The 115,343-nt window shown below is 58.4% G+C and carries 92 protein-coding genes, 1 tRNA gene and 1 riboswitch (2 of these 94 only partly in view); of the genes, 33 read left to right on the top strand and 60 right to left on the bottom strand.

Annotated elements, in window-relative coordinates:
- The 3 genes from RVM24_RS16410 to RVM24_RS16420 all read right to left on the bottom strand — a co-directional run.
- Positions 1-384, bottom strand: the start of a protein-coding gene (locus RVM24_RS16410) for a hypothetical protein (protein WP_431474410.1). The gene continues 681 nt to the left of window position 1, outside the view; 384 of the gene's 1,065 nt are visible here — the first part of the coding sequence; the start codon lies at positions 382-384; the stop codon falls past the left edge of the window.
- A 74-nt stretch (positions 385-458) separates the two neighbouring features.
- Entirely contained in the window at positions 459-1,517 is a 1,059-nt protein-coding gene (locus tag RVM24_RS16415) for a ribonucleotide-diphosphate reductase subunit beta (RefSeq protein ID WP_431474411.1), read from the bottom strand.
- 28 nt (positions 1,518-1,545) lie between these two features.
- Positions 1,546-4,302: a ribonucleoside-diphosphate reductase subunit alpha gene (locus RVM24_RS16420; RefSeq protein WP_431474412.1), complete on the bottom strand. Its 2,757-nt coding sequence runs from the start codon at positions 4,300-4,302 to the stop codon at positions 1,546-1,548.
- A 112-nt stretch (positions 4,303-4,414) separates the two neighbouring features.
- Positions 4,415-4,612, bottom strand: a riboswitch (cobalamin riboswitch).
- A gap of 116 nt (positions 4,613-4,728) precedes the next feature.
- Here RVM24_RS16420 and RVM24_RS16425 point away from each other — a divergent pair.
- Complete coding sequence (locus tag RVM24_RS16425; protein ID WP_431474413.1) at positions 4,729-5,454, top strand: DUF3047 domain-containing protein; 726 nt, start codon at positions 4,729-4,731, stop codon at positions 5,452-5,454.
- 2 nt (positions 5,455-5,456) lie between these two features.
- Here RVM24_RS16425 and RVM24_RS16430 read toward each other — a convergent pair whose 3' ends face one another.
- Together RVM24_RS16430 and nhaB are read right to left on the bottom strand one after the other, a co-directional pair.
- Positions 5,457-6,164 carry a substrate-binding periplasmic protein gene (locus RVM24_RS16430; protein ID WP_431474414.1) on the bottom strand — a complete coding sequence of 236 codons (708 nt, stop codon included), beginning with the start codon at positions 6,162-6,164 and terminating at the stop codon, positions 5,457-5,459.
- A 212-nt stretch (positions 6,165-6,376) separates the two neighbouring features.
- Positions 6,377-7,882, bottom strand: coding sequence for a sodium/proton antiporter NhaB (gene nhaB / locus RVM24_RS16435; RefSeq protein ID WP_431474415.1), 1,506 nt, complete (start codon positions 7,880-7,882; stop codon positions 6,377-6,379).
- 456 nt (positions 7,883-8,338) lie between these two features.
- Between nhaB and RVM24_RS16440 the strand changes: the two genes are divergently transcribed.
- From RVM24_RS16440 to RVM24_RS16475, 8 genes are all read left to right on the top strand, one after another.
- On the top strand, positions 8,339-9,151 hold the full coding sequence (locus tag RVM24_RS16440) for an ABC transporter ATP-binding protein (protein WP_058090891.1): 813 nt from the start codon (positions 8,339-8,341) through the stop codon (positions 9,149-9,151).
- A gap of 29 nt (positions 9,152-9,180) precedes the next feature.
- Positions 9,181-10,443: an ABC transporter substrate-binding protein gene (locus RVM24_RS16445; RefSeq protein ID WP_058090892.1), complete on the top strand. Its 1,263-nt coding sequence runs from the start codon at positions 9,181-9,183 to the stop codon at positions 10,441-10,443.
- On the top strand, positions 10,440-11,270 hold the full coding sequence (locus RVM24_RS16450) for an ABC transporter permease (RefSeq protein WP_058090893.1): 831 nt from the start codon (positions 10,440-10,442) through the stop codon (positions 11,268-11,270). Before RVM24_RS16445 ends, RVM24_RS16450 begins: the two co-directional genes overlap by 4 nt.
- A 140-nt stretch (positions 11,271-11,410) precedes the next feature.
- Positions 11,411-13,084, top strand: coding sequence for a sigma-54 interaction domain-containing protein (locus RVM24_RS16455; protein ID WP_152439529.1), 1,674 nt, complete (start codon positions 11,411-11,413; stop codon positions 13,082-13,084).
- Positions 13,085-13,281: 197 nt separating this feature from the next.
- Complete coding sequence (locus RVM24_RS16460) at positions 13,282-13,836, top strand: OsmC family protein (protein ID WP_058090894.1); 555 nt, start codon at positions 13,282-13,284, stop codon at positions 13,834-13,836.
- A gap of 28 nt (positions 13,837-13,864) precedes the next feature.
- Positions 13,865-15,004: an acyl-CoA dehydrogenase family protein gene (locus RVM24_RS16465; protein ID WP_058090895.1), complete on the top strand. Its 1,140-nt coding sequence runs from the start codon at positions 13,865-13,867 to the stop codon at positions 15,002-15,004.
- Positions 15,001-16,356: an FAD-dependent oxidoreductase gene (locus RVM24_RS16470; protein ID WP_058090896.1), complete on the top strand. Its 1,356-nt coding sequence runs from the start codon at positions 15,001-15,003 to the stop codon at positions 16,354-16,356. Before RVM24_RS16465 ends, RVM24_RS16470 begins: the two co-directional genes overlap by 4 nt.
- 82 nt (positions 16,357-16,438) lie before the next feature.
- The gene (locus RVM24_RS16475) at positions 16,439-17,650 is read left to right on the top strand and encodes an alginate export family protein (protein WP_058090897.1); all 1,212 of its coding nucleotides are present in this window, start codon (positions 16,439-16,441) and stop codon (positions 17,648-17,650) included.
- 97 nt (positions 17,651-17,747) lie between these two features.
- Here the strand turns inward: RVM24_RS16475 and glmS are convergent, their stop codons facing one another.
- The 16 genes from glmS to RVM24_RS16555 form a co-directional block, all read right to left on the bottom strand.
- Positions 17,748-19,580: a glutamine--fructose-6-phosphate transaminase (isomerizing) gene (gene glmS, locus RVM24_RS16480; protein WP_431474416.1), complete on the bottom strand. Its 1,833-nt coding sequence runs from the start codon at positions 19,578-19,580 to the stop codon at positions 17,748-17,750.
- A gap of 29 nt (positions 19,581-19,609) precedes the next feature.
- On the bottom strand, positions 19,610-20,974 hold the full coding sequence (gene glmU, locus RVM24_RS16485) for a bifunctional UDP-N-acetylglucosamine diphosphorylase/glucosamine-1-phosphate N-acetyltransferase GlmU (protein WP_420194850.1): 1,365 nt from the start codon (positions 20,972-20,974) through the stop codon (positions 19,610-19,612).
- Positions 20,975-21,124: 150 nt separating this feature from the next.
- Complete coding sequence (locus RVM24_RS16490; protein ID WP_061333192.1) at positions 21,125-21,547, bottom strand: F0F1 ATP synthase subunit epsilon; 423 nt, start codon at positions 21,545-21,547, stop codon at positions 21,125-21,127.
- Positions 21,548-21,585: 38 nt separating this feature from the next.
- Complete coding sequence (atpD, locus tag RVM24_RS16495; protein WP_058090901.1) at positions 21,586-22,980, bottom strand: F0F1 ATP synthase subunit beta; 1,395 nt, start codon at positions 22,978-22,980, stop codon at positions 21,586-21,588.
- A gap of 54 nt (positions 22,981-23,034) precedes the next feature.
- Positions 23,035-23,895, bottom strand: coding sequence for a F0F1 ATP synthase subunit gamma (atpG, locus tag RVM24_RS16500; RefSeq protein WP_061333191.1), 861 nt, complete (start codon positions 23,893-23,895; stop codon positions 23,035-23,037).
- A 70-nt stretch (positions 23,896-23,965) separates the two neighbouring features.
- On the bottom strand, positions 23,966-25,510 hold the full coding sequence (gene atpA, locus RVM24_RS16505; RefSeq protein ID WP_058090903.1) for a F0F1 ATP synthase subunit alpha: 1,545 nt from the start codon (positions 25,508-25,510) through the stop codon (positions 23,966-23,968).
- Between the two features lie 28 nt (positions 25,511-25,538).
- On the bottom strand, positions 25,539-26,075 hold the full coding sequence (locus tag RVM24_RS16510; RefSeq protein WP_058090904.1) for a F0F1 ATP synthase subunit delta: 537 nt from the start codon (positions 26,073-26,075) through the stop codon (positions 25,539-25,541).
- 12 nt (positions 26,076-26,087) lie between these two features.
- Positions 26,088-26,558, bottom strand: a complete 471-nt coding sequence (locus RVM24_RS16515; protein WP_058090905.1) for a F0F1 ATP synthase subunit B — start codon at positions 26,556-26,558, stop codon at positions 26,088-26,090.
- A gap of 96 nt (positions 26,559-26,654) precedes the next feature.
- Entirely contained in the window at positions 26,655-26,882 is a 228-nt protein-coding gene (gene atpE, locus RVM24_RS16520) for a F0F1 ATP synthase subunit C (RefSeq protein WP_058090906.1), read from the bottom strand.
- A gap of 85 nt (positions 26,883-26,967) precedes the next feature.
- Complete coding sequence (gene atpB, locus RVM24_RS16525) at positions 26,968-27,837, bottom strand: F0F1 ATP synthase subunit A (protein ID WP_061333190.1); 870 nt, start codon at positions 27,835-27,837, stop codon at positions 26,968-26,970.
- Between the two features lie 18 nt (positions 27,838-27,855).
- Positions 27,856-28,263 (bottom strand): ATP synthase subunit I, encoded by a 408-nt coding sequence (locus RVM24_RS16530; RefSeq protein ID WP_082780615.1) that lies wholly within the window; start codon positions 28,261-28,263, stop codon positions 27,856-27,858.
- Positions 28,264-28,466: 203 nt separating this feature from the next.
- On the bottom strand, positions 28,467-29,342 hold the full coding sequence (locus RVM24_RS16535) for a ParB/RepB/Spo0J family partition protein (RefSeq protein WP_061333217.1): 876 nt from the start codon (positions 29,340-29,342) through the stop codon (positions 28,467-28,469).
- Positions 29,343-29,402: 60 nt separating this feature from the next.
- Positions 29,403-30,197: a ParA family protein gene (locus RVM24_RS16540; RefSeq protein WP_061333188.1), complete on the bottom strand. Its 795-nt coding sequence runs from the start codon at positions 30,195-30,197 to the stop codon at positions 29,403-29,405.
- A gap of 31 nt (positions 30,198-30,228) precedes the next feature.
- Entirely contained in the window at positions 30,229-30,864 is a 636-nt protein-coding gene (gene rsmG / locus RVM24_RS16545; protein WP_061333187.1) for a 16S rRNA (guanine(527)-N(7))-methyltransferase RsmG, read from the bottom strand.
- A gap of 1 nt (position 30,865) precedes the next feature.
- Positions 30,866-32,752 (bottom strand): tRNA uridine-5-carboxymethylaminomethyl(34) synthesis enzyme MnmG, encoded by a 1,887-nt coding sequence (gene mnmG / locus RVM24_RS16550; RefSeq protein WP_061333186.1) that lies wholly within the window; start codon positions 32,750-32,752, stop codon positions 30,866-30,868.
- Positions 32,753-33,103: 351 nt separating this feature from the next.
- The gene (locus RVM24_RS16555) at positions 33,104-34,399 is read right to left on the bottom strand and encodes an MFS transporter (RefSeq protein ID WP_138437415.1); all 1,296 of its coding nucleotides are present in this window, start codon (positions 34,397-34,399) and stop codon (positions 33,104-33,106) included.
- Positions 34,400-34,620: 221 nt separating this feature from the next.
- On the opposite strand from RVM24_RS16555, the gene RVM24_RS16560 reads away from it, so the two are divergent.
- A complete protein-coding gene (locus RVM24_RS16560) occupies positions 34,621-35,886 on the top strand; it encodes an EAL domain-containing protein (RefSeq protein ID WP_286922473.1) in 1,266 nt (421 codons plus the stop codon).
- 15 nt (positions 35,887-35,901) lie between these two features.
- Here RVM24_RS16560 and RVM24_RS16565 read toward each other — a convergent pair whose 3' ends face one another.
- The 3 genes from RVM24_RS16565 to RVM24_RS16575 are packed head-to-tail and all read right to left on the bottom strand — an operon-like array spanning position 35,902 to position 40,691.
- Complete coding sequence (locus RVM24_RS16565) at positions 35,902-39,048, bottom strand: efflux RND transporter permease subunit (protein WP_286922474.1); 3,147 nt, start codon at positions 39,046-39,048, stop codon at positions 35,902-35,904.
- A gap of 3 nt (positions 39,049-39,051) precedes the next feature.
- Positions 39,052-40,146 carry an efflux RND transporter periplasmic adaptor subunit gene (locus RVM24_RS16570; RefSeq protein ID WP_061333183.1) on the bottom strand — a complete coding sequence of 365 codons (1,095 nt, stop codon included), beginning with the start codon at positions 40,144-40,146 and terminating at the stop codon, positions 39,052-39,054.
- 29 nt (positions 40,147-40,175) lie between these two features.
- A complete protein-coding gene (locus RVM24_RS16575; protein ID WP_264753584.1) occupies positions 40,176-40,691 on the bottom strand; it encodes a DUF3833 domain-containing protein in 516 nt (171 codons plus the stop codon).
- Between the two features lie 298 nt (positions 40,692-40,989).
- On the opposite strand from RVM24_RS16575, the gene RVM24_RS16580 reads away from it, so the two are divergent.
- Complete coding sequence (locus RVM24_RS16580; protein WP_061333181.1) at positions 40,990-42,810, top strand: acyl-CoA dehydrogenase C-terminal domain-containing protein; 1,821 nt, start codon at positions 40,990-40,992, stop codon at positions 42,808-42,810.
- 67 nt (positions 42,811-42,877) lie between these two features.
- Here the strand turns inward: RVM24_RS16580 and RVM24_RS16585 are convergent, their stop codons facing one another.
- The 7 genes from RVM24_RS16585 to rpmH form a co-directional block, all read right to left on the bottom strand.
- Positions 42,878-43,627 carry a substrate-binding periplasmic protein gene (locus RVM24_RS16585; RefSeq protein ID WP_061333180.1) on the bottom strand — a complete coding sequence of 250 codons (750 nt, stop codon included), beginning with the start codon at positions 43,625-43,627 and terminating at the stop codon, positions 42,878-42,880.
- Positions 43,628-43,809: 182 nt separating this feature from the next.
- Positions 43,810-46,002, bottom strand: a complete 2,193-nt coding sequence (locus tag RVM24_RS16590; protein WP_061333179.1) for a TonB-dependent receptor domain-containing protein — start codon at positions 46,000-46,002, stop codon at positions 43,810-43,812.
- Positions 46,003-46,121: 119 nt separating this feature from the next.
- On the bottom strand, positions 46,122-47,492 hold the full coding sequence (gene mnmE, locus RVM24_RS16595) for a tRNA uridine-5-carboxymethylaminomethyl(34) synthesis GTPase MnmE (protein WP_061333178.1): 1,371 nt from the start codon (positions 47,490-47,492) through the stop codon (positions 46,122-46,124).
- A 73-nt stretch (positions 47,493-47,565) separates the two neighbouring features.
- Positions 47,566-49,260, bottom strand: coding sequence for a membrane protein insertase YidC (gene yidC / locus RVM24_RS16600; RefSeq protein WP_061333177.1), 1,695 nt, complete (start codon positions 49,258-49,260; stop codon positions 47,566-47,568).
- Between the two features lie 5 nt (positions 49,261-49,265).
- Positions 49,266-49,520 (bottom strand): membrane protein insertion efficiency factor YidD, encoded by a 255-nt coding sequence (gene yidD / locus RVM24_RS16605; protein ID WP_082780614.1) that lies wholly within the window; start codon positions 49,518-49,520, stop codon positions 49,266-49,268.
- A complete protein-coding gene (gene rnpA, locus RVM24_RS16610) occupies positions 49,520-49,918 on the bottom strand; it encodes a ribonuclease P protein component (RefSeq protein WP_072675874.1) in 399 nt (132 codons plus the stop codon). Before rnpA ends, yidD begins: the two co-directional genes overlap by 1 nt.
- 15 nt (positions 49,919-49,933) lie before the next feature.
- Positions 49,934-50,068, bottom strand: a complete 135-nt coding sequence (rpmH, locus tag RVM24_RS16615; RefSeq protein ID WP_008172542.1) for a 50S ribosomal protein L34 — start codon at positions 50,066-50,068, stop codon at positions 49,934-49,936.
- Between the two features lie 642 nt (positions 50,069-50,710).
- Between rpmH and dnaA the strand changes: the two genes are divergently transcribed.
- The 5 genes from dnaA to gyrB all read left to right on the top strand — a co-directional run bounded on the left by dnaA (position 50,711) and on the right by gyrB (position 58,350).
- Positions 50,711-52,177, top strand: coding sequence for a chromosomal replication initiator protein DnaA (gene dnaA / locus RVM24_RS16620; protein ID WP_061333175.1), 1,467 nt, complete (start codon positions 50,711-50,713; stop codon positions 52,175-52,177).
- A 55-nt stretch (positions 52,178-52,232) separates the two neighbouring features.
- Positions 52,233-53,336, top strand: a complete 1,104-nt coding sequence (gene dnaN / locus RVM24_RS16625) for a DNA polymerase III subunit beta (protein ID WP_058090925.1) — start codon at positions 52,233-52,235, stop codon at positions 53,334-53,336.
- A gap of 18 nt (positions 53,337-53,354) precedes the next feature.
- Positions 53,355-54,626, top strand: coding sequence for an ABC1 kinase family protein (locus RVM24_RS16630; protein WP_061333174.1), 1,272 nt, complete (start codon positions 53,355-53,357; stop codon positions 54,624-54,626).
- A gap of 99 nt (positions 54,627-54,725) precedes the next feature.
- On the top strand, positions 54,726-55,868 hold the full coding sequence (gene recF / locus RVM24_RS16635) for a DNA replication/repair protein RecF (protein WP_061331421.1): 1,143 nt from the start codon (positions 54,726-54,728) through the stop codon (positions 55,866-55,868).
- 67 nt (positions 55,869-55,935) lie between these two features.
- Positions 55,936-58,350, top strand: coding sequence for a DNA topoisomerase (ATP-hydrolyzing) subunit B (gyrB, locus tag RVM24_RS16640; RefSeq protein WP_061331420.1), 2,415 nt, complete (start codon positions 55,936-55,938; stop codon positions 58,348-58,350).
- A gap of 89 nt (positions 58,351-58,439) precedes the next feature.
- Here the strand turns inward: gyrB and RVM24_RS16645 are convergent, their stop codons facing one another.
- The 4 genes from RVM24_RS16645 to RVM24_RS16660 form a co-directional block, all read right to left on the bottom strand.
- Positions 58,440-59,201: a VC0807 family protein gene (locus tag RVM24_RS16645; RefSeq protein WP_061331419.1), complete on the bottom strand. Its 762-nt coding sequence runs from the start codon at positions 59,199-59,201 to the stop codon at positions 58,440-58,442.
- Between the two features lie 102 nt (positions 59,202-59,303).
- Positions 59,304-61,040, bottom strand: coding sequence for a carbohydrate-binding module family 20 domain-containing protein (locus tag RVM24_RS16650; protein ID WP_431474417.1), 1,737 nt, complete (start codon positions 61,038-61,040; stop codon positions 59,304-59,306).
- 435 nt (positions 61,041-61,475) lie between these two features.
- Complete coding sequence (locus RVM24_RS16655) at positions 61,476-62,753, bottom strand: aspartate aminotransferase family protein (RefSeq protein WP_431474418.1); 1,278 nt, start codon at positions 62,751-62,753, stop codon at positions 61,476-61,478.
- Between the two features lie 60 nt (positions 62,754-62,813).
- On the bottom strand, positions 62,814-64,571 hold the full coding sequence (locus tag RVM24_RS16660) for an ABC transporter transmembrane domain-containing protein (RefSeq protein WP_286922542.1): 1,758 nt from the start codon (positions 64,569-64,571) through the stop codon (positions 62,814-62,816).
- A 252-nt stretch (positions 64,572-64,823) separates the two neighbouring features.
- Between RVM24_RS16660 and RVM24_RS16665 the strand changes: the two genes are divergently transcribed.
- Entirely contained in the window at positions 64,824-66,620 is a 1,797-nt protein-coding gene (locus tag RVM24_RS16665; RefSeq protein WP_431474419.1) for an ABCB family ABC transporter ATP-binding protein/permease, read from the top strand.
- Positions 66,621-66,771: 151 nt separating this feature from the next.
- Here the strand turns inward: RVM24_RS16665 and recD are convergent, their stop codons facing one another.
- From recD to recC, 3 genes are read right to left on the bottom strand one after another with little or no spacing between them, the layout of a single operon-like run.
- Positions 66,772-69,024, bottom strand: a complete 2,253-nt coding sequence (recD, locus tag RVM24_RS16670; protein ID WP_431474420.1) for an exodeoxyribonuclease V subunit alpha — start codon at positions 69,022-69,024, stop codon at positions 66,772-66,774.
- Positions 69,021-72,746, bottom strand: coding sequence for an exodeoxyribonuclease V subunit beta (gene recB / locus RVM24_RS16675; protein ID WP_431474421.1), 3,726 nt, complete (start codon positions 72,744-72,746; stop codon positions 69,021-69,023). The genes recD and recB overlap by 4 nt, the downstream gene beginning before the upstream one ends.
- Positions 72,743-76,336 carry an exodeoxyribonuclease V subunit gamma gene (recC, locus tag RVM24_RS16680; protein WP_431474422.1) on the bottom strand — a complete coding sequence of 1,198 codons (3,594 nt, stop codon included), beginning with the start codon at positions 76,334-76,336 and terminating at the stop codon, positions 72,743-72,745. The genes recB and recC overlap by 4 nt, the downstream gene beginning before the upstream one ends.
- A 186-nt stretch (positions 76,337-76,522) precedes the next feature.
- On the opposite strand from recC, the gene RVM24_RS16685 reads away from it, so the two are divergent.
- A complete protein-coding gene (locus tag RVM24_RS16685; RefSeq protein WP_138437397.1) occupies positions 76,523-76,966 on the top strand; it encodes a DUF4864 domain-containing protein in 444 nt (147 codons plus the stop codon).
- Between the two features lie 5 nt (positions 76,967-76,971).
- Here RVM24_RS16685 and RVM24_RS16690 read toward each other — a convergent pair whose 3' ends face one another.
- Both RVM24_RS16690 and RVM24_RS16695 read right to left on the bottom strand, forming a co-directional pair.
- Positions 76,972-77,199 carry a hypothetical protein gene (locus RVM24_RS16690; RefSeq protein ID WP_431474423.1) on the bottom strand — a complete coding sequence of 76 codons (228 nt, stop codon included), beginning with the start codon at positions 77,197-77,199 and terminating at the stop codon, positions 76,972-76,974.
- Between the two features lie 16 nt (positions 77,200-77,215).
- Positions 77,216-77,686: a hypothetical protein gene (locus tag RVM24_RS16695; RefSeq protein ID WP_431474424.1), complete on the bottom strand. Its 471-nt coding sequence runs from the start codon at positions 77,684-77,686 to the stop codon at positions 77,216-77,218.
- 102 nt (positions 77,687-77,788) lie between these two features.
- Between RVM24_RS16695 and RVM24_RS16700 the strand changes: the two genes are divergently transcribed.
- The 3 genes from RVM24_RS16700 to RVM24_RS16710 all read left to right on the top strand — a co-directional run bounded on the left by RVM24_RS16700 (position 77,789) and on the right by RVM24_RS16710 (position 82,283).
- Positions 77,789-79,507 (top strand): VRR-NUC domain-containing protein, encoded by a 1,719-nt coding sequence (locus RVM24_RS16700; protein WP_431474425.1) that lies wholly within the window; start codon positions 77,789-77,791, stop codon positions 79,505-79,507.
- On the top strand, positions 79,504-81,750 hold the full coding sequence (locus RVM24_RS16705; RefSeq protein ID WP_431474426.1) for a helicase C-terminal domain-containing protein: 2,247 nt from the start codon (positions 79,504-79,506) through the stop codon (positions 81,748-81,750). Before RVM24_RS16700 ends, RVM24_RS16705 begins: the two co-directional genes overlap by 4 nt.
- Before the next feature lie 140 nt (positions 81,751-81,890).
- Positions 81,891-82,283: a globin gene (locus RVM24_RS16710; RefSeq protein ID WP_106694579.1), complete on the top strand. Its 393-nt coding sequence runs from the start codon at positions 81,891-81,893 to the stop codon at positions 82,281-82,283.
- Between the two features lie 46 nt (positions 82,284-82,329).
- Here the strand turns inward: RVM24_RS16710 and RVM24_RS16715 are convergent, their stop codons facing one another.
- Positions 82,330-82,701, bottom strand: coding sequence for a VOC family protein (locus RVM24_RS16715; protein WP_106694578.1), 372 nt, complete (start codon positions 82,699-82,701; stop codon positions 82,330-82,332).
- Between the two features lie 136 nt (positions 82,702-82,837).
- On the opposite strand from RVM24_RS16715, the gene RVM24_RS16720 reads away from it, so the two are divergent.
- A complete protein-coding gene (locus tag RVM24_RS16720; protein ID WP_431474427.1) occupies positions 82,838-83,356 on the top strand; it encodes a lipocalin family protein in 519 nt (172 codons plus the stop codon).
- Positions 83,357-83,402: 46 nt separating this feature from the next.
- On the opposite strand, the gene RVM24_RS16725 is transcribed toward RVM24_RS16720, so the two are convergent.
- The 11 genes from RVM24_RS16725 to def all read right to left on the bottom strand — a co-directional run bounded on the left by RVM24_RS16725 (position 83,403) and on the right by def (position 95,470).
- Positions 83,403-84,257 carry a DUF3037 domain-containing protein gene (locus RVM24_RS16725; protein ID WP_244178232.1) on the bottom strand — a complete coding sequence of 285 codons (855 nt, stop codon included), beginning with the start codon at positions 84,255-84,257 and terminating at the stop codon, positions 83,403-83,405.
- Entirely contained in the window at positions 84,254-85,003 is a 750-nt protein-coding gene (locus RVM24_RS16730) for a HipA family kinase (RefSeq protein WP_286252792.1), read from the bottom strand. Before RVM24_RS16730 ends, RVM24_RS16725 begins: the two co-directional genes overlap by 4 nt.
- Positions 85,004-85,187: 184 nt before the next feature.
- Complete coding sequence (locus tag RVM24_RS16735; protein ID WP_106694575.1) at positions 85,188-87,398, bottom strand: DNA/RNA helicase domain-containing protein; 2,211 nt, start codon at positions 87,396-87,398, stop codon at positions 85,188-85,190.
- Entirely contained in the window at positions 87,395-87,715 is a 321-nt protein-coding gene (locus tag RVM24_RS16740) for a nucleotide pyrophosphohydrolase (protein WP_286252796.1), read from the bottom strand. Before RVM24_RS16740 ends, RVM24_RS16735 begins: the two co-directional genes overlap by 4 nt.
- A gap of 125 nt (positions 87,716-87,840) precedes the next feature.
- Positions 87,841-87,917: transfer RNA gene (locus RVM24_RS16745), tRNA-Pro, on the bottom strand.
- A gap of 87 nt (positions 87,918-88,004) precedes the next feature.
- On the bottom strand, positions 88,005-90,086 hold the full coding sequence (gene glyS, locus RVM24_RS16750) for a glycine--tRNA ligase subunit beta (protein ID WP_286922491.1): 2,082 nt from the start codon (positions 90,084-90,086) through the stop codon (positions 88,005-88,007).
- Positions 90,086-91,108, bottom strand: coding sequence for a glycine--tRNA ligase subunit alpha (glyQ, locus tag RVM24_RS16755; RefSeq protein ID WP_058091829.1), 1,023 nt, complete (start codon positions 91,106-91,108; stop codon positions 90,086-90,088). The genes glyS and glyQ overlap by 1 nt, the downstream gene beginning before the upstream one ends.
- Positions 91,109-91,243: 135 nt before the next feature.
- On the bottom strand, positions 91,244-92,647 hold the full coding sequence (gene trkA, locus RVM24_RS16760) for a Trk system potassium transporter TrkA (protein WP_061331400.1): 1,404 nt from the start codon (positions 92,645-92,647) through the stop codon (positions 91,244-91,246).
- Positions 92,644-93,945: a 16S rRNA (cytosine(967)-C(5))-methyltransferase RsmB gene (gene rsmB, locus RVM24_RS16765; protein ID WP_061331399.1), complete on the bottom strand. Its 1,302-nt coding sequence runs from the start codon at positions 93,943-93,945 to the stop codon at positions 92,644-92,646. Before rsmB ends, trkA begins: the two co-directional genes overlap by 4 nt.
- Before the next feature lie 2 nt (positions 93,946-93,947).
- Positions 93,948-94,883, bottom strand: coding sequence for a methionyl-tRNA formyltransferase (gene fmt, locus RVM24_RS16770; protein WP_061331398.1), 936 nt, complete (start codon positions 94,881-94,883; stop codon positions 93,948-93,950).
- Between the two features lie 80 nt (positions 94,884-94,963).
- Positions 94,964-95,470: a peptide deformylase gene (gene def, locus RVM24_RS16775; protein ID WP_082780516.1), complete on the bottom strand. Its 507-nt coding sequence runs from the start codon at positions 95,468-95,470 to the stop codon at positions 94,964-94,966.
- Between the two features lie 296 nt (positions 95,471-95,766).
- On the opposite strand from def, the gene RVM24_RS16780 reads away from it, so the two are divergent.
- The 8 genes from RVM24_RS16780 to RVM24_RS16815 all read left to right on the top strand — a co-directional run bounded on the left by RVM24_RS16780 (position 95,767) and on the right by RVM24_RS16815 (position 102,460).
- The gene (locus RVM24_RS16780) at positions 95,767-96,783 is read left to right on the top strand and encodes a LysM peptidoglycan-binding domain-containing protein (RefSeq protein ID WP_061331396.1); all 1,017 of its coding nucleotides are present in this window, start codon (positions 95,767-95,769) and stop codon (positions 96,781-96,783) included.
- Positions 96,784-96,868: 85 nt separating this feature from the next.
- Complete coding sequence (dprA, locus tag RVM24_RS16785; protein WP_061331395.1) at positions 96,869-98,014, top strand: DNA-processing protein DprA; 1,146 nt, start codon at positions 96,869-96,871, stop codon at positions 98,012-98,014.
- Positions 98,015-98,059: 45 nt separating this feature from the next.
- Positions 98,060-98,632, top strand: a complete 573-nt coding sequence (locus RVM24_RS16790) for an L-threonylcarbamoyladenylate synthase (RefSeq protein ID WP_058091836.1) — start codon at positions 98,060-98,062, stop codon at positions 98,630-98,632.
- Positions 98,633-98,640: 8 nt separating this feature from the next.
- The gene (gene hemF, locus RVM24_RS16795; RefSeq protein ID WP_061331394.1) at positions 98,641-99,570 is read left to right on the top strand and encodes an oxygen-dependent coproporphyrinogen oxidase; all 930 of its coding nucleotides are present in this window, start codon (positions 98,641-98,643) and stop codon (positions 99,568-99,570) included.
- On the top strand, positions 99,560-100,387 hold the full coding sequence (gene aroE / locus RVM24_RS16800; RefSeq protein WP_061331393.1) for a shikimate dehydrogenase: 828 nt from the start codon (positions 99,560-99,562) through the stop codon (positions 100,385-100,387). Before hemF ends, aroE begins: the two co-directional genes overlap by 11 nt.
- Positions 100,388-100,422: 35 nt before the next feature.
- Positions 100,423-101,196, top strand: coding sequence for a motility protein A (locus tag RVM24_RS16805; protein WP_061331392.1), 774 nt, complete (start codon positions 100,423-100,425; stop codon positions 101,194-101,196).
- Between the two features lie 3 nt (positions 101,197-101,199).
- A complete protein-coding gene (locus tag RVM24_RS16810) occupies positions 101,200-102,033 on the top strand; it encodes a flagellar motor protein MotB (RefSeq protein ID WP_058091840.1) in 834 nt (277 codons plus the stop codon).
- Between the two features lie 109 nt (positions 102,034-102,142).
- On the top strand, positions 102,143-102,460 hold the full coding sequence (locus RVM24_RS16815) for a PA4642 family protein (protein WP_058091841.1): 318 nt from the start codon (positions 102,143-102,145) through the stop codon (positions 102,458-102,460).
- A gap of 20 nt (positions 102,461-102,480) precedes the next feature.
- Here the strand turns inward: RVM24_RS16815 and RVM24_RS16820 are convergent, their stop codons facing one another.
- From RVM24_RS16820 to RVM24_RS16845, 6 genes are all read right to left on the bottom strand, one after another.
- Complete coding sequence (locus RVM24_RS16820; RefSeq protein WP_061331391.1) at positions 102,481-102,936, bottom strand: Hsp20/alpha crystallin family protein; 456 nt, start codon at positions 102,934-102,936, stop codon at positions 102,481-102,483.
- A gap of 155 nt (positions 102,937-103,091) precedes the next feature.
- Entirely contained in the window at positions 103,092-104,660 is a 1,569-nt protein-coding gene (locus tag RVM24_RS16825) for a hypothetical protein (RefSeq protein WP_061331390.1), read from the bottom strand.
- The gene (locus RVM24_RS16830) at positions 104,660-106,237 is read right to left on the bottom strand and encodes a glucan biosynthesis protein (protein WP_061331389.1); all 1,578 of its coding nucleotides are present in this window, start codon (positions 106,235-106,237) and stop codon (positions 104,660-104,662) included. The genes RVM24_RS16825 and RVM24_RS16830 overlap by 1 nt, the downstream gene beginning before the upstream one ends.
- Complete coding sequence (mdoH, locus tag RVM24_RS16835) at positions 106,216-108,324, bottom strand: glucans biosynthesis glucosyltransferase MdoH (protein WP_286922493.1); 2,109 nt, start codon at positions 108,322-108,324, stop codon at positions 106,216-106,218. The genes RVM24_RS16830 and mdoH overlap by 22 nt, the downstream gene beginning before the upstream one ends.
- On the bottom strand, positions 108,317-108,562 hold the full coding sequence (locus tag RVM24_RS16840) for a hypothetical protein (RefSeq protein ID WP_286922494.1): 246 nt from the start codon (positions 108,560-108,562) through the stop codon (positions 108,317-108,319). Before RVM24_RS16840 ends, mdoH begins: the two co-directional genes overlap by 8 nt.
- A gap of 62 nt (positions 108,563-108,624) precedes the next feature.
- Positions 108,625-109,164 (bottom strand): gamma carbonic anhydrase family protein, encoded by a 540-nt coding sequence (locus tag RVM24_RS16845; RefSeq protein ID WP_286922495.1) that lies wholly within the window; start codon positions 109,162-109,164, stop codon positions 108,625-108,627.
- 201 nt (positions 109,165-109,365) lie between these two features.
- On the opposite strand from RVM24_RS16845, the gene prlC reads away from it, so the two are divergent.
- Both prlC and RVM24_RS16855 read left to right on the top strand, forming a co-directional pair.
- On the top strand, positions 109,366-111,411 hold the full coding sequence (gene prlC, locus RVM24_RS16850) for an oligopeptidase A (protein WP_286922496.1): 2,046 nt from the start codon (positions 109,366-109,368) through the stop codon (positions 111,409-111,411).
- A 57-nt stretch (positions 111,412-111,468) separates the two neighbouring features.
- Positions 111,469-111,717, top strand: coding sequence for a YheV family putative zinc ribbon protein (locus tag RVM24_RS16855; protein ID WP_286922497.1), 249 nt, complete (start codon positions 111,469-111,471; stop codon positions 111,715-111,717).
- A gap of 380 nt (positions 111,718-112,097) precedes the next feature.
- On the opposite strand, the gene RVM24_RS16860 is transcribed toward RVM24_RS16855, so the two are convergent.
- Together RVM24_RS16860 and RVM24_RS16865 are read right to left on the bottom strand one after the other, a co-directional pair.
- Positions 112,098-113,420 (bottom strand): Na+/H+ antiporter family protein, encoded by a 1,323-nt coding sequence (locus tag RVM24_RS16860; protein ID WP_286922498.1) that lies wholly within the window; start codon positions 113,418-113,420, stop codon positions 112,098-112,100.
- Positions 113,421-113,534: 114 nt separating this feature from the next.
- The gene (locus tag RVM24_RS16865) at positions 113,535-113,765 is read right to left on the bottom strand and encodes a DUF1653 domain-containing protein (protein WP_058091846.1); all 231 of its coding nucleotides are present in this window, start codon (positions 113,763-113,765) and stop codon (positions 113,535-113,537) included.
- 161 nt (positions 113,766-113,926) lie between these two features.
- Between RVM24_RS16865 and RVM24_RS16870 the strand changes: the two genes are divergently transcribed.
- Positions 113,927-115,343, top strand: the 5' portion of a protein-coding gene (locus RVM24_RS16870; protein ID WP_286922499.1) for a sensor domain-containing diguanylate cyclase. 383 nt of this gene lie beyond the right edge of the window; only the first 1,417 of its 1,800 coding nucleotides appear in the window; the start codon lies at positions 113,927-113,929; its stop codon lies beyond the right edge, outside the window.

The raw sequence follows: 115,343 nt of genomic DNA on the forward strand, positions 1-115,343 counted from the left end.
GCGCCACTCTTCCTGAAACAGGAAGTCGTCAAAATCGTAGTCGTAGAGGGTATCGAAATCCAGCAAGGTTACGCCTTCCTTCATTGACTCATTCAAATATACATAATCGTCGCCAATGCCGCTAATAAGAAGGTCTGCGGGGTTGATATCGTTAAGTTGCTGTAAGCTGAGGTTGCGCCAGGTCTCGGCGGCTTCAGTCACTGTGCAGTCGATGCCCAGAATATGCTTCAATAAAACCTGCTGCATTCGGCAACGGGCTTCCTCGCCCGCTGTGGCGCGAAAATGTTCCTGCGCTTCCTCTGTCCAACTGAAGTAGTCCGCACTGCCCGCCATTAACGCCCGTTTAGCGGCAGCGCGGATATTGCTTGTGATAGTCAGTGTCATTGTGGGCTCCCTTCCCGACATTCATAACCATTAAAAGTGTAGCACCAGAAAGGGAGCAGACTTTCAACCGAGCCTCACCACTCCAACTGAGCCCCGGTCTGGTATTCAATTACCCGGGTCTCAAAGAAGTTCTTCTCTTTGCGCATGGTGGCTTGCTCGTCCAGCCAGGGCGAGACGTTTTTCGCCCCCGGGAACGGCTCTTCCAGCCCTACCGTGCGCGCCCTCCGGTTGGCCACAAACCGGAACTGCTCGGTGTGGTATTCCGCCGAGTAACCCATAATCGGGTCGCGCAGAATGTAGTTGGCGTAAGCCATCTCAGCCGCTTCGGATTCGTCCCACATATCACGCACGGCTTTGGGGTCGAAACTGATGTTTTCCTCCTCCAGGATCTGGTTGACCACTTTCAGGCCGAAGGAGAAGTGCATGGCTTCGTCCCGCAGGATGTACTGCAGCTGTTCACCGGTACCGCGCATCAGGCCCCGGCGCTGCAGGGCGAAGATGGGGCTGAAGCCGTTGTAGAACCAGCAGCCCTCAAACACGGCGGCGAAGAACAGGTACGACATGATGAATTCCTGCAGGTCGTCTTTGTTGCGTAGGTTCATGTCGGAGCGCATGGCGGCGTCCAGCCGTCGGTTGGCGAGCTGGATCTTGCCGTTGATTTCCGGCACCACCCGGTAGCGGTTGTAGATTTCGCTCTGGTCCAGGTTGAGGGTTTCAATGCAGTGCTGGTAAGTCCAGGTGTGCAGGGCTTCTTCGTACACCTGGCGGGCCTGGTAGATCTGCAGTTCCGGCGCGCTCATTTTCTCCATCACGGCCAGGCCGATGTTGCGCATGGCGAGGATGTCGGAGGTGGTGAGATAGGCCAGTACGTTTTCATACACGTGCTTTTCCGCCGGGCTCAGGCGGTGGTGGTAGTCGTGGACGTCCTGGGCCATGTTGACGTCCAGCGGGGTCCAGTGGTTTTTGTTGGCGTTCATGAAGTACTCCCAGGCCCAGGGGTACTTGAACGGCGCCAACTGGTTGATGTCGGTTTCGCCGTTGATGACGCGTTTGTCGTCTACATTCACCGGCGCCGGTCCGGCGCTGGCCGTCGGCTTGTTTTCGGTTTTTGGTTCGTCGTCCCAATCCAGCATGGTTAGGCCTCCAAAGTTAAGTAAGTGGTTACTGACAGGCTTCGCAATCCGGCTCATCAATGCTGCACACCTGGGGTTGCGGCGCGGCCACCGGGGCGGCTTTTTCGGCGCCGGTGGCACCTAGGGAACGCAGGTAGTAGGTGGTTTTCAAACCGCGTTCCCAGGCCAGTTGGTACAGGGCGTCCAGTTTTTTACCGCTGGGTTCGGCCATGTACAGGTTCAGGCTCTGGGCCTGGTCGAGCCACTTCTGGCGCCTTGCCGCGGCCTCTACCAGCCATCTCGGGTCGATTTCGAAGGCGGTGGCGTAGCGGGCTTTCAGCTCACTCGGAATGCGGTCGATCTGCTGCACGCTGCCGTCGAAGTATTTGAGGTCGTTGACCATGACGTTATCCCAAAGGCCTTCGGCTTTGAGGTCGCGCACCAGGGAGGGATTGACCACGGTGAATTCGCCGGAGAGGTTCGATTTCACGAACAGGTTCTGGTACGCCGGTTCGATGGACTGGGAAACCCCAACGATGTTGGAGATGGTGGCAGTGGGGGCGATGGCCATAACGTTGCTGTTGCGCATACCGTTTTTGGCGATCAGCTCGCGCACCGGGGTCCAGTCCAGGCGGCTGTTGGTGTTGAGTGACAGGTCCCCTTCCCGGCGGCTGTCTTTCAGCAGGTTGATGGAATCGATGGGCAGGATGCCCTGATCCCACAGGGAACCTTCGTAGGTTTCGTAGGCACCCCGTTCACCGGCCAGGGTGGCGGAGGCGCGAAGGGCGAAGTAGCTCAGTTGCTCCATGGCCACGTCGGCAAACTCGACGGCTTCCGGGCTGGTGTAGGGCAGGCCCAGTTGGTAGAGGGCGTCCTGGAAGCCCATCAGGCCCAGGCCCACGGGGCGGTGTTTGAGGTTGGAGTTCTTCGCCTGAGGCACGGCGTAGAAGTTGATGTCGATAACATTATCGAGCATGCGCACAGCGGTGGTCACGGTGCGTTCCAGGCGTTGTACGTCCAGCTCGCCGTTGGCGATGTGGGCGGCCAGGTTGACCGAGCCCAGGTTGCATACGGCGATTTCGTCGGCGCTGGTGTTCAGGGTGATTTCGGTGCACAGGTTGGAGCTGTGCACCACGCCCTGGTGCTGCTGCGGGGAACGCAGGTTGCAGGGGTCTTTGAAGGTAACCCAGGGGTGGCCGGTTTCAAACAGTACGGTGAGCATTTTGCGCCACAGTTGTTTGGCAGGGATTTTCTTGAACAGTTTGATCTTGCCCTGCTCCGCCAGCGCTTCGTAATGCTCGTAGCGTTCCCGGAAGGCGTTGCCGTAAAGATCGTGCAGATCCGGGGCATCGCTGGGGGAGAACAGGGTCCAGTCCCGGTCTTCACGCATGCGTTCGATCAGCAAATCCGGCACCCAGTTGGCGGTGTTCATGTCGTGGGTGCGGCGGCGTTCGTCACCGGTGTTCTTGCGCAGCTCCAGGAATTCCTCGATGTCCAGGTGCCAGCTTTCCAGGTAGGCACACACGGCACCCTTGCGCTTGCCGCCCTGGTTGACCGCCACGGCGGTGTCGTTGACCACTTTCAGAAATGGCACCACGCCCTGGCTCTGGCCGTTGGTGCCTTTGATGTGGGAGCCCAGTGCACGTACTGGCGTCCAGTCGTTGCCCAGGCCGCCGGCCCATTTGGAGAGCAGCGCGTTATCCTTGATGGCGCCGTAGATACCTTCCAGGTCGTCCTGCACGGTGGTCAGGTAGCAGGAGGACAACTGGGAATGGCGGGTGCCGCTATTGAACAGGGTGGGCGTGCTGGCCATGTAATCAAAGCTGGACAGCAGGTTATAGAATTCGATGGCGCGGGCGTTGGGGTCGTCTTCCCGCAGGGCCAGACCCATGGCGACACGCATGAAGAACACCTGGGGCAGTTCCAGGCGGGCTTTGTTCCAGTGCAGGAAGTAGCGGTCGTACAGGGTTTGCAGGCCCAGGAAACCGAACTGGTGGTCACGCTCGGGGATGATCGCCGCGCCCAGGCGTTCCAGGTCAAAGGCGGCCAGGGCTTCGTCCAGCAATTCGTAGCGGATACCGGCGTGGATGAACGCGCTCAGGGCCTGTGGATAAACCTCTGTCAGCGGCTGGTTGCGGGGCAGGTCCAGGGCCTCAGCCGCTTCCAGGCGAAGCTGTTCCAGCAACAGGCGGGCGGTGACGGCGCTGTAGTCCGGCTCTTGCTCGATACGGCCACGGGCCGTCATGATCAGGGCGGAGAGCACTTCGGTTTCCTCAATGCCGTCGTACAGGTTGCGCAGGGCTTCGTCGACCAGGGATTCGCCATCAATGCCGTCCAGGCCGGTGGCGGCCTGCTCTACCTGCAGTTTCATCAGGCCCAGGTCCAGAGGCGCCACGCTGCCGTCGGCTTTTTTCACGGTCAGGTGCGGGTGCGCTTCCATGGGTTCTTCGATGGCACGCTTGCGGGCGTGTTCTTCCCGGTAGAGCACGTAAGCCCTGGCCACCTTTTGCTCTTCGGCCCGCATCAGGGCCAGTTCCACCTGGTCCTGAATGTCTTCAATATGCACTTTACCGCCGGCTTTCAGGCGCCGGCTGATGGCCTGCACCACCTGTTCGGTTACCCGATGCACGGCGTCGTTGATGCGGGCAGAGCCGGCGGCTTTATCGCCTTCCACGGCCAGGAACGCTTTGGTCACCGCCACACTGATTTTGGCGGGATTGAATCCAACCAGGGTGCCGTTGCGTTTAATAACTTGAAGGGATTGGGTATCGGTAGCCGGGGCTTCGGCCAGAGCGGTGGCAGACATCGTGTTCTCCTGAAGTCGCGTCAGATTCCATTTAGCCTTCGCGAATGCAGGAGCATACCGTGCCTTGTTTCAGGGCAGGGATAACCGATCTGCTCACCTTGAGTCGCGAAGGTGCAGTGCTGTTTCCCTGGCAGGTCTTCGGACTCAGGGGCGTGAACCTGTTGGTTCGGCCTTGCGTGGCGACTTCCCGGCGCTTGCCAGTGTCTTGATGCCACGCTCGTTCCCCAATACCGCTGCGCGTCAGTTCCGGATTCTCACCGGATTCCCGACTACCTTTATGCCTGAAGTGATCAGAGAATGATCACAACATATGGTAGTCAACCAAGGATTTGGTCACTATATACGGACTAATAGCCACTGACAAGGCACTTTATCGCAGGCCCGCTGTCTGCCATTGCAGTGGCCCGGAAACAAAAGGATAAGTCTATGAAGCGTTCATCACTGGCAGGCACTGCATGGGTGTTGGCTCTGCTATTGGCCAGCCCGTTACTGATGGCGCAGGAGTCTTTACTGCAACCCTTCTCCACCATGAGTTCATTATCCGATGGTTGGGAACCTCTGGAATTGCCCAGAATCGACCGGCACACGCGCTATGAGCTGGTCACGGACGACGGTGTTCAGGTGGTCAAGGCGAGCGCTGATAACAGCGCCTCCGGCCTGATTGCCCGATTGTCGTTAGAACCCGGCGAATCGCTGATTCTGCGCTGGCAATGGAAGGTGTCCAACGTGTTCGACCGGGGCGATGCCCGGAAAAAGTCCGGCGACGACTACCCGGCGCGAATCTACGTGGCCTTTGAATTCCAGCCCGACAATGCAGGATTCTTTGAACGGGCCAAGCGCAAAACCGTGGAGGTGATGTTTGGTGAGTCCCTGCCGGGTAATGCCCTGAACTATATCTGGGCCAACCGGCTACCTGAGCAATCCATTGTCGCCAACGCCTTCACCGACCAAACCATGATGGTGGCGGTCAATTCCGGCCCGGAGCAAACCGGTGAGTGGGTCACGGTGGAACGGGATATTGTGGCAGATTACCGGGAAGCGTTCGGGGAGAATCCCCCGCGCATTGTTGGCGTGGCCATCATGTCGGATGCGGATAATACCGGTGAACGGGCAACCGCGTGGTATCGGGATCTGGTGCTTGAGAAGCCGTGAACTCAACGGTACTGTTCAGGAAATCCCGGCAAAACAAAGGTTTTCTCGAACCGGCGCACCGGCGGCACTTCACCACGCTCGGCCAACCGCAGATAGGCATCATCAAACGCCTCTCGAAGAATGGCGGCCCGGGAGCTGGCCAGCGAGAATATCCAGGCGCTGTTGCGGCTTCGTACTTCCGATTCCCGAATGATGGCGTCTGAGGGGTGGGTCAGGATTTCTCGCACCGGTTGGCGGTAATCGAGCAGGTAATCACCCCGCTTTCGTTTCAGCATATCCACCGCCGAACGGTGGTTGGGCGCCTCGGTAATGCGAATGTCTGGCTGGTCTTCCAGCCAATCCCGAAGCCCGCCATAGGTGTAGCCTCCGATCAATATCACCATGCTGCCATGCAACTGGTCCATGTGTTCCAGCGGTTCTGTATCTTGGCGGTACCAGGCACTCAACTCCACGGGAATCGGGCTGATCCAGCTTTCCAGAACGGCTTCTTTCAGTACCGGCGTGGCAGATAATCCCAGCCAGAGGTCAACGGTGCCGTCTCTCAGATAGAGGTAGGTACGTGCCACAGGCAGATAGAGGAATTCCAGCTCGTAGCCGGCCTCTGCAGCAACCTTCCTGGTAATCTCCACAAACTCACCGGCTGGTTCACCCTCAGCGGTGCGGTAGGTGATGGGCGGAAACTCCACATAGGCAACTCGAACGGCCTTCATGCTATATGGATCCTGGTCGTCGGCATGGACCAGAGTGTTATAGAGAAGTCCGATCAGGACAACAAAAAGCCCCGTCAGCGCCCAGGCGCCGCGAGGCAGATCAGTGGAGTAACGTTGGCAACTGCGCATGTATACCGCTTATCGTTATCTGTTTCTCTAGAGGGTAACAGATACACCAATTACTGTAGCGGCGAACGTCAAAAAATGTTGATTCAGAACGAATGGGTCACCATGTACAGCCCCACACCACCCATCACCAGGGTGTACGGAAACGCCATGATCACCATTTTCCCATACGACAGCCGCACCAGTGGCGCGATGGCGGACGTCAGCAGGAACAGAAACGCCGCCTGACCGTTAGGAGTGGCCACGCTGGGCAGATTCGTGCCAGTGTTGATCGACACCGCCAGGGTCTGGAAATGGTCATAGCTGATGGCCCCGGCGTCCAGCGCCTGCTTGACCTCACTGATGTACACCGTGGCCACGAACACGTTATCACTGATCATCGACAACAAGCCGTTGGCGATAAAGAACATGCCTGGCTGCTGGTGCTCTGGCAGGCTGAGCACATAATCGATGATCGGCTTGAACAGATGCTGCTCATGAATCACCGCCACCACGGCGAAGAACACCACCAGCAGAGAGGTGAACGGCAGGGATTCCTGGAAGGCTTTACCAATCTGGTGCTCGTCTGTGACGCCGGTAAACGAGGTAATCAGGATAATCACCAGCAGGCCAATCAGGCCAACTTCAGCAATGTGAAACGCCAGGCCGATCACCAGAATGGCGGCAGCGATGGCCTGAATCCACAGGGATGCCTGGTCGGCTTTGGTGCGACGTGCCCGCTCGTTCTTGGCAAACTCTTCCAGTACCTGGCGCACCGGCTTGGGCAGGCGGCCGCCGTAACCAAACCAGCGCAGTTTCTCCAACGCCCAACAAGTCGCCAGACCCGCGAAAAACACCGGGATGCTGACTGGCGCCATGTGCAGAAAGAAGCCAACGAAATCCCACCCTACCACCTTGGCAATCAGCAAATTCTGGGGCTCACCCACCATGGTGGCAACGCCACCCAGGGCAGTACCTATTGCACCGTGCATCAACAGGCTGCGCAGAAACGCCCGGAAGTTTTCCAGGTCTTCCCGGTGCAGCTCGATCACTTCTGCATCACTGCCAGCGTTGTGATCTCTTTGCTGGTAGCCTTTGCCCGACGCAACTTTGTGGTAAACCGAGAAAAAGCCCACCGCCACGCTGATAATCACGGCGGTCACCGTTAACGCATCCAGAAACGCTGACAGCAAGGCGGCCGCAGTGCAGAACAGCAGCGACAGCGCTGACTTGGAGCGAACCCCCACCAAAATCTGGGTGAACGTCACCAGCAGCAGGTCTTTCATGAAGTAGATCCCCGCCACCATGAACATCAGCAGCAGAATCACCGGGAAGTTCACCAGAACCTCGTGATACACGGCGTCTGCCGTGGTCAGCCCGATCAGCAACGCCTCCACCGCCAGCAAACCACCCGGCAACAGTGGATAACACTTCAGCGCCATGGCCAGGGTGAAGATGAACTCGCCAATCAGCAACCAGCCTGTCACACCCGGCCCGAACACGTACATCACGATGGGATTGGCAATCAGAAACAGCAGAATAACCTGTTTGTACCAGACAGGTGCTTTGCCAAGAAAGTTATGGGTAAAGCCAGACAGGACGGTGTTGGGCATTGCTCAATTCTTCTGAGGGGTGGACGCCACGAAAGTATGCGGCAGAAGGCCGCAATCTTCCTTGATATTTGTGCACCGGGTAATGGCCAGAAGGTAGCAATCAGGTCAGTAATTAGGCGTATATGGGGGTACGCGCGCCCCGGGACAGGGCCGAGATTATAGAGTAAATCACCAGTTTTTTACACGAGCCCCGATCAGAAAAAGACCTAAATGCCGGGCAATCCCCAACTCATCACTGATGCCATTACTGCCCAAGCCACGTCCTCCACCATCCGTCTATCTGAGCAAAGCTCAGCAATGGCGAATAATCCTTGCCATTGTCCGACATTGGCAACAACAAGCAACCGGTGACAATCTTCGGAAAAAATCACAAATTATTGATTTTATTAGCTTAATTTTGGTGGCACACATACTGCTTAGGTTCAGGTCAATATTTCTTTGAATCGGAGCAAAGACATGGGCGCATCACTGTCGATCGACTACGTCACCCACAGGTTTTCACCCTCAGCCGAACCTACCTTGAAAGACATCGACGCCCGAATTGAGCCGGGTCAGATGACGGCTCTTATCGGCCGTAGCGGCTGCGGCAAGTCGACGCTGCTGCATATGCTGGCCGGGCTGCTGATTCCGTCGGAAGGCTGCGTGCGGGTCAACGGTCACCAGATATCCTCGCCCAGTGCCAAGTGGAACATGATGTTCCAGAAAGCCTCTTTGTACCCCTGGATGACCGTTCAGGAAAACGCCGCTCTGGGCCTGTTGTTCGCAGGCCACTCCAAGCGCGAAGCGACCAGGCAGGTTGATGCGCTGCTCGACATGGTGGGCCTGCACGACAAGAAAAAGGAAAACGTTCAGAGCCTCTCTGGCGGGCAGCAACAACGGGTTGCACTGGCAAGATCTTTGGCCACCAACCCCGAGGTGCTGCTTCTGGATGAGCCGTTCTCTGCACTGGACGCGTTCACCCGCTCTGCCCTTCAGGAGGAGGTGCCCGCTATTTGTCGCGAGCGCGGCATCACCATGGTGATCGTCACCCACGATATTGATGAAGCCATCACCATGGCGGACCGGGTGCTCGTGATGTCTCAAAACCCGGGGCGAATCGTCAGTGAACTTCCGGTCAAGCTGCCCTGGCCTCGCCGGCACATGGATGTCGGGTTTCAGACCTTGCGCGACGAACTGATGCAGCAATTCAAAGGCACCGACACCGGCTTGTCCGGACGGGATGCCCAGTCCAGCCAACCCGCCGACTCGAAAGCCGAAAGCGCCGCCTGAAAACGCCCAATCTTAATGAGGAAGACACGATGAAAAAGCCGAAACGCAACAAGCCCACCACCAGGCAATCCGATCAGGAATACCTCCAGGAACACGAAATGAGCCGGCGGGATTTCATGCTCGACAGCTTGGCCCTTGGCGGCCTGGCCGCTGCGTTCGGGATGTCCGCCAGCACGGCTGCCTGGGGCAGTATCCAACCTCCGGCCGATGAAGTCGTGCGTATCGGTTACCTGCCCATCACCGATGCCACTGTTCTGCTGGTGGCCCACGCCAAAGGCTTTTTCGAAGAGGAAGGCCTGAAAACCGAACCGCCCACACTGATCCGTGGCTGGTCACCGCTTGTGGAGGGGTTTGCCGCAGGCCGATTCAATCTGGTGCATTTCCTTAAGCCGATTCCGATCTGGATGCGCTACAACAACAACTTCCCGGTGAAGATCATGTCGTGGGCGCACCTGAACGGCTCGGGCCTGGTGGTTGGTCGCCATACCGATGCCAAAAGCTTTGCGGATCTTGGCGGCAAACAGGTTGCGGTGCCCTACTGGTACTCCATGCACAACATTGTGCTGCAGATGGGCTTGCGCCACGCCGGGCTGACACCGGTCATCAAGTCGCAAAGCGAGACCCTGGCGCCCAACGAGGTGAACCTGCAGATCATGCCGCCGCCGGATATGCCCCCCGCGTTGGCGGCCCGGAAGATCGACGCCTTTATTGTCGCGGAACCCTTCAATGCGGTGGGCGAAATGCTGGCCGGCGGCAAGATGCTGCGTTTCACCGGGGATATCTGGCGCAATCACCCATGCTGCGTGGTCTGCATGAACGAGAACCAGGTTAACGCCAACCCGGTGTGGACCCAGAAGGTGATGAACGCGATTGTTAAAGCCCAGATCTATTCCCAGCAGAACAAGAAAGAAGTCGCTCACCTGTTGTCGCGCGATGGTAAGGGCTATCTGCCCATGGCGGCCAATGTGGTTGAACAGGCGATGACGCTCTATGACCAGGAAAGCTACGCCGATCCCAACGCGATTCAGAACGCCAACTGGGGCAGCGGACGCATCGACTTCCAGCCGTGGCCGTTCCCTTCCGCCACCCGGCTTATCGTCAACGAGCTGAAGCAGACCCTGGTCGGTGGCGATACCACCTTCCTGCAGGACCTGGACCCAGACTTTGTGGTGGATGACCTGGTGGACTACCGCTTTGTCAAAGCGGCCATGGATAAACACCCCGGCTGGAAAGACGCGCCGGGCTTTGACGCAGACAACCCGTTTGATCGGGAAGAGGTGGTCAAACTATGAGTACCAAAACCTCCTCTGCCCTGAACGCACCGTCATCCGGCTTCAACGGGCTCAGTCCGCTGCTAAGCATGCTCAGCAGCCTGCGCTACCCGGCCCTGGGCATCACCAGTCTGCTGGCCGCCTGGTGGTTCGGCGGCTACCTGGTGGCCAATGACCCAGACATGTGGGCGTTCGCCAACTTTGCCCCGGCACCTACCTTCCACGCGCTTTATGGTCTTGTGGCCAGTGGTGCTATCTGGCCCACCGTCCTGTCCAGCCTGTATCGGATTCTCTATGGCTTGTTCTGGGGGATTGTTATCGGGGTGCCGGTCGGCGTGCTGATCGGCTACGTGGGCAGTGCCATGAAGATTGCCAATGTGCCGTTTCAGTTCCTGCGGATGATCAGCCCCCTGGCCTGGATGCCGATCGCGGTTCTGGCCTTCCCTACCTGGGATTCGGCCATTATCTTCCTGATCGTGATGGCAGCGGTCTGGCCGATCATCTTCTCGACCGCCCACGGCGTGCGCCGGATCGATCCCAACTGGTTTAAAGTCGCCCGCAACCTGGGCGCCTCGGAACTGCACATGCTGCGACGCATCATCATGCCTGCGATCATGAGTGATGTGCTCGCCGGCATCCGGCTGGCCGTTGGCGTGGCCTGGGTGGTACTGGTACCGGCGGAGTATCTGGGCGTCACCAGCGGCCTCGGTTACGCCATCAACGATGCCCGGGATACCCTCTCCTACGATACGCTGGCCGCTATCGTGGTAGTCATTGGCCTGATCGGCTACGGGTTGGACTCCATCTGTAGCCTGCTGATAAAACGCTTTAACTGGCACGTAGAATAACGGTTGAGTCGCCCGGAACAAGGCCGTCCTCAGGGGCGGCCTTGTTCTGTTATGAAAGCGACAATGTCAGTCCAACGGACAATCAGGCACAGAGATTGCTGTATCAATCTCTGACAATGTCCTGGAATGGCATACTGCTCATGGAAAATCTCTCGTCACCACTCGAAAGTGATGTCATCAAGGCCGAGACCGACCTTACGGTTGTGCAAGAGGCCGCCAAACTGATCGGCCACTCCGGCTCTCCCGAATCTGCGATCACCGGCATACTGCGCCTGATGTCGCAAATGCTGGGCCTCAACCGGGGCCGGGTACTGCTGTCGACACCGGACGACAGCGCTCTGCACATTCAATACAGCTACGGCCTGACCCCCGAAGAGCGGAAGCGCGGCGTGTACAGCTTTGAAGAGGGCATCACCGGCCGGGTAATGCGCCAGGGCCAGCTGGCGGTGGTTCAGAACATCGATGAGGAGCCCGGCTACCTGTTCCGGGCGGTCGACCGGATGACCCTGCCAGACGGGGTGGTGGCCTACATCGCCATTCCCATCCTGGAGGGCAATACCCCCGTGGGTGTGCTGGCGGTCAACCGGCTGCGCATGCGGCCCAGATCGTTCAGTGCCGATCTGGTTATCCTGAGGATTCTGGCGACCTTTATTGCCCAGATCATCAAGATTAATTCCCTCATTGAAGAGCGTACCAACCACCTCCAGGCTGAAAACCAGGAGCTGAAAGACGCCCTGCAAAACCAGCAAACCAATCACGGCATACTCGGCGACAGCCGGGCGGTGCAGGATGCATTGCTTCAGGTAACCCGGGTGGCCAAAACCCAGGTGACGGTATTGCTCACGGGCGAATCCGGCACCGGAAAGGAGCGCTTTTCCCAGATCTTGCACCTGAATAGCGCCCGTAAGGAGCAACCCTTCCTCGCCATCAACTGCGCGGCCATTCCCGATCAATTGCTGGAATCCGAGCTGTTTGGCCACGAGCGGGGCGCATTCACCGGCGCGTCTGCCACCAAACCCGGCAAGATCGAGCTGGCCAGTGGTGGCACCCTGTTTCTGGACGAAATCGGCGACCTGAACCTGGAATTGCAGTCCAAACTGCTGCGGGTTCTGGAAGGCCAGGTGATCCAGCGCGTCGGGGGTAACAAAGACATACCGGTCGATGTCCGAATCGTCACCGCTACCCATAAAAATCTGCAGGATGCGGTCAACCGGGGTGAGTTTCGCCTCGATCTGTTCTATCGGCTCAACGTGTTCCCAATCCACCTGCCCCCGTTACGAAGCCGGGAGGGCGATGTGCGCATTCTGGCCCGGCATTTCCTGTTAAGTGCCAACCGGGAGTACGGCCGCTATACCCTGCTGGGCAATGGCGTGATGGAGCGCCTGGAAAGTTACAGTTGGCCCGGCAATATCCGCCAGCTGGAAAACGTCATCAAACGGGCCGTGCTGATGGCCGAAGACGGCACCATCAGCATCATGGACATTGAAGCGATCCTGCGCCAGGAATCCACCATCAGCCGGCACCTTGAGGCCGGCCAGCAGAGCTCTGCGGATCCCGCCGGCCCGACGTCGTTCAACAGCGCGATAGCACCGGGCAGCGGCGGGGCCCAAAACACAAGCAGTCCCGGGCCCGGGCGCCCTTACAGCTGGGTGCGGGCGGACGAGGCCAGTGAACTGACCGACGCCCTGCAGCAAACCGGCGGCAATAAAACCCGGGCAGCGGCTCTGCTGGGCATGACACCCCGACAATTCCGGTACCGACTGGAGAAGCTGAACATGAACAATGGAGCGGAGCCAGGCCCCGACAATGTCTGACATTGTCGGATTTTGATACCTGACAAAGGCAAGAGCCAAGCGACCATCGACCTCGACAAACTAATTTTATCTTTTTGTTTTTAAACAGATTAATAGCATATTTCAGAAGGTGGCACACAAGCTGCTCTGGTACAGATACAAGCCCGAACGTCTCAGGACACAACGGGCAGATCTGACAAACCCAACCGGAGCACATCATGACTACAGCCACTGCCAGCCAACCAGAAACCGTAACCGCTTACCTTCGCCCGATTGATCGTGACGGCTTGCTCGCCTTTGCAGAAAAAGGCCGTAACAACCCGGCCACTCGCGGCACCAACAAGGTTCACACGGTTACCGATGGCCAGTACCGCACCGTCAGCCACATCAATCAACACGAAGTGGTGGTAGACGAGCCCCTGCACCTGTTCGGTGAAGATACCGCCCCGGCCCCGGGCGAAATTGTTCTGTCTGGCCTGGGCGGCTGCCTGGCCGTCGGCATTACCGCCGTTGCCACCTGGAAGCAGATCAAACTCAGCAAACTGGAAATCTTCCTGGAAGGCGACATCGGCAATCCGGCCGCCTGGGGTGCCGGCGGCGCCGAAAAGAAACCCGAAGACATGGGCTTTCAGGATATCCGCGTGAAGGTACTGGTTGAAGGCGACGCCACGCGTGAAGAGCTGGATGAAATCGTCCGCCACGCCAACTACTTCTCGCCGGTGGCCAACACCATGCGCAATCCGATCCCGTTCAGCATCAGCCTGATGGAATAAGCCCACCCCCGGACTCCAGAGGTAAGCCATGAACAGCGCTGCTGTATCACCCTCAATTGCTCTTCCCTGGGCAGACGATGTCCAGGTGCTGGCGGATGTCAGCCAGATAGCCCGGGAGCAGCTTGCTCCCGCCGCCTACCGTATCGATCACGAGGGCTATTATCCGATCGATATCATGGCAAAACTCGGTCAGGCCGGCGCGTTTGCCGGCCATCTCGACCAGTACGGCTCTCGCTATGGCCTGGCCATCGACTCCATGCATGAGATCAGCCGGCACTGCGGCTCCACCGGTTTCATGACCTGGTGCCACGACGTTTGCGGGCTCTACATGGAGCAATCCGGCAATCCGGCTTTGTTGGCCCGCTTGCCAGACCACGCCGCCGGTAGAACCTTCGGCGGAACCGCCCTGTCCAATCCGATGAAAGCCTTCACCGGTATCGAAAAGATGGCGCTGAAAGCCAAAAAAGTACCGGGTGGTTATCGGGTTAACGGTACCTTGCCCTGGGTCAGCCACATTGCTCCGGGGCAGTACTGTGGCGTTATCGCCGCGGTCGACCGGGAGGATGGCAGTCGCTCCCACGAGATCATGTTTCTGCTGGACCTGGATGAGCGGGTAACGCTCAGAAAATGCCCGGAGTTTTCCGGGATGGAAGGCACCAGCACCTGGGCGGTTCCTCTGGTCGACTATTTCGTCAGTGAGGATCAGATGATTGCCGATCCGGTGCGGCCCTTTATTCAGCGCGTTCGCACAGCGTTCATCCTGTTACAGGTGGGCATGGCCACTGGCGTTATTCAGGGTTCGATTGACTCTGCCCGCGAGGTGGAGCCCTCCCTTGGCCATGTGAACCAGTATCTGCATGACCGCCCGGACGAGCTGCAGGCGGAATTTGACGACATCAAAGCTCAGGCCGCCAAACTCGCCGAAACCCCGTTTGATGGCAGCAAAGACTTCCTGCTGGACGTACTGGATCTGCGCGCCCGGGGTTCCGAAATGGCGCTTAAGGCGTCCCAATCGGCGCTACTGCATCAAGGCGCGCGCGGTTACCTGATGACATCGGCACCCCAACGCCGCATACGCGAGGCCCATTTCGTCGCCATCGTTACACCGGCCCTCAAACACCTGCGCTGGGAGATGGCCAAACAGATGCGTGCAGAGGTGCCGGCATGAGTGAGCAAAGTGTCGATCAAACCACGCCCTGGCGACAATACATTTGCCTCGCCTGCGGGCTGATCTATGACGAGGAGCAAGGCGACCCGGACAGCGGTCTGGCGCCGGGCACCCGCTTTGAAGACATTCCGGACGATTGGGAATGCCCGCTGTGCGGCGTCACCAAGACCGATTTCGAGCTATTGAAACGGCAGGAAATCACGGTTTGCGATCAGCCGATGCACTTCAACCGCAAACCCGGCGTGGTGGTGATTGGCGCCGGCATTGCCGGCTGGTCCACTGTGGAAGCGCTGCGCGCACTGGACGCCACGGTTCCCATCACCCTGGTCACGGCTTGCAGTGGCGATACCTATCACAAGCCCGAGCTTTCGGTGGCTATCAGTCGCGGCGCGGATAAAACCACGCTGGTGCGGGAAACCGGTTACCAGGCCGCACAACGGCTTGGTGTCCAGCTGATGGCGCAAACCTTTGCGGTTGGCTTGAGCCCGACGTTAAAGCAATTACGCACAACCCGCGGATCGCTCAACTACACCCAGCTGGTGCTGGCCCAGGGCGCGCAACCGATACTGCCGGCGCAACTGCCGGCGCCCCTGTGTTGGCGGGTCAATGATCTGGCCGGGTGGTCTGGACTGCAACAGGCGCTGGCGCAGGGTAAACAGTCCATCGCTATTGTCGGCGCCGGCATGATCGGCTGTGAACTGGCCGAGGACTTTGCCCGCGCCGGGCACACGGTCACCCTGCTCGACCGCAATAACGCACCGTTGGCCGGGCTGCTGCCCGACAAGGCCGCGTCCCGCCTGGTCAGCAGCTTTACCCAACTCGGCATCAGCTACCTTGGCGGCGTGGATGTGACCGGCGTGGCCGCACACGACAATGGCAAGCGCTCAATCACCCGCCAGGTGGGCCAGCCCCTTGAAGTCGATCACGTTGTGGCAGCGACAGGCCTGGCCACCGATAACCGGCTGGCCCGTCACGCCGGCCTGCAGTTTCAACGGGGCCTTGCGGTCGATCCACACACACTGCGTACCAGTGACCCGGACATTTATGCGCTCGGCGATTGCATCAGTATCGACGGCATGCCTTGCCGCTTTATCGAACCGATCAAACATCAGGCACAAGCGATTGCCCATGCGGTCATGGGCCTGGATGCCGTGACCTATGAACATAACCCGCCGGTGATCAGGCTGAAAACCCGAGCCATGCCGGTGGTTCTGCGCGGTCAACCTTCGGCTGAGGGAACCTGGAAGACCGTTCACGACACGCCCGACCAACTGGTGATGGAGCAATGCCTGGGCGATCAATCGATCTGTCATCTGACGGTCGGCTCGTCTAATCAAAGCCAGGCGGCCTGACCCCTGCGATCCGTCGCCGATACCAACTCCGGCATCAACCGGCCAACAGAACGTTTTGTCATTAACGGAAAAGGAAGCAACTATGAAAGCACGATTGATCCGACATTCGGCCTGTATGCTGGGCTCCCTGGCGCTGGCCACTCCCGCGCTGGCAGCGGAACACTCCCTGCACGATGCCCTGAGCAACGGGCAAGTCTCCGGCGATGTCCGTTTGCGGTATGAGGCGGTGGATCAGGACAACGCCCTCAAAGACGCCGATGCCCTGACCATCCGCACCCGGCTGGGCTACACCACCGGCAGCTACCATGGCGTGACCGGAGTTCTGGAGTTTGAGGATTCCCGCACGGTGATGGGCCTGGACGATTACAACAACACTCAGGGTAAAAATACCGATTATTCGGTCATTGCCGATCCGGAGACCACCGAAGTCGATCAGGCTTACCTGCAATACAGCGGCGGCGACGTCACTGCGCGCGCCGGTCGCCAGGTCATTGTCTATGACAATCAGCGCCATGTGGGTCATGTCGGCTGGCGACAGGACCGGCAGACCTTTGATGGCGTGCGCCTGACCTATGCACCCACGAGCCTGCTGACGCTGGACTATGCCTATCTCAACCAGCGCAATCGGATCTTTGCGGAGGCTCAGGACCTGGCCACCAAAGATCACCTGCTGAACCTGGGCTATCAGACCGGCTTCGGCAAGCTCAGCGCCTATGCCTATCTGCTGGAAGTGGACGACGGCACAAACAACGGCCTGGATACCGTGGGTCTGCGGTTTGCGGGTGATTACGACCTGGAATCAGTAAAACTGATCTACGCCGCCGAATACGCCAGGCAGGAAGCCAAATCCGGCGCCACCGAGTTTGACGCTGACTATTACTCGCTGAAGGCGGGGGCGGGCGTTAAAGGCATCACCATTGCCCTGACCTATGAGGTCCTGGGCTCCGACGATGGTAATTATGGATTCGCCACGCCGCTGGCCACGCTACACGCATTCAACGGCTGGACGGACCAGTTCCTGGCAACACCGGCTGGTGGCCTGGAAGATATTTCGCTGACGGTATCTGGCGCTCTCGCGGGTGGTCGATGGGCGTTTGTCTATCATGACTTCAGTGCCAACGAATCAACCCCGGCCGTGGATGACCTGGGCGACGAATGGGGCGTGGCTTACAACCGAGGCTTTGCTGAACACTACACTGCGGGCATCAAGTACGCCCGGTACTCCGCCGGTGACAGTGCCGCCGGCAAAGTGGACACCAACAAACTCTGGCTGACCCTGGGCGTGACCTTCTGAGGATGACGTGGACAGGGTTGAAATGCGGCTGTTACCGCCAGCGTTTCAACCCTGTTTTCGTTAACCCACTTGGCTTTCAGTTTTCCAAGCCAGGCGATTATTCCACCGTCACACTCTTGGCCAGGTTGCGCGGCTGGTCCACATCAGTGCCCTTGAGTACCGCCACGTGATACGACAGCAACTGCAGCGGAACGGTGTAGACGATCGGCGCAGTGATTTCGTGGACCGATGGTAGCTGCATCACGTGGATGCCCTCTTCTGGCTTTACCTCTGCGGCTTTGTCAGCGAAGACGAACAATTCACCACCACGGGCACGGACTTCTTCCAGGTTGGATTTCAGCTTTTCCACCAGGTCGTTGTTGGGGGCCACGGTCACCACGGGCATTTCGCTGTCTACCAGAGCCAGGGGGCCGTGCTTCAGCTCGCCGGCCGGGTAGGCTTCGGCGTGGATGTAGGAAATTTCCTTGAGCTTGAGAGCTCCTTCCATGGCGACCGGGTACTGGGAACCCCGGCCCAGGAACAGGCTGTGGTTCTTGTCCATGAAGGCTTTGGACATCTCCTCGATTTCGCCATCCAGGGCCAGCACATCGTTGACCTGGCCCGGCAACAGGTGAATGGCCTTCACGATGTCGGCTTCCCGCTCGGCATTCAGGCCGTTGTGGCGGGCCAGGGCCAGGGTGAAGATCAGCAGGGCGGTCAGCTGGGTGGTGAACGCCTTGGTGGACGCCACACCGATTTCAGGGCCGGCCTGGGTCATGATCACCAGGTCGGATTCCCGCACCAGCGAACTGCCCGGTACGTTGCAGATCGCCAATGCCGCGCGGAAACCTGCTTTCTTGGCCTGGCGCAAAGCCGCCAGGGTATCGGCGGTTTCGCCGGACTGGGAAATGCACAGGAACAGGGTATCCGGCTGGATCACATGCTTGCGGTAGCGGAACTCGGAGGCTACTTCCACGGAACAGGGTACGCCGGCCAGGTCTTCAATCCAGTAACGGGCCACCATGCCGGCGTGGTAGGAGGTACCACAGGCGATGATCTGCACGTGGCGCACGTTCTCCAGGAGGTTTTCGGCATCGGTACCCAGGGCTTGTTCCAGCACCCGGGTAGCGGTAATCCGGCCTTCCATAGTGGCCTTGATCACTTTTGGCTGCTCGTAGATTTCCTTGAGCATGTAATGGCGGTACTCGCCCTTGTCGGCGGAATCGGCACCGTGCTCGAAACGGCTGATGGCGCGCTCAACCGCCTGGCCCTCGCGATCGTGGATCTCGATCTTGTCCTTGCGGATATCAGCGATGTCGCCTTCTTCGAGGAACATGAACCGGTCGGTGACCGGCAGCAGCGCCAACTGGTCAGAGGCGATGAAGTTCTCGCCGATACCCACGCCCACCACCAGCGGGCTGCCTTCACGGCACACCACCAGGTGGTCCGGCTCGTCGGCATGAACAACCGCCAGGGCAAAGGCACCGCGCAGGCGGCTGATAGCGGCTTTCACGGCATCGTAGAGCCTGCCGCCGGCCTTGTAGTTCTTGCCAATCAGGTGGGCAACCACTTCGGTGTCGGTCTGCGAGGTGAACTCAAAGCCTTCGGCTTTCAACTCTTCGCGGAGTTCCTGATAGTTCTCAATGATGCCATTGTGGACAATGGCCAGGCGGTCGCCAGACATGTGCGGGTGGGCGTTCACCTGGGATGGCTCACCGTGGGTGGCCCAGCGGGTATGGGCGATACCGAGATGCCCAGCCAGGGGGTTGGCGCTGATAGCATCAGCCAGGGCAGCAACCTTACCGACTTCCCGGGCACGCTGCACTTCCGGCTTGCCGTTGATCACGGCCATGCCAGCGGAGTCGTAACCCCGGTATTCAAGGCGGCGGAGCCCCTCCAGCAGAATACCCTGGACATCCCGTTCGGAAACCGCTCCTACAATCCCACACATGCTGTTATCACCTGTCAGTTATTCGGTTGTTACGCTTTTTTCGGCCGTTCCCAGCCCGCGATATTCCGTTGCTTGCCCCGGGCCACGGCCAGTTCGCTTTCCGCGACGTTGCGGGTGATGGTAGACCCCGCACCAATGGTGGCCTCGGCCGCCACCGTCACCGGTGCAACCAGCGAGGTATTGGAGCCCACGAACACACCGTCGCCAATCTCGGTTTTGAACTTGTTCACTCCATCATAATTGCAGGTGATGGTGCCTGCACCCACATTCACATTACGACCTAGAGAGGCGTCGCCCACGTAGCTCAGATGGTTGATCTTACTGCCCTCACCCACTACGGCTTTCTTGGTTTCGACAAAGTTGCCCACCTTGGTGTTGGCGGCCAGTTCGGTACCCGGGCGCAGGCGGGCGAACGGGCCAATCTGGGCATTGGCACCTACAATCGCACCTTCGAGCACGCTGTTAGCCTTGATTTCGGCACCATCGGCGATGGTGGAATCCTTGATCACACAGTTCGGGCCGATCACTACGTTGCTGCCAAGGCTGACTTTGCCTTCGAACACCGCGTTCACATCAATCCACAGATCGTTGCCGATGGTCAGCTCACCGCGCACATCCACCCGGGCCGGGTCTGCCAGGGTGGCGCCCTCGGTCATCAGGCGTTCCGCCTGCTGGCGCTGGTACCATCGCTCCAGTTCCGCCAGCTGCAGGCGGTTATTCACGCCCTGCACTTCAAACGGGTTCAGGGGCTGGGACACCGTAACCGATAAGCCATGGGTAACGGCCATAGCAATGATGTCGGTCAGGTAGTATTCACCCTGGGCATTGCTGTTGGATAGTGTGGGTAACCAGCTTTTCAGGTGCCGGGCAGAAACGGCCAGGATACCGGTGTTCACCTCGTGGATATCTTGCTGCTCGGCGGTGGCGTCTTTCTGCTCCACAATCGCTTGCACCTGGCCCTCAGCGTTACGAACGATCCGGCCATAGCCGTGAGGGTTGTCCATATCCACGGTCAGCAGGGCGAGATTGCCATCGTCCAGGTCACAGACCATGGCTTCGAGGGTGTCTTTGCGGGTCAACGGCACATCGCCGTAGAGCACCAGTACCCGGGCGTCGTCCGGCAGATCCGGCAGGGCCTGGGCCACGGCATGGCCGGTGCCCAGTTGTTCGGTCTGCATCACCCAGTTCACCGAGGGTTCGTCCAGCGATGCCCGCACCTGGTCTGCACCGTGGCCGATTACCGTGTGAATTTTCTCCGCCCCCAGCTGCTTTGCGGTATCAATCACGTGATGCAGCATGGCCTTGCCGGCCACCGGGTGTAATACCTTGGGTAGCGCCGATTTCATTCGGGAGCCCTGGCCTGCCGCCAGGATCACAACGTGTAATGGGCTCATGGGGCGGTACGCTCCAATCTGGTGGTGAATCTCAAAATAAAAAACCGCGTCCCGGTGAATAACCGGCCTTCCCCTTGCGGGTGTGGCTGGTCATCCACCTGCGGATGCGGTTCACGGTCAGGCCAGTCCGGGCCCTGACACAAACCCTGCTTAGCGCAGGTGCTTGCGCAGTTTCTGGATGGTGCGCAGCTGAGCGGCGGCTTCTGCCAGCTCGGCGGCGGCACGGGAGTACTCAAACTCGCCTGTCTTGTTCGCCAGTGCCTTCTCGGCTTGCTTCTGGGCTTCCAGGGCTGCCGCTTCGTCCACATCCTTGGCACGAACTGCGGTATCAGCCATCAGGGTCACCAGGTTCGGCTGCACTTCCAGATAACCACCGGATACGTACAGAATCTCCTCGGCGCCACCCTGCTTGATGATCCGCACTGAGCCGGGCTTGAGCTCGGTCAGCAACGGAGCATGGCCAAGCTGGATGCCTAGCTCACCCTCGGTACCGGTGGCGATCAGCATCTCCACCAGGCCCGAGTAGATTTTTTCTTCGGCACTTACGACGTCACAATGTACGGTCATAGCCATTTCTTACGCCTCTTGGGTCAGAAAGGGAAGAAGGTAATTTACTTGCCTTCTTTCGCTTTCATTGCCTTAGCCTTCTCGATTGCCTCTTCGATGCCACCGCACATGTAGAAGGCCTGCTCCGGCATGTCGTCGTAGTCACCGTTCAGGATGCCTTCGAAGCTGGCGATGGTTTCCTTCAGAGACACGTACTTACCCGGGGAACCGGTAAATACTTCCGCTACGTGGAACGGCTGAGACAGGAAGCGCTCGATCTTACGGGCACGGGCTACAGTCAGCTTGTCTTCTTCAGACAGCTCGTCCATACCCAGGATCGCGATGATGTCTTTCAGTTCCTTGTAACGCTGCAGAACGTTCTGAACACCACGGGCAACGTTGTAGTGCTGCTCGCCGATCACCAGCGGGTCCAGCTGACGGGAGGTGGAGTCAAGCGGATCGATCGCCGGGTAGATACCCTTGGAGGCGATGTCACGGCTCAGTACCACGGTCGCGTCAAGGTGCGAGAAGGTGGTGGCCGGAGACGGGTCAGTCAAGTCATCCGCCGGTACGTAGACCGCCTGGATAGAGGTGATAGAACCGTTCTTGGTAGAGGTGATCCGCTCCTGCAGCTGACCCATCTCTTCCGCCAGAGTCGGCTGGTAACCTACCGCTGAAGGCATACGGCCCAGCAGTGCAGATACTTCGGTACCGGCCAGTGTGTAACGGTAGATGTTGTCAACGAACAACAGAACGTCACGGCCTTCGTCACGGAACTTCTCGGCCATGGTGAGACCGGTCAGGGCCACACGCAGACGGTTTCCTGGGGGCTCGTTCATCTGGCCGTAAACCATGGCAACCTTATCGAGAACGTTAGACTCCTTCATTTCGTAGTAGAAGTCGTTACCTTCACGAGTCCGCTCACCAACACCGGCGAATACGGAGAGACCGGAGTGCTCTTTCGCGATGTTGTTGATCAGTTCCATCATGTTTACGGTTTTGCCTACACCGGCACCACCGAACAGGCCAACCTTACCACCCTTGGCGAACGGGCAGATCAGGTCGATAACCTTGATGCCGGTTTCCAGCAGGTCAGCAGACGCTGCCTGGTCGGCGTAGCCCGGTGCTTTGCGGTGGATAGCCCAACGCTCTTCTTCACCGATGTCGCCCTGCTCGTCGATCGGACGGCCCAGTACGTCCATGATACGGCCCAGAGTCTGGGTGCCCACGGGTACTGAAATCGGCTTGCCGGTATTCTCAGCTTTCAGGCCACGCTTGAGGCCTTCGGTGCTGCCCATTGCGATGGTACGAACAATGCCGTCACCCAGCTGCTGCTGGACTTCCAGAGTTGTTTCGCCACCTTCAAGCAGCAGTGCGTCATAAACGCTTGGCACGGAGTCACGTGGGAATTCCACGTCGATAACCGCGCCAATGATCTGAACGATGTGTCCGCTACTCATGCTCGGTTCCTCGTTATCTAGTAGTCAATAAAACCAGTAGGTTTGTGAGCGTTATCAAACAGATGCCGCGCCGCTCACAATCTCCGAAATCTCTTGGGTGATGGCTGCCTGGCGGGCCTTGTTATAGGCCAGCTGAAGCTCATCGATGATGCCACCGGCGTTGTCTGTCGCGCTCTTCATGGCAATCATCCGGGCAGCCTGTTCACAGGCCAGATTCTCTACCACACCCTGATACACCTGGGATTCGATATAACGTGGCAGTAGCCCGTCAAGAATCGGACGTGAATCCGGCTCATAGAGATAATCCCACTGGTGACCTACATCCTCGTCATCACCTTCCGGCAATGGCAGCAGCTGCAGCGAATGCGGGCTCTGAGTCATGGTATTCACAAACTCGTTGCTCACAAGGTACAGGCGATCAATCTTGCCCTGCTCGAAACCATCGAGCATCACCTTGACGCTACCAATCAGCTCACTTGCAGACGGGTTGTCACCCATATGGGTAACCGCCGCTACAACGTTGCCACCGTAGTTACGGAAGAAAGACGCGCCTTTTTGCCCAATGGCGCAGATGTCGGTCTCAACACCCTTTTGTTTCCATTCACGCATTTCGCGAACGAGCAGTTTGAACAGGTTGGTGTTCAAACCACCACAAAGGCCACGGTCGGAGGAAACTACAATGTAGCCTACCCGCTTGACCTCACGCTCCTGCATGAACGGATGACGGTAATCCTTGTTGGACTTGGCAATGTGTCCGATTACCTGCAGCATCTTTTCGGCGTATGGGCGAGTTGCCTGCATACGGTCCTGAGCTTTACGCATTTTACTCGCCGCCACCATTTCCATGGCGGAGGTGATCTTCTGCGTGCTCTTGATGCTTCCGATCTGGTTACGTATTTCTTTTCCGACGGCCATAAGTCACTGCCTTTTCAAGTTAGACACTCAAAGGGACCAGCAGGCCCGCACAATGGCGGGCCCAGTGGATTTACCAGCTCTGAGTGGTCTTGAATTTCTCCAGAGCAGCTTTCAGGCCAGCGGTGATGTCGTCGTTGAAGTTGCCCTCGGGGCCGATCTTGTCGAGAAGCTCTTTCTGCTCGGAACGCATCCAGTCCAGCAGCTGTGCTTCAAACTTCACAACCTTGTTTACATCAACATCGTCCAGGAAGCCTTCGTTTGCTGCGAACAGTACGGTACCCATTTCCGCAACGGTCATCGGGCTGTACTGGTTCTGCTTCATCAGCTCGGTAACGCGCTGACCGTGCTCCAGCTGACGACGGGTTGCTTCGTCAAGATCGGAAGCGAACTGGGCGAATGCCGCCAGTTCCCGATACTGGGCCAGGGCCAGACGGATGTTACCGCCGAGCTTCTTCATGATCTTGGTCTGGGCTGCACCACCTACCCGGGATACGGAGATACCGGCGTTCATGGCCGGACGGATACCGGAGTTGAACAGGTTGGTTTCCAGGAAGATCTGACCATCGGTGATGGAGATCACGTTGGTCGGTACGAACGCAGAAACGTCACCAGCCTGGGTTTCGATGATCGGCAGCGCGGTCAGAGAACCGGTCTTGCCTTTCACTTCACCGTTGGTGAACTGCTCAACGTAGTCAGCGTTAACGCGGGAAGCGCGCTCCAGCAGACGGGAGTGCAGATAGAAAACGTCACCCGGGAATGCTTCACGTCCTGGCGGACGACGCAGCAGCAGGGAGATCTGACGGTAAGCAACAGCCTGCTTGGACAGGTCGTCGTATACGATCAGAGCGTCTTCACCGCGGTCACGGAAGAATTCACCCATGGACGTACCGGAGTACGGAGCCAGGAACTGCATGGCGGCAGGATCAGCGGCACCGGCGGCAACCACGATGGTGTGGTCCATGGCGCCGTGCTCTTCCAGCTTGCGCACAACCGCGGCAATGGAAGACTGCTTCTGGCCGACGGCAACGTAGATACACTTGATGCCGGTGTTCTTCTGGTTGATGATCGCGTCAATCGCTACAGCGGTCTTACCGATCTGACGGTCACCGATGATCAGCTCACGCTGGCCACGACCGATGGGAACCATGGTGTCGATGGCTTTCAAGCCAGTCTGTACCGGCTCATCAACGGACTGACGGGCGATAACGCCAGGTGCAACCTTCTCAACCGGAGAGGTCAGGCTGTTACCCAGCTCGCCCTTACCGTCGATCGGGTTACCCAGAGAGTCAACCACACGGCCCAGCAGTTCGTTACCAACCGGCACTTCCAGGATACGGCCGGTACAACGAACTTTCTGACCTTCGGCCAGACCTTCGAAGTCGCCCAGTACCACCGCACCAACAGAATCACGCTCCAGGTTCAGAGCCATGCCGTAGGTGCCGTTGGCAAATTCAATCATCTCGCCGTACATAACGTCGGCCAGACCGTGGATCAATACGATGCCGTCAGATACCGACAGGATCGTACCTTCGTTCTTTGCTTCGGAAGAGATGTCGAGTTTCTCGATTCTCTTCTTGATGATGTCACTGATCTCGGATGGATTCAGTTGCTGCATGCCTTTGTCCTCAAACCTTGTGCTGAAATCAGGAGCCCAGAGCCTTGGCCATTCTGGCCAGCTTGCCACGGACTGAAGCGTCGATAACCAGGTCGCCTGTGCGTACTACCACGCCGCCGATCAGGGACTGATCCACCGCGGTTTCAAGCTCAACCTTGCGCTCCAGCTTTTCGGACAGTGCTTTGATCAACTTCTGCTGTTCGTCGGCAGACAGTTCGAACGCTGTGTTCACCGCCAGTTTGACGGTGCGCTCGAGATCCGCGCGATACAGACTGAACAGCGTAGCAACTTCCGGCAACAGCGCCAGACGCTTGTTTTCAGCAAGAATCAACAGGAAATTTCTGAGTGCTTCAGGCAGGGGCTCTTCGAAACAATCGGCGAAGAGTTCCGCCTTGCGTTGCTCAGACAGGCCGGGATTGGCCAGGATGTTCGCTACCTCTTGGTCAGCCGCGACCAGACCTGCAAAAGCCAGTGCCTGATCCCACTGATCAACGGCATTCTGTTCTTTAGCGGCATCGAATACGGCTTTCGCGTAGGGTCGGGCTAACGTAGTCAGTTGTGCCATGATGACCCTCGTTTAGAGTTCTGCGGCCAGCTTGTCCAGCATCTCGCTGTGAGCTTTGGCATCTACAGAGGTTTCCAGGATCTTCTCGGCACCGGCAACGGCAAGAACCGCTACTTCTTTGCGCAGTGCGTCGCGAGCCTGAACACGCTCCTGTTGAATTTCGGCCCTGGCCTGCTCAATAAGCTTTTCGCCTTCTTTGCGGGCATCGTCTTTAGACGCTTCCACAATCTGGGCGGCACGCTTGTTGGCCTGGTCAATCAGGGCTGCAGCTTCCTGTTTTGCTTTTTGCAATTCTTTGGAGGCTTTTTCCTGCGCGAGTTCCAGATCGAGGGATGCCCGATCTGCGGCAGAAAGGCCGTCGGCAATTTTCTTCTGGCGCGCTTCCATGGCAGCCGTGATGGGCGGCCACACATATTTGACGCAGAACCAGACGAAAATAGCGAAGGCAATCGCTTGCCCTATCAACGTAAGGTTTATATTCACGGCAATATACCTCTTGCTATTCGTTGCGTCCTGGTTTCCGGAAAACCGGGCGCGTCCTCAACTCAAGTGAGCAGCGCCCTGGCTTCTCGGGTGTAATTAACCAGCTACAACGAAGATCAGGTACATCGCGATACCAACACCGATCATCGGAACAGCGTCAAGCAGACCAGCCATGATGAAGGTCTTGGTTTGCAGCTGCGGAGCCATTTCAGGCTGACGAGCAGAAGACTCGAGCAGTTTGCCGCCCAGCAGAGCGAAGCCAATACCGGTGGCCAGAGCGCCAGAACCCAGGATGATAGCAGCTGCGATGAATACGATTTCCATTTAAAACTCCTTAGCTTTCAGTTTATTAAAGGTTAATTTGGGATTTCACAATCCAGGTTTTACGAAACTTCTTCTGTACTGTCCGTTAATGATCTTCGTGTGCCTGACTCAGATAAACCACCGCCAGCGTTGTGAAGATAAAGGCCTGCAGCGTTACCACCAGGATGTGGAAAATCGCCCAGGGCACGTTCAGCGTCCACTGCACCCAGAACGGCAGAATCGCGATAAGAATGAACACTACCTCACCGGCGTACATGTTACCAAACAGACGCAGCGCAAGACTCAGCGGCTTGGTCAGCAGGCCCAGGATTTCCAGTACCAGGTTAAAGGGTACCAGCGCCCAGTGGTTGAACGGTGTGAAGGACAGTTCCTTGGCGAAGCCGCCAGCACCTTTTACCTTGATGCTGTAGAAGATGATCAGCAGGAACACACCGATGGAGATACCGAAGGTACCATTGGGATCGGTGGTCGGTACAATCTTAAAGTATTCAAGACCCAGCGCGTGGGCAATCTGGGGGATAAAGTCCACCGGAATCAGCTTCAGGCTGTTCATCAGGAAGATCCAGACAAACATGGTCAGGGCCAGCGGCGCGATGACCGGGTTCCTGCCGTGGAAGCCATCACGAACGATGGTCTGAACAAATTCGACGGTCATTTCGACCACGTTCTGGAGCCCGGAGGGCACGCCGCTGGTGGCCCGCTTGGCAACCATACGGAAAATGGTCAGGAACAGGATGCCCATAAAGATGGACCAGCCCAGGGTGTCCACGTGGAACGCCATGAAGCCCATATCGGTTGCTTCGGCCGAAGTACGCGCAAACGTCCAGGAGGCCTCCTGCAACACGGTGACATCATTGGTGTAGGGATCGACCCTCTCATAACCGGCGGGGAGCTTGCCGTAAGTGAGGTTCTGAAGGTGGTGTTGTATATATTCTACTGGGGTATCAGCTGCCATACTGCTCTCACGTCCAGTCTATAGCTGTCTTTGAGGTTGAATCAGGAAGCGCAGCACGCCACTGAGAACAACCATTACAGCAAAAGTGAATAACAGAGCCGGCACATGTACTGGCTCCATCAAGATGAAAACTGCCGCAAAACCCACTGCGGTAAGGGCAAGCTTGATGCCTTCTGCCCTGAACATGTTGCCCACCATCAGGCGCGCGTGTCGGGCGCCTTGGTACCGGTACATCCGGTGAGCAAAATACGCGTTTGGTATGACAAAAATAAGACCGCCGATAAACGCGGAATACCCGGCCAAACGACTTTCAAACAACCACAACAGACTGATAGTGACCAGAGCCGCCATCTCGATAACCAGCCACTTCAGGAGCGGCAAACGCATGATGGCTTTCTTCGAACGTGTCATGTCACCAGCTGTCATTCCAAGCGCGCGGAATTATATGTGTTAACCGATAGCTGTTCAACACAACTCGGCCGAAAAATTGGCCAAGTTTTAACCAGATCGATTCAAGATTTGATAGCAGATAACACAAGTTGTGTTCTGCAACCTCCGGAGCAACCACATGTGGTGTTTAATGCGAAAAGCGGGACTTTAGGATGATTTTTCCCGATTATCCGGCTGACTTAGCGGATATGGCCCAGAATACCATCCAACTCATCCAGTGAACTGTATTCGATCACCACTTTGCCCTTTCCCCGTTTGCCATGGTTGATCGCAACCCGGGCACCAAGGCGGTCTGAAAGGTCGTCCTGCAGGGCGCGAATATTGGGGTCGAGGCCCTTGCTTTCGGTTTCTTCGGCCGCGGGCTTCTCCTGCTGAATCCGACGCACCAGGGCTTCGGTCTGGCGTACCGACAGCGACTTGGCCACCACCTGGCGGGCCACCTGCATCTGCTGCTCTGGCGGCAGGGTGAGCATGGCGCGGCCATGGCCCATTTCCAGGTCACCGTGTTCCAGCATGGTCCGGACATCTTCGGTGAGGCCAATCAGGCGCAACAGGTTGGTGATGGTGGTGCGGGATTTACCCACCGCTTCTGCCACCTGGGCCTGGGTCAGGCCGAATTCTTCCTGCAGGCGTTGCAGGGCGAAGGCTTCTTCGATCGGATTGAGGTTTTCCCGCTGGATGTTCTCGATCAGCGCCATGGCAATGGCGGCCTCATCGGGCACATCGCGGATAATGGCGGGAATACGGTCCAGTTCGGCTATCTGGGTAGCGCGCCAGCGGCGTTCACCGGCAATCAGTTCATAACGGCCTTCCGCGATGGGGCGAACCACCACCGGCTGCATCACGCCCTGTTGGCGAATGGAGTCGGCCAGTTCCTGCAGGGCGGCCGGGTCCATGTCACGGCGGGGCTGATAACGTCCGCGCTGGATCAGATCCACGGGAATGTCCCGCAGTTCTCCATCGTGATTACCGGGTTCCTGGTTCAGGTTTACTTTGGAACCCTGAAGCAGTGCCCCCAAACCGCGTTCGCCCAAACCTCGTTTCTTCGCCGCCATGGTGGTTGTCATTCTTCCTGTTGAAATGGTGGATGCATGGTCGCCTGACGGCGATCTATGTTACACCGCAACCGCGGCGGATGTCTTTTTCGATCCGTGCCGGCGCACCATTTCTCCGGCCAGGGCCAGATAGGCAATGGCGCCTTTGGAGGCCCGGTCGTAGGCCAGCGCCGGCATACCGTAACTCGGTGCTTCAGCCAGGCGCACGTTGCGTGGGATAACCGCCCGGTAGACCTTGTCACCAAAATACTCGTTAAGCTGACCGGAGACATCCAGGGTCAGGCTGTTGCGCGGGTCGTACATGGTGCGCAGGATGCCTTCGACCTCAAGATTCGGGTTCACCGTTTCCTTTATCTGCTCCACGGTGTTCATCAACGCAGCCAGGCCTTCCAGTGCGTAGTATTCGCATTGCATGGGGATGAGCACTGAATCCGACGCCGACAGGGCATTGACGGTCAGCAGGTTCAGGGACGGCGGGCAATCGATGAGGATGTATTCGTAATTCTCGCGAACGGTGTTAAGGGTCAGGCGCAGCCGGTGCTCCCGACCGATTTCGTTCATTAGTTCCACTTCCGCCGCGGTCAGGTCGCCGTTGGCGGGCAGTATGTCAAAACCGGAGGCCTCAGCCCTGACAATCACTTCGGCAGCGCTGGCACGTTTGGTGAGCACGTCGTAACCGGACAACTGCAGGCTATTCTTGTCGACACCGCTGCCCATGGTGGCGTTACCCTGGGGGTCCATATCCACCAGCAGCACCCGGCGTTTGGTGGCGGCAAGAGACGCGGCAAGATTGACGCAGGTGGTGGTTTTGCCCACACCGCCTTTCTGATTGGTCACAGCAATCACGCGCGCCATGCTTTGCCTCCTGCTCTTGGGGTTAGCGGGTTTACTCAGCCCGGGTGACGATCAGCAAGTGCCTCTCGCCATCTGCACCGGGCACCTTCAGGGAATGGCTGGATTCTACCTGCCAGCCGGCCGGAAGGGCAGCTACTTCATCATCCGGATACTGGCCTTTCATGGCAAGGAACTCACCCTCACTCGCAAGCAACTGGCCACACCAGGTCACCAGGTTCTCCAGGGCGGTAAAGGCCCGGCTGCTGATCTGGGTGAATGGCTGATCCGGCTGGCAGTCTTCCGCCCGGCCATGAATTACCTCAACGTTGCCTAGCCCCAGTTCAAGCACACACTGGTTCAGGAACCGGGTTTTCTTGCCATTGCTGTCAAGCAGGGTAAAGCGTTTTTCCGGGAACACAATGGCCAGAGGGATACCGGGCAGGCCACCCCCGGCGCCAACATCCAGCAGGTGGTCGGTGGTCACCCATGGCAGAATGCTCAGGCTGTCAAGCAATTGCCGTGACACCATCACCCGCTCATCCCGCACGGCGGTCAGGTTGTAGGCCTTGTTCCATTTATTCAGCAATGCGAGAAAAGCCAGCAACTGTTGCTGCTGGCTTTCGCTGAGGGACAGATTCATCGCCGCCAGGCCGTCGCTCAGCTGGCCTGGCCATTGTGGATAAGTCATCTCAGGCGCTCTGCTTTCTCAGCAGGTCCCGCTTTTTCAGGTGCACCAGAATCTGGCTCACCGCGGCCGGCGTGACACCCTGGATGCGTGAGGCCTGGGCGACGGTTTCCGGTCTTACGGTTTGCAGCTTCTGCTTGATCTCGTTCGACAAGCCCCCAATCACCTCATAGTCCAGATCCACCGGCAATGCGGTGTTCTCATTCCGGCGCAGGCGCTCGATTTCATCGGCCTGGCGGGAGATGTAGCCTTCGTACTTGATCTCGATCTCTACCTGCTCAGCCACATTCGGATCGTCTGCCTGATCGGCACCGATCTCGGCAATGTGCTGATAGGCGATTTCCGGGCGGCGCAGCAGCTCGGCCAGGGACTGGTCCCGGGTCATCGGCTGTTTCAGGTAGCCATTGGCACGTTCACCGGCCTCGGTGTTCGGGTGAATGCGGGTGCTTTCCAGGCGGCTGCGCTCTTTGGTGATGCCTTCGCACTTGTCACTGAACTTCTGCCAGCGTTCGTCGTCCACCAGCCCCAGCTTGCGGCCGGTTTCAGTCAGGCGCAGGTCGGCGTTGTCTTCCCGCAGGATCAGCCGGTATTCGGCACGGCTGGTGAACATGCGGTAGGGCTCGCTGGTCCCCATGGTGATCAGGTCGTCCACCAGTACGCCGAGGTAGGCTTCGTCCCGGCGCGGATACCATTCGGCTTTCTCCTGAGCTCGCAAGGCGGCGTTGATGCCCGCCAGCAAGCCCTGGGCGCCGGCTTCTTCATAGCCGGTGGTGCCGTTGATCTGGCCAGCGAAGTACAGGCCCTGGATAAATTTGGTTTCCAGGGTATGGCGCAGATCCTGGGGGTTCAGGTAGTCATACTCGATGGCATAACCCGGGCGCAGGATGTGGGCGTTTTCAAAACCGGGAATGGAGCGCACGGCCTTGAGCTGGATATCAAACGGCAGGCTGGTGGAAATGCCGTTCGGGTACAACTCGTTGGTGGTCAGGCCCTCGGGCTCGACAAAAATCTGGTGCGAATCCTTGTCGGCGAAGCGGTTGACCTTGTCTTCAATGGACGGGCAGTAGCGCGGGCCCACGCCCTCGATATTACCGGCGAACATGGGCGAGCGGTCAAAACCACTGCGGATAATGTCGTGGGTTTCTTCGGTGGTGCGGGTGACATAACAACAGATTTGCTCAGGGTGCTCGTCACGGCTGCCGATGAAAGACATCACCGGTGTCGGGTCGTCGCCCCACTGCTGCTGCATCACTGAAAAATCCACGGTACGGGCATCGATGCGCGGCGGGGTACCGGTTTTCAGGCGGCCAACGTTGAACGGCAACTCCCGCAGGCGTTTGGCCAGCGCATTGGCCGGCGCATCGCCGGCGCGGCCACCGGCGTGGTGCTGCATACCGATGTGGATAACGCCGCCGAGGAAGGTACCGGTGGTCAGCACGACGGTTTTGGCGTTGAAGCGAATACCGGTCTGGGTAACCACGCCCACCACCTGGTCGTTTTCCACAATCAGGTCATCGGCGGCCTGCTGGAACAGGGTCAGGTTGGGCTGGTTTTCCAGGGTATGGCGAATCGCCGCCTTGTACAGAATCCGGTCAGCCTGGGCGCGGGTGGCACGCACCGCCGGGCCCTTACGGCTGTTCAGCACACGAAACTGGATACCGGCTTTATCGGTAGCCCGGGCCATGGCCCCGCCCAAGGCGTCGATTTCCTTCACCAGGTGGCTCTTGCCGATCCCCCCGATGGCGGGGTTACAGGACATCTGCCCCAGAGTCTCAATGTTGTGGGTCAGCAGCAGGGTTTGCGAACCCATGCGCGCGGCTGCCAGGGCGGCTTCAGTACCGGCATGGCCACCACCAATGACAATGACATCGAAACGGGTCGGAAACTCCACACTACACCTCGGAAATCGGGCTTTAAAAAAGGGTATGAAAACAGGGCGGCGAGTATAACGCCTCGCCGGCGAAATTGCAGTCTGAATGTGCAAATTTTAACCAGATATCGCCCCGGCGAAAAGCATCCCGGCGGCGGGAGCCCAGAATTCCGGTGGATAAACCCGGGGCTTAGGCTAGGTAAAAACCGAAACTTTTTGCTTTTCAGTCAGTTGTCAGCAGCTTCTCAGAAAAGTTTTCAAGAAAGTTATCCACATACCTGATCACTTTTTCAACGCTTAAAAATGATGGCAACTATCTGTTTTTTATAGCAATAAAAAGTTTTATTCCGGGCTTATCCGTAGGTTTTCCAATTAATTATCCACAGATTTTTCGGCCCGGCGCCTCAGCCCCAACACACTCACCCACACCAACCCGTTAGTCAGTGACAACATCAGGAAAAACCCGGGGATTCCCAGCTCAAACACACCCAGAACCACGATGCCTGCCAGGGCACTGCACACCATGAACAGGGAGTTGATCACGTTCAGGGCAGCGATGATGCGCGCCCGCTTGTGATCCGGGGTTTCGTGCTGGATAAAGGCGTACAGGGGCACGATAAACAGCCCGCCACAGATGCCAATCCCCACCAGATCCAGCAATACCCGGATATACACAGGCTCGGTGATCAGACTCAGCCAGGTAGAGGGGCTGGGGTCTGCGGGTACCGCGAAGAACAGGTCGATGCCCAGCAGCGTCAGGCCCAGCGCCCCCCAGGGTACCGGCGACAGGGTGATCCGGTGTTTGGTCAGCCGCTCACACAGCATGGAGCCGATGGAAATACCCACGATAAACATCGCCAGCAACAGGGTAACCACGGTTTCATCCCCGGCCAGCCAGGTTTTGGCGAAGTTGGGGAACTGGGTCAGGTAGGCGGCGCCCAGAAACCAGAACCAGGAGATGGCCAGAATCGCCCACAGTACCTGGCGACGTTCCGCCGCCACCGACATCAGCCGCCAGGTTTCCAGCAGCGGCCGGAACCGGACCCGAACACCTGGCGATTCATCCCGGGTATTGGGTACTTGCCGGGCCGCAAGATATCCGAGCACCGCCATTACCACCACACCAACGGCGGTGACTTTCGCCGCCTGGTCAGCCCCCATGATCAAGCCCGCAGCAATGGTGCCCAGCAAGATCGCGACAAAGGTGCCCATGCTGACCAGGCCATTGCCGCCAACCAGTTCGTCATCGGTCAGCACTCGGGGCAGAATCGAATACTTGACCGGACCGAAGAAGGTGGACTGCACCCCCATCAGGAACAACAACACCAGCAGCAACTCGTACCAGCCAAACCAGAGGCCCGTGGCGGCCACCAGCATGATGCCAATTTCCGCGGCTTTAACGTTGCGGATGATCACGGCCTTTTCATAGCGGTCAGCCATCTGGCCGGCGATACCGGAAAACAGGAAGAACGGCAGGATGAACAGGAACGCAGCGATGTTGACCACCACATTCACAGACAACCCCATCAGACCACCGGCCTGAAAGGTAATCAGAAGCAACAGGGCGTTTTTGTAGAGGTTGTCGTTAAAGGCGCCGGAGAACTGGGTCAGGTAGAACGGCAAAAACCGCCGTTGGCCCAATAACCGGAACTGACTGTGTTGACTCATAGGCTGTTGTTTCCTGGTGCGGTTAAACGCCGTTTGGTGATGTCTGGGCACCGTTCTGGTGCAAACCGTCTGGGCCTTGGGTGCCATCGTGCCGTTCAACCCCAGGCCTGCCTCGCTTTTTTAGAACCAGATACCGATGGCACGGAATTGGCTTCAGTTTTTCCCGGTAACTCCATCAGCGGCCAGGACGGCTACGCCATAGCAGTATAGGGCTCCTGACCATGAAAAGTGTGTTAAGCCTTGCAGACCACCGAGGCAAGGTACCTGGTAAATGTGCCAGATTTATAAAGCATCATGATTTCCAGTCTGTGTATCAACCCATTCTCAGCCCGACCCACCAGAAACTGGTTGGTTACGAGGCGCTGGTGCGGGTTCATCGGGATAACCGGCCAATTGCCCCACCCGAGTTATTTGAGCAAGCATCAATCTTGGGCGTCACCACCGGTGTCGACCAGCACCTGCTCAACCTGCATCTGACCAACTTCGGTCTTAAACAGGAACCGGTCTGGCTGTTTATCAACATCAATCCGGACACCTTGCTGCACCACGCGGGTTATCTTGGCCAGCTTGCGGACCATTGCCACAGTGCCGGGGTTCCACCGGAGAGGATTGTTCTGGAGCTTGTGGAAACCGCCACACGAGACACCAATGCTCTGCTGGAATTCATCCAGGTAGCCAAAGATTTCGGTTTTCAGATTGCCATCGACGACTTCGGCATGGGCGATTCCAACTTTGAGCGACTGTGGCGAATCAATCCACTGATCGTGAAAATTGATCGCAGCCTGCTAGCCAATGCGGAAACACACCAGCGTGCCCGGGTATTGCTGCACAGCCTGGTCAGAATGATCCGAGAAAGCGGCAGCCTGGTATTGTTGGAGGGTATCGAGAGCGAGAACCAGGCACGGATTGCGCTGGATACCGAAGCGGATCTTTTGCAGGGATTTCTGTTTGCCCGGCCCAAACACAGTACCCGGGAGTGCACGATCAATGCCGAAAACGCCCTGCAGCAGGTGATGTCCCGGTCCCAGCAGTGGAGCCTGAGGGATTATCACAGCCAGGAAACTTACCTGAAACTGCTCCGCTTTGAAATCATGGATGTCTGCCATCAAATCGCCCGGGGCGAGCCCTTTGAACGCGTGTGCAGAAACCTGCTGCTCATGGAAGGCGTCAAACGCTGTTTCATTCTGGATAGCCATGGCGTCCAGCAGGGCCGGCTGGCGCAGGTGGATATGGTCAGTGGCGACCGCTTCAACCCGCTTTACTACTCGGCGGGTGCCCGCTGGAGCCACCGGGAATACTTCCGGAATGCCCTGGAAAGGCCGCAACAAATCAACAGTTGCCGCCCTTACGTTGCGCTTCCGGATGCACGGCGAACCGTCACGTTATCCACAGGCCTTGCCGGTTCGACGGGCCAGCACATTTTCTGTATTGATATCCACCCGGACGAGGTTCTGGACGGACATCTGGTATTCCCAACAGTGCTGTAACCACCAGCGTTCTGATCAGAAGTCATCAGCCTTGCTTGCGGGTGAGCCAGCGGGGCTGGAGCCGCCAGCCGAACCGGACGCCAGGCGCTCCAGCTCCTTTTCCACCGCGTTGGACGACTTGGCGAATCGCGCCAGGAGGTTGTACAACACCGGAATGATGAACAGCGTCAGCGTCGTGGCGAACACCAGCCCACCGAGAATCACCATACCGATGGCCGCCCGGCTTTCCGCACCGGCGCCGGTAGCAATGACCAGTGGTACGGCGCCGAACACTGTGGAAATAGTGGTCATCAAAACAGGACGGAAACGCAGGGTGGCACCCTCAAGAATCGCGTCTCGCACCTCGTAACCCTTGTCCCGCAACTGGTTGGCAAACTCCACAATCAATATGCCGTTCTTGGCCATCAACCCAAGCAACATGATAATGCCGATCTGGCTGTAAATGTTCAGACTGATCCCAGACCAGGCCAACGCAATGAGCGCCCCGGTCACGGCCAGCGGCACGGACAACATGATGATCAACGGGTGAATCCAGCTCTCGAACTGGGCCGCCAGCACCAGGAACACGATGATAAACGCCAGGCCGAAGGTCAGATAGATAGCGGCGGACGAATCCTGAAACTCCCGGGACAGGCCCTTGTAGCTGAGCCGGGCCTCCGGCGGCAGGTTATCCACAGCCAGATTATTCAAGTAGGTCAGCGCCGAGCCCAGATCGTAACCATCCGCCAGGGAAGCACTGATAACCACCGCCGGCAGTCGATCAATACGCCGCAGATCCGGATTGGCGCCGATTTCTTCCACCGATACCAGAGCCTTGATTGGAATCAGCTCGCCGCCCTCTCGCGGCCGCAGAAAGATCTGCTCAAGATCCCCCGGCGTTGCCCTGTTGGCGTCGTCAGCCTGAATGATGACATCGTACTCGCGACCCCGATCCACATAGGTGGTCACATTCCGGGAAGCCAGCATGGTTTGCAGGGTCAGACCAACATCCTGAACGGTAATGTCCAGGTCCGCCGCCCTGTCCCGATCAATATTCAACCGCAGCTCCGGCCGGGTCAGCTCAAAATCGGTATCCACATTGATCAGGTTCGGGTTCTCTTTCGCCCGTTCGACGATCTCTTCACTCCAGGCCTGTACCGATTCGTAATCCGGCCCGGCCACCACAAATTCAACAGGCTGATTGAAGCCTCGCTGGCCAAGGCCCGGCGGGTTGATCACGTTAATCCGTACACCGGAAATATCCGCCAGCTTCTGCCGGATGTCACTGGTTACCTGCTGCTGTTTGATGTCGCGGTTATCCCAATGGGTCAGGCCCATGATCATAAAGGCGTTATCTTCTTCCTCCCGGAAACCGACAATCGACAGGAAGCGGGCAGCAATGCCTTCGTCCAGGTACGGCAGTAATTGCGTCTCCGCCTGGCGGACAAAGTGGTCGGTGTATTCAACGGTCGACCCCCTCGGGGCGCTGGTGGGCATGATGATTACCCCCCGGTCTTCCGTAGGCGCAAGTTCCTGCGGCAGGCGCGGGAAAATGACGGTGGCGATGATCAGGCCAGCCACACCCAGGCCCAACAACAAACCCGGCTGATTCAGGGAGAATGTCAGCAGTTTTTTATAGCCATTGGTCAGGCCATTGAGCACTTTCTCGCTGAATGCCCACAGGCGGTGGCCTTCTTCGGATTCCGGGCTGTGCTGGAGCCATTTCGAGCACAGCATCGGGGCCAGCGTCAGCGCAACCAGGCTTGAAAAGATCACGGCAGCCGCCAGGGTGAAGCCAAACTCGGCGAACAGCCGGCCAACGTTGCCGCCCATAAACGAAATGGGCACGAACACAGCAATCAGTGTCAGTGTGGTGGCAATGATCGCGAAAGCCACCTGCTTGGCACCGCGATAGGCTGCCAACAGCGGTGGTTCTCCTTCATCAATGCGCCGCTGGATGTTTTCCAGCATCACGATGGCATCATCCACCACCAGGCCGATGGCAAGGATAATCGCCAGCAACGTAAGCACGTTGATGGAAAACCCCAGGAAACCCAGGCCGATAAACGCCCCGATCACCGCCACCGGTATGGTCACGGCCGGTATCAACGTGGCCCGCCAGGATCTCAGGAACAGGAAAATCACCAGAATCACCAGAGACACGGCGATGCCCAGGGTGATCAACACCTCTTTGATGGAGGCACGGATAAAGATGGATTCGTCGTAGCTTTCCGCAAGTGAGACTTCCGGTGGAAGCGTGTCCCGAATCCGCTCAAGTTCGGCACGCACCGCATCCGATACCGCCACGGTATTGGCTTTGGATTGCCGGATAATGCCCAGGCCAATGGCGGTTTTCCCGTTGGCCCGCAACCGACTGATGTCAGATTCCACACCCATCTGGATATTGGCGACTTCGCCCAACCGCAGCAAATCATTGCCGTCACGGCGCACCACCAGGTTGCGGAACTCTTCAACACTGGACAAGCGACCTTCCGCCCTTACCGTGAAGTTGCGGGTAGACGAATCCACCTGCCCCGCCGGTAATTCAACGTTGTTGTCCCGGAGTGCGCGCTCTACCTCCGCCACCGTGATGTTTCTGGCCGCCAGGCGCTCCCGGTCGAGCCACACCCGAATGGCGTATCGGCGCTCGCCACCAATTCGAACATCGGCTACACCATCGAGCACCGACAACCGGTCGACCAGCACCCGATCGGCGAAATCGCTGAGTTCTGCGCTGTCCCATACATCACTGAGCAGCGTTACCCACATCATCGGCCGGGCATCGGAGTCCGCCTTACGAACCCTGGGGGCATCTGCTTCATCGGGTAACTGGTTGGCCACACGGGCAACTGCATCGCGGACATCGTTCGCTGCAACATCGATATCGCGAGAAGTGTTGAATTCGATGGACGTTCGGGATTCACCTTGCTCAGTGGATGACTCGATGGAACGAATACCCTCAATGCCACTGATCGCACCTTCAATCACCTGGGTGATCTGGGTATCGACCACTTCAGCCGCAGCACCAGTGTAGTCGGTGGACACCGACACAATGGGTGGGTCAATGTCAGGATACTCCCGAACGGGCAGTTCCATCAGTGCCGCCACCCCGAACACCACAATCAGCAGGCTGAGAACCGTAGCGAATACCGGGCGCTTGATGGAAATATCGGAGAGGACCATAGATCAGGACTCCCGGCTGGAAATAAACCGGTTATCCGGTATTGCCAGATCAGACTCCAGCAGCCTGAGCCGGTCACCGGTACTCAGGCGATCCTGGCCGGTGACCACCACCTGGTCCTCGACCTCCAGGCCTTCCACCACCTCAACCAGGCCAGGCATTCGCGAGCCCGTGCGCACCGACACCCGGCGGGCAACACCATCTTCTGCCACAAATACATATTTCTGATCACCCCGGATCATGACCGCCTGTTCCGGTATGACCAGGCCTTCTCGTTCCTGCAACGTCAGAGACGCGGACATGAATTGGCCGGGTCGCAGGCGGCCCTCAGAGTTGTCGATCAATGCCCGAACAGACAGTGTCCGGCTCAGCTCATTGATCCGGGTAGCCAGTTCTATCAGCTCCCCCTCAAAAACTTCGCCCGGAAACGCAGGGGAGGTAGCCCGAACTCGTTGCCCAATCCTGACCTGACCAATGAATCGCTCGGGAACAGCGAAGTTCAGTTCCATCTTGTCATTGGTATCCAGGGTGGTGATGGTGGTGCCTGCCTGGAGAAATGCCCCAACGCTGATATCCGAAAGCCCGACCACACCGGCGAACGGCGCTTCGATCCGATGGTTCTGTAACCGGACCCTCGCAGCCTCTCGCTGAGCAATGGCAACGTCGACGGCGGTTCTGAGTTCATCGACCTGGGACTGAGAGATACTGTTATTGGCTCGCAGCCTCTGGGCCCGTTCATACTGGCGCCGGGCATCAGCCAGCTGTGCCTCAATAACGGCAAGGTCAGCCCGGGCCTGGCGATCATCCAACCGGAGCAGAACAGCCCCTTGGGCTACCGCAGCGCCTGGCTGCAGATTCAGTTCCATCACTCGACCGCTCACCTCAGTGGTCAACTCTACCGAGTTCAGGGCTCGCAGATTTGCCACGGCGCCAACGGTGTCACGAACCCGTTGCCGTTCCGGTGTTACCACATTGACGGCACTGGCCTGAGCCTCGCCACCGCTCTGGCCACTGTCTCCTGACTCCAGGTTCAGGTAAATACCAGCCCCTGCAGCTACCACCGCAACCAGAACCACAGCGATCAGCCATTGTTTCCACATGGGTTTTGCTAACCTTTCAGATATAAATGTTACGAGTCGTCCCCGTACCCCAGTTTCTGGATAACCAGCACCACCTCACCAACCTCGACACCCCATTTGCTCATAGTGGTCTGGTTGATCAGGGTGTCTGGTGTGATCAGGTACATCCAGTCGTCCATCCGGACGTCTATGGTGCCATCGCCGTATGACACCCTTAGTACATAATTCATATGGATGGCGTTGCCCTGCCAGCGCATGGTGCCGGGTTTGACTACGTCGCCAGCCTCGGCATGGTAGCTGTCGCCGGCCGGGGTCAGCGTCCAGACCCGGGTTTGAACCTCTCCGTCGTCGAACCGGAATACTTCATCCAGGGTGCCAACGCCCTCATCGCTCCAGGTGGCCACAATATCGGCGTCAAAGGTACGAATGACCTTACCGGAGAAGTTCTTGACTACTCCACGGGCAGAAAGTTCGCCCTGGAAAAATTCCCGGGGGATCAGCTCCGGTTGTGCGTCGCGATAATCGTCCAGTGAAGGGCCAGCACAGCCTGCCAGCACAGATACCATCAACAGTATAAGAGCAACTGACCAGACACCACCGGCTTTAAGTCGAATTTCCCTGTTTTGCATGACTTTTACACTCCGCTAGATGGCCTTGGCTAAGGCGTCGTCGAGTTGTGATTTACGGGCCAGGAGCAAGATCCGATCAGGCAGATATGAAATGCGTCATTTGAGCCAATTGTCCATTCTGACATGCAGACAAGCGCTTTCCGTCAATGGCAGCCGCAAGTGAATGCCGTAAAACAGCAGTCATAACGGGCCTCGGGCCCGACCGGATTGCGATAACAGACTGTGAGGATGGGTTATGCCAGTGTACAAAGCGCCATTGCGTGACATGAAATTTCTGCTGAACGACGTATTCGACTACCCGGGCCACTACCAGACCCTGGCCTCTGGAGAGAACGCAACACCGGATATTGTAGACGCCATTCTGACCGAGTGCGGGCGCTTCTGTGAGGAAGTGCTGAGCCCAATCTACCAGAGCGGTGATGAAGAAGGCTGCCGCCTGGAAAACGGCGAAGTCACCACGCCCAAAGGCTACAAAGATGCCTACAACCAGTACGTGATGGGCGGCTGGCAGGGGTTGTCAGCCCCGGAAGAATATGGCGGCCAGGGCCTGCCGGCGTCCATGGGTCTGTTCAAACAGGAAATGATGGGCACCGCCAACTGGTCGTTCTCCATGTATCCGGGGCTGTCACTCGGTGCCATGAACACCATCTTCCTGCACGGCTCGGAAGACCAGAAACAGACTTACCTGGTGCCTCTGACCGAGGGCCGCTGGGGCGGCACCATGTGCCTGACCGAGCCCCAATGCGGCACCGACCTGGGCCAGGTGAAGACCAAGGCCGAACCACAGGCGGACGGCAGCTACAAGCTGACCGGCACCAAGATTTTCATTTCCTCCGGTGAGCACGATCTGACCGAGAACATTGTCCACATTGTGTTGGCGCGCCTGCCGGATGCGCCCAAGGGTACCCGTGGCATCAGCCTGTTTATCGTGCCCAAGTTCCTGCCGGCTGCGGATGGCAGCGTGGGCGAACGCAATGGCGTGAACTGCGGCAGCCTGGAAAAGAAAATGGGCATCAAGGCCTCGGCCACCTGCGTGATGAACTTCGACGGCGCCACCGGCTACCTGATCGGCCCGGAAAATGAGGGCCTGGAGTGCATGTTCACCTTTATGAACACGGCCCGTATCGGCACTGCCATTCAGGGCGTTGGCCCGGCTGAACTGTCGTACCAGTGGGCGCTGGACTACGCCAAAGAGCGCCGTTCCATGCGCGCGCTGTCTGGCAAGAAAGAGCCAGACCAGGTGGCCGACAGCCTGATTCACCACGCGGATGTAAGGCGCATGCTGCTGACACAGAAAGCCATCGCCGAAGGTGGCCGCGCCATGCTGTATTACTCTGCCAGGCTGGCCGACCATATGGTTGAGGCACACACCGTGGGCGACGCCGAAAACGCCGAAAAATACGACGACAAACTGGGTTTCCTGACCCCGATCTTGAAAGGTTTCCTGACCGAGCTGGGCAACGAAGCCGCTAATCTGGGTGTGCAGGTGTTCGGTGGCCACGGATACATCCGCGAGCACGGCATGGAACAGATCGTTCGTGATACCCGCATTGCCACGCTTTACGAGGGCACCACCGGCATCCAGGCACTGGACCTGCTGGGCCGCAAGGTGTTGCTGATGACCCAGGGCGGCGCAGTCAGGGAATTCACCCTGAAGATTGCCAACTTCGCCCGCAAGCACCTGACCAACAAACAGCTGCGCCCAATGGCCATCGAGCTGCTGAAACTGACGGCCCAGTGGAACCTGCTGACTGTCCGGGTGATGCTGGCGGCCCGCAAAGACCGCGACGTAGTCAGTGCTGCGGCCCACGACTTCCTGATGTACAGCGGTTACGTCACCATGGCCTATATGTGGTTGCGCCAGTCTGCGGTGGCCGCCGACAAGCTGGAAAATAGCGGCGACGAATCCGACGCCTTCTACCAGACCAAGTTGGCAACCGCCGAGTTCTACTACGAGCGTCTGCTGCCACGGGCCCAGGCCCACGCCACCAGCATGCTCAGCCCGACTCGCAACCTGATGCAGGTGGAGCCGGAAAATATGGCCTTTACCGGGTGATTACCCGGTAACTTTATGTCCCGGGCCTTGCCCGGGACTTTTTCTTTGTATCAGCAGTAACCGCCGCTCACAGCCCCCACTTGGTCTCTATGGCCTCGTACATCCCGTTGTTGCGAATGGTCTCCAGTCCCTGGCGTAGCTTGCGAATCACTTCCTCTGAAGTCTCGAGGTTCATCGCCAGGTACAGTTCGGTGTTATTGAACGAAAACACCGGTTCCAGGCCTTCAACGTCCTGTTGGGAGGCGAAGTAAGGTCCTGCCAGCCGGTCTGCAATCCACAGGTCAACCTGGCCCAGTTCCAGACGTTTGGGGTTAAGGTCATCGCTGTCCATGGCCGATACCCGGAAATCGCGCTCCAGCAGGTACTCGGTCATCACATCACCACGGTATCCGGCGTACAGCATGCCTCGGGTATCTTCCAGGCTGTCAATCTGCAAGTCCGTACCGGGGGGTGCAAAAATGGTCCACAGGTTGGTGGTCAGTGGCCCTACCCATTTGAACTGGGAAGCCCGGTTTTCCGTGTAGGTGGTGCAGTAGATGCCATGATTCTTCTTGTTCAGCGCACGGTTATAGCCAAAATCCCAGTTGCGCAGCTTGATCACGTAATCCAGCCCGGAGTGCTCGAGAATGGCCTTGACCATTTCTGTGCACAGACCATCAATGCCATCTTCGTTATGCTCGAAGGCACGCCCCGTGGCACTCATGTTGTAGGGAGGGAAGTTCTCGGTATAGATATAGATACGCTCAGACGCCACGGCCGGCAATGATGCCGTAAACAGGGCAAAAACGACCGCAGTAACGCACAGCAGGTTACGCACAGGTTATCTCCTTTAACTCGAATGGCATGAAACCGCCAAACTGGCGGCACCAATAGACGTAGGCGGAGTTTACCCGACGCTTTGACGTTGTTTTACAACTAAACTGTTTGTTTTCGTAAGGGAATTCGTCAGGCCGCCGGGCGAATGCCGGCGGCCTGGGGTTGTGGATAACTGTGGATAACTCAGAAATCGACGGTTGCGGAGAGCCACAAACGGCGACCTTCTTCTACCGTTCCGCCGCTGGCCATGCCACGGAAGATATACACATAATCCGAAGCCCAGGCATCCACCTGGTTGCCATTGTTATCCACATACGAGTACTCACTGCCAGACAGGAACTCCTTGTCGAACAGGTTGTAAACGGTGGCGGTGAGTTTTACCCGCTCGCTGGCCTGGTAAGCGCCGCCCAGGTGGAAGAGCGCATAGGCGCTCAGGTCACCCACCTGGTCAAACACCGCTGCTTCTTCTGCGGTGAAATTCTCACGGTTCTTCAGGTAGCGGGTACGCTCACCTCGGTATTCGCCGGACAACCATAGATCCAGCTGCGGAGACGCCTGCCAGTTCAGGCGCGCATGCACCACATGCTCCGGCGTGTTGGTCAAAGGTGCCCCTTTGTTGTCACCACTCTTCTGCTCAGTGTCGGTATAGGTATAGTTGCCGCGAATACTCCAGTCCGGAGCAAAGCGCCAGCTGGACGCCAGCTCGATACCCCGGGTCTCAGCCTTGCCGATGTTATCCAGCTGGTCGTAGGTGCCGTCCGGAATCCTAGGGTCACCACTGATGGTCACCGGCGCTCCGCTGTCGATCTTGTCCTTGAACTGGGTGAAGAATACCGTGGCGTTGGCTTTGAAACCTTGCAGGTTGTCAAAGTAGGCGCCTACCTCGTAGTTGGTGCTTTTTTCCGGTTCCAGGTCCGGTGTGCCTATGGTCAGCACCTCACCCTGGCTGGTGACACCGTTGATGCCATTGTGCAAATCATTGATGTCAGGGGTTTTATAACCCTGACTGACACCACCCTTGAGGGTCCAGCTGGGTGACGTGTTCCACACCAGATAAGCCCGGGGCGTAAAATGGCCGGAGAAAGCGTCATGATCTTCGTAACGCCCTCCCAGCGTCAGGGCCAGATCGTCTCTCAGATACCATTCATCCTCGGCAAACACCGCCCAGGATTCCTGTTTGAAGGTGGTGTTGGCAACGCTGTCTTCCAGTCGGGTATCACGGTACTGTGCCCCCAGCGTCACGATGTGGTTGGCGGTGACGGGCGCAACCAACCGGGTATCAAACACGGTATCTTCCGATTCCAGCTTGCGATCCTGGCCACCAATCAGATTCTGATAGGGCGCATCGTAAGGCGTACCTATGGTACCCGGAATGGTCCGGCCTTTGGTTTCGGTCACGTTGTACGTCAGATCACTGCTCCAGGTGCCAAAGCCCAGCTGGCTGGCATGGCCCAGGGCAATCTGGTCACGGTTGAACCGTAGCTCGTCCCGATAGCCATTGGCGGTGTTGGTGTCAGCGTTGCAGGCCCGGTTCTGCCCATCCAGGGTACCCAGTTGGCAACTGTCATTGTTGTACACCTGGCGCCCCTGTTCGGCATCCAGATAGAACTCATGGCCCTGAACCGGCACCAGCGTCAACCTTGCACCAAGGTTATGGTTACGACCATCCACCGGTGCAACACCCCGCTTGGGCGCCTCGCTACCGTCGTCGAAACTCAGATCCGCCGCCGATCGATCAAACACGCTGCCGCGTACCGCAAGCCCGAGCAGATTGTCGATCAGCGGTCCACTGGTGTAGAAACTGGCTTTACCGTTATCGCCGTATTCCCGGTGTTGCTGGAAGGTGTGCTCGAGCGTGACCGAGCCAATCCACTCATCGGACACCTTCTTGGTAATGATATTCACCACGCCACCAATGGCATCGGAACCGTATAGCGTTGACATGGGCCCGCGGATTACTTCGATACGTTCAATCGCCGACAAAGGCGGAATGAAGCTGGTGGAGGTATCACCAAAGCCATTGGGAGTGACGTTGCCCGGAGGATTCTGGCGGCGGCCGTCAATCAGTATCAGGGTATATTCACTCGGTAGGCCTCGAATACTGATGTTCAGCCCACCGGTCTTGCCGGTGCTCTGGCGTACATCCACGCCTTCCACGGTTTCCAGGGCTTCCGCCAGATTGGAGAACTGGCTTTGTTGCAGGTTCTGCTGGCTGATCACACTGATGCTGGCCGGAGCATCGGTCACCTTCTGCTCAAAGCCCGATGCCGAAACAACCAGCTCATCCAGTTGCGTCGGTTGGGCAACACTGTGTAGAGAAAAGGTGCTGCTAACAGCCGCAACAGACGCGGCCAGAATTGAGGGCCTGAATACCATGAGTCACTCCTTGAAGATCAAGACTGAAAATCAGGAGCGAATGATATTATTTCTCATTTGATAATTACAACGATTTAACCGGGACGATGTGTCCCGGAAGATGGAACCCTTGACCGGGGCTACTTGCCGATGCAAAAGCTGCTGAAGATCTTGCCCAGCAGGTCATCGGGCGTGAGATGGCCGGTGATTTCACCCAAGGCGTCCTGGGCCGCCCGAAGATCCTCAGCCAGGAGTTCCCCGGCGCCATAGCCTTCCAGTTGGGTCTGTCCCTGAAGAAGGGAATCCCGAGCGCGTTCCAGGGCATCCAGGTGGCGTCGGCGGGCCAGAAAGCCGCCTTCGGTGGTACTGGCAAAGCCAATGCATTCCTTGAGGTGCGTACGGAGGGTGTCCAGGCCTTCCGACCCTTTGGCCGCCAGGCGAATAACCGGCGCGGTCTGGTGGGGTTCGGCACTGATGCCCACCGGCTCACCCGACAAATCCACTTTGTTACGGATAACCGTGACCGGGGCACTGGCCGGGAGCTGGTCAATAAAATCTGGCCAGATTTCATGGGGTTCGGTTTTATCGGTGGTGGTGGCATCCACCATCAACAGAATGCGATCCGCCTGGCGTATTTCATCCCAGGCCCGGGCAATACCGATCTGTTCCACCTCGTCCGGGCTGTCCCGGAGGCCGGCGGTGTCGATGATGTGCAACGGCATGCCATCAATGTGGATATGTTCCCGCAGGACATCCCGGGTGGTGCCTTCAATGGCGGTGACAATGGCCGCTTCGCGGCCGGCCAGGGCATTGAGCAGGCTGGATTTTCCGGCATTGGGACGACCGGCGATCACCACCTTCATGCCATCCCGCAGAATGGTGCCCTGCTGGGCTTCCGACAGGATCTGTTCCACCTGTTGCAACAGGCCTTGCAGATCAACCGCCACTTTGCCGTCGGCGAGAAAATCGATTTCTTCCTCCGGAAAGTCGATGGCCGCTTCCACGTAGATACGCAAGTGGGTAACCGCATCGACCAGTTCATCAATCCGTCTGGAAAACACACCTTGCATGGAGCGCACGGCGCAACGGGCTGCCTGCTCTGAGCTGCTTTCAATCAGGTCGGCAATGGCTTCAGCCTGGGCCAGGTCGAGTTTGTCATTCAGAAACGCCCGCTCAGAAAACTCACCAGGCCGTGCCAGACGGGCGCCCTGACTACAGACTTCCCGCAACAGCATATCGAGGATCACGGTACCGCCGTGCCCCTGCAGCTCAAACACGTCTTCACCGGTGAACGAATGAGGGTTCGGAAAATACAGCCCGATGCCCTCGTCGATCAGTTCGCCCCGGCTATCGTGAAAAGGTCCATAATGGGCGTAGCGGGGCCGGGGCTCAAAACCGAGCATGTTCCGGGCAATCTCAACGGCTTTTGGCCCTGAAACCCGAACAATACCCACACCCGCCTGGCCTGGTGCGGTGGCAATGGCTGCGATGGTGTCTGTGGTTGCCTGCATGGTGTGTTTATCCTGATTAGAAATGACAAAGGCTCCACAGGGGAGCCTTTGTCAGGTCAGTGCAACTGATCACTCAGTGTTTCTTGCCTGCCATTTCCACTTCAATCTTGCGGGTAATGTACCACTGCTGGGAGATCGAAAGAATGTTGTTCACCAGCCAGTACAGTACCAGACCAGCCGGGAACCACAGGAAGAACACCGTAAAGACTGGTGGCATCAGCTTCATGATCTTCGCCTGCATGGGGTCTGGTGGTGTCGGGTTCAGGCTCATCTGGATGAACATACTGATGCCCATCAGAATTGGCAGGATAAAGTACGGATCCATCTGGGACAGATCGTTTATCCACAACATGAACGGCGCATGGCGCAGCTGCACACTCTCGAACAGTACCCAATAGAGCGAAATGAACACCGGCATCTGTACCAGTATCGGCAAACAGCCACCCAGCGGATTGATCTTTTCCCGCTTGTACAGGGCCATCATCTCCTGGGACATCCGCTGGCGATCGTCACCATAGAGTTCTTTCAGGCGCGTGAGTTGTGGCGCGACGGCCCGCATTTTTGCCATGGAGCGATAGCTGGTTGCTGACAGGTGGAAGAACACGGCTTTTACCAGAACGGTCAGCAGAATAATGGCCACACCCCAGTTACCCACCAGGCCATAGAACCATTCCAGGATGTAGAACAGCGGCAGGGAGATGAAGAACAGCCAGCCAAAGTCAACGGTACGGTCCAGGTTAGGAGCCAGGGCTTCCAGACGATCAATGATTTTGGGGCCCACGTAAGCAGTGGCACCTACCTCAACAGTCTGCCCGGGGGCAACCGCGGTTGCTGGATAGACAAAACCCATCACATGCAACTGATCCCGGCGGGTGGTCTGGAACTGGGCTGTTTTATCACGGTCCGGAACCCAGGCGGTAATGAAGTAGTGCTGCAGGAACGCCAGCCAGCCATTAGTGACCGGTTCGTTAACCCGTTGTTTGCCCAGGTCGCTGAAATCGTATTTTTCATAGGGATCGTCAGGCGTGCTGATGACCAGGCCAAGGTAGGCCTTGATACCCATAGTGGTCTGGGAGGTTGGGTCAGGAGCCTCGTCCCTTACGATTTTGCCGGTGAAGTTACCTTGCCAGTCGGTATCGGACTGGTTGTTGATCAGGTAACGGATATCAATCTCATAGCTGTCCCGGGCAAGACGGTAGCGTTTGGTGATATCAACGCCATCGTCTGTGGTCAGTTTTAGGTCAATGATCAGTTCATCCTGGCCATCGGTCAGCTCGAAACGGGATGCTTCTGCCTGGTAAACCGGTGCCTGACCGGCACTGCGACCATCGGGGCCGTTGCGCCCGATCAAGCCACTTTCCAGAATATAGGTACGGTTCTGGGTGTTGGTCAGAAGAGTCAGGGGTTGTTCGCTGTCGAGCGATTCATCGTACTGAAGCAGGGAACTGGCAATGACATTGCCACCAACACGGTCGATGGTCAGTTCCAGTACGTCGGTCACTACCGTGATGAACTGGTCGCCGACACTTTGTTCGCCGTCAGAGGAGGTGGACCGGAGTTCGCCGGTTTCCGGCGTGACAAACTCATCGTCTGTCCGGGAAGCACTTTCCGGCAGAACCATGTCATCAACAGATCCGTCCGACCCCGAGGTTTCTACCTGGGTGACCTGTTCAGTACGGGGCTGGTTGTAGTCCTCATTCCAGGCAAGCACCATCAGATAACTGACAATAGCCAGGCCGGCAAACAAAACGATGCGTTGAATATCCATAAACGTTAGTTTCTGGTTTGAGTGTTGGTCGGAGAATATTGGGTCTCTGTGCCCGGTACGGGATCATAACCGCCTTCGGCCCAGGGATGACACCTTAATAATCGGCGGGTTGCCAGATACGAGCCTTTGGCTGCTCCGTGGTGTTGAATAGCTTCAACCGCGTACTGGGAGCAGGTTGGGAAATGCCGGCAATGGCTGGCCATCATGGGACTGATAGCGTACTGATAGAACCGGATAGGCAGTAACAGAATCTGTCGCATTAACCCGTACCTTTTGAATTCACAGTCGTTTGATCAACTGAGGACTGATGGTACTTCTTTCTGAGACGGCGCCAAAGATCGTTAAGCGACGATATGACTGAGGCGTTATCCAGTTGAGCGAGTCCTTGCCGACCAAGAACAATAATGTCGAGGTCCGGTAGATCCGTCTGATGCCTGAAAGTTTCTCGAACCTGGCGTTTTATCCGATTTCTCTGGACCGCCAGTTTGAGATTCTTTTTGGAGAAAATGAGTCCGACCCTGGCGTGGCCCAGATTATTTGGAGCTGCCAGGATCAGAAAATTCCTGTGCGGAACTTTCAGCTGCACATCATCGAAGACCTTGCTGTAGTCCGAAGGCCGCAACAGTCTGTGTGACTTCGGAAACGTCAAGGCCTTCATGAGGCAAACATCAGGTTACGCTGACAGGCGTGCGCGGCCCTTGGCACGGCGACGAGAGATTACCTTACGGCCGTTAGCAGTCGCCATACGGGCACGGAAGCCGTGAACACGCTTGCGCTTCAGGACGCTCGGTTGGAATGTTCTTTTCATGGTGATGTTCTCACAAATTCGTCAATGGACATTGGTCGTTGGCTGGAAAATAGACAGCCAAAACAGGAGCGGCATTCTAGTCAAATCTGCTAGCAAGTTCAATGACTGTGCATCGGGGAAGTGAATTTTTCGGTATGGGTACAAGCCGAAGGCCTGACTAATAAAATCTATAGGTCTTTTTTAAATTCTTTCAAAGATTATTTATTACTGTTATTAGGCACCTTGATATCTGTGGGAAAGTCTGTTTTTTCCTTCAACAACAAATGCTTGAATTAATGACAAGTACGGTGACAGGTGGCCGTAAGCTCTGTGGACGAGAGGGTGTGGAATTGTGAATAACCCGGTGTTTCGAGGAAGGCCCGAGTTATTCATGGTTTGGTCCAAGGCTTTCACACAGGGTTGGGGGCGGTCTGTGCACAAGGACCTGTGGGTAACTTTTTTTCAGGGCATTTCTGTACACAAGCCTGTAGATAGGTCTGGAACTTTCTGAAAGATGAGGAGAAATGTTTCCACAGGCTGTTTATGACAGTGATTGTTGGCCTTTTACTGTGGGCCACGGCGGGGTAGAATCCGGGGTCACCTTGAGCGTCGGGAAAAGCCTTTTCCGATGTGAGAACAGTCAGGTTTCGGGAGCAGGCGGTCGTGCCTAACAGTATGTGGCATCAATGTCTTGAAGTACTCCGGGATGAGTTTCCCGCGCAACAGTTCAATACCTGGTTGAGACCCCTCCAGTCGGATCTCCGAGAGGGCCAGCTGATGCTGTTTGCGCCGAACCGTTTTGTGATGGACTGGGTTAATGAAAAGTATCTGCGCCGTATAGAGGAAGTTCTGAAGGACCTCAACGGTGGCCAGGCGCCGCGGGTTCAGATGAAAGTAGGGTCGGCGCCCCGGGAAAGTGAACCGGTGGTGCGCTCGGTGGCTGAGCGGAAGCCGGCTAGTCTGGCAGACGAAATCGGGCAGCGGGTAACCGAGGAAGAGAAGAGTGTCGCGGCAACTGTCGCGGGTTCTACCTCTGCCGGTGTTAGCCGCAGTGCGCAGAAAATCAATGGCGAGCGCCGTCCGGTTCAAGTGGAAGGTGACATCAAGCACCAGAGCTTTCTGAATGAGACTTTCACCTTCGAGACCTTTGTTGAGGGTAAGTCCAACCAGCTGGCCCGCGCGGCCTCAATGCAGGTGGCTGAGAACCCCGGCGGAGCCTATAACCCGCTGTTCCTGTACGGCGGTGTCGGTCTTGGTAAAACCCACCTGATGCATGCCATCGGTAATGAAATCGTCCGCCGTAATCCCAAGGCGAAAGTCGCTTACCTTCGATCTGAACGGTTTGTTGCGGATATGGTCAAGGCTCTGCAGCTGAACGCCATCAACGAGTTCAAACGTTACTATCGATCTGTGGATGCGTTGCTGATTGACGATATTCAGTTCTTCGCCCGGAAAGAGCGCTCACAGGAAGAATTTTTCCATACCTTTAATGCGCTGCTTGAAGGTGGCCAGCAGGTCATCGTGACCTGTGATCGGTTTCCGAAAGAAATCGTCGATATGGAAGAGCGATTGAAATCCAGGTTTGGCTGGGGTCTGACGGTAATGGTGGAGCCGCCGGAGCTGGAAACCCGGGTGGCGATTCTGATGAAAAAGGCCGAGCAGGCTAATGTGAAACTGAGCAGCGAGGCGGCATTCTTTATTGCTCAGAAGATTCGATCAAACGTTCGAGAGTTAGAAGGCGCGCTTCGTTTGGTGATAGCGAATGCTCACTTCACCGGGTCTGAGATTACCCCTCCATTTATCCGGGAAAGCCTGAAGGATCTGCTGGCGCTGCATGAAAAGCAGGTCAGTATCGATAACATCCAGCGCACGGTGGCGGAGTACTACAAGATCAAGGTGGCCGATCTATTGTCCAAACGCCGCACCCGGACGGTGACCCGGCCCCGTCAGGTGGCCATGTCCCTGGCCAAGGAGTTGACCAATCACAGCCTGCCAGAAATCGGCGACGCCTTTGGTGGCCGTGACCACACCACGGTGTTGCATGCTTGTAAGAAGATTGTGGAACTCCAGGAAACGGACCCTGGAATCCGCGAGGACTACCAGAACTTTATGCGATTGCTGACCACCTGACCCCGGGTGGCGATCAACCAACAACATTCACTTCCGACAACTGAAGCCGAGTGCCATGAAACTGACCATAAGCCGTGAATCCCTTCTTACTCCTCTGCAAAGCATTGCTGGCGTTGTGGAAAAGAAACAGACCATGCCGGTTTTGTCCAACGTGTTGCTGGAAGCTGAAGACAACACATTGACACTCACCGGTACCAATATGGAAGTTGAGCTGGTCGGGCGGGTTACGCCGGTCCACGTGGACCAACCGGGCAGGATCACGGTACCGGCCAGGAAGCTGTCTGATATCTGTCGGGCACTGGGTGACGAAGCCCCGATTGATCTGGCGCTTGAAGGCGACCGTCTGCACGTGCGTGCAGGCAACTCCCATTTTACCTTGTCGACCCTGCCGGCCGAGCACTTCCCCAATGTGGAAGACGAGCCGGAAAGCTTCCGCCTGGAGCTTCCGCAGAAAGAACTCGGTCGCATGCTGGACGCGACGGCGTTTGCCATGGCACAGCAGGATGTTCGTTATTACCTCAATGGTCTGCTACTGGAAGTCGACAGCGGCCATGTACGGGTAGTAGCAACCGATGGTCACCGCCTGGCGATGGCACATTCCGATCTGCAGACCGGGTGCCCGGAACCCCGGCAGGTGATTGTGCCGAGAAAAGGCGTGTTGGAGCTCGCCCGCCTGCTGGACGACGTGGAATCGCCGGTGACCCTGGTGATTGGCGACAATCATCTGCGTGCGACGGTGGGTGCGTATACCTTCACTTCCAAGCTGATTGAAGGCAAGTTCCCGGATTACAACCGGGTTATCCCCAGGGGTGGCGATAAGGTGGTGCTCGCTGACAGGGCAACGCTGAAGAACACCTTGCAGCGGGCCGGTATTCTGTCTCATGAGAATATCCGCGGTGTGCGCCTGAACCTGGCGCCGGGAGAGCTGCAGGTGTTCGCCAACAACCCGGACCAGGAACAGGCCGAAGATGCGCTGCCGGTGGACTATCAGGGCGAATCCCTTCAGATCGGTTTTAATGTAGGTTATCTGATTGACGTGATGAATGCGCTGGATGAGGCGCAGGTGAAGATTACCCTGTCCAATCCCAACAGCAGCGCATTGATCGAAGCAGAGAACGATAACAGCTGCCTGTATGTGGTCATGCCGATGCGGCTGTAACCTTTCCGGAGGAATTTAATGGGTGCCGTAACGAACGGAATCAAAGGTGCTTTCAGGGTTGGTCAAACACTGTCGGTGCTTGGCCGTACCGGTCTGAACTGGGTTCGGGGCGATCGCCCCCCTACCCCGAAACTGCTGCGCCAGACGTTTGAGAATCTTGGGGCCACCTATATCAAGCTTGGTCAGTTTATAGCGAGCTCCCCCACGTTCTTTCCAAAAGAGTACGTGGAAGAGTTTCAGTATTGTCTTGATAAAACCCCCAGTCTTCCATTTGGCGTGATCAAGCGCATTATTCGTGAGGAACTCGGGCGGCCGATTGATCAGGTGTACTCGGAAATCGATCCGGTGGCTCTGGCGTCGGCATCTATTGCGCAGGTTCATGCGGCGAAACTGGTGACTGGCGAAGACGTGGTTATCAAGGTTCAGAAGCCTGGCGTGGAAAATATTCTGCTGACGGACCTGAACTTTCTGTACCTGTCGGCGCGGATTCTGGAAACCCTGGCGCCGAAGCTGTCGTGGACATCCCTGTCTGGCATTGTTGAAGAAATTCAGCAGACCATGATGGAAGAATGTGACTTCATCAAGGAAGCCAATAATCTGAAGGTGTTCCGGGAATTCTTGCTGAATACCCATAACGACGACGCGACCGTGCCCCGGGTATATGAGCAATGTAGTACTCGCAGGATCCTGACCATGGAACGTTTCTATGGCGTTCCGCTGACGGATCTCGAAAGCATTCGCGGTTTTTCGAAGGATCCCGAACGTACCCTGATTACCGCCATGAACACCTGGTTCGCCAGCCTGACCCAGTGTGAGTTTTTCCACGCGGATGTGCATGCTGGCAACCTGATGGTGCTGAAGGACGGGCGCGTCGGGTTTATCGATTTTGGTATTGTCGGGCGCATCAGGCCGGACACCTGGCAGGCGGTGAGCGATTTCATCTCCGCGATCATGGTCGGTAACTTCGACGGTATGGCTGATGCCATGATCCGGATTGGTGTCACCCGTCGCACGGTAAGGGTGGATGAGCTCTCTGCCGATCTGCAACGCCTGTATCGTCAGATGGATCGAATGGTTCCGGACGACGTTCCCTATGAAATGGGTCAGGCGGAAGATGACGTCAACAACATTCTTATGGATATGGTGAAGGTGGGCGAAAGTCATGGCCTGCACTTTCCGCGGGAATTTGCGCTGTTGCTGAAACAGTTCCTCTATTTTGATCGGTATGTGCATATTCTCGCACCGGAGATGGATGTGTTTATGGATGAGCGGTTGACCATGCTTCATTGACGAGCGTCGCCGCCACGCATCTTGTACACTAAGGCAATGTCGCGTTCCGGCATTGCCTTTTTTTTGTGCTCCGACTCCGGTGATGAGAATTCCTCCTTTATGGCGCTTGTGAAACTCCAGACCCAGAATTTCCGAAACCTGGCGCCGGACCCTGTCGGTTTTTCACCTTCCTTTAATTTGTTGTATGGCGCTAATGGCAGCGGTAAGTCCAGTGCCCTGGAAGCGATTGCTTATCTGGGATTGGGGCGGTCCTTTCGGGTGAGTCGGCATCAGGCGGTGGTCAGCCATGGTCACAGCAAGTTAACGGTATTTGGCGCTCTGGACAGTGGGCTCAGCAATAATGAGGACCAAAGTGGTGCAGCGGAAGGCACCACCGGCATCGCCCATCGTCTGGGAATATCCCGGGATGTATCTGCCAAGGAAACAGCGCTAAGGGTGGATGGCGAAGCTGTACGTAGTTTGTCATCCCTGGCCATGCATCTGCCTGTGTCGGTGATTGATCCGGGGGTATTCGACATTGTGGCCGGTGGCCCCGGAAAACGTCGACAGTTTCTCGACTGGTTAGTGTTCCACGTGGAACCTTCCTTTTCGGTAATGTGGCAACAGTGCCAGAGAGTGACATCACAGCGGAATCAAACGCTCAGAAATGGTAGACTGGACGAATCGTTGCTCCGGGTCTGGGACAGTCAGTTCGGTGCCCTGGCGGAAACCCTGAGCGATGTCAGAGAGCAGGTTTTCAGGCAGTTCAAAGCGGCCTTCGATGCGGTGCTGCAGGAGCTGGATGCCAGCTGGACGGAAGGTCTCAAACTTGAGTTCTATCCGGGCTGGGATCGGTCCCGCTCGCTTGTGGACATATTGGCGAGCCACCGGGAGCAGGAACGCCGGATGGGGCACACGTTGTATGGCCCTAATCGTGCAGATATCCGTCTCAAGTTAGGTGGTCGGCCGGTTGCGGAAACCTTTTCCCGGGGGCAGCAGAAGACACTGGTTATTCTGATGAAGATTGCCCAGGGAAAGGTGTTGAGTGATCTTGGTAAGCAGGTGACTTTCCTGCTGGACGACATCAATGCCGAATTGGATGTGCGCCATCGGATCATGCTGGCGCATAAGCTCCAGGATTTGCGTTGTCAGGTGTTTATCACCTCTATCGAGCATCCGGAACCTGACGTGCTCTGGGGCGACCGTGATGCACCGGAATACAGAATGTTCCACGTGGAACATGGAAAATTGACGGAAGAATAGACTGGCATAGGCGGCGTGTACCGTTTTCCGCTGAACCTGGCCGGTATCACCTTCAGGAGTCTCATTAATGAGTGAATCGAACTACAATTCCTCCAGTATCAAGGTCCTGAAAGGACTGGATGCGGTGCGTAAGCGCCCGGGCATGTACATCGGTGATACCGATGACGGCACCGGCCTGCACCACATGGTCTTTGAGTTGGTGGATAACTCCATCGATGAGGCTCTGGCTGGCTACTGTTCCGAGATCGGGGTCATCATTCACCCTGACGAATCCGTCAGCGTAAAAGATAACGGCCGCGGTATTCCGGTGGATCTCCACGAAGAAGAGGGTGTCTCTGCCGCCGAAGTGATCATGACCGTCCTGCACGCAGGCGGTAAGTTTGATGACAACTCCTACAAGGTCTCCGGCGGTCTGCACGGTGTGGGTGTTTCGGTGGTTAACGCCCTGTCCTCTACCCTGACTCTGACCATCCGGCGTGAGGGCAAGGTCTATGAGCAGACCTACACCCATGGCGTGCCCAATGCACCGCTGGCAGAAGTGGGTGAAACAGAAGCGTCCGGCACCAAGGTGCACTTTATTCCCTCACCGGAAACCTTCACGCACATTGAGTTTCACTACGATATCCTGGCCAAGCGCCTGCGGGAACTGGCGTTCCTGAACAGCGGCGTGCGTATTCGCCTGACCGATGAACGCAGCGGCAAGGAAGAAGTGTTCGAGTATGAGGGTGGTTTGCGGGCCTTCGTAGAACACCTGAACACCAACAAGACGCCAATTAACCGGGTGTTCCATTTCACCCGTGATCGAGAAGACGGCATCTCGGTTGAAGTGGCGATGCAGTGGAATGACGCGTTCCAGGAGAACCTTTACTGCTTTACCAACAATATCCCTCAGCGGGATGGTGGTACGCACCTGGCGGGCTTCCGTGCCGCCCTGACCCGTTCCCTGAATAACTATATCGATCATGAAGGTCTGGGGAAAAAGGCCAAGGTAGCCACCACGGGTGACGATGCCCGTGAAGGCCTCACCGCCATCATCAGTGTGAAAGTACCCGACCCGAAATTCTCCTCTCAGACCAAAGACAAACTGGTCTCCTCTGAGGTGAAAACCGCCGTTGAGCAGGAGCTGTACCAGAGCTTTGCCGAGTACCTGCAGGAGCAGCCCAACGAGGCCAAGCTAATCGTCAACAAGATGGTCGAAGCAGCCCGGGCTCGGGAAGCCGCCCGAAAGGCTCGGGACATGACCCGCCGCAAAGGCGCCCTGGACATCGCAGGCCTGCCCGGCAAGCTGGCTGACTGCCAGGAAAAAGACCCCGCCCTGTCCGAACTGTTCATAGTGGAGGGTGATTCTGCGGGTGGCAGTGCCAAGCAGGGTCGTGATCGTAAAACCCAGGCCATCCTGCCCCTGAAAGGTAAGATCCTGAACGTGGAGAAAGCCCGTTTCGACAAGATGCTGTCGTCTGCGGAAGTGGGTACGCTGATTACCGCACTGGGTTGCGGCATCGGCCGGGAAGAGTTCAATCCGGACAAGCTACGCTACCATTCGATCATCATCATGACCGATGCGGACGTGGATGGTTCGCACATCCGTACCCTGCTGCTTACGTTCCTGTTCCGCCAGATGCGGGAAATCATCGAGCGCGGTCACGTGTTCATTGCCATGCCGCCCCTGTATAAGGTCAAGCGCGGCAAGCAGGAACAGTATCTGAAAGATGAGAAGGCGAAAGAAGCCTACCTCACCCAGACTGCCCTGGACGGCGCTCAGCTGTACGTGAACCCGGAGGCGCCCGCCATCAAGGATTCCGCCCTGGAAACCATGGTCAAGGACTACCAGGCGGTGATGGCGATGATCGAACGCCTGTCCCGGGCCTACCCCGCGAAGGTATTGCAGCAGATGGTGTACAACACCACCCTCAAGCCGGAGCAGCTGAAAGATGAGGCGGCGGTTGCCAAGTGGGTTGCACACCTGGGTGATGGCCTTGAACTGGATACCCGCACCGGCACCAAATACGTATTCTCGGTGACCCGCGACGAAGAGCGTGGCCTGTATCTGCCGATGGTTACCATCTATGTGCACGGTATTCCCCATGAGCACATCTTCAGCCATGACTTCTTCGAATCATCCTCCTACAAGGCGATTGCCCGCCTGGGTGAGACGCTGGAGGGGTTGATTGATGAAGGTGCCTACGTACAGCGTGGCGAGCGCAAGCAGGTGGTGTTGTCGTTTGAGGGTGCTCTGGACTGGTTGATGAAAGAGGCCCAGCGTGGTCTGAACATCCAGCGCTATAAGGGATTGGGTGAGATGAACCCGGAACAGCTGTGGGAAACCACCATGGACCCGGAAAGCCGCCGCATGATGAAGGTCACCATTGAAGACGCCATCGCTGCCGACCAGATCTTCACCACCCTGATGGGTGATGACGTGGAGCCGCGCCGGATCTTTATCCAGACCAATGCTCTGGAAGTGACCAATCTGGACGTGTAATCACACCGACAGACTGGCATAAAAAAACGGTGGCCCCGACAGGTGCCACCGTTTTTTTGTTATCAGCCGGGAATTTTTATTCCGATAGATTACTTCGAGGATTCCGCGCGTTTCTGTTCCTTCTCTTTCTCCTTCTCCACCAGGTGCTGAGCCATCACCTCTTCCAGCGTGTATCCGGTAAGCCGGCGAATGGTGCGCCACAGGTAGTAGAAAATCAGCATCATCATGATCATTGAAGGAATGGCGATCATCGGATAGCTCACCAGGGTCATCCGCCCCAACTCTTCATTGAACGCCTGAGTGCCCGAGGGGCTCACCACAATCCACTTGGCCAGTACATAGTTCATGATTGAAGAGAACAGGAAGGTACCGGCAAAGAAATAGCTGGCATTGAGCAGCCGCGCCTCGAACTGGTCAACACAGCCCTTCTCTTCCAGCGAGGCGTGGATCTTATCCACATCCAGAATGTTCGGGTTGTACAGCAGCGTTCGTACCAGTGGGTACTTGGTGCGGGTGGATATCAATACCGCAAGACCAATCACTGCAGGTACCGCCGCCTCCTTGATGGCCAGCCAGCCGGCGTCCAGCTCCAGTAGCCCGATGCCGCCGGTCAGGCCAACGCTGATCAGGCCCAGCAGGGCGATGAAGTTTTTCTTGCGGTAACGAATCAGTTCAAACAGCCCCCAGCCAAGGGGAAACGCCAGGCCAATGACCAGCGCGTTGACACTGCCGAGGTGTTCGTCACCACTGAACTTCATCAGAATAACAGAGGGAATGATGATACTGACCAGAAGGTCAATCCAGGGTCTGGGCTTGTGGTCGGGAATGGAAGAGTTGGTCTGGGACGTCATGGTTACCGCCTATCGATGAATCGACGGCAGGCGCCTGAAGAGGCACTGCCGGAAAGAGCTTCCGGCAGTATACGACGAATTGAAGGCCGAACGTAACCGGACTCAGAAGCTACCGGACGAGCTGATGGATGAGCCAGCCGCGCCGGTTTGCACCTGGTTATTGGCACCGCTTTGCCACACCAATTGAGCATCCGGGTCTGACTCGCTGCGTTTGATGCACTTCCACTCTACCTGCGTGTTCGCAGGCATGTCGAAGCTCCCGGACCAGGTTGGATAATTACCTGGATCCAGTTTCAGTGCATTCGCAGGTGACCAGTTACCCAGGCTGGCATGATTGCCGGTAACGTAGACACTTTGTCCCCAGTCCGTTGTGCCGTTGCTGCACTGGAAGGTGACACTGGCCTGTTCCCCGTCTGAACCGTTGCCGTTGTTTCCTTCATCGGAGCCGTCATCGCCATCACAGTCAGCGCTAACATGGAGGGCCGCCGCTTCCATCGGCGCCACCGACAGGCTCACCTGCCCACCCTGCACGGTGACGCAGCTACCGTCACCGGCTACGTTACGATAGTTGCCATCGGGCAGGCCGGTACTGAAGGTTCGAGCCAGGGTACCCCCTTCCCGGTTGATGGCCACAAAGCCCTTGTTGCCACGGCTGAAGGCGATCTGGTTATTACCGTTATCCCACCAATGGCTGACGCCGGAACCATCCGTCACGTTGCGGAAAGCCACCATGTTGGCAATCGAATCCCAACGGTGCTCACAAATCCAGGCGCTGCCACATTGTGGGCTACCATTCTGGTAAACCGCCTGGGCGGGTGGTCCCTGGTCGCCATCCGAGAAGCTGTAACTCGACATCACCTTCGGATACCCATAGGGCCAGGCCAGCATGAACACATTGGCGAGGTTATACAGGCCGCCATCCTTGTAGGTAACGATATTGCTGCCACCGGCGCCATGGCCCCGCTGGTTGTCGTGGTTGTCGGTAAACACCACTGCATCACCACCGGCCAGGAAACCCCAGCTCTCACCAAACCCGTTGAGATTGGCCAGGCGCTGATTCTTGAACACGTCACCTATAGCCGCGCTGTAGCGGAACTCGGTAACATCGGAAAGCCCGGTGTACTCGCCGGCACTCACCGCCTCCCCGCCCAGGTCTATCACTTCCTGGAATACATACAGTGGATTGTTCACCCGGTTCAGGATGCCACTGATATCCGAGGGCGACATATGCTTGGCGGCGTCGATTCGGATACCTTTAACCCCAAGCGCTGTCAGCTGGTTCAGATACCCGGCAATGGTGTTCTGAACGTAATTGTCTGAGGTATTGAGATCGGGCAGCCCCACCAACTGGCAATTCCGAACCCGCCAGGCATCGGTGCCGTAATCTTCCGGATTGATACCGCAGGGTGTATGAAAATCATTGCTACTGTAGATAGGATAACTGAGGGAGGTTGAGCTGTACGCTGAACCCGCCGTGCCGGTACCACTGCCATTGGCCATATGGTTGATGACCGCATCGGCGTACACATCCACGCCGGCGGCGTTACAACGCTGGACCATGTCAGCAAATGCGCTGGCGTCGCCACTGCGGCTGTTCAGCTGATAACTTACCGGCTGATAGCGGGTCCACCAGGCACTGCCCTGGATATGCTCCTGGGGCGGCGATACCTGAACCGCACTGAACCCTTTGGGGCCCAGGAAGTTTTCGCATTCCTGGGCGACGTCGCTCCATTTCCATTCAAACAGATGCACAAAGGCACCGGCCTGGGCTTGTTGGGTTGGCAATGTCAGTGCCAGTCCGAGCGCGGCACCGGTTGCCAATCGGGAGAGTGAGATCATTGCATGCTCCTGTGTTGTCATTGTTGTGGTGCATTTGGGATCAGCCTCGGTTGTCGGTTTTTTGTTCAAGCGGGCTGATATTCACAACATGCAATGATCAATGATTAGCCAACACATCCTTGGAGCGCATAAATGGGGCGTAGAACCGGGGAGGGTATATTTTATGGTCACATCGACTGTCTGAATGACTGGAAATCTCCGCCTTTCTGAGATCGTACAAGGCCCGCTGTGAGGTAGTGCTCTCCAAAACACGCTCCTTGCGGCACATCCATGTGGCGCTTGGGCTCCGCCATCCATGGCTCCGCACAGTTTTGGAGAGCACTACCTCACACCGGTCCCGGTCATTGTGCAGGTATCAATAAGAGTGATCTTCAGAGTAGCATAAAAAAGCCGGGCAAAAGTCCGGCTCTCTGGAACTGAAAGAAAGCGCCCTGATCAGGCACCCACCTCCTTCAGGCATTCCTCAACAATGTTCAGGCCCTCTTCCAGCACCTCATCTTCGATGGTGACAGGCATCAGGAACCGCAGAGTGTTGCCGTACATACCGCAGCTGAGCAGTATCAGGCCTTTCTCTTTGGCTTTCTTGGTTATCGCCGCTACCAGCTCCGGCATGGGCTTGCGGGATTCCTTGCTTTCCACCAGCTCAAACGCGGCCATCGGCCCCATGTTGCGGGCATTATCCACGTGAGTGAACTGCTCCTGCCACTGGTCGAACCGGGCCCTCAGTTTGTCACCCAGGCGCTGGCTTTTGCCGAGGATATCTTCCTCTTTGATCACATCAAACACCGCCAGAGCTGCGGCACAGGCAGTAGGGCTGCCGGTGTAGGTGCCACCGAGGGAATTCGGGCCCGAGGAGTCCATTACCTTGTCGGTACCGACAATGGCAGAGATCGGCATACCATCGGCCATGGATTTGGCCATGGTCATGATGTCCGGCTCAACGCCGCTGTGTTCAATGGCGAACAGTTTGCCGGTACGGCCAAAGCCGCTTTGCACTTCGTCGACAATCAGAAGAATGTCATTGTCATCGCAGATTTTGCGCAGGGCTTTCAGGAAACTGTCCGGGGCGGGATAAAAACCACCCTCACCCAGAACCGGCTCCAGTACGATGGCGGCGGTTTCGTGGGCCGGGGAATCGGCTTTCATGGTCATTGCCAGGCCACGCAGGGCGTCTTCCTCAGTGATGCCGTGGTAAGGCACCGGGTAAGGCGCGCGGTACACCAGGCCGGGCATGGGGCCGAATGAGGTCTGGTAAGGGGCAGCCTTGCCGTTCATGGCCATGGTGAAGAAGGTACGGCCATGGTAGCCGCCATCAAAGCAGATCACGTTGTTCTTGCCGGTGGCTGCACGGGCAATCTTGACCGCGTTTTCCAGCGCCTCAGCCCCGGAGTTGGCCAGCATCACTTTGCCGTGGCCTTTGACCGGCACCACTTCGCTCAACTTCTGCGCCAGTTTTACGTAACCCTCATAGGGCATTACCGTTTGGCAGGTGTGCATCAGCTTGTCGAGCTGGGCTTTAACCGCCTCGACCACTTTCGGGTGCCGATGGCCGATGTTCAGAACGCCGATACCGCCGGCAAGGTCGATCATGCGCTTGCCGTCGGCGTCCCAGACTTCTGCGTTCAGGGCGTGATCTGCAAATTGATCATTGGGGCTTGCCGCGCCCGCAGCGACGTATCGCTCTTTGAGTGCCTGCAATTCTTTATTGCTCACTTTGCTGTTCTCCCTGGTTCAGGATTGAGAAATTCTCTTAACAGTGTAGGGAGTACGCACTCAACACACAAACCGACCATTGTCCGTATCTGCGGCTTCGTCCCGGAACTGCAGGCTGGCCAGGCGCCGGTAAAGTTCGTTATCGCGCATCAGTTCATCGTGGCTGCCGACCGCCAGCAGCCGACCCTGCTCCAGTACCGCGATGCGATCGGCGTCTCTGACGGTTGCCAGCCTGTGGGCGATCACCAGGGTGGTACGCCCAGCGGTGAGCGCAGGCATGGCTTGCTGGATCAGGTGCTCGCTTTGGGCATCGAGGGCACTGGTGGCCTCATCCAGCAAGAGAATCGGGGCATCCGCCAACAGCGCCCGGGCGATGGCCAGGCGCTGCTTCTGCCCACCGGATAACCCCAGCCCGGCATCCCCCAGCGGTGTGTCGTAGCCCTGCGGGAGCGCCTGGATAAACTCATCGGCGTGGGCAATCCGCGCCGCCTGCTCTACCTCGGATTGCTCTGCACCGGGGCGGGCATAGCGAATGTTGTCCGCCACCGTGCCATGGAACAACGCCGGGTTCTGGGGCACCAGGGCAAAGCAGCGTCTTAGCGCGTCCAGAGACAGATCAGAGGTGTCTACCCCGTCGATCAGGATCCGCCCGGAATCCGGTTGATAGAAATGCAGCAACAGATCGAACAGTGTGGACTTGCCGGCCCCGGAAGGACCAACCAGGGCCAGGGTCTCCCCGGGGCGGATATGCAGGGACAGATCGGAAATCGCCGGCTGGGCCTGTCGGCCGGGATAACTGAAGCCCAGATGCTCGATGGCGATCTCGCCGGTGACCGGCCCGGCAAAAGACCGGTTCTCCCCTTCTCGGACAAACGCCGGTTCTGTCTGCAGCAGCTCAAACAGACGGGCGGCAGACCCGGCTGCCCGTTGCAGTTCACCAATCACCTCACTGATCGCACCCGCGGCAACGCCAACCAGCAGGCTGTAGAACACAAATGCGGCAAGTTCACCGGGGCTTATCCGGCCATGAATCACATCCAGCCCGCCAATCCAGATCACAATGCCGACCGCCCCCATCACGAGGGAAATAGCCAGAGTGGTCAGCCACGCCCGCTGCCGGATGCGCTCGCGGGCAATGTCGAACGCCTTCTCGGACACTTCCGAGAAAAACCGCCGGTCGTGGGGCTGATGATTGAATGCCTGAACGGTTTTGATCTGGGAAAGATTCTCCCCCACGTAACTGCCTACATCCGCCACCCGGTCCTGGCTGAGCCGTGATAACTGCCGAACCCGGCGACCGAAGAACAGGATCGGTGCGATCACCAGGGGGAACCCCAGCAGGATGATGGCCGCCAGCTTGGCGTTGGTGACAAACAGCAGAATAAGCCCGCCGATGAGCATCAGCGTGTTGCGCAGGGCAATGGACACGGTGGAGCCGATCACCGATTGCAGCACCGTGGTGTCGGCGGTAAACCGGGACTGGATTTCCAGGGCCCGGTTCTGCTCAAAAAAGCCGGGGTGCAGATCAATCAGGTGGTTGAACACCTTTTTGCGAATATCCGCCACCACCCGCTCGCCAATCCAGGACACCAGGTAGAACCGGGCAAACGAACCAAATGCGAGGCCGAGTACCAGCACAAAAAACAGACCGATGGCTTTGGCCAGGTTTTCCGGTGATTGCGTAGCGAGGCCCTGATCCACCAGAATACGCAGGCCCTGGCCCAGACCTAGCGTGATGCCGGCGGTGATGACCAGTGCCAGCAGTGCTCCGGCCACGGCGCGGCGGTAGGGGCTGATAAACTCTATGACGAGTTTCAGGGCCTTACGGTGACGAGTGTTAATAATGTGCCTCAAAGGTGTTAGCTGCTGTAGACTCCAGCTTCAATACGGTTTGTTCTCCTGACAAGACCTATCATACAGCTACGTAAGAGCGCGCGGGTGGGTGGGCCTGCCAGGACCGTCAAAAGCCAGGGATGGCTTTTGCCGAGCGTACATGGATGTATTTACAGCGTGTCCTGGCAGGCCCACCCACCCGTGCGTTCGACTTCTCCGAAACCGAAGGAAGACAGAGTGCGCGCCTACGCCGACAACGACTACCCTGCCGATCATAAGCCCGACTGGTCGATCATTTCTGGTCTGTGGCCTTACCTTCTGGAATTCAGGGGGCGGGTCGCGCTGGCTATGGCGATGTTGGTACTGGCCAAGCTGGCCACCGTCGCCACGCCGGTCGCCCTGAAATACATCGTCGATTACCTGGACCAGAACCGCGGAGCCGACATGCTGCTGTGGATTCCGGTTGTGCTGGTGGTGGCCTACGGCTCCCTGCGCTTTGGCGCCACCCTGTTCAGCGAACTGCGGGATGCCGTGTTTGCCCGGGTGGCGGAACGGGCTATGCGGCGGGTGTCTTTGCGAGTGTTTGAACACCTGCATCAGCGCGAGCTGGGTTTTCACCTGGACCGAAAAACCGGTGGCCTGGCCCGTGACATTGAACGGGGTACCAACGGCATCAGCTTCCTGCTGCGCTTTACCCTGTTCAACATTGTGCCCACCATCCTGGAAATCCTGCTAGTAGCGGCCATCTTGCTGGTAGTGTTCAACGTGGGTTACGTGCTGGCCATTCTGGTGGCGGTGGTGGTGTATGTGGTGTTCTCCATCAAAATCACCGAGTGGCGAACCAAGTTCGTGCGGGAAGCCAACGCAAAGGACAACCAGTCCAACTCCCGGGCCATCGACAGCCTGCTGAACTATGAAACCGTCAAATACTTCAACAACGAACGCTACGAAGCCGAACTCTACGACCAGGACCTGGACGAGTGGGAAAAGGCCCGGCTGAAGAACCGATTGTCTCTGGCCACCCTGAACGCCGGCCAGGCCTTGATCATTGGTGTGGCACTGATCGTGATCATGGCGATGGCGGTCGGCGAAGTAGCCAGTGGAGAGATAACCCTGGGCGACTTCACCATGATTAACGCCTACCTTCTGCAGTTGTTCATTCCCCTGAACGCCCTGGGCTTTGTCTACCGGGAAATTCGCCAAGCCCTGGTGAACGTGGAGCGCCTGTTCAAACTGCTGGGCGATCAACCAGCCATCCAGGATGCCCCGGATGCCAAGCCCCTGACTGTGGATAACGGCGAGGTACGGTTCGAGCACATCCATTTCGCCTACCGGCCAGACCGCCCCATTCTGCAGGATGTGAACTTCACCATTCCCGCCGGCCACACCGTGGCGGTGGTGGGCGCCAGCGGTGCCGGCAAATCTACCCTTGCCCGCTTGCTGTTCCGGTTCTATGAGGTGGATCAGGGCGCTATCCGTATAGATGGCCAGGATATCCGGACGGTCACTCAGGATTCCCTGCGTTCGGCTATTGGTGTGGTGCCGCAAGACACCGTGCTGTTCAACGATACCCTGTACCGGAACCTTGCCTACGGCCGCCCCGAAGCGACCGAGGAAGAAGTACACCGGGCCGCGCGCATGGCCCACCTGGAAAACTTTATCCACAGCCTTCCGGAAGGTTACGACACCAAAGTGGGCGAGCGGGGGCTGAAGTTGTCCGGCGGCGAAAAACAGCGGGTTGCGATTGCCCGGGTGATTCTGAAGAACCCGCCGTTATTGATTCTGGACGAAGCCACGTCGTCGCTGGATTCGTTATCCGAGCAGGCGATACTTGGAGCCTTGAAAGAAGTCAGTCAGCAGAGAACCACCTTGGTGATTGCCCATCGCCTCTCTACTATTCGAGATGCCAATACCATCTTGGTGATGGATGGCGGCCGGATTGTGGAAAGCGGAAGTCATAATGAGCTGTTGGCTGCAGGTGGCCACTATGCCCATCTGTGGGAGCAGCAGCACCGGAGTGAGGACAACTCCTAGCTGAGCCAGTGAGCGGAGGGCCTTGTCAAAACTGTGCGGAGCCATGGATGGCGGAGCTCAAGCGTCACAGGGACGTGCCGAAGGAGCGTGTTTTGGCAAGGCCCTCCGCTTACTGGCGTCCCGGAGCCCCCAAAGTCCGGAACACCAGGGCCTAGTTATCCCCAAGCCGAAGCGCCAGACCAGACGCCCGCACCACCTGTTGCCCCACACTGTCTTTGAACACCTGAGCGTCGCCAGTAATCAGGCTGAACCAGTTCTTGGCCCGGGTGATGCCGGTATAAACCAGCTCTTTAGTAAGCACCGGACTGAGGCGGTCCGGCAGCACCAGACAGGTGTGGTTGAACTCCGAGCCCTGGGATTTGTGCACGGTCATGGCGTAAACGGTTTCCAGTTGCTGTAGACGACTGGGGGAAATCCAGCGGATGCCGCCGGTGCTGTCACCACTCGGGAAGGCCACCCGCAAGGTGTCTTTTGGCTCACCAGTGGCGGTCCTGTCCCAGGGCACACTGAAAGTGATACCGATGTCCCCGTTCATCAGGCCCAGATTGTAGTCGTTGCCGGTGACCAGTACCGGCCGGCCGGCGTACCAGCCTTCGGTTTTGTCGATCAGTTTCTCCGCCAGCAGCTTTTGGGCGATTTGCTGGTTTAAGCCTTCCACGCCCCAGGGGCCTTTGCGTAACGCACATAGAACCTGGAAGTCGTTGAAGGCTTCCAGCACGTTTGAGGCGTGGGCATCCCAGGCTTCCCGGGGACTGTCGGCGGTTAAACTGGAGCTGTGGATAACTTCCAGGTAATGGCGATAGCCCACCGGCGAAGGCAGTGTTTTGCCATTGACCACCCGGCCCTGCCCGGCGTTGAGGAAGCTCTCCGGGGTGCCGGTGATGGCGTGGCGGCAGATCAGCTCAAGCGTCTGTTCCGGGGCGGGTTTCGGGGTGTGGCCGTTCAGCCAGATGACATCCTCAAACTCGGCGTCACGAATTTGCTTGAGCACGGTGCTCGTCAGAGCGCTGGTATTAACAGCTTCTGCTAACTGTCGGATACCGCTGTCCTGCCCGAAACGATAGCTCTTGCGCAGCATGGCCACGGCCTGGTCGAGTGGCTGGCCTGAGTTATCCACAAGGCTGGCCGGTACCTGGGCGCCGGTGATGGCGGCCAGCCAGCTGGCGGTGTCCGGGGTGTAGTGGGCGTCGAAGGCCCGCTGGCACAGCTCGCCCAGCACCGCGCCGGCATCCACCGAGGCCAACTGGTCTTTGTCGCCCAGCAGGATCAGCTGGGCGCTGGCGGGCAGGGCGTCGAACACTGAGGCCATCAGGTCGACATCCACCATGGAGGCTTCGTCGATCACCAGGATATCCACCAGCAGCGGGTTGTCTTGGTTGTGGCGGAACTGGCGGGTGTCGGGCCGGCTGCCCAGCAATCGGTGCAATGTGGTGACCTTGGTGGGAATATCGTCCAGTTGCACGGAGCCGGGAAGGTCTGTCAACGGCAGCTTGCTGACGGCGCCGCCAATGGATTCGTTCAGGCGGGCGGCGGCCTTGCCGGTGGGCGCCGCCAGGCGAATACGGTACTTACGCCCTGCCCGTTCCGGGCTTTCCCCGGCCACCGCCTGCAGGGCCGCCAGAAGATTCACCACGGTAGTGGTCTTGCCGGTACCCGGGCCGCCGGTGATCACCGCAAAGCGGTTCCGGGCAGCCAGGGCGCAGGCCAGTTTCTGATAATCCACCGGTTCTGTTGACTGGAACAGCTTGTTGAGGGCTGTGGATAAGGTTTGCGCGGCCACTGATTGCGGGTCTGCCAGCGGCGATGGCAAGGCCAGCCGTTGCTGGATGCCGTCGGCAATACGCTGTTCGTAGCGCCAGAACCGGCGCAGGTACAACCGGGTGCCGTTGAGTACCAGTGGGGTTGATACCGAACCATCGCTCACGGCGAGGGAACCCTGAAGGGCTGCCAAGCAGTCAGAGAGCTCCACCCGCGCCAGTAGCTCCTGTGGATAAAGCTTATGCAGGTTGGCCATCTCGGCTTCTGAGTGGCCGGAGTTGGCCGGTTCTTCCGGTGGCAGTGCCAACGTATGGCCGGCATCGTCCAGCAGCGTGGCCAGGTCGATACACACGTGGCCGCGGCCCACCTGATGGGAGATCAGTGCCGCCAACAACAGTACCAGAGGCTTTGGGCTCTCGCCCTGCTCTTCACTGAGTTCCCGGATCAGCCGGGCAAAGCCGGTATCGAGCGGGCGAATCCAGCCGGCCTGTTGCCATTGCCCCAACAGGGCCTCGGTTTCGTTCAGGCTGGCCAGGACGTGTGAGTTATCCACAGCCTCCCGTGATTTGGTGGCCGCCGGGTTCACCGGTGCGTCGTCGCCCAAGTCCAGGGCAAACTGGTTTTCAGTATGGCGGGTACGACTCATGCGGCCACCTCCCCGGACACCGGCTCGCCATCGAACAGGGCATCCAGTTGTTCAATCAGCGCTCTGGGTGGCTTGTCGGTAAACGCCCCGCCGCTGGCGGAATTCACCCCGCGCAGGAACAGGTATACCGCGCCGCCGATGTGCTGATCGTAGTCGTAATCCGGTAGCCGGGCTTTCAGCAACCGGTGCAGGGCCAGCAGGTAGAGGATGTATTGCAGGTCATAGCGTTTATCCAGAATCGCCTGGCCCATGGCCTGGTCGGTGTAGGCGTCGTCGTCCTCGCCCAGAGCATTAGATTTGTAGTCCAGCACGTAATACTGCCCCTTGTGTTCAAACACCAGGTCGATAAAGCCCTTGAGCATGCCGTTGAAGCGGTTGGCCTCAGCCCGGGGCCGATCGGCGCCGTTCAGGGTATAACGGGTGACCAGCGCATCCAGTTGCCGGATGCTGACGTTGCGGCTTTCAAACCAGAATTCCAGTTCCGGGCGCAGGCTGTCCAGTTGCGCCAGGCTGGCGCTTTGTTGCCCTTCCCGGTCCAGCTTCAGCGGTTTCCGGATCAGCGCCAGCAGCCACTGTTGCAGGGGTTCCACCCAGTCGCCCCAACCCCGGGTGCCACAACGGCGGGCCAGCTGCTCATGCAGCAGTTCGGGGTTATCCACAACCCGCTGGAAGCCCTGGGCTGTGCACCACTCCAGCAATTCGTGCAGGAAGGTGCCGGGGCCGGCGCCCTTGGGGAAGTGGTGGTGGTTGCGCGCCGCGGGCACGGCGGGTGCCTCATCGGTGTCGTCCTGGGCACTTTCTTCCAGCAGGTTCTGGGTCTGGGCGTCTTCCACCTCTCCGGTGAAGGTAATGCCGGTGCCTGCCATGCCGGTGTATTCGATGGTGGAGTAACTGGCAATCCACCAGTCTTCCTTCGCTTCCCGGGTGGAGACCAGCGCTGGCCCCAGGGCTTCCGGGGCGGTTTCGGTGAATATCGTGGTTTCGGCTTCCGGCAGCGGGGTAATCCGAATGTCCGGGCGGCCTTGCGCCAGCGGGGCCAGGGCCTGGCTGATGGGCTGCTCCGGTGTTCCGGCAATCGCATAGCCCAGGCCACTCTGGTGCCAGTTATCCACAGCCGCCGCGCCCACCCAGGTGGCAAACCGGGCCCGGGTCAGGGCCACGTAGAGTTTGCGGATGTCCTCGCCCAGACGTTCCTGGTCGGCCTTTTCAATGTCTTCCGGGGTCGGGTCGAACACCGTCACCAGCTTGCCGGTGTCGCCGTGGTAGCGAACATACGCCTGCTTCTGGCTTTCTGCCCGGAAGGCGGTGCCGAAGGGCAGGAACACCAGCGGGTATTCCAGGCCCTTGGATTTGTGCACGGTGATCACCTTTACCAGCCCGGCGTCGCTTTCCAGGCGCAGGGTGCGGTGTTCGTCCTCTTCGTCTGCCGCCCGCAGGATCTGGGTGAAGTGGTGTACCAGTGCATGTTCGCCGTCCAGTTGCAGGCTGTCCTGCTGCAGCAGTTCGGCAATGTGCAGGATGTCGGTCAGTCTTCGCTCACCATCCGGGCGCTGCAGCAGGCGGCCCGGCACTTCGAAGTCCATCAAAAAGCTGCGCAGCATGGGCAGCACGCCCTGGCTCTGCCATTGCTGTTGGTAACCCTGAAAGCGCTCGATTTCCCGTTCCAGCACCAACTCGTCGGTCAGCAGCCGGTCGAGCGCTTGCCAGCTCTGGCCCAGGGTTGGTGTGGCCAGGGCGGTGCGGATGAAGGCCAGTTGCCGGGGCTCGGCGAAGGCCCGCAGCCAGCACAGTACCTCTTTCGCCTCCCGGGAGGTCAGCACCGAATCCCGGTCCGACAGGTACACGCTCTTGATGCGCCGGCGGCCAAGGGCGTCCCGCACCGCAGCCGCTTCGTTGCGGTTGTTCACCAGCACGGCGATGTCTTTAGGTTCGACGGGTTCCAGGTCGGCCGGATTATCCGCCAGCACAAAGCCCGCCTGTCCGGCCTGGCCCAGAGTCAGCAGCCGGGCAATTTCACTGGCGCAGGTTTCGGCCACCTCGGCGGTGGCGGTGCCCTTGGCCACGCCTTTGGGGTTGCCTTCCTTGTCGGTTTCATCGGACTCGTGGGTCCAGAACACCAGGCTGGGTTGAACCTCTCCGTTCACGGCCCACAGCCGCTTGGTGCCGTTGGCCTTTACGCCCTGGAATGGCAGCGGGGTGCTGTCGCCCTTGCCGAACAGGAAGGCCCCTTTCGGGCTGTGCTGGTCGCTGTACTCGAACACCCGGTTGACGGCGCTGACCATAGTCTTGGCGGAGCGGAAGTTGGTGCCCAGGGTGTAAGTGCGGGCCTGCACACCCAGCCGGGCCTGCAGGTAGGTGTGGATATCGGCGCCCCGGAAGCCGTAGATGGCCTGTTTCGGGTCACCGATCATCAGCAGGCAGGTGTTGGCGCTGTTGTCCTGCACCGCGTAGATCCGGTTAAAGATGCGGTACTGCACCGGGTCGGTGTCCTGGAATTCGTCGATCAGCGCCACCGGAAACTGGCGGCGGATGGTGGCGGCCAGTTGGTCGCCCCGGGGGCCATGCAGGGCGTCGTCCAGGCGGGTGAGCAGGTCATCAAAGCCCATTTCCGAGCGTTGCTGCTTTTCCGCTTCCAGCCGCTCGGCAATCCAGTGGCTGGCGTGGCGCAGGATGTCGGACTTGGCGCTGGGCTGGTTCTGGCCGAATTCCAGCAAGGCTTCGATGGCGTCAAAGGCCGGGTGCTGAGGCGCCGGGTCGTCCCCTTTCAGGATGTTGTCCAGGCCCTCGGGTGTCTGGTTCTTGTAACCGGCGGCGCTGTCCAGTTTATCCGGCAGCAGGTCATCGGATTCGGCCCAGGCGATCAGGAACTCCCACACCTTGAGCATGGCGTTCTTGCTGCCACCGTGCAGGCGTTTGCCTTTGTTCAGGTCGTTCAACAGGTCGGTAACTTCCTGCTGCCACTGGCCCCAGGGGTGGGCTTTCAGTTCACTGGCCCGTGCCAGCCGTTCGCTGACCACCTGGTTGATGGCCAGGTGCACGTTCTCTGGAGGGTTACCCAGGGCCTCTGGATCGTCGATCAGGTTACGCACCGCCTTGCGCAGGTCGGTGGGGGTTTTCCAGTGGCTCAGGGCTTCGTCCATCAGCGCCGGCGGCAGCGGGTAGACAAAGGTACGCCAGTAGTCCCGGGCCACGTCGTCCAGCAGTTCGCTCTGGTCGGTTTCCAGGGTGAGCTTGAACAGGCTGCCGCTGTCGAAGGCGTGTTCGCTGAGCATACGATTGCAGAAACCGTGAATGGTGGATACCGCGGCTTCGTCCATCCATTCGGCGGCCAGCAGCAGCTTCTTGCGGCAGTCGGGCCAACTGGCCGGGTCCGGGTAGCTGTCATCCCGCAGCTTGTGGATAAGTGCGGTTTCCGGGGTGGGTTCAAGGTGGTCAGCGGCTTCGGAAAATACCTCGGCGGCCTGGGTCAGCCGGGTGCGGATGCGGTCTCGCAGCTCCTTGGTGGCGGCGTCGGTAAAGGTCACCACCAGCAGGTTCGGCGGCAGCAGGTTCTGCAGCGGGCTGTCTTCTGCCTGGCCATGGCCCAGCACCAGGCGCACATAAAGGATGGCGATGGTGAAGGTTTTGCCGGTGCCGGCGCTGGCTTCGATCAGCGCACTGCCGTTCAGGGGCATGGCCAGCGGGTCCAGGTTCGGGTTTCGATTGGTCATCTGGTCGGTCATTCCATGCTCCCGATTTGATCCGCCGCCGACTTGCCCTGTTCGGCTTCCCATAAGGGGACATAAAGCTGGTGCAGCAGGGCTTCAAACTCGCCGCTGGCCATCAGCGCCTCGGGGCTTTCGAAGGCGCCCAGCAGGTAGCCGGTGTCCCGGTCCAGGGCAGTGGCGTAGGCCTGTTCCGCCTCACTGATGGCCCGTTCGTGGTCGCCGACAAATTTCTTGCCACCGTAGTAGCTGGTAATCCAGGCGAAGCCGGCCTCGCAGTGCAGCGGCAGGGCTCGGGTGGTGGCTTCCATCCAGCGGCTGACAATGGCTTCGACATGCTTTCGTGCCTGCTCCAGGGCCATCACCGGGAACTGGAATTTGCGGCCTTCTTCCTTACCGAGGATCAGGGTTTCAAAGGGCTGGCCGCTGAGTTGGCCGGCCAGGTGAATCAGCCAGTCCCGCAGCAGGTTGGCGTAGCGCACTTTTTTCGAGTAACCGGAGCCGGTGAGCAGGCCGGAACTGGCAATTACCAGGCGGCACAACTGCCCCTGGTGATTACAGCGCAGGTTGTCGATTAAATCTGCCACCTCAACCGAGCCAAGATCCCCTGAATAGCGAAACTCGAAGGGTAAAGGTTCGGCCACCACTTCCGGCCATTCCGCCAGTGCGCCTCGATAGCGGTCAAACAGATCCGGCAACCGGCCGGCCAGTTCCGTGCGCAGGCGATGTTCGGTGACGCCCATACCCAGGTCGCCGCGCCGGGCCATGCGGTCCAGGTTGGTTTCCAGCCGTTCGTGCAACTCTTCCTCGGTAGCGGCTTTCAGCACACTGTGCTGAATCAGTTCGTTATCCAGGCGCCAGCGGTCCAGACCGTTCAGGTCGAAGTTTTCGTTGTCGGTATCCTCGTCTTCCACGTCTTCAAAGCGCACCTGCAGCCGGCGCTGGTAGAAGGTGTCGATGGGCTTTTTCAGAAAGTTTGCCAGATCGTTCAGGCTGATGGGTTCTTCCGGAGCCTGGTATGGCAGGGCTTCCCGGCTCTGCTCAGAGTTATCCACAGCGTGGGCGCTGCGCCATTCCCGTTCGTAGGTGAACAATCCACGGGCCTGCAGCACCTCGGCCAGCGGCCTGGGCCGGGCCTCTTCGCCTTCGCCGACGCCATTGGCTTTCGGGAAGTAGTCCCGGCTGAAGGGTTGCAGCGGGTGCTGGGTGGTCAGGGCTTGGGTAACCGAGCTGTCCGTTTTGCCTGCCACGGCCCACAGGCTGTCCAGGTGATCCTGCAACTGGCCGATGAGTACCGAGGGTGGCCGTTCAGAGTCGTCTTTGATACTGCGCCCTACCCAGCTGATGTACAGCTGTTCCCGGGCGGACAGCAGGGCTTCCAGGAACAGATATCGGTCGTCTTCCCGGCGGGAACGGTCGCCGGGGCGATAGTCCTGGGCCATCAGGTCGAAATCCACCGGTGGCCGGGAGCGGGGGTAGTCGCCGTCGTTCATACCCAGCAGGCACACCTTGCGGAACGGAATAGCCCGCATCGGCATCAGGGTGGCGAAGTTGACCTTGCCGGCCAGGAAGCGCTGGTTCAGACCGCCTTCGTCCAGGCCCTGCAGCAGCACATCCTTGACGATGTTCAGGGGCAGTGGCTGATCATCAAGGCCTGCGGCGAGGGCATCTTCCAGCCACTGCTCCAGCTGGCGGCGGAAGCGGTTCAGCAACAGCAGGTCCTGGCCTTCCACCTTGTGGAAAAACTGCTCGAGCATGGCGGAGAACAGGGCTTCCCATTGCTCCGGAGTGCGGGTGGTTTGAAGGGCCTGCCACAGGGTTTCCAGCTGGTGCACGAACTCGCCCAGACGCCCGGCCAGGCTGGCTTGTAGGCCGCCAATTTCGCCATAGGGTTCCACCCCACCCCAGGGCTCGTCATCGCCCATGCCGTAGCCCAGCAGCATGGACCGAAGGCCAGACTGCCAGGTGTTGCGATCCAGCTCCGCCGGCAGGTCCAGGCTTTCCCGGTGCTGGCCGTGCAGGCCCCAGCGGATGTTGGCGCCTTCCACCCAGCGCCGGGCCAGGGGGATTTCGTCTTCGCTGATGTCAAAGCGGTCGCGAATGCCAGGCACTTCCAGCAGGCTGATAATTTCGCTTACGCCAAAGCGGCTCCGGGGCAGCGACATCAGGGTTTCCAGGGCAATCAGCACCGGTTCATGGTGGCGCTGGCCCTGATCGGAAATGGTGAACGGAATGTGGCGCTTGCGGCCCGGTGAATAGCGGCCGAACACGGCCTGGATGTGGGGCGCGTACACATTGATGTCCGGCACCATCACGATCACATCCCGGGGCCGCAGCGTGGGGTCGGCATTGAACGCGGCCAGTAACTGGTCGTGGAGGATTTCCACTTCCCGCTGGGGGCCGTGGGCATCGTGGAACACCACGGAATGGTCACAGGCCAGATCCACCGTGCGCTGCTGCTGGCGGATTTCCTGCAGCGGCGTCAGGTTGTGGATATCGTTCTGCAACTGGTGCAGCAAGCAGGGGTTATCCACATCGCCATGGTCGGTGAAGATGTCGATCTTCTGCCCCGGGGTCTGAAAGCTGGCGCGGTAGTCGTCCGGGTTGTCGAATTCATCCAGCAGGCGGATGTAGTCCCGGCCCTGCTTGCCCCAAGCCGCCAGCAGCGGGTTAGCGTGCTGGTGCAGCTGGTCCGGGTCGTCAATCTGTGACAACACCGGGTGCGCGGCGCCCCGTTTGCGTTCGGCTTTTAGCAGTTCCCGGTCGCTGATGATGTCGGCCCAGTAGAACTGGCAGGGGTTGTGAACGCACAGCACCACCTGGCTGAACCGGCTCAGTACGTACAGGGCTTCCAATGCCTGGCGGGGCAGGGACGACACCCCGAACACCACGATGCGTTTGGGCAACCGCGCCGGATTGGCCGGTTCGTGGATGCGCTGGCCTTGTTCCATAAAGCGGGTGTGGATTTGTGAGCGGCTGGTGTGGGCCTCGCTGCCCACGTCCTCTACCAGTTTACGCCAGAGCAACGGCTGCCAGAGGGTTTCCGCATCCAGGGCCTTTTCCTCACCCCGGGCGGTAATCACCACGTCCTTGCCCTGCTCCCAGGCCGCCAGCCAGTCGGCCCGGAACACCTGGTACTGGTCGAACAGGTCGGCTACTTTCTCGGCCAGCTGGAAATTGCGCAGGTCGGTGTCGCTACCGTCCAGAAACCGCGCCAGGGGCGTGAAGGCCTTATCCTGCCCCACCAGTTCCGGCAGCAACCGGTACAGCCGCCAGACCAGCCGGCGCTTGTCGAAAGGAGACTGCTCCGGCACCTCGCCATCCGGCAGCACCGCACGATAGGCCTGCCAGATAAACCGCGCCGGAAACAGGAAATCCATGCCGGCGGCAATGCCCAGGCCGCCTTCCACACCATCGTCGGTGCGCTTTTCCGCCAGGGCTAGCTTCAGCCACTGGGCAATGCCGTTACTCTGCACCAGAAAGGTCTCGCTCTGCAGCGGCGGCATGGGATTCTGACGGCAGATATAGACCACGGCCCGGCGCAGGTCTTCCAGGTGGTTGGCGTGTATGGCGTGAAAGCCGGGTTCGATGGAGGGTGAGGCCGCCATGGGATTCCTTGTCTGGTGTCCGAGTCAATCCTGAGGGTACAGGTTACCGTATGTGACCGCAGATGCGGACCCTCGCATCGAGCCTCGGGGCGATTGATTTGGCCTGAGCAGCAACAGTGATGGATCAATCCGCAGCCGCAGTGGTAGCGTATTGATTAAAAGTTGAACAGAATGCGGGTGGTCGTCATGGGGCTTAACATCATTAACATCAAAACCGGCGTTATCCTGACCCTTACGATGGCGTTGGTGCTTGCCTTGGCCTGGTCTTCCAGACCGCTGGCGGACGATGACGCGGATGCCGATATCCGGGATGCCATACTCAGCCAAATTGAAGCTTTCGCTAATGACGATGAGGTACAGGCCTGGGAGTATGCGTCAGAAGGGATCAAACGGCGATTCGGCACCTCTGAAGGTTTTCTGGCGATGGTGCGCGAAGCCTACCCCGCCGTTCACAGCGCCACCGCCATCGAGTTTGCCCAGCGGGTACCTCATGATGGCTTTGATATCCAGGTGGTTCGATTGCAAGGCCCTGAGGGCAAACGCTGGGACGCCTATTACCGCATGGAGATGACGGACGGAGCCTGGAAAATTGCCGGAGTTCGCTTGCAGCCTGCGGACCTGGGTATCTGACGATCTCAGGGTACCCGGAGACAATCCAGCAGCAGGCCCCTGACAATTTGTTTTGAGGTCTCGTCGGTGCAGGAAAAGTCCTGAATGTGCAGCTGTTTTTTTGCCATCAGTCTGGCCAGGCAGTCGGCATCGATACTGATACAAACCTGACTACCGGGTTTCCAATCCAGCCACGATACTTGTTCTGCCCGATTCGTCCGGGACGTTTGCGGGATATTGAATACCATTCCCATAACCCCCTCCTTAGCGTTAGTGAGCGACCATTGCCGAACGTTGTGCCCGAGGTGCCAGTGGCGTGGCGGGCCAGTTCAGGTATTCTGCAAAAAAGCTGGCTTGCCGGGAGGTATCCAGCAGCACTTCAATGCACTGATCGGTGCTGCAGCCGCCGCTGGGACTGCCATAGCGGGGCTCGGAAGACTGCAGGCTTTCCAGGGCGCTGAACAGCACGTAGTCTGCCGCGTTGTGATCACCACGGTCCCGAAGGGCACAGCACACCAGAATGGCGGAAAGTGTGAGTTCCACGTGCATGCATTCCGGGTGGTCCGCCCTGGCCAGACAGGCCAGGTCAAAGGCACTGCCAGTGGCGGCGATCATCTTCTCGGTCTGCTCGGTTTCGCAGAACGTGAAGGCGTATTCCATCCAGAACAGCCATAGATCGTTCTGTTCGTTGATGGAGAGGCGGGCAAACATTTGGCGATGGCGCGGGCAGAGAAATTTCATGGCGTCCTCCTTGTCTTGATGCAAATGATAATAGTTATCATTAGAGGGGTTGGCAAGGCGTGTGATGATTAATTTTTGTGCATGGATTACAGTTCCAGCCCTATGACGACAGAAACCACGGGCCAGCGCCCGCAAACAGCAAACCTTGAAGACCCCCTGTATTACCTCAGCAATATGGACACCATCGTGTCCTGGGTGGCCGATCATCACGCTGATTTGTTGACCGATCGGGAGCGAAACCGGCTGGCGGCGTTTGCCAACCTGGCGACCGGGCCAAGGGCCTTGCTCACGCGGATGGTGATGCGTACCGGTGAGCTGTTCCGGGCCGACAAGCTGCATTATCCGGAACTGCCGGTGCCGGAGGCCGAAGCGCTCAAGTTATTGGTGCAGGAGGGCTGGCTGGATAACTCGCCGGAGCTGAGCCTGGATGATCTGTTCCGGCTGTTTACCCTGGCTGAACTAAGGCCGGTCTTTGGCGGTTGGCTGCACCAACAGGGCCACCCGAAAACGCTGGGAAAAGCTCAGATGCGGGAGTTGCTGGCGGAAGCGTTCGGTGAACCAAGGCCCCTGCGGCACTGGCTGGCAGAGGCTGTCGGTGAACAGGCCCCGGAAGTGGTCCAGCTCCAGGACATGGCCCTGTTCGACCGCATCCGCCTGATGTTTTTCGGCAACCTGCGCCAGAGCTGGACGGACTTTGTGCTGGTGGAACTGGGCGTGCAGCAGTTCGAGCCGGTGCCCTTTACCCCGGAATCTCGCGCCTTTCAGCATCGCTCGGAAGTGGATGGTTACCTGCAAATGCATCAGTGCCGGGAACGGCTTGATCGGGGTGAGCCAGCCACAGAGGTCTGGGCGGATGTACCCGGCCCTGTGGATAACCCCTGGCTCATCAGCCGCCGGGATCGGTTGTTACTGGAGCTGGGCCGGCAGGCGGAGCGCCAGGGCGAGCAGGAATTGGCATTGCAGGTATGGGCGGCCAGTGGCCACCGGGAAGCGCGACTGAAACAGCTGCGGTTGCTGGAGCGTATGAAGCGTTTTGATGAAGCCTGGGCCATTGCCTGTCAGTGGCGGACCAGTGAGCTGACCGACGCCGAAGCCCAGGGCCTGAACCGCCTGCTGAAACGGCTGGCGCCCAAGGTGGGGGCGGACAAGCCCGAGCCTGTGGATAACCCCACCCTCAGGGAATTCACCCTGACCTTGCCCAAGCCAGACACCGGCACCGTGGAGCTGGCGGCCCTGCGTCATTTGGGCACCGATGACGCGCCGGTGTTCTATGTGGAGAACACCCTGATCAACGCGCTGTTCGGGCTGCTGTGCTGGCCGGTGATCTTCAAGCCCTTGCCTGGCGCCTTCTTCCATCCGTTCCATATCGGCCCGGCGGATCTGACCCGGGAAGATTTTGTGGCCCGGCGCCAGCAGGCTTTTGAAGAGCATTTCGGCCTGCTGAAAACCCATGCCTATAAACAGGACATTCGCGACACCTTTCAGACCAAGCAGGGTATCGCCAATCCCTTTGTGTTCTGGCCGGTACTGGATGAAGATCTGTTGGAGCTGGCGCTGCACTGCATTCCCCCGCGCCACCTGGAGGCCCTGTTCCGCCGCCTGCTCAACAACATCAAGGAACACCGTAGCGGCTTTCCCGACCTGATCCGGCTGGTGCCGGACACCGACCAACCGGAACAGCGCTATGAAATGATCGAGGTAAAAGGCCCCGGCGACCGGCTGCAGGACCACCAGGTTCGCTGGCTGGAGTTCTTCGCCCGTGAAGGCATTCCCGCCAGCGTGTGCTATGTGCGCTGGCAGGGCGATGAGGCAAGCCTGTGAAAGTCGCCGTCCGCACCCTGTGTGAATTCGCGGCCCGCCACGGCGACCTGGACTTCCGCTACACCCCGGCCCCAAGTGCCGAGGAGGGCATTGCCGGCCACCAGGCGATCCAGTCAAAACGCGGTTACGGCTATAAAAGCGAGTATTCACTTACCGGAAACTGCAGGGAGCTGGAGCTTTCCGGCCGGGCCGATGGTTACCACCCACACAAGAACCGGCTGGAAGAAATCAAAACCCACCGGGGCGATGTGTCCCGCATCCGCCCCCACCAGCGCGCTCTGCATCGGGCCCAGTTACGGGCCTATGGTGCCCTGCTGTGCCGACAGGAAAAGCGCAAAAGCGTGGAACTGGCCCTGGTTTATTACGACACCGGCCGGGACAAGGAAACGGTGCTTACCGAAACCGCCAAAGCCGACGAGCTCTGGCAGGAACTGGAAATCCTGTGTGGCCGCTATAAAGCCTGGGCCCAGCAGGAAGAGCATCATCGGGACCAGCGCGATGCCCTGCTCGCTAACCTGCGCTTTCCCTTCCCGGACTTCCGCCCCCGACAGCGCCAGCTGGCGGAAACGGTGTACAAGAATTCCGTCAAAGCCGGCACCCTGCTGCTGGAAGCCCCCACGGGCCTGGGCAAAACCCTGGGCACCCTGTTCCCGGCCCTGATGGCGATGCCCGCGGCAAAGCAGGACCGGCTGTACTACCTCACCTGCCGCAACACCGCCCGGCAGCTGGCGCTGGATGCGGTGGATAAGTTGCGAGTCGCCCAGCATGAGCTGCAGCCCTGGCCGTTGCGCACCCTGGAACTGGTCTCCAAAGACGACGCCTGTGAACACCCGGACAAAGCCTGCCACGGCGAGTCCTGCCCACTGGCGAAGGGCTTCTTCGACCGCCTGCCCGATGCCCGGGCCGAGGCAGTTCAGATCAAAGAGCCGCTGAATCAGCAGAATTTGGCGACAATCGCGGCAGGTCACGACATATGCCCCTACTTTCTGGCCCAGGAAATGGCCCGTTGGAGCGATCTGGTGATTGGCGATGTGAACCGGCTGTTCGACCAGTCGGCCCTGCTGCATGGCCTGATCCGCCAGAACAACTGGCGAGCCAGCGTGCTGGTGGACGAAGCCCACAACCTGGTGGATCGGGCCCGTGGCATGTATTCAGTGCAGCTGGAGCAACAGCGCTTACTGAAATTGAAGAAGACCGCCCCTAAACCGGTAAAAGCAGCCCTGGACCGCACCGCCCGGGCCTGGCAGGCGCTGATTCGGGATCACGGTGAGCAGGCGCAGCCGGTGTTCCTGGCCACCCTGCCGCCGCAATTGCTGGGCGCGTTGCAGGCCATGGTTTCCGTGATCACTGACTACCTGGCCGACAACCCGCCAGACCTGGCCCTGCAGGAAGTGATGTTTGAAAGTGTGGCGTTTATGAAACTGGCGGACAGCTTCGGGGATCACTCGCTCTGCGAGTTCGCGCGCAGCGGTCGTGGCCGGGCCAGCCTGACCATCCAGAACCTGATCCCGGCGGATTTCCTCACCGAACGCTTCAAGACCCCGCACTCGGTACTGCTGTTCTCCGCTACCCTCAGCCCCGGCGTTTATTACCGGGATCTACTTGGCCTGCCGGAAGACGCCCGCTTCACCTCCCTGCCCAGCCCGTTCAGCGCCGAACAATTGCAGGTGCGGTTCACCCCCGGCATCAGCACCCGACAGGTACATCGGCAGGCCAGCCTGCAACCCATCGCCGAACTGATCGCCAGACAGTACCGGGAACGGCCGGGCCATTACCTAGCGTTTTTCAGCAGCTTCAAATACGCCAAAGAAGTGAGTGATGCGCTGGCGGACCAGGCACCGGATATCCCCCAGCGTTCCCAGCAGCCGGGCATGAGCCCGGAGCAGCGCAGGCAATTCCTGGCGGAGTTCCAGAAACCCGAAGGCAGCGTCGCCTTTGCGGTGCTCGGCGGCGTGTTCAGTGAAGGCATCGACCTGCCTGGCGACCAGCTGATCGGCGCCTTTGTGGCTACCCTGGGCCTGCCGCCCTTCGATGCCTGGCACGAAATCCTCAAAGACCGCCTGCGGCAACGCTTTGGCGAAGGTTACAACTACACCTACCTGATCCCCGGCCTGCAGAAAGTGGCCCAGGCCGCCGGCCGGGTGATCCGCACCCCGGACGACCAGGGCGTGATCTGGCTGATTGATGACCGGTTTCTGCAGCCTCCGGTAAAACGACTGCTGCCGGGGTGGTGGTTTACCTGAGCAGGCAGTTACGACAGCTTTAGATAGCCGTCGTTGATGGCGACAGGTGTTACAACTCGCTATGGAAAATCTTGTTCGCTTGCTTAGAATCCGTGGCCTTTAATGACAATCCCACCGTTGATCAAGGACACAGATTGCAAATGAACCCAACGGATCTCGTATTTCAGAGCTATGGCCGCTGCTGCCGGAAAGATGAATTCTTCGTCGATTTCTACGACTTCTTTATGGCTAGCTCGGATGCTATTCGCGCCCGGTTTGTGAATACCGATATGCCCGCCCAGCGCCATCTGCTGCGTAACGGCGTGATGCAGATTATTCTGGTGGCCCGGGGCATGTCTGATCGCAAACTGCGGGATCTGGGTGAAAGCCACAGTCGCAAGCGCATGGACATCCAGCCGGAGTGGTACGGTTTATGGGAAGAAGCCCTGTTGAAAACGGTGCGAGTACACGATCCGGAATACACACCAGAGCTGAGGGAAGCCTGGCGGGAAGTGCTGAAGCCGGGGATTGATCTGATTCGCGGCGCGTATTGAACCGCGTCACCAACAAAAAGGCCCCACGACGGGGCCTTTTGCATGCTTAGCCGAACTCGAAGAACGCCAGCTTGTTGCCGTCCGGGTCCCGCACATAGGCGCCGTAGAACATATCCGGAATACGTTGCCCAGGCTCTCCATCGCAGGTTGCGCCCAGCTCAATGGCTTTGTGATAAAACTTATCCACAGCTGCTTTGGATCCCGCCGGGATCGCCACCATGTTGCCATTGCCCGGATGATTGGGCTCACCGTTGAACGGTACGCACACCGCCAACATGGGCTTGGCCATGCTCTCGCCAATGAACGCAATTCGCTCCATATCCAGCAACACCTTGCCGCCAAGATCCCCCAGCAGATCGCTGTAGAATTGCTTGGCCTTGCCCATATCGCTGACACCGATGGTTACGTATCCGATCATGCCTGTTCTCCTTGATTGGTTGAGGTTCAGTATACGTCGCTTTTCGCATTCCAGAGCTCAGGCAATCACAGCAGTGTTTTCGCCGGCGCTTTGTTATGGTTGTTGCTGCATCTCCCTGAATCAAGGACAGCGCCTGATGAAACCCTTTGCTCTGCTGACCACACTACTCCTGTTGCTGGCCGGTTGCACCGGATTGCCCAAAGGCATCGAACCGGTCACCGGCTTCGACCAGGGCCGCTACCTAGGCACCTGGTACGAGATCGCCCGGCTGGACCACTCCTTCGAGCGGGGCCTGAGCCAGGTGACCGCCGAGTACACCCTTAACGAAGACGGCAGCATCAAAGTCATCAACCGGGGCTACAACGCCGAAGAAGGCGAATGGGAAGAAGCCGAAGGCCGGGCAAAGTTCGTGGGCGACAGCGATGTGGGCCATCTGAAAGTGTCGTTCTTCGGGCCCTTCTACGCCTCCTACGTGGTGTTCGGGCTGGATGACGACTACACCACCGCTTACATCACCGGCTACAACCGAAACTACCTGTGGCTGATGTCGCGCACGCCGGAGGTGAGTGAGGAGGTGTTGGAGACGTTCATGGAAAGGGCAGAGGCGGAGGGGTTTGAGCTTGGGGAGTTGATTGTGGTGGAGCAGTCGCGTTGACGGGAATAAAAGATGACCATTTTCGTGAGATCACGAAAATGGTCGTTCAATGCACAAGTTGAGAAGCGAATTCCAAAATCTTCTTGTGCTCTTCAAAGGCAACCAGTTCTATGCCTTCACCTGAGAGACTCTGCTTGGTTTCTTCGAAAGCCTCTTGGCGGTGGTCGCCGGCTTTAGCATCCTCGGGGCCTTTTACGGGAAATAAAACTGGGCCATGAAGTAGTTGCCGTTTTCTGAGTTGTTCGACCTTAAGTTGCCACTGACCACCATGCTCGATAATCGCGGTTGAATCGGCCTGGCCCAGAAATAATGGTTTGATCACCCTCACTGCCTTTTGATTCTGCTCTTCGACAAAGGGGAAGGAAACACCGTAAACCTTGTCCTGAACTTTTCGCTTTTGATAGCGCTTGCCAAGATTTTCCTGATCTAGCAGGCGCTTGATACCCTTCTCCATCAGCCCTTCCTGATACTCCTTGGTCACGAAGTTGCGGCCAACGTAATAGTCGTAGAGTGCAGCGAGTGTTTCTGTCGGATTCTCCGTCAGAATGGCCCTTTGCTCGCTAAAGCGGACAATGGTCTCACGGGGACGGATGATTTCTTTGAAAATGCCCTTATGGAAGCCGTATTCAAGATTTGGATTGGCGGTTACCACAGCACCTTCCTTCAGCAGCCCCTCGATTCGGTGAAGCTCGGTATCCAGATCAGCCATGGCCTTCAGGTAGACCTGTTTATCCAGCTCTTCGAAGAATTGAGTAATTCGTCCGTACTTACGTCGTAGAAGTTTGAACAACAAAGTTTTCTGCTTGGGTATCCACAGCAAAACGCCGACGTTGGCAAACTCGCCGGTTTCGACGTATGGCATGAATCGCACAATGGCGTAGTTACAAGCAAACCTAGTCATTTCCAGTTCCAGAAGTCATCGCTCAGACAACGTAACAAATGCGTTTTAAGCTCATCGGTGCTCAGACCCAGCTCAATCGTCATTTCAGGATCAATATAAAACCACTCTTCTGGCAACCCGGCAACGATCGAATCCCAGTGGAAGAGTGCTTCATTCATTTTGTCAGTGTAGATCTGCCGCTCAACCAAGTCATCCGCAATGTCCGCAGACACATCGTGGAAGATGTGGTCACGGAAAAAGGTTTCTGCAGTAACTTCTGTATCGAAGGCCTGATTGTGATCGATAACGACCAGTTCCCTCTTGCTGGGCTCCCAGAACAGATTCGGATTACCACCGTTCTCGGAAAAGCACCGGTCGCCGTTTGCAATCCACCAGTCAAAACATAGAAGGGCCTTTCTGATCTTTAGCGGAACCTCTCGAATCTGGGGAACGGTTATTTCCGTGAGGCGTTTTTCTAAAGAGCCAAATGCAGGCCCAGCACCAAGATCTCTTGCATGGCCAGGAGGCAGTATCTCCAGAATCTCTTCTGGCACGTTTACAATTCTGAATGGCGCTACGGGTATACCGAAGAGCAGTGCCAGGTTACCGGAAACCCATTCTTTGATCTGACTGTCCCGGCCTGCGCCAATGCCTTTTACAAAGTAGAAGTTGTCATCGTCGCCCCGGCAGATAAAGGGTTCGGTCATCCCGTGCTCCGACCGGCGGATAACTTCTACGATTTCAACGGTGGATAAGGCTTTGGTCACAGAGGGTATTGTCCTTTCCCCATGTTCCATGACGCTGAAAGCGCCTTGGTTTTCCCTAAACAGAAAAGCCCCAAGGGCTCGGCACACCCTCGGGATAGTTGAGGGAGGCGTACTGCCAAGGGGCGGATGTGATTTGAAGTCTGATATGCTGGGTTTGGGTTGTCAAACACCTTTGATCTGTATACTACTCATCAATAACGCCAACAAACTCCCCAACCACTCGATATTGAAGTGCTTCTTCATCTGTCAGGAGAAGGGGTTGAAAACTGTCATCGTAAGAGTTCGGTTTCAGTTGAATATGGGTATGGCGCCAGCCGTATTTGTCTTCATTCTTAAAGCTTTCGTAGACCTTCACCGTGTAGCGTGACTCTGAATCTGCATCAATGCTGTCCATACACTCCACCAGAACCGTTTTTCCGTTTCTGGAACCACCAGGGTCGGTCCGAAACAGGCACAAGGCACCATGGGGAATAACCCGGTTCATGGATTCGCCGAACACCCGGCAGGCGAACATGTCTTTACGCACTCGCACTCCATCGGGCACTCCGACCCAGTCTGGGTGCCTGGTAGGGTCAATGTAGCTGACATCACTGAGTGCTCCGAAATCCCCCGCAGCCGCCTGCAGGTCGAACAGCGGCACGGCATTCACATAAGGTTCCAGCTCCACTACGTGTGTGGCTTCAGGCTGCTCGATATGAGCGGTGTGAACCGGAATGTGCTGCTTCAGATACTCCCGCAGCGCATCGTCACAGGCGTAGACGAAGGTGCCGCGGATGCCGCGCAGCATGATGGTGCGGTAGATGTTGATGATGTATTGCTTCAGTTCCGCCGGGTCTTTGATGCCCTGGCCACCGGTGCGGTCGTGGTAGTTGCCCTTGTCGATGACGATGGACTGGCTGTCCGGGTCATACCGGATCTCCTCTCCGAAGATAATGCCTGCATAGTTCAGGTCATAGCCCTGAGTGGTGTGAATGCAGCCCACTTCCCGGTGTGATCCTTCCTTGTTGATCCAGTCGGTATTGGTGCTGTTCCAGCGTAGCTGAACATCGTCGATCACGATGTCGTAAGCCTCATTATCCTTCTTCGAGGCCCAGGGCCAGGAATAACCGGCGATCAGCCGTGACAGCCCGACCTGTTCCTCTTTTTCGTTGATGGTATGGACCAGGTCTTTGAGGGAGTCGAAGACCTCAAATTCGTAGTTCTTTGCGGAGAACACCACGCCATCATCAACACGGCCGTTCAGTAACTTATCCACAAATTCGACATAGGGTTGCCCGGCCTTTACCCGGAACTGGGACAGCAAGCGATGAGTGACCGAGCCGTTGGCAACTTTCAGGCGCTGGAACACTTCAAGATCGGCATCGGAGGGTTTGATGGACTGGCCCTCGTCGTAGAAGAAGATTGCTTTGCCCGCCTGTTGGCAGACCCAGTCCACTTCGCAGCAGGTATGCTTGTCCATACCCAGCGCGGCACAGGCTTTGTCGAAGCTGCCGAAGTAAGCGCCCAGATTCTTGCGCTTGCGCAAACGGTGAGACTCGTCCACCAGAACAATATCGTAGTGTTGTTTGGTGAGCTCGGACGGGCTGATGACCATGTCAGGGCTGAGCCCGGAGACGTGCCTGAACGCCTTCTTGAGGGTGGTTCGGAAGGAGGTCATCGGCACCACCAGCGCCATTTTCGGTTTGGGCATGACGGCTTTGAGCGACGAGAGCAGAGAGTCGATCTCGGCCTCTTCCTCAGAGAATTCCTTGAGATTGATCTGGTGTGCTTCCGAATGCAGCAGCTTGAACAGAAAGATGGCCAGTACCGATTTGCCGGTTCCGGCTCCCCCTTCCACCACGATGTTCTTCACACCGGGATTGAGCAGCTCATGCATGATGGTGAGCAGGCCCTGGCGCTGATCGAAGGACAGGGATTTGTAGGGGGAGTATTTAAAGACATCGGAGTTATCAAGGTGGTCCAGGGTGCGGGACACAACCCCCTTGGCAATCAACCGGTTCCAGACTTCCCGAAACACCTCTTCATACAGGGCACCGCGCTGGTAATAGTTGTGGTCAGCCAGCCCCAGGTTGCCGTTCAACAGGGTGTACTTGCCATCGGCGGCCATGTACTTGATCAGCAGAGATTCCACATCCAGGGTGGCAGATTTGTTGAAGTACTCGCTGGTAATCAGGTGCACCGCGGTCAGCAGTTGCTTTTCGTCGTGCTTGAGGTGAGTGCTCATGCGGGTGAGCGTGTCGGTGGTTTCGCCGATATAGGCGCGCCGGTGCTTTTCGTCACTGAGTAAGTAGACCAGGGGCCAGTTGCCCGCAGCAAAGGCATTATCGCGCAAGTCGTTCAGGGCGTCCCGGCTGAAGGGGTAGCGCTGAATCTCTACCATCGGTGAATGGCTCATAGCTCCGTGTACTTCTTCGAGGTTCCCCTGGCTTTGCTGACCGGGTATTTCTTTTCGTTCAGGGCAATCTTGTCGAGAACAATCTGTTCTACGTCCAGCTCATAGCTGTCTGCCAGCAGTAGCGCATAGGCAATCACGTCGGCCAGCTCTTCCTTCACTTTGCTGACATCGGCTTGTTCGGGAGATTTCCACAGGAACAGCTCCAGCAGTTCCGAAGCCTCGATACTCAGGGCCAGTGACAGGTCTTTCGGGTTGTGGAATTGTTTCCAGTCTCTGTCATCCCGGAACTGACGTAGCCGGGCGATCGCCTCATTCATCAAAATACCCCTTTAATCATGAGCAGATTTACTAAGGATACAGAAATTCATGGGCTCGGGGTGTAAGAACCCAGAGAAACAGCGTTGGAAAACTAAAACAGGAAAAGACAAAACAGGAGGGAAAATGGTCGGCGTGAGAGGATTCGAACCTCCGACCCCTTCGTCCCGAACGAAGTGCGCTACCAAGCTGCGCTACACGCCGATCAACGGCCGGTATTATACGGATTGCCGGCCGTTTTACTACCCCCGTCCCTGGGGAAATTTATCCGTATAACTGCGGAGCGGTACATCAGCTGGCCGTTGGCAGCAGGGAGATATCGGCCACTCGCAGGAACAGGTTGCGCAGGCGGTTGAGCAGTGCCAGGCGGTTATCGCGCACGGCTTCGTCGTCTGCCATCACCATCACGTCGTCAAAGAAGGTGTCGACCGGCTCACGCAGGCTGGCCAGGGAGGTCAGTGCGCTGGCGTAGTCGCCCTGCTCGAACAGCGGCAGTACTTTCTGCGCCTGCTCTTCTACCTTCGCGGCCAGGGTCTTCTCGGCGGTATCCTGCAGCAGTGCGTTATCCACCGTCTCGCCGATGCTGTCTCCACCCTGCTTGGTGAGGATGTTGGACACCCGCTTGTTGGCGCCGGCCAGGGCCAGGGCTTCTGGCAGCTGGCGGAAGGCTTCTACGGCCTTCACCCTGCGGTCGAAGTCCAGCGGGCGGGTTGGGCGGCGGGCGTGTACGGCCAGGTACACTTCGGCGCCGATGCCCTGCTCGTCGTAGTGGGCACGGAAGCGCTCGAGCATGTAGTCCACCACGGTGCTGGCGGTATTCTTCTCTGTCAGCACGGTGAAGTTTTGTTCGGCCCACTCACACACGGTTTGCAGGTCCAGGGGCAGCTGGCGTTCGATGATGATCCGCAACACGCCCAATGACGCACGGCGCAGGGCGAACGGGTCACGGGTACCGGAGGGCGGTTGGTTGATGCCGAACAGACCCACCAGGGAATCAATGCGGTCGGCGATGGCCACGGCGCAGCCGGTCAGGGTGGTGGGCAGGTCGTCGCCGGCAAAGCGCGGCATGTACTGCTCGTTCAGGGCCTTGGCCACGTCGGCATGTTCGTCATCATTGGTGGCGTAGTACTGGCCCATGATGCCCTGAAGATCCGTGAACTCCAGCACCATCTCGGTGACCAGGTCGGTCTTGGCCAGCATGGCCGCGCGCTGGGCCAGGGCCGGGTCGCTGTTGATGGCCTCGGCGATCTTCTTCGCCAATGCAGCCACCCGCACGGATTTGTCGTAAAGGCTGCCGAGTTTGTCCTGGAACACGATGGGCTTGAGGGCCTCGATGCGGTCCTCCAGTTTGGTCTTGCGGTCCGTCTCGTAGAAGAACGCGGCGTCGGACAGGCGCGGGCGAATCACCTTCTCGTTTCCGGAGATCACCTGGGCCGGGTCTTTGCTTTCCAGGTTGGCCACGGTGATGAACAGCGGCAGCATGTTGTCGCTGGCATCCACCACGTGGAAGTATTTCTGGTGCTCCTTCATGGAGGAAATCAGCGCCTCAGCGGGCACGTCCAGGAAGCGCTCCTCGAAGCGGCCCATCAGTGGCACCGGCCATTCGTTCAAGGCGGTGACTTCGTCCAGCAGGTCTTCGTCGATCACGGCTTTGCCGCTGGCTTCTTTCTCTGCCAGTTGGGCAACGCCCTGGCGGATCTGTTCGCGGCGTTCGGCGAAGTCGGCCAGCACGTAGCCTTCCTGCTTCAGTACCACTTCGTAATCGGCCGGGGTCGGTACAATCAGCTCTTTCGGGCAATGGAAGCGGTGGCCACGGGTTTTGTTGCCGGGCTTCAGGTTCATTACCGGGGTGTCGATCACTTTGTTGCCGAACAGCAGGATCAGCCAGTGTACCGGGCGCACGAATTCGGTTTTGTGGGCGCCCCAGCGCATGCGCTTGGGAATCGGCAGCGCCGCCAGGGATTTCTCCACCAGCTCGGGCATCAGCTCAACGGTTGGCTTGCCCTGCTCCACGGTGCGGTACACCAGCCAGGCGCCCTTGTCGGTTTCCAGGGTGTCGAGCTGGTCCGGGGTGATGCCCAGTGAGGTGGCAAAGCCGGTCAGGGCCCGGGTGGGGTTGCCGGCGTCATCAAAGGCGGCTTTCACCGCCGGGCCACGCTTCTCTACCGGCTTGTCTGGCTGGGCATCGGCCAGGTCGCGAATGCGCACAGCCAGGCGACGGGGGGCGGCAAAGGCTTCGACCTTGCCGAAGGCCACGCCCGCCTCTTCCAGGCCTTTGACAATGCCCTGGGTGAAGGCGTCAGACAGCGGTTTGAGGGCTTTCGGAGGCAGCTCTTCGGTGCCCAGTTCGACCAGAAAATCCTGTGTTGCCATTATGCGTTCCCCTGTTCCTGCGGTGCCTTGTTGGCTTTCTTGCCCTTCTTGTTGGCTTTGGCGTCAGCAGCCTCGGCGGCGGCCAGCACTTCCTTGCGAAGATGCTCGGGTGCCAGCGGGAAGCCAAGTTTGCGACGGCTCTCGAAGTAGGCCTGGGCAACGGAGCGAGCCAGGGTACGTACACGCAGGATGAAACGCTGGCGCTCGGTCACGGAAATGGCGTGGCGGGCGTCCAGCAGGTTAAAGGTGTGAGAGGCCTTGAGTACCTGTTCGTAGGCAGGCAGTGGCAGGCCGGCTTCGATCAGGCGGGCGCTTTCCCGCTCGTACACGTCGAAGCTGTGGAACAGGAATTCGGTGTCGGCGTGTTCGAAGTTGTAGGTGGATTGCTCCACCTCATTCTGATGGAACACGTCGCCGTAGGTGACCACGCCGTCCGGGCCTTTGGTCCACACCAGGTCGTACACGCTGTCCACGCCTTGCAAGTACATGGCGATACGCTCAAGCCCGTAGGTCAGCTCGCCGGTGACCGGGTAGCATTCCAGGCCGCCGACTTGCTGGAAGTAAGTGAACTGGGTCACTTCCATGCCGTTCAGCCAGATTTCCCAACCCAGCCCCCAGGCACCGAGCGTGGGGGATTCCCAGTTGTCCTCGACAAAGCGGATGTCGTGTACCAGCGGGTCCAGGCCCAGGGCGCGCAGGGAATCCAGGTACAGCTCCTGGATGTTGTCCGGTGACGGTTTCAGAACCACCTGGAACTGATAGTAGTGCTGCAGGCGGTTCGGGTTCTCGCCGTAGCGTCCGTCTGTGGGTCGGCGGCTGGGCTGGACGTAGGCGGAGTTCCAGGTTTCCGGGCCGATGGAACGCAGGAAGGTGGCCGGGTGAAAAGTACCGGCGCCCACTTCCATGTCCAGGGGCTGGAGAACCACGCAGCCGTGCTGCGCCCAGAAATTCTGCAGTGCCAGGATCAGACCCTGGAAGGTCTTGATGTCCGGCGCGGAGTTGTTGGTTGCCTTGTCTGTCACGACGTTTGCCTGCTGGTCAGTCTGTGTGTGGCGCCCCGGTTTGCGGGGCACTCCGAAATTTGAAAACGCGCATTATACGCTGGCTGGCGTTGCATTTCTAAGTGCCAGCCAGGGTGTTGTTTTGCTTGAGATCAATCAGAAGAAGGTGAGGCCCACCTGGAACAGCTTTTCCACGTCCCGGATCCGGGTTTTGTCCACCAGGAACAGGATCACGTGGTCATCGGGCTGCACTCGAATATGGTCGTGGGCAATCAGTACCTCGTTGTGGCGAACGATGGCGCCGATGGTGGTGCCTGGTGGCAGATTGATTTCGTCCAGGCGCTTGCCGACCACCTTGGATGACCGGTGATCACCATGGGCGATGGCCTCAATGGCTTCCGCAGCGCCCCGACGCAGTGAGTGAACGTTCACCACATCGCCCCGGCGCACGTGGGTGAGCAGGCTGCCGATGGTGGTCTGCTGGGGCGAGATGGCGACATCGATATCACCGCCCTGAATCAGGTCGACGTAGTCCGGGTTGTTGATCAGGGTCAGCACCTTGCGGGCACCCAGTCGCTTGGCGAGCAGGGACGCCATGATGTTGGCTTCGTCGTCGTTAGTCACGGCGCAGAACACATCGGTGTTTTCGATGTTCTCTTCCAGCAGGATGTCCTTGTCGGCGGCGTTGCCTTCCAGCACCACGGTTTTGCGTAAACGTTCGGACAACATCACGCAGCGGTCATGGTCACGCTCAAGAATCTTCACCTGGTATCGGCTTTCCAGGGTATTGGCCAGCCGGTAACCAATGTTGCCGCCACCGCAGATAAAAATGCGTTTGTAGGGCTTGGACAGGGGTTGAAGCTCGCTCATGACCGAGCGAATGTGATCGGAGGCGGCAATAAAGAACACCTCGTCGCCGTCTTCGATGACGGTGTCGCCCTGGGGCATGATGGCCCGATCTTTGCGGAAAATCGCGGCCACCCGGGTATCGATCTTGGGCATGTGGGTGCGCAGGTAGGACAGCTCATGGCCGACCAGTGGCCCGCCTTTGGTCGCCCGTATGGCCACCAGCCTGACCAGGCCCTTGGAGAACTCGAGCACCTGCAGGGTGCCCGGGTACTCGATCAGCCGGGTAATATGTTTGGTGACCAGGTGTTCAGGGCTGATCAGTACGTCGATGGGAAAGCCCCGGAGGCTGTCCAGGTCTTTGTCCATGTCACGACGGTAGAACAGCTCGGATTTGGCCAGATAGGCGTTTGCCCGCACCCGGCAGATCGTGGTGGGTGTCTTGTACAACAGCTTGGACACCTGGCAGGCCACCATGTTGGTTTCGTCGCTGTTGGTTACGGCGATCACCATGTCGGCGTCTTCGGCGCCGGCCTGGCGCAGTACCGTGGGGTAGGAGGCGCGGCCGTGCATGGTGCGGATGTCCAGCCGGTCCTGAAGCTCACGAAGGCGGGCGCTGTCGCTGTCGATCACCGTGATGTCGTTGGCTTCATTGGCGAGGTTTTCCGCCAGGGTGCCGCCTACCTGGCCCGCACCGAGTATCAGGATTTTCATAGTTCAGGTTTCTCCAGCACGGCATAGAAAAAGCCGTCGTGGCTGTCCGGGTCTGGCAGCAATTGGCGCCCGGTGGTCATATCCCTGCCCCAGTCCGCGTCGATGCTGATCAGCTTTGCCTGAGTCTGTTGTTTCAGGAATCGCTGGATTATACGGTGGTTCTCTTGAGGAAACACCGAGCAGGTGGCGTACACCAGCCTGCCACCGGGTTTCAGGATAGACCACATGGCGTCCAGCAGGCCAAGCTGGATGCTGGCCAACGGTACGATGTCGGATTCGCGGCGCAGCAGCTTGATGTCCGGGTGCCGGCGGATCACGCCGGTGGCGCTGCAGGGTACGTCCAGCAGGATGCGGTCAAACGGGTTGCCATCCCACCAGCTGTCGATATCGGCGGCGTCGGCCTGTGTCAGGGTGGCGTGCAGGTCGAGCCGGTCCAGGTTCTCCTGCACCCGGGGCAGGCGCTCGGCGGATTCGTCGATGGCAATCACTTCGTCCAGTTCGCCACAGGCCTCCAGAATGGCGCAGGTTTTGCCGCCGGGAGCTGCGCAGGCGTCCAGTACACGTTGGCCTGGTTGCAGGTCCAGCAGAGTGGTGCACAGTTGCGCGGCTTCGTCCTGAACGCTGGCGCCGCCGTCTTCAAACCAGGGCAGACGTTCTACCGGCACCGGGCGATCCAGTTGGATGCCGTGGGGGGCGAAACGGGTAGGTTTGGCCTCGATACCTGCCTCAGACAGTAGCTTCAGGTACTCATCACGGCTGAAACGCAGCGCGTTTACCCGCAGGGTCATGGGCGCCTGGGTGTTGTTGGCGCCAAGAATGGCCTGCCAGTCTTCCGGCCAGTTGTGGCGCAGCTTTTCCACCATCCACACCGGATGGCTGTAGCGGCTGCTGTCGTCTTTCGGCTCCGGCGCACCTTCCCTTTCCGCAGCCCGCAACACGCCGTTGACCAGGCCGGTGAGGTGCGGTTTGTCCAGCGCCCGGCAGGCTTCCACGGTTTCGTTCAGCACGGCGTAGGTGGCCTGTTCACTGAACCGCAGTTGGAACAGGGCCACCAGCATCAGGTGATGAACAACGCGGTCCGGTTTGCGCAGGGGCTTTTTCAGGCGCTGGTTCAGCTCACCCTCAAGCCGGTGAAACCAGCGGCAGGTGCCGTAGCAGATCGCTTGTAGCTGCGGCCGTTGTTCCGGGGGTAACTGGTTCAGGGCTGGCGGCAGGCATTGGGTCAATGACTGGCCGCTTTCCACTGCCAGCAACACATTGGCAGCGACGGCACGGAATGGCAGGGGCTGGTAGGCCATGGTCAGTTCAGCTCCTGGCCGGGCAGCAGCACCTGCTTGCCGCCGTTGATCAGGTCGCTGATGCTCTGGGCTTTGCTGCCGGGTAACTGCACCGAGGTAATCTTCAGGGTACCGGTGCCGCAGGCGACGTCAACGCCTTCTCTCTCGCGACTGATCACGGTGCCTGGCTCCTTGTCACTGCTATGCTCCAGTGCGGTGGCGTGATGAAGGCGGATGCGTTGTTCGCCGAGATCGGTAAAGGTGCCGGGCCAGGGGTTAAAGGCACGAATCAAGCGTTCGATCTCGATGGCGCTGCGGGACCAGTCGATGTGGCCTTCTTCCTTGGACAGTTTGTGGGCGTAGTTGGCGTCGGCATCATTCTGTGGCTCAGGGGCCAGTTCGCTGTTTGCCAGTTGCACCAGGGCTTCCACAATCGCTTTGCCGCCCATGTCCGCCAGGCGGTCATGCAGGCTGCCGCCGGTGTCGTCGGCGTGGATCGGGGTGCTGGTTTTCAACAGCATATCGCCTGTATCCAGGCCTTCGTCCATCTGCATGATGGTAATGCCGGTTTCGGCATCGCCGGCGGCAATAGACCGTTGAATTGGAGCGGCACCGCGCCACCGTGGCAGTAAGGAGGCATGGATGTTCAGGCAGCCGTGGGTGGGGATATCCAGCACGGCTTTGGGCAGGATCAGGCCGTAAGCGGCCACAATCATCACATCTGGCTTTAACGCAGCCAGTTCCCGCTGGGCGTCTTCCGGTTTCAGGCTGACCGGTTGGAATACAGGAATGCCGGCGTCCAGGGCGACCTGTTTGACCGGGCTGGGCATCAGTTTGCGGCCCCGGCCGGCGGGGCGGTCTGGCTGGCTGTACACGCCCACCAGGTTATAGCCGGCTTCCAGAAGGGCTTTCAGGGCAGTGGCGGCAAAATCCGGCGTTCCGGCAAAAACAATGCGCACGGTGGTTGCTTCTCTGTGTCGTTGATACGAAAAAACCGGGTCGTAACCCGGTCTGAATTCGGTTCTGTGCTGTTGGCGCCTCAGGCGCTTTGCTTGTGGAGCTTTTCCAGCTTCTTGCGAATGCGGTTACGCTTGAGCGAGCTGAGGTAATCCACGAACAGCTTGCCGTTCAGGTGGTCCATTTCATGCTGGATGCACACCGCCAGCAGGCCGGTAGCCTCGAGCACGAATTCTTCGCCGTTACGGTCTTTGGCGGTAATCCGGCAGTGCTCGATGCGCTTTACGTCTTCATAAAAGCCGGGTACCGACAGGCAGCCTTCCTGCATGGCTTCCAGTTCGCCATCCAGTACTTCCACTTTCGGGTTGATGAACACCCGGGGCTCGCTCTTGTCTTCCGACAGGTCCATCACGATGATCTGTTTGTGCACGTTGACCTGAGTAGCCGCCAGGCCAATGCCGGGGGCATCGTACATGGTCTCGAACATGTCGTCGATCAGCTTGCGGATGTCGTCGGTCACCTCGTCCACCGGCTTGGCGATGGTGCGAAGGCGCGGGTCCGGGTACTCAAGAATCTCTAAAATCATAATGCTTTGGCTTCTCTGAAATGCGACGGCGGTCTGCGCAAATTTTCTCCACGAATCTATGATGGGGAGAACGTAATGGCTCTATTATCCGATAAATTGTCGATTGAGTACAAACTGATCAGTTAATAGTTAAAATCTTTCAGCCATACTGAAGAATTTACTGGAAGAACAAAAGATAACATCACAAATACCCGAACATCTTCTATAGTAACGGGAATAACAACGTAATAAGCTGCGGGGATACCGCTGCGACGTTACCCAACGCAAAGATTCAAGGCACGCGATCAAGGATATAGACAATGAGGAAATTGTTGTACGCTCTGGCAGCGACGGCGCTGCTGTTTACCTCCTGGGCCCAGGCACAACCCGAGCTCAGGTCTGATCATCCTGAGCGTTACACTGTCGTCAAAGGGGACACCCTCTGGGACATTTCAGCGCGATTCCTGAACAACCCCTGGTACTGGCCGGAAATCTGGCACGTTAATCCGCAGGTTGCCAACCCCCACCTGATTTACCCGGGTGATCGCCTGGCGCTGGTGTACATCGATGGCAAGCCCCGTATTACCAAGGTGTCTACCAGCGATGTCGTCAAGCTGTCACCGCAAATCCGTTCCGAAGCGATCGATACCCCGATTCCAGCCATCCCGCTGGATGCCATCAGCAGCTTCCTGACCGACACCCGCATTGTCTCTCCGGCTGAAATCAACGGCGCACCTTACGTGCTGGAAGGCGAAGATGGTCGCATCATCACCGGTGCCGGTGACCGGGTTTATGCCCGTGGCCAGAAGCCGGCTGACCGGGTTGGCGTTTTCCGTCGCAGCAAGGAATTTGTGGATCCTGAAACCGGTGAATTCCTGGGGCTGGAAGCGCGCAGCATCGCCAAGGGTAACATTACCGCGGAAAACGGTGATGTACTGACCATGACCCTGACCCGTTCCAGCGAGGAAGTGCGCATCGGTGACCGCCTGCTGGTCAACGAAGATCGTCGCCTGACCACGAACTTCGTGCCCAGCTCTCCGGACGAGGAGATTGAGGGCCGGATGATTTCCGTGGATGGTGGTGTTAACCAGATCGGTCAGTACAACGTGGTGGCCATCAACCGCGGCGAACGTGAGGGCTTGATGCCGGGCCACGTGCTGGCAGTTATGAAGAGCGGTAACCTGGTCCGTGACCCGGTCACCGGTGAAACCATTGAGCTGCCGTCCGAGCGGGCTGGCCTGCTGATGGTGTTCCAGTCTTACGAAAAGATGAGCTATGGCCTGATTCTTCAGGCGACTCGCCCGCTGGCGGTGGGTGATCGGGTCAAGAACCCCTGATCACCCCTGCATGGGCTTGTCTGTAATGAGGTAGAATGGCCGGGCCGGAGCGCCCGGCCATTGTCGTTTTCAAGGATGAAAAAAGATGTCTGTACGTAACTGTCTGGATTCGGCCAGCGACCGCTGGCTCCTGTTGTCTCTACTGCCCCGGTTTGGCCTTCGCCTGCGTGAGCGGGTACTCGCCAACACCGACCAGCTGACTGATATCCTCGAAATGAACGCCGCCACCCTGAAAGCCCTGGGGTTGGCCACCGATGCCATCGATGCGGTGATGGCCTGGCAGGCTGACGATGCCGGCCACCCAGTGTTGGTGGAGGCAGACCGGATACGCTCGGCCTGCCGGGCGTCCGGAATTTTCCTGATGGGGTATGGTGAAGCCGGATATCCGGATGCACTCAGGCATATTCATAACGCCCCGTTGTTGCTGTACGGTCGGGGTGATCCCGACTTACTACACAAGGACCAGCTTGGCGTTGTCGGCAGTCGCAATGCCACCCGGGCTGGCCTGGAGCACGCCCGGCAGTTTGCCGCCGAACTGAGCCGGCGCGGGCTTCTGATCACCAGTGGCCTTGCCCTGGGGATTGACGGTGCCGCCCATGCCGGCGCCCTGGATGCCGGTTTTCCGACCATTGCCGTGGTGGGCTGCGGTCTCGACAGGTTGTATCCCGCACAACACCGAAAGCTGGCGGGGCGCATCATTGAGCAGGGGCTTATTGTCTCGGAATACCCGCCCGGAACACAGGCACGGGCCGCCCACTTTCCGCAACGGAACCGGATTATCAGTGGCCTGAGCCGTGGCGTGCTGGTGGTTGAGGCCAGCCTGCGCAGTGGCTCGCTGATCACCGCGAGAACCGCGCTGGAACAGGGGCGCGAGGTGTTCGCCATTCCCGGCTCGGTGCACAGCCCGGTGGCTCGGGGTTGTCACCAGTTGATCAAACAGGGCGCAAGGCTGGTGGAGACCGCTGATGACGTTCTGGAGGAACTGGGCACCTGGTGGTCGATGCAGCCCGCATCGGAATGTGATCAAACCGGCCCTGCAGAGCGGGATTTGTCCGGGTTGGACAGTCGGGAAATCGCGGTGCTTGAGGCTTTGGGGTATGATCCACAATCTACCGATGCACTGAGCCAGGCCACGGGCCTGCCAGCCGATCAGCTGATGCAGTCTTTGTTGCTGCTGGAGCTGGAAGGGCTGGCTAATTCCGCTCCCGGTGGTTATCTCCGGGCGGGCTGACGGTGCATTATTTGGGTTCGACCAACCGGATAGTACAATTTCGTTATGTCAGCGACGTCTCCCCTGCATTCATGGCAGCTCCATTGTGCCCGCCGCACCGTTCTGGCCGGCGGCGTTATTGCCTATCCCACCGAGGCCGTCTGGGGGCTGGGATGTGATCCCTGGAACCGCGAGGCGGTTGAGCGCATCCTCGAATTAAAGCAGCGCCCGATGCACAAGGGCATGATTCTGGTGGCTGCGTCTATTGATCAGGTGCGCTTTCTGCTGGACCCTTTGCCCCGGGTGCTGCAATGGGAAGCCGAGCAGCACTGGCCGGGCCCAATCACCTGCCTGGTACCGGATGTGCTCGAGCAGGTACCGGACTGGGTGCGCGGCAAGCACCGCACCATTGCGGTTCGTGTCAGTGACCATCCGGTTGTTCAGGCTCTGTGTAATGCCACCGGTATGCCGCTGGTGTCCACGTCCTGCAACCCCGCTGGCCGGGCGCCGGCCCGCAGCATCTGGCACGTACGCCGTTACTTCGGTGATGAGCTGGACCGCATTGTGCCCGGAGCACTGGGTGGCAACCGCAAGCCCAGCCGAATCATCGATATTGTCACTGGAAAACAGTTTCGCTAGGAGAGTGCATGTCACAGCAGCCGGATACCCAAGCCGTCAAAGACTATCTGATTGGGCTTCAGGAACGCATCTGTCAGCGGCTTGAGGCGGTCGATGGCGGGGCAACGTTTATCCGTGACAGCTGGCAGCGACCGGAAGGCGGTGGCGGTATCAGCCGGGTGATCAGCGGTGGCAAGGTGATCGAGAAGGGGGGTGTGAATTTCTCCCATGTGATGGGCGACACCATGCCGGCTTCCGCCACCGCGCATCGGCCCCAGCTGGCCGGGGCACCCTGGCAGGCCATGGGCGTGTCACTGGTGATCCATCCGGAAAACCCCTACGTGCCGACCTCGCACGCCAATGTGAGATTCTTCATCGCCACGCCAAAAGATGCCGAGCCGGTGTACTGGTTTGGCGGTGGCTATGACCTGACGCCCTACTACGGCAACGAGGAAGACTGCGTGCACTGGCACCAGACCGCCCGCAACGCCTGTGCCCCGTTTGGTGATGACGTTTACCCCCGGTTCAAGCAATGGTGTGACGACTATTTTTATCTGAAACACCGACAGGAGCCCCGGGGTGTGGGTGGATTGTTCTTTGACGATCTCAATACCGGTGATTTTGCCCGGGACTTTGCCTTTATGCAGGCGGTAGGCGACAGTTACATAGAAGCCTACGAGCCGATTGTGCGGCGCCGGATGGCCCAGCCCTGGGGCGAGCGGGAACGGGAATTCCAACTATACCGCCGCGGTCGGTATGTGGAGTTCAACCTCGTATATGACCGGGGCACCCTGTTTGGCCTGCAGTCTGGTGGTCGCACGGAGTCCATTCTGATGTCACTGCCGCCGCTGGTGCGCTGGGATTATGACCGGCAGCCGGAGCCCGGCAGCGAAGAAGCCAGGCTGACAGACTACTTCCTGACGGGCCATAACTGGCTGGAGGGCGCCAATGACCAATGAACTCTACGCGGTGGTGGGTAACCCCATCAGCCATAGCAAGTCGCCCAGGATTCACAGCCTGTTTGCCTGCCAGACTGGCGAACCGGTGGAGTACACCGCCATTCAGGCTCCGATTGATGAGTTTTCCGGCACCGTGCGGCATTTTTTTGAACGGGGCGGTAAGGGCCTGAATGTAACGGTGCCCTTCAAGGAGCAGGCCTGGACCCTGGCGGACCACCGGACGCCTCGGGCAGAGAAAGCCGGTGCCGCCAATACCCTTTACCTGGATCAAGAAAACGAGCTGGTGGCCGATAATACAGATGGCGTCGGTATAGTCCGTGATCTGCAGAACAATCACGGGGTGGCGCTGAAAGGCTTGAAGGTACTGGTACTTGGCGCTGGCGGTGCCGTTCGGGGCGTCATTGGCCCGATACTGGCCGAACAGCCGGCAGCGCTCACCATCGCCAACCGGACGGTGGCCAAGGCGGAGGCACTGGTCAGGCTGTTTGCGAAAGAAGCCGGCACAACGGTGTTGAGTGCCTGTGGATTCGAGGCACCGGATCAACCGTTTGACCTGATCATCAATGGCACCAGCGCCAGCCTGCAGGGAGACTTGCCCCCGGTGTCTGCAAATGTGATCGGGCCGGCTACGGTGGTGTACGACATGATGTATTCTCTGCAGACCACCACCTTCAATCAGTGGGCCCTGGATAACGGTGCCCGTCGGGTGCATGACGGCCTGGGAATGCTGGTGGAACAGGCCGCAGAATCGTTTTTTGTGTGGCGGGGTGTGCGTCCGGAAACCGCGCCGGTGATTGAAGAATTGCGAACCGATTGAGGCCGCGGGTTCCGGCCGTTTCATAAGGGTTGTTCATGGACATTCTCACGCTTGTCGGATTGCTTGCCGGAATCCTGATTGTTGTCCTGGCGATGCTGGCCAACGCCACGGTCATCACCTTCCTGAATCTGCCCGGACTGGCGATTGTTCTGGGTGGCACCTTCGCAGTGACACTGATCAAGTTCCGAATGCCCTCGGTAGTCAGCGCCTTCCGGTTGGCTTTTCGTTCGGCTTTTACTGACCGGTTGCCCCGTCCGGCGGAACTGATCCGGGAAGTGGGTGTACTGGCTCGGGTGGTTCGCAAAGAGGGCATCCTGGGCCTGGAAAACCACGAAACCGACGATGAATTTCTGCAAAAAGCCATCAACCTGTGTGTAGATGGCCACCCGCCGGAATTGGTGGAGGAAGCCCTGCTTCAGGAAACCCAGCAAACCGCAGAGCGCTATGAAGTGGCTGAGCGAGTGTTTCGGGGTATTGGTGAATCCGCGCCGGCCATCGGTATGCTGGGTACGCTGGTGGGGCTGGTGCAGATGCTGAACACTCTGGATGACCCTTCGTCCATTGGCCCGGCCATGGCCATTGCCCTGCTGACCACACTCTACGGCGCCTTTATTGCCCAGCTCATTGCCTTGCCCCTGGCCGATAAACTGCAACTCAAGGCGGAAGACGATTCCCGCAACCAGATGCTCATTATCACCTCCATCAAGAGCATCATGCGTGGCGAGAACCCCCGGGTTATGACGGAGCTGCTGTCGTCTTACGTAACACCAGAGCACCGGACCAACCTGGAACCGGAGCGGGAGGCCTGAGGTTTGCAACCGGCGCGGCCACTGAAAAAAAACGCACTCAAAAAGCGTACGCCCGACTGGATTGTCACCTTCGCGGATCTGGCAACCCTGTTGCTGACGTTTTTTATCCTGCTGTTGTCGTTCGCCGAGATGGATATCGAGAAGTACCGGGCCATGGCGAACTCCATGTCCCTGGCGTTTGGCTCCAGCAATGTGGTGGCCGAGGACATCGGCGGTACACCTCTGACCCTGATTGAAGCCGATACCGTATCGCTGCCGGAGCCTTCTGAAAACCTGCAGGATCAGCCGGAGTTCATTGACGAGCGAACCGAGCGCTCGGAAACCCGACAGATTCCCGGTGGTGTCCTGGACTTGGCCAGCCGGTTGATCCAGGAGCTGGAAACCGAAGTTGCCTCCGATACCTTGCACATCAATTACGATGAAGACCAGGTGGTTATCCGTTTCTCCGAAGAAGCCACCTTTCGTTCTGGCGATGCCGCCATCATGCCGGGTATGATTCCGATCATCGAACGGGTGGTTACCGTGCTGTCGGCCTGTACCGGGGATGTGGTGGTGTCTGGCCACACCGACGATGTGCCCATATCCAGCAGCGTGTATCGCTCAAACTGGGATTTGTCTGCTGCCCGGGCGGTATCTGTCGTCCACGAACTGGTGCTGAACCGCCAGGTACCGGCTGAGCGGGTTGTGGCGGCCGGCCGTGCCGAAACCCGGCCGTTGGTGGCCAATGATAGCGCGGAGAACCGGGCGGTGAACCGGCGGGTTGAAATATCGGTTCGTAATCCCGAGTGTGACGATGCCGTGCCCACCCGCGACTTGCCTGTGGAAATCATCCCCTGAACGCTTATAGCCTGAGTGCAGATTCTCATAGTGCATTTATATAAGTGATGCAGATTCAAAGCCTTATACTGTGCCGCTCAAACCTTGGCAGATAACGGGAGTTTTCAGCATGAGCGGACCAGATAAACCGAAGGTTATTGGAGAAGAGTGGAGTGACGAGCGGGTTAAAAGCTTTCTCGATCTGTCACCCTGGGACAAGAACCTGAACCCGGATCATTTCGTGCTGATTCGCGCCTATGAGTCCATGCGGGCAGGTGATTTCGAACGGTTTTTGGCGTTCTTTGTGGAAGCCGGACGCGATCTAAACGCCGAAGATGAGCACGGCCAGACCATCCTGGACCGGGTGTCACAGCACCGTCGCAGCAGCGACTACGCCCGGGCTCTGGAAAAAGCCGGCGCAAAACAAAAGGCAACGGCCGGGAACTGAGCCCCGGCCCGAACATCGCCTTACTGCACTTCTACTTCGATGGCTTTGGGCTCTTTGGGTTCGGCCTTTTGGATGCTCAAAGTCAGCAGGCCGTCCTTGAAGTTGGCTTTCACACTGTTCTCGTCCACATTGTCCGGCAACGTGAACCGGCGCAGGAAGCTACCGTAGACCCGCTCGATGCGGTGGTGCTTCTTGTCACTGGTCTCTTCCTCGTGCTTGCGCTCGCCCTGAATGGTGAGCACGCCATCGTGCACTGTCACCTTCACATCGTCCTTGTTCATGCCGGGTAATTCGGCTTCCACAGTGAAGGCTTCGGCCGTTTCCTTGATATCCACAGCCGGGGCCCAGTCGCTGCGACTGAACAGGTCTTTACCTTCCCGTTCGCCATTGGTGCGTGCGAGCCCGAACACCCGGTTGTAGCGGTTCATCATGTCTTCGAATTCGCCGATCGGATTCCAGCGGGTCAGATTGCTCATAGGGAACTCCTCCTTTAACGATGTCGAACCTGAGATTTTCATCAGCTTCGCTCGCGGAACAGCTCCATACCGGTGGCGCCAGCCGGATGGACTCCGTGAACTTCTGCTATTCACGAATATAGGATCGCCCGGTTTGTTTTCAAGCACCCCTCTGTTTACTTTTTGACCTGCATCAAGGGCCTTGAGGGTTCGCCAAACTGCGCGAGCAGAAATGCCCGAAATCGGCTCATGGGGGCGCCATCGGTGTGCTCATCCGGCAGGGTACCTGGCCGGAATCCTGGCAGGTCTCCGTTCAGAAAAGGCTTTACCAGTGTCGGGTTGCGGCTGATCACATGGATGATCACATCTCTGCTGGCATCGTCTCCAGTGATCAGTGGCGCCGGCTGGTGATCACCCAGTATGAACAGCAGTGACCCGTCAGTGAGATAGCGAGCCGCGTAGTCTCCGGCAACGGCCAGGGCGTAATCGATGGCCTGAATATAATGTTCCCGAACCCGCTCCGGATCCCGCCAGAGCGAGGCGGGCGCCTCGCCAGCGCCTTCCCATTGCTGGAAAATCTGGCCATCTCCAATGCTGTCCCAATCGTCCAGCACTGGCAGTATCGGCACCCAGGGAGCGTGGCTGCTGATCAGTGCCAGCTCCGCGAACACCGGGGACGGCGTTGCCTGTCGCAGCTGTTCGAACCGGTGCCAGGTATACTGATCGGGCATGGTGACCCAGTTGAACGCTGGCCCCTGGTAACCGAGCGCGTCTTGATCATAAATGCGGTGGTAGCCAAATAGCTGACCTTCCGGCCATTCCCGGGTGATGGCGGGCATCACCGCCATGGTCTGATGCCCGGTCACCCGGAAATCATCGATCAACGTGGCGTAGTTGCTGCTCAGCAGCGCTTCATAGGCAATCTGGGTGTTGATCCACTGCCCACTGAGCACCGAGAGATGGCCGAGCCAGGATTGCCCGCCCTGGATGGGTGCTTTCAGGCGGCCGGTGGCGACGGTCAGGCCGGCACTATCCAGCTGTTCGGCCAAGGTGGCCAGCCTGGGGCCCAATACCGGCCGGTAACGTTCATCGGTAAGCCCGGAGATGCCGTAGGATTCCACGAAGGCCAATACCACATCGGTATTGGCCAGGCCCGGCAGTGCGCGCGGTTGCCGGCTGGCGGTTGGTTGTTGTTCCAGGCCGGCACGAAAAGCCGAGGTGGCCTGATGCGTGTGTTTGATCAACGATCCCTGATTGGCGACGAAGGCCAGGGCCGGGCTCCCTACCCAAGGGGTCAGTATGGCCAGCGTGAGCAATGCCGTGGCGCTGAGCCCCAGGGCCCGCCCCCGTAACGGCAGCGTTCGGGCGAGGTGCAGTCCGAGCCGGCGAAACACCCAGGCCACGAGCGCCGCCGTCAGGATCAGCGCGACCACAACCAGTACGGCCCCCGGGATACCCAGGTTGGTGCGGAGCAGATGCCAGGCGGCATCCAGCAAGCTCACTTCCAGATACAGATTCAGGCCCCGCCCCAGGCTCTGACGGACCAGCGCATCGGCCGCAATCAGCCAGACCATCAGGGCGTAAATGCCTGAAAACAGCATCGCCAGTCGGTCACGTTGGTTGGGTAGTTGGTGTAACAGCCACCAGATAATCAGGGCTTCCAGCGCCAGCCAGGGCGCCGGGCCCGGAAGTGCCAGGGCGGGTAGCAGCAACAGCCCGTTAAGCAATACAAAGGCGGCCAGCATCAAAGCGATCGGGCCTCTGGCGGCGGTGGCGCGTACTGGTACAGCCAGGTTTCAGTCAGTGCCTGGGAGCCTATTCTCAGGTAAAGGCGCAGGTCTATCGGGCTGGTGTCATCATCCGGAATTAGATCAAACATGGCGCGGAAGCCGTTGATGGCGTGCAGCGGCCTGGCCGATACCAGTTCTACTTTGCCCCGGCTGGCACTCACGACTGCCTCGACCCCGGCATGACGGTCCATCATTGAAAGGCTCCCGCCGGTAAAGTCCACCGCAAAGCGCCGGGAAAAGTAGGTTCGGGGCTGGCCAATAACACCTCCAATACCGGTGCGCGTGGCGACCACCGCGCCAAGCTCCGGATTTTGATCCGGCATGGTTTCGCCCCAGGTGAGGCGGTACCCTATGGGATAGGCTTCTCCGGGCCGCCAGGACTCCTTCGGATTCCAGAAGGCCACGATGTTGTCAAAGGTTTCATCGAGCGTCGGGATCTCCACCAGCATCACGGCGCCCTCGCCCCAGTTACCTCGGGGGGTTACCCAAAGACTGGGCCGCAATTCGTAAAACACACCGTCATCCTGGTAGTTGCTGAAATCCCGATCCCGTTGAAGCAGGCCAAAGCCCCGGGGTTGGTTATCGATAAAATGGCTGACCGTCACCTGCTCCGGGTTGGTCAGCGGGCGCCAGATGCGCTCACCGTCGCCGGTCCAGATGGCCAGGCCATCGGAATCGTGGATTTCCGGGCGCCAGTCATTGGCCATGCGCCGATCATTCTCACCGGTCTGGTACATGCTGGTGAGCGGCGCAAGCCCGAAGCGTGTCAGCTCCCTGCGCGGGTACAGGGTGGCCTCCACGTCCATGTTCAGGTTGGCACCGGGATGAATCACAAACCGGTAGGCGCCGGTCACACTCGGCGAATCCAGCAGGGCATGGACCGTCAGTGACAGGTCGCCTGCGCCGGGGCGCTCCAGCCAGAAGGTGGTGAAGCGAGGAAACTCCTCTGGCTGCGGCAGCCCGGTATTGATCGCCAGGCCCCGGGCAGACAAGCCGTATTGGCGGGACTCGCCTACTGCCCGGAAATAGCTAGCTCCCAGGAATGCGGCGATGTCTCGGCTGAAGTCCTGGTGAAAATGCACGCGGAATCCGGCATAGCCGAGGCTGTCTGGCAGGTCATCAAACGCGTCGTTGTCGCCATAGTCGAAGTTTTCGTTCCGGTAGGGCAAGGCGTGGGCCCTGCCATTGACCACTTCGTAGAAGTGCACGGGCTCCTGGAAGTAGAGGCCCAAATGAAAGAACTGGAGCTGAAAGGCGCTGTCTCGTTCCCGCCAAAGTGCCTGTTCTGGCCGGTAGCGTATGGCTTGATATTGGTCCCAATTGAGGGATTGCAGGCTTGGCGGCAGGGGGCTCTGGGGGGCGCGATAAGGTTGGGCCGCCAATATCCGGGCGTGTTCCCGGAGCCAACGGGCACTAAAAACCTGCCCGTCGGAGCCGGCAACGCTGGCCAGTACTCGCCCGGTGCCGGACAGGGCAAGGGGGGCACCAGCGGCCAGTGCCAGTCCGAATTTCAGGAGGCGACGCCGATCCATGGGGAGTGCTCCGGTTGGTTTCTGTGGGTGTGAGTAGCGGTTTGTATCGGGCTCAGGTTCAGGCTCAGTCGGGCAAGTGCCCTACCCCAAGGTGAGTCGGGCTCAGACTGCCAAGCCTTGAGATGCAGAGATTGCATGGCTTTAGGGTGGTCGCAGAGCAGGCTGATCTGGCTGCTGGTGAGTGCGTCGGGGCCTTGTGCTGCACACTGGTTGACCAGGGCATTCAACACCCGTTGCTTGCTCCCCCCGGAGGGGCCGGGTTGGCGTTGCCGCCAACAGTGGTAACGGGGAGATAGCACTGTCTGTTCGAACCAGCTCAGTGATGGCAGGCGATTGTTCTGCGGGTGGTCCATCGAAGCGCGAGCGATGACTGGCACAGGGGATGCCTGTTCGGGAATGACCATTTGTTGGCCGGTGCGCTTGCCCGCTAGCCACACCGTGAGTAACGGCGCAATCAGCACCGGAATCGTGACCGGCAGGGCCCAGAGCGTCAGGTTCGGGCTGAACCACTGGATCAAAATCAGTACGCCGGCGCACACCAGTGCGGGCCGGGCAAAGTGCTGAAGCGCTTCCTCCAGCCCACCGGCACCGGTTCGATTCTGCCCCTGCCAACGCAAGCTGCTATTCACGACTGCACCGGCGACATGGCCGCTATGGGCGATCATTCGGATGGGTGCCAGTATCAGTGATATCAGGGTTTCAATGACCGTGCTGGCTGCCATCCGCCACCGGCCACCAAACAGCCTCTCGCGCCGGGCAAGGCACTGGTCTACCAGTGCCAGAATCCGCGGGCCCAGCAGCGTTGTTACGGTGAGCCCGATCAGGCAGGCACCAGCCAGGTTCCAGCCTGTGGACGACACCCCGATCAGCCCGGGCAACGGTTGGCTAACCGGTGTTCCCGCCATGGCGAGGTAGCCAGACAAGGCAAGAAACGCCAACCACAGGGGTGAGGCCAGATAAGCCAGAATGCCGGTGAGTAGCGCCAGGCGGTGGGCAAAACGCAGCTTGGTCATCGTGAGCAAGGGGACCAGGTGCTGCAGGTTGCCCCGGCACCAGCGACGGTCGCGAATCAGGTCGTCTCCGAGGGTGGGCGGTGATTCCTCATAGCTGCCGGCGATGGCCGGTTCCAGCCACACCTCGAAACCGGCGCGGCCCATAAGCGCAGATTCGAGATAGTCGTGACTCAATATCGGGCCACGAAAAAGCCCCCAACCCCGTAACTTTCGCAAACCGCAGTGGGCCATGAACGGTGCTACCCGGATAATGGCATTGTGGCCCCAGTAATTGGCATCACCCAGTTGAATGGCTGCCAGGCCGGCACTGTGGATTCGGCCATAGCACCGATTGGCGAACTGTTGCAGCCGGGCAAAGCGGGTATCTGCCCGTACCAGCCTGGGTGCGGTCTGGATAATGCCGGCCCGGGGACGCTGTTCCATCAACTGAACGAGTTTTTCAATCGCTGAGGCTGTGAGCAGGCTGTCGGCGTCCAGCACCACCATGTAACGGTATCGGGCACCCCATCGTCGGAGGAAATCGGCGATGTTGCCGCTTTTAAAGTTCAGGTTCACTCGCCGGCGGCGGTAAAAAAGCCGGTTGCCGGCAGCCATACCGGCGCTCAATTCAGCGCAGGTTGCCTGCTCCTCAAGCCAGACTTCCGGGTCCTGACTGTCGGACAACACATAGACATCAAGTTGGTTGTGCCAGCCCTTGTCTTCAAGCTCTTGATACACAGCCTGAAGATTACCGAGGGAACGTTGCACCGGTTCGTGACAGACTGGCATCACCAACGCCAGCCGGCCTTTGAACGACCCGGCGCCCGCACACCCTGAGAACCGGCGGCTGAGGCTGTGGGGATCGCCCCCGCGCCTGAGCATTGCAAAGCCGAACACCGCGGTCCAGAACCCGAGGCCTATCCAGGTAAACAGAATGGAAAACAGAACAACCAACAGTACCGCGGGCCACCCCTGTTGGGTCATGGACAGGCTATGGGAAAGCAGCCAAACGCCGAAAGTTGTCTGCCCCAGCACCAGCAGTGCGAGCAAAGCGCGCCGCTTGTAGGCGACAGTCTGCCAACGGTGTTCAGTCACCCTGGTACCCGATCCGGCTGCGGGTAAGTTTCGGCGGGGTAGCCTGGTGCTGGTCAGTGTCTGTCGAAAGAGAACGCTGAATGGCAGGCAGAACATGGCTCAGCTTTGCATTGCCTGCCCCGTAACAGTACCGGTCAACCACGTGTTGCAGGCGGGACAGAGCAACGGGGCAGGCGTCGTGCCGTACGGCACGAAGATACAACAATGCACGTTGATGGGTGGTGTCTGTCAGATCCACGGTTGTCTCCCGGCTTGTAACGGCTCGGAAACATACGGAAGCGTCCCGGTATTCAGACCACTTTATGACGCGTTATTAAGATACTGGTCTTTGAGCTTAACGTAGTTGGCTGCGGTGTATTTGAAAAACGTGCGCTCCTTGTCTGACAGTGCCCGGGCCTGCTTACACGGCGAGCCCACGTACAGGTATCCCGACTCCAGCCGCTTGCCCGGCGGCACCAGGGTGCCAGCCCCGATAATCACTTCGTCTTCCACGATGGCGCCGTCCATCACCGTGCACCCCATGCCCACCAGCACCCGGCTGCCAATGGTGCAGCCATGCAAAAGGGCTTTATGGCCAACGGTCACGTCATCACCAATGATTAACGGCCAGCCGCCAGGGTTGAAGTCGCTGGCATGGGTGATGTGCAGAACGGAGCCATCCTGAATGCTGCAACGGTCGCCAATGCGGATTTTGTGCATGTCACCGCGGATGACGGTCATGGGCCAGACCGAGCAGTCTTCGCCCATGACCACATCACCGATGACCACGGCGTTCTCATCTACCCAGGTCCGTTCACCAAATTGTGGTGTGATACCCTTGTGAGTTCGTACATTTGCCATTACATATACCTCAATGCTGTCCAAATACGGTGCAAGGCGCCGGTGGGGGATGGCTTTCAGAAACACGCTCCTTCGGCACATCCATGTGGCGCTTGGGCTCCGCCATCCATGGCTCCGCACAGTTTCTGAAAGCCATCCCCCACCTGCACCCCGTAGCTTGGTGCAAGCTATCTTATTCACGAACAGCTGAGAAGGGGACTTATGAATAACCCGCTTTTGACAGATGACTTGTTGCCGAAGTTCGGTCATATCCGCACCGAACACATGGAGACAGCCATTGACCAGATTCTCAGCGAGAATCGAATGAAAATTGCCGAGCTGTCCCAGCAGGACGACCCAACCTGGGACACCCTGGCCCAGCCGATGCAAGCGCTAGAGAACAAGCTCAGCAACGCCTGGTCGGTGATTTCACACCTGAACGGCGTGATGAACAACGACGACCTGCGCAAGGTGTACAAGAACTGTCTGGAAAAGCTGACCGAGTACAGTACCGAAGTCAGCCAGAACGGTGCCCTGTGTGAGGCCTACAAGAAACTGGCCGCACGGGAGGATTTCAGGGCATTGAGTGAGCCCCAGCGTAAATCCATCGAGAACGTGCTGCGGGATTTCCGCCTGGGCGGGGTCGACTTGCCGGAAGACAAGAAGAAGCGTTACGCGGACCTGTCCCGGGAGCTGGCGGAGTTGTCCAACAAGTTCAGTGATAACGTGCTGGATGCCACTCAGCACTGGTTCAAGCAGATTACCGACGTAGACGAGCTGTCCGGCCTGCCGGAAACCGCCATTGAGGGTGCCAAGCAGGCAGCGCGGCAGAAGGATCTGGATGGTTACGTCATTACTCTGGATTTCCCAAGCTTTTACCCGGTGATGACCTACTGCAACAACCGGGAACTGCGCCGGGAGGTGTACGAGGCGTTTGTGACCCGTGCCTCTGATCAGGGCCCGGATGCCGCTACCTGGGACAATACACCGGTGATGGCGGAGATCCTCAAGCGCCGCCATGCGCTGGCCCAGCTGCTGGGTTTTGATAACTACGCCGAGCGTTCCCTGGCCACCAAGATGGCCCGGAGTGTCGACGAGGTGCTGGAATTCCTGAACCAGCTGGCGGCCAAGTCCAAGCCCCAGGCAGAGAAAGAGTTTGCCGAGCTGAAGGCGTTTGTGAAAGATGAATACGGTGTAGACGACCTGCAGGCCTGGGATATCGGCTACTACAGCGAAAAGCTGCGCCAGAAGCAGTACGACATCTCCCCGGAAACCCTGCGCCCTTGGTTCCCGGTGGATAAAGTGGTGCCGGGCCTGTTTCGGGTGGCGGAGAAGTTGTTTGATGTGCAAATTGAAGAGCACGCAGACGTAGAAACCTGGCACGACGACGCCAAAGCTTACTGCATCAGCCGTAACGGCCAGCCCATTGCCTGGTTCTATCTGGACTTGTTCGCCCGCCAGGGCAAGCGCGGCGGTGCCTGGATGGCCGACTGCCGGGTACGCTGGCGCAACCAGCGTGGCACGCTGCAGCTGCCGGTGGCATTCCTGACCTGTAACTTCACCCCGCCGGTGGATGGCAAGCCGTCGCTGCTGACCCACGACGAAGTCACCACCCTGTTCCACGAGTTCGGCCACGGCCTGCACCACATGCTCACCCAGGTGGAGGTGATGGACGTATCCGGCATCAACGGCGTCGCCTGGGATGCCGTCGAACTGCCGAGCCAGTTCCTGGAAAACTGGTGCTGGAACCCGGAATCTCTGGCCCTGATCGCCAGCCACCATGAAACCGGCGAGCCACTGCCGGAAGACCTGCTGCAGAAGCTGCTGGCCGCCAAGAACTTCCAGTCTGGTATGGGAATGGTACGCCAGCTCGAGTTCTCACTGTTCGACTTCCGCCTGCACGCGGAATTCACCGACGTGGCTCCCACCAACCCGCTGGACATGCACCGCAAAGTCCGGGAAGAAATCGCCGTGGTCCAAGCGCCGGAGTTCAACCGGTTCCCCAACGGCTTCTCCCACATCTTCGCGGGTGGCTATGCGGCGGGCTACTACAGCTACAAGTGGGCGGAAGTGCTGGCCGCCGATGCCTTCTCCCTGTTCGAGGAAAAAGGCATCTTCGACCCGGAAACCGGCCAGGCCTTCCTGCACAATATCCTGGAAAAAGGTGGCTCCCAGGAGCCCATGGAACTGTTCAAAGCCTTCCGCGGCCGCGAACCGCAGGTGGATGCCCTGCTGAAACAATCCGGCATCACGGACGAAGCTGCCTGATAAAATCCACCCCGGTTGTCGCAGCGGCAACCGGGTGTGTGTTACTGGAGTAAAGTTATGGCAAGTCCGAAACGCTTCATCGCCGGCGCGGTGTGCCCCCGCTGCGCGGAAATGGACAAAATCACGATGTTCACCACCGAGGCCGGCGACCAGATTCGCGAGTGCGTGGCCTGTGGCTATACCGATGCCCTGTCTGACCAGCAGCCGGAGGCTCCTGAGATTGAAACGCGGGTGAACAAAAAGGCCAACACTGATGACCATACGGTGAAGCAGGTGGTGTTTTTTAAGGCTGGCTCTGAGGACTGACCTTGTTTTGGGGTTTGGCCTTGTAGCCTGCTGGTTTGGAGATGGTTGGGTAGCCTGCTGGATTGGGGGATGGTCGGGGTTCGGGAGAGGGTTCCAAAACGGAAAACGTGGTTTTCCTGATTGTTTTGGAACCCTCTCCCGAACCCCTTTTATCTGGATGTTTCAGAACCGCTTGGGTGTCTGCCGTCCCGGGAGTCCAAGGTGAACCAATACTGTCTTTTCGTTTTTGAGCGATTCCTGTGAAGATCAATGTTTGGGGTTGGTGAGGGGTGTCAAAACCATCAGGAAAACCACCGTTTTCCGTTTTGACACCCCTCACCAACCCCAAACCATCCACTACAACCGAAGGCTACAAAAAGGCGAGGATCACCAAAGATCGATCAAAGCACCATAGCCGCCAACCACCCAAAGACCAGCAATGGGAGGTTGTAGTGCAGGAACGTCGGCACCACGGTATCCCATATGTGGTTGTGCTGGCCGTCCACGTTCAGGCCCGCTGTCGGCCCAAGGGTGGAATCGGAGGCCGGCGAACCCGCATCACCCAGGGCACCGGCGGTGCCCACCAGGGCCACGATGGCCAGGGGGCTGAAGCCCAGTTGCAGGGCCAGCGGCACGTACAACGCCGCAATGATGGGAATGGTGGAGAACGACGAACCAATCCCCATGGTAATCAGCAGGCCCACCACCAGCATCAGTAATGCTGCCAGCGCCTTGTTGTCACCGATAGCGGCCACCGAGCCCTCCACCAGGCTGGCAATCTCGCCGGTTTCCCGCATCACCTCGGCAAAGCCGTTGGCGGCAATCATGATGAAACCGATCATCGCCAGCATCTTCATGCCCTCGGTGAACAGGTCATCCGCTTCCTTCCACTTCACCACACCGGAAATATTGAACAGCACGAAGCCCGCCAGGGCGCCCAGGATCATGGAGCCCAGCCATAGCTGAACGACAAAGGCCACGGCAATAGCCACCAGCGCCATCACCAGGGTTTTGGGGTTGTATTTCACATCCACCCGTTCGGTCTGCTCGATGCGCTTGAGATCGTAGCCCCGGCCGCCCCGGTAGCTGAAGAACACGGCAATCAGAAGGCCGATGAACATACCCAGGGCTGGCAGGGCCATGGCGGACATGACGTTCAGCTCGCTGGCATCCACGCCGTTATCGCCGACATTGGCCAGCAGGATCTCATTCAGGTAAATACCGCCAAACCCTACGGGCAGGAACATGTACGGGGTGATCAGGCCGAACGTGAGCACGCAGGCCACCAGACGGCGGTCCATGTTGAGCTTGGCCATCACGTACAGCAGTGGTGGAACCACCAGAGGAATGAAGGCGATGTGGATTGGCAGGATATTCTGGGACGAGATGGCAATGGCCAGCAGCAGGCCGATGATCATGAACCGGATGCCGGTGGCCGCGCCGCCCTCCTCCTGTCGGCCAACGATGGCCAGGGCCTTGTCGGCCAGGGCGTGGGCCAGGCCGGATTTGCCGATGGCCACGGCGAAGGCACCCAGGGTAGCGTACGACAGCGCTACCGTGGCACCGCCACCCAGGCCGGTGTTGAAGGCATTGATGGTGGTTTCCAGAGACATTCCTGCCACCAGGCCACCGGAAATGGCACCAATGATCAGGGCGACGACAACATGGATGCGGCACAGGCTCAGTACGAGCATGATCAGTACCGCAGCAACAACGGCATTCATGGCAAACTCCGGGTAGGAATTGAGGTTTTACCAGCGCCTTATGGGCGCCGGCAGCACGAAAAGTGCGCTAATGTGCAGGAAATGGCCGCGGCAGTCAAAGCGGTTGTGTAACGATCACTCGGTGTCCAGGCGGGCGAACCTGGGGACCTGTTCGCCGGCCACTTCCACGGTTTCCCGGAACATGGCCAGCGGCCTCACCCAGAGGCTGTAGTCCCCGTAAAGGCAGCGGTACACCACCAGGGGTTCCTCAGTCTCGCTGTGCCGGGCTACGCCAATGACCTCGTAATCCTTGCCTTTGTAATGGCGGTATCGGCCGGGGGTGATGGGGTGTTTTTTGTCGAACATGCCTTCCTCTCAGGTGGTAACCGGGGATTACCCCTTAATTTCGGCGGACTCCCGCGCCAGTTACGTCTACACTTAACTCAGACGCTGGGGTTTGGATCTGTCGCCGTGCAGCCGTTCCCCAGTGTAGTTCAAGACTCCAGAGCCGGGAATAACAGACAAGAATGAAAGGCCCTTTTCCGCGCACCATATGCCAGCTTTTCGGGCTGTTGCTGTGTGTTGTCAGCTTCCGGGTGTTTGCAGAGCCCGTGGGATTTGACTGGGTTGAGGTGCCCGAAGACAACCTGACCGTTACCCAGGTACAGCAACTGCCTGATAGCCAATGGCAATACAATAGCGCTGCCAGGGTTCTGAACCAGGGCTTCAGCAATGGTGCGTTCTGGCTGAGGGTGCCTGTTGAACCGGAGCCCATCAACCGGGTTCTGGAGATTGCCTACCCGCTGCTGGATGAAGTGTCTGTTTACTGGGAGCGGGATGGTCAAATTGTGGAGTCTCACCTGACAGGCGACACCCGGCCGTTCAACACCCGCCCGATCATTCATCGCAACTTTGTGTTTCTGGTACCGTCCAACACCGAACCGGTGATCGCCTGGGTGCGAATAAAAACCCAGGGTTCGGTACAGATTCCGGTGGCCGTTACGCCGTCGGCAACCTTTCTGGCCAACGAACAATTCTCCTACGGATGGCAGGCGATGTTTCTGGGCATCGTGGTAGCCCTGTCACTGTATAACCTGTTCCTGTTTGTCATCGTTCGCCATACCACCTACCTGTGGTACGTGCTGACGGTTGTGTCCACCGGCATGATCCAGCTCAACTTCAATGGGCTGCTGTTTCAATGGTTCTGGCCTGATCTCCCCGGGCTCAATCGCTATTTCACCGTGCCGGTGATCAGCTTTGCCATGTTTTGCGCGGTAGTGTTCACCATCAAGTTTCTGGCAGTCCGCCAATACAGCTTGGTCAGCTATCGGATATTGCTGGGCCTGATGGCGGCTTGTGCCTTCACCTTCCTTTATGGCCTGCTGGGGCCCTATCAAAGCGGGATTGCTCTGGTCAGCGGAATTGCCGCTTTTGCCACGCCCGCCGCCTGGCTCATCGGATTGTATGTCTGGCGCCAGGGGCAGGTATTGGCGGGTTTCTACGTGTTGGCCTGGACGCCGTTGCTGGTGGGCCATCTGGTATTGGCCGTCAGCAAGTTGGGCTGGATGCCGACCAGCCCGGTGACGGAGCTGGTTCCTCAGGCCGGGGTGGCGATTGAGGTTATTCTGTTGTCGTTCGCCCTGGCCTACCGGATCAATATGGAGCGTCGCCGCCGGCAGGAGGCACAGGAGCATGCACTGAAAGTGCAGCAGCAGGCCAACCTGACGCTGGAAGCACGGGTGAGAGAGCGCACCGAAGAGCTGGAGCGTGCCAACGAACAGCTCAAGGCCATTAGCCTGACCGATGGCCTTACCCACGTGGCAAACCGCCGCCGGTTTGATGAGAAACTGGAGATTGAGTGGGGCCGTGCGCTGCGCCATGAGCACGAGCTGAGCTTGCTGTTACTGGATATTGATCACTTCAAGCGGGTCAATGATGAGCTGG

The organism is Marinobacter sp. KM021 (assembly GCF_050707965.1).
Lineage (GTDB): Bacteria > Pseudomonadota > Gammaproteobacteria > Pseudomonadales > Oleiphilaceae > Marinobacter > Marinobacter shengliensis.

Bases quoted from the DNA above. Each gene is read 5' to 3' on its own strand.
- RVM24_RS16580 (WP_061333181.1), top strand. From the start codon at position 40,990: ATGCCAGTGTACAAAGCGCCATTGCGTGACATGAAATTTCTGCTGAAC.
- glyS (WP_286922491.1), bottom strand. From the start codon at position 90,086: ATGGCAACACAGGATTTTCTGGTCGAACTGGGCACCGAAGAGCTGCCT.
- RVM24_RS16735 (WP_106694575.1), bottom strand. From the start codon at position 87,398: ATGAGCCATTCACCGATGGTAGAGATTCAGCGCTACCCCTTCAGCCGG.
- RVM24_RS16540 (WP_061333188.1), bottom strand. From the start codon at position 30,197: ATGGCGCGCGTGATTGCTGTGACCAATCAGAAAGGCGGTGTGGGCAAA.
- RVM24_RS16460 (WP_058090894.1), top strand. From the start codon at position 13,282: ATGACTACAGCCACTGCCAGCCAACCAGAAACCGTAACCGCTTACCTT.
- RVM24_RS16650 (WP_431474417.1), bottom strand. From the start codon at position 61,040: ATGATCTCACTCTCCCGATTGGCAACCGGTGCCGCGCTCGGACTGGCA.
- RVM24_RS16865 (WP_058091846.1), bottom strand. From the start codon at position 113,765: ATGTTCGACAAAAAACACCCCATCACCCCCGGCCGATACCGCCATTAC.
- RVM24_RS16445 (WP_058090892.1), top strand. From the start codon at position 9,181: ATGAAAAAGCCGAAACGCAACAAGCCCACCACCAGGCAATCCGATCAG.
- RVM24_RS16685 (WP_138437397.1), top strand. From the start codon at position 76,523: ATGGGGCTTAACATCATTAACATCAAAACCGGCGTTATCCTGACCCTT.
- RVM24_RS16630 (WP_061333174.1), top strand. From the start codon at position 53,355: ATGGGTGCCGTAACGAACGGAATCAAAGGTGCTTTCAGGGTTGGTCAA.
- RVM24_RS16725 (WP_244178232.1), bottom strand. From the start codon at position 84,257: ATGACTAGGTTTGCTTGTAACTACGCCATTGTGCGATTCATGCCATAC.
- RVM24_RS16720 (WP_431474427.1), top strand. From the start codon at position 82,838: ATGAAACCCTTTGCTCTGCTGACCACACTACTCCTGTTGCTGGCCGGT.
- RVM24_RS16420 (WP_431474412.1), bottom strand. From the start codon at position 4,302: ATGTCTGCCACCGCTCTGGCCGAAGCCCCGGCTACCGATACCCAATCC.
- aroE (WP_061331393.1), top strand. From the start codon at position 99,560: ATGACCAATGAACTCTACGCGGTGGTGGGTAACCCCATCAGCCATAGC.
- RVM24_RS16465 (WP_058090895.1), top strand. From the start codon at position 13,865: ATGAACAGCGCTGCTGTATCACCCTCAATTGCTCTTCCCTGGGCAGAC.
- dnaN (WP_058090925.1), top strand. From the start codon at position 52,233: ATGAAACTGACCATAAGCCGTGAATCCCTTCTTACTCCTCTGCAAAGC.
- RVM24_RS16845 (WP_286922495.1), bottom strand. From the start codon at position 109,164: ATGGCAAATGTACGAACTCACAAGGGTATCACACCACAATTTGGTGAA.
- gyrB (WP_061331420.1), top strand. From the start codon at position 55,936: ATGAGTGAATCGAACTACAATTCCTCCAGTATCAAGGTCCTGAAAGGA.
- recC (WP_431474422.1), bottom strand. From the start codon at position 76,336: ATGGCGGCCTCACCCTCCATCGAACCCGGCTTTCACGCCATACACGCC.
- recB (WP_431474421.1), bottom strand. From the start codon at position 72,746: ATGACCGACCAGATGACCAATCGAAACCCGAACCTGGACCCGCTGGCC.
- RVM24_RS16455 (WP_152439529.1), top strand. From the start codon at position 11,411: ATGGAAAATCTCTCGTCACCACTCGAAAGTGATGTCATCAAGGCCGAG.
- RVM24_RS16590 (WP_061333179.1), bottom strand. From the start codon at position 46,002: ATGGTATTCAGGCCCTCAATTCTGGCCGCGTCTGTTGCGGCTGTTAGC.
- RVM24_RS16700 (WP_431474425.1), top strand. From the start codon at position 77,789: ATGACGACAGAAACCACGGGCCAGCGCCCGCAAACAGCAAACCTTGAA.
- RVM24_RS16825 (WP_061331390.1), bottom strand. From the start codon at position 104,660: ATGCTGGCCGCCTTTGTATTGCTTAACGGGCTGTTGCTGCTACCCGCC.
- glmS (WP_431474416.1), bottom strand. From the start codon at position 19,580: ATGTGTGGGATTGTAGGAGCGGTTTCCGAACGGGATGTCCAGGGTATT.
- rnpA (WP_072675874.1), bottom strand. From the start codon at position 49,918: ATGAAGGCCTTGACGTTTCCGAAGTCACACAGACTGTTGCGGCCTTCG.
- RVM24_RS16645 (WP_061331419.1), bottom strand. From the start codon at position 59,201: ATGACGTCCCAGACCAACTCTTCCATTCCCGACCACAAGCCCAGACCC.
- RVM24_RS16780 (WP_061331396.1), top strand. From the start codon at position 95,767: ATGAGGAAATTGTTGTACGCTCTGGCAGCGACGGCGCTGCTGTTTACC.
- RVM24_RS16815 (WP_058091841.1), top strand. From the start codon at position 102,143: ATGAGCGGACCAGATAAACCGAAGGTTATTGGAGAAGAGTGGAGTGAC.
- glmU (WP_420194850.1), bottom strand. From the start codon at position 20,974: ATGAGCCCATTACACGTTGTGATCCTGGCGGCAGGCCAGGGCTCCCGA.
- recF (WP_061331421.1), top strand. From the start codon at position 54,726: ATGGCGCTTGTGAAACTCCAGACCCAGAATTTCCGAAACCTGGCGCCG.
- RVM24_RS16575 (WP_264753584.1), bottom strand. From the start codon at position 40,691: ATGGTATCTGTGCTGGCAGGCTGTGCTGGCCCTTCACTGGACGATTAT.
- yidC (WP_061333177.1), bottom strand. From the start codon at position 49,260: ATGGATATTCAACGCATCGTTTTGTTTGCCGGCCTGGCTATTGTCAGT.
- RVM24_RS16470 (WP_058090896.1), top strand. From the start codon at position 15,001: ATGAGTGAGCAAAGTGTCGATCAAACCACGCCCTGGCGACAATACATT.
- RVM24_RS16530 (WP_082780615.1), bottom strand. From the start codon at position 28,263: ATGACAGCTGGTGACATGACACGTTCGAAGAAAGCCATCATGCGTTTG.
- RVM24_RS16490 (WP_061333192.1), bottom strand. From the start codon at position 21,547: ATGGCTATGACCGTACATTGTGACGTCGTAAGTGCCGAAGAAAAAATC.
- dprA (WP_061331395.1), top strand. From the start codon at position 96,869: ATGTCTGTACGTAACTGTCTGGATTCGGCCAGCGACCGCTGGCTCCTG.
- RVM24_RS16830 (WP_061331389.1), bottom strand. From the start codon at position 106,237: ATGGATCGGCGTCGCCTCCTGAAATTCGGACTGGCACTGGCCGCTGGT.
- recD (WP_431474420.1), bottom strand. From the start codon at position 69,024: ATGAGTCGTACCCGCCATACTGAAAACCAGTTTGCCCTGGACTTGGGC.
- RVM24_RS16690 (WP_431474423.1), bottom strand. From the start codon at position 77,199: ATGGGAATGGTATTCAATATCCCGCAAACGTCCCGGACGAATCGGGCA.
- RVM24_RS16715 (WP_106694578.1), bottom strand. From the start codon at position 82,701: ATGATCGGATACGTAACCATCGGTGTCAGCGATATGGGCAAGGCCAAG.
- RVM24_RS16565 (WP_286922474.1), bottom strand. From the start codon at position 39,048: ATGGTCCTCTCCGATATTTCCATCAAGCGCCCGGTATTCGCTACGGTT.
- RVM24_RS16790 (WP_058091836.1), top strand. From the start codon at position 98,060: ATGTCAGCGACGTCTCCCCTGCATTCATGGCAGCTCCATTGTGCCCGC.
- atpA (WP_058090903.1), bottom strand. From the start codon at position 25,510: ATGCAGCAACTGAATCCATCCGAGATCAGTGACATCATCAAGAAGAGA.
- RVM24_RS16820 (WP_061331391.1), bottom strand. From the start codon at position 102,936: ATGAGCAATCTGACCCGCTGGAATCCGATCGGCGAATTCGAAGACATG.
- RVM24_RS16450 (WP_058090893.1), top strand. From the start codon at position 10,440: ATGAGTACCAAAACCTCCTCTGCCCTGAACGCACCGTCATCCGGCTTC.
- prlC (WP_286922496.1), top strand. From the start codon at position 109,366: ATGAATAACCCGCTTTTGACAGATGACTTGTTGCCGAAGTTCGGTCAT.
- RVM24_RS16860 (WP_286922498.1), bottom strand. From the start codon at position 113,420: ATGAATGCCGTTGTTGCTGCGGTACTGATCATGCTCGTACTGAGCCTG.
- yidD (WP_082780614.1), bottom strand. From the start codon at position 49,520: ATGCGACAGATTCTGTTACTGCCTATCCGGTTCTATCAGTACGCTATC.
- rsmB (WP_061331399.1), bottom strand. From the start codon at position 93,945: ATGGCCTACCAGCCCCTGCCATTCCGTGCCGTCGCTGCCAATGTGTTG.
- RVM24_RS16570 (WP_061333183.1), bottom strand. From the start codon at position 40,146: ATGTGGAAACAATGGCTGATCGCTGTGGTTCTGGTTGCGGTGGTAGCT.
- RVM24_RS16695 (WP_431474424.1), bottom strand. From the start codon at position 77,686: ATGAAATTTCTCTGCCCGCGCCATCGCCAAATGTTTGCCCGCCTCTCC.
- RVM24_RS16855 (WP_286922497.1), top strand. From the start codon at position 111,469: ATGGCAAGTCCGAAACGCTTCATCGCCGGCGCGGTGTGCCCCCGCTGC.
- rpmH (WP_008172542.1), bottom strand. From the start codon at position 50,068: ATGAAAAGAACATTCCAACCGAGCGTCCTGAAGCGCAAGCGTGTTCAC.
- RVM24_RS16440 (WP_058090891.1), top strand. From the start codon at position 8,339: ATGGGCGCATCACTGTCGATCGACTACGTCACCCACAGGTTTTCACCC.
- trkA (WP_061331400.1), bottom strand. From the start codon at position 92,647: ATGAAAATCCTGATACTCGGTGCGGGCCAGGTAGGCGGCACCCTGGCG.
- RVM24_RS16740 (WP_286252796.1), bottom strand. From the start codon at position 87,715: ATGAATGAGGCGATCGCCCGGCTACGTCAGTTCCGGGATGACAGAGAC.
- RVM24_RS16430 (WP_431474414.1), bottom strand. From the start codon at position 6,164: ATGAAGGCCGTTCGAGTTGCCTATGTGGAGTTTCCGCCCATCACCTAC.
- atpB (WP_061333190.1), bottom strand. From the start codon at position 27,837: ATGGCAGCTGATACCCCAGTAGAATATATACAACACCACCTTCAGAAC.
- RVM24_RS16475 (WP_058090897.1), top strand. From the start codon at position 16,439: ATGAAAGCACGATTGATCCGACATTCGGCCTGTATGCTGGGCTCCCTG.
- RVM24_RS16555 (WP_138437415.1), bottom strand. From the start codon at position 34,399: ATGAGTCAACACAGTCAGTTCCGGTTATTGGGCCAACGGCGGTTTTTG.
- RVM24_RS16535 (WP_061333217.1), bottom strand. From the start codon at position 29,342: ATGGCGGCGAAGAAACGAGGTTTGGGCGAACGCGGTTTGGGGGCACTG.
- mnmE (WP_061333178.1), bottom strand. From the start codon at position 47,492: ATGCAGGCAACCACAGACACCATCGCAGCCATTGCCACCGCACCAGGC.
- RVM24_RS16415 (WP_431474411.1), bottom strand. From the start codon at position 1,517: ATGCTGGATTGGGACGACGAACCAAAAACCGAAAACAAGCCGACGGCC.
- RVM24_RS16510 (WP_058090904.1), bottom strand. From the start codon at position 26,075: ATGGCACAACTGACTACGTTAGCCCGACCCTACGCGAAAGCCGTATTC.
- atpE (WP_058090906.1), bottom strand. From the start codon at position 26,882: ATGGAAATCGTATTCATCGCAGCTGCTATCATCCTGGGTTCTGGCGCT.
- RVM24_RS16560 (WP_286922473.1), top strand. From the start codon at position 34,621: ATGAAAAGTGTGTTAAGCCTTGCAGACCACCGAGGCAAGGTACCTGGT.
- RVM24_RS16710 (WP_106694579.1), top strand. From the start codon at position 81,891: ATGAACCCAACGGATCTCGTATTTCAGAGCTATGGCCGCTGCTGCCGG.
- atpD (WP_058090901.1), bottom strand. From the start codon at position 22,980: ATGAGTAGCGGACACATCGTTCAGATCATTGGCGCGGTTATCGACGTG.
- RVM24_RS16425 (WP_431474413.1), top strand. From the start codon at position 4,729: ATGAAGCGTTCATCACTGGCAGGCACTGCATGGGTGTTGGCTCTGCTA.
- rsmG (WP_061333187.1), bottom strand. From the start codon at position 30,864: ATGACTTATCCACAATGGCCAGGCCAGCTGAGCGACGGCCTGGCGGCG.
- nhaB (WP_431474415.1), bottom strand. From the start codon at position 7,882: ATGCCCAACACCGTCCTGTCTGGCTTTACCCATAACTTTCTTGGCAAA.
- RVM24_RS16805 (WP_061331392.1), top strand. From the start codon at position 100,423: ATGGACATTCTCACGCTTGTCGGATTGCTTGCCGGAATCCTGATTGTT.
- atpG (WP_061333191.1), bottom strand. From the start codon at position 23,895: ATGGCCGTCGGAAAAGAAATACGTAACCAGATCGGAAGCATCAAGAGC.
- hemF (WP_061331394.1), top strand. From the start codon at position 98,641: ATGTCACAGCAGCCGGATACCCAAGCCGTCAAAGACTATCTGATTGGG.